Origin of the sequence: Streptomyces sp. MspMP-M5, from assembly GCF_000373585.1 — a bacterium.
In the GTDB taxonomy this organism is placed as follows: Bacteria; Actinomycetota; Actinomycetes; order Streptomycetales; family Streptomycetaceae; genus Streptomyces.
The window spans coordinates 57,672-169,004 of the sequence record NZ_KB891879.1 but is presented as its reverse complement, the minus strand read 5'-3'; the positions used below and the strand labels follow the sequence as shown (position 1 = coordinate 169,004).

The 111,333-nt window shown below is 70.6% G+C and carries 107 protein-coding genes and 8 pseudogenes; 58 read left to right on the top strand and 57 right to left on the bottom strand.

Annotated features, from left to right (window positions below):
• Positions 1–616: 616 nt before the first annotated feature.
• Complete coding sequence (locus B073_RS0109855; RefSeq protein WP_018537925.1) at positions 617–925, top strand: hypothetical protein; 309 nt, start codon at positions 617–619, stop codon at positions 923–925.
• Between the two features lie 59 nt (positions 926–984).
• On the opposite strand, the gene B073_RS39590 is transcribed toward B073_RS0109855, so the two are convergent.
• The gene (locus tag B073_RS39590; protein WP_018537924.1) at positions 985–1,191 is read right to left on the bottom strand and encodes a hypothetical protein; all 207 of its coding nucleotides are present in this window, start codon (positions 1,189–1,191) and stop codon (positions 985–987) included.
• Positions 1,192–2,128: 937 nt separating this feature from the next.
• On the opposite strand from B073_RS39590, the gene B073_RS0109840 reads away from it, so the two are divergent.
• Together B073_RS0109840 and B073_RS0109835 are read left to right on the top strand one after the other, a co-directional pair.
• The gene (locus tag B073_RS0109840; protein ID WP_018537922.1) at positions 2,129–2,368 is read left to right on the top strand and encodes a hypothetical protein; all 240 of its coding nucleotides are present in this window, start codon (positions 2,129–2,131) and stop codon (positions 2,366–2,368) included.
• Between the two features lie 219 nt (positions 2,369–2,587).
• Entirely contained in the window at positions 2,588–3,151 is a 564-nt protein-coding gene (locus B073_RS0109835; protein WP_018537921.1) for a hypothetical protein, read from the top strand.
• Here B073_RS0109835 and B073_RS0109830 read toward each other — a convergent pair.
• Complete coding sequence (locus B073_RS0109830) at positions 3,139–3,348, bottom strand: hypothetical protein (protein WP_018537920.1); 210 nt, start codon at positions 3,346–3,348, stop codon at positions 3,139–3,141. The two genes, B073_RS0109835 and B073_RS0109830, sit on opposite strands and share 13 nt — an antisense overlap.
• Positions 3,349–3,625: 277 nt before the next feature.
• Here B073_RS0109830 and B073_RS49010 point away from each other — a divergent pair.
• The 8 genes and pseudogenes from B073_RS49010 to B073_RS0109790 all read left to right on the top strand — a co-directional run.
• Positions 3,626–3,955, top strand: a pseudogene (locus B073_RS49010) (histidine kinase dimerization/phosphoacceptor domain-containing protein); the annotation flags it as partial.
• A 568-nt stretch (positions 3,956–4,523) separates the two neighbouring features.
• Positions 4,524–5,180 (top strand): response regulator transcription factor, encoded by a 657-nt coding sequence (locus tag B073_RS0109820; RefSeq protein WP_018537918.1) that lies wholly within the window; start codon positions 4,524–4,526, stop codon positions 5,178–5,180.
• A gap of 539 nt (positions 5,181–5,719) precedes the next feature.
• Positions 5,720–6,382, top strand: coding sequence for a DUF4097 family beta strand repeat-containing protein (locus B073_RS0109815; protein ID WP_018537917.1), 663 nt, complete (start codon positions 5,720–5,722; stop codon positions 6,380–6,382).
• A 133-nt stretch (positions 6,383–6,515) separates the two neighbouring features.
• On the top strand, positions 6,516–7,760 hold the full coding sequence (locus tag B073_RS0109810) for a serine hydrolase domain-containing protein (protein WP_018537916.1): 1,245 nt from the start codon (positions 6,516–6,518) through the stop codon (positions 7,758–7,760).
• A gap of 654 nt (positions 7,761–8,414) precedes the next feature.
• Entirely contained in the window at positions 8,415–8,681 is a 267-nt protein-coding gene (locus B073_RS39585; RefSeq protein ID WP_018537915.1) for an acyl carrier protein, read from the top strand.
• 416 nt (positions 8,682–9,097) lie between these two features.
• Positions 9,098–10,285: an aminotransferase class I/II-fold pyridoxal phosphate-dependent enzyme gene (locus B073_RS0109800; protein WP_018537914.1), complete on the top strand. Its 1,188-nt coding sequence runs from the start codon at positions 9,098–9,100 to the stop codon at positions 10,283–10,285.
• Between the two features lie 244 nt (positions 10,286–10,529).
• Positions 10,530–11,753 carry a beta-ketoacyl-[acyl-carrier-protein] synthase family protein gene (locus tag B073_RS0109795; protein WP_026247222.1) on the top strand — a complete coding sequence of 408 codons (1,224 nt, stop codon included), beginning with the start codon at positions 10,530–10,532 and terminating at the stop codon, positions 11,751–11,753.
• Between the two features lie 941 nt (positions 11,754–12,694).
• Positions 12,695–15,019 carry an MMPL family transporter gene (locus B073_RS0109790; protein ID WP_018537912.1) on the top strand — a complete coding sequence of 775 codons (2,325 nt, stop codon included), beginning with the start codon at positions 12,695–12,697 and terminating at the stop codon, positions 15,017–15,019.
• Between the two features lie 258 nt (positions 15,020–15,277).
• On the opposite strand, the gene B073_RS0109780 is transcribed toward B073_RS0109790, so the two are convergent.
• Positions 15,278–15,871 carry a VOC family protein gene (locus B073_RS0109780; protein WP_018537910.1) on the bottom strand — a complete coding sequence of 198 codons (594 nt, stop codon included), beginning with the start codon at positions 15,869–15,871 and terminating at the stop codon, positions 15,278–15,280.
• A gap of 269 nt (positions 15,872–16,140) precedes the next feature.
• A complete protein-coding gene (locus B073_RS39580; protein WP_202487214.1) occupies positions 16,141–17,160 on the bottom strand; it encodes a PHB depolymerase family esterase in 1,020 nt (339 codons plus the stop codon).
• On the opposite strand from B073_RS39580, the gene B073_RS48735 reads away from it, so the two are divergent.
• Positions 17,152–17,280 (top strand): hypothetical protein, encoded by a 129-nt coding sequence (locus B073_RS48735; RefSeq protein WP_267881389.1) that lies wholly within the window; start codon positions 17,152–17,154, stop codon positions 17,278–17,280. The two genes, B073_RS39580 and B073_RS48735, sit on opposite strands and share 9 nt — an antisense overlap.
• Before the next feature lie 12 nt (positions 17,281–17,292).
• Here B073_RS48735 and B073_RS0109765 read toward each other — a convergent pair whose 3' ends face one another.
• The 5 genes and pseudogenes from B073_RS0109765 to B073_RS0109740 form a co-directional block, all read right to left on the bottom strand.
• Positions 17,293–17,799: a DinB family protein gene (locus tag B073_RS0109765; RefSeq protein WP_018537907.1), complete on the bottom strand. Its 507-nt coding sequence runs from the start codon at positions 17,797–17,799 to the stop codon at positions 17,293–17,295.
• Positions 17,800–18,008: 209 nt separating this feature from the next.
• Positions 18,009–18,356, bottom strand: a complete 348-nt coding sequence (locus tag B073_RS0109760; RefSeq protein WP_018537906.1) for a hypothetical protein — start codon at positions 18,354–18,356, stop codon at positions 18,009–18,011.
• Between the two features lie 986 nt (positions 18,357–19,342).
• Positions 19,343–20,584: pseudogene (locus B073_RS39570) on the bottom strand (GAF domain-containing protein); the annotation flags it as partial.
• Positions 20,585–20,743: 159 nt separating this feature from the next.
• Positions 20,744–21,514: pseudogene (locus B073_RS47685) on the bottom strand (3-hydroxybutyrate dehydrogenase).
• Between the two features lie 203 nt (positions 21,515–21,717).
• Positions 21,718–23,283 carry an AMP-binding protein gene (locus B073_RS0109740; RefSeq protein ID WP_051093968.1) on the bottom strand — a complete coding sequence of 522 codons (1,566 nt, stop codon included), beginning with the start codon at positions 23,281–23,283 and terminating at the stop codon, positions 21,718–21,720.
• Between the two features lie 495 nt (positions 23,284–23,778).
• Here B073_RS0109740 and B073_RS0109735 point away from each other — a divergent pair, with 495 nt between their 5' ends.
• From B073_RS0109735 to B073_RS0109725, 4 genes are all read left to right on the top strand, one after another.
• A complete protein-coding gene (locus B073_RS0109735; RefSeq protein ID WP_158690107.1) occupies positions 23,779–23,958 on the top strand; it encodes a hypothetical protein in 180 nt (59 codons plus the stop codon).
• A 783-nt stretch (positions 23,959–24,741) separates the two neighbouring features.
• Positions 24,742–25,008 carry an RHS repeat domain-containing protein gene (locus B073_RS0109730; RefSeq protein ID WP_018537899.1) on the top strand — a complete coding sequence of 89 codons (267 nt, stop codon included), beginning with the start codon at positions 24,742–24,744 and terminating at the stop codon, positions 25,006–25,008.
• Between the two features lie 26 nt (positions 25,009–25,034).
• Positions 25,035–25,295: a hypothetical protein gene (locus B073_RS46300; RefSeq protein ID WP_158690106.1), complete on the top strand. Its 261-nt coding sequence runs from the start codon at positions 25,035–25,037 to the stop codon at positions 25,293–25,295.
• A gap of 60 nt (positions 25,296–25,355) precedes the next feature.
• A complete protein-coding gene (locus tag B073_RS0109725) occupies positions 25,356–26,186 on the top strand; it encodes a ZIP family metal transporter (protein ID WP_018537898.1) in 831 nt (276 codons plus the stop codon).
• Between the two features lie 76 nt (positions 26,187–26,262).
• On the opposite strand, the pseudogene B073_RS49260 reads toward B073_RS0109725, so the two are convergent.
• Positions 26,263–26,530, bottom strand: a pseudogene (locus B073_RS49260) (IS5/IS1182 family transposase); the annotation flags it as partial.
• 176 nt (positions 26,531–26,706) lie between these two features.
• On the opposite strand from B073_RS49260, the gene B073_RS0109720 reads away from it, so the two are divergent.
• On the top strand, positions 26,707–27,468 hold the full coding sequence (locus B073_RS0109720) for an SDR family oxidoreductase (RefSeq protein ID WP_026247221.1): 762 nt from the start codon (positions 26,707–26,709) through the stop codon (positions 27,466–27,468).
• 315 nt (positions 27,469–27,783) lie between these two features.
• On the opposite strand, the gene B073_RS0109715 is transcribed toward B073_RS0109720, so the two are convergent.
• Complete coding sequence (locus B073_RS0109715) at positions 27,784–28,374, bottom strand: uridine kinase family protein (protein ID WP_158690105.1); 591 nt, start codon at positions 28,372–28,374, stop codon at positions 27,784–27,786.
• Positions 28,375–28,461: 87 nt separating this feature from the next.
• Here B073_RS0109715 and B073_RS0109710 point away from each other — a divergent pair, with 87 nt between their 5' ends.
• On the top strand, positions 28,462–29,460 hold the full coding sequence (locus B073_RS0109710) for a phosphotriesterase family protein (RefSeq protein WP_018537895.1): 999 nt from the start codon (positions 28,462–28,464) through the stop codon (positions 29,458–29,460).
• 213 nt (positions 29,461–29,673) lie between these two features.
• On the opposite strand, the gene B073_RS48730 is transcribed toward B073_RS0109710, so the two are convergent.
• Together B073_RS48730 and B073_RS0109705 are read right to left on the bottom strand one after the other, a co-directional pair.
• Positions 29,674–29,808: a hypothetical protein gene (locus B073_RS48730; protein ID WP_267881388.1), complete on the bottom strand. Its 135-nt coding sequence runs from the start codon at positions 29,806–29,808 to the stop codon at positions 29,674–29,676.
• 399 nt (positions 29,809–30,207) lie between these two features.
• Positions 30,208–30,570 carry a DUF488 domain-containing protein gene (locus B073_RS0109705; RefSeq protein ID WP_018537894.1) on the bottom strand — a complete coding sequence of 121 codons (363 nt, stop codon included), beginning with the start codon at positions 30,568–30,570 and terminating at the stop codon, positions 30,208–30,210.
• 191 nt (positions 30,571–30,761) lie between these two features.
• On the opposite strand from B073_RS0109705, the gene B073_RS0109700 reads away from it, so the two are divergent.
• Positions 30,762–31,529 carry a uracil-DNA glycosylase gene (locus tag B073_RS0109700; protein WP_018537893.1) on the top strand — a complete coding sequence of 256 codons (768 nt, stop codon included), beginning with the start codon at positions 30,762–30,764 and terminating at the stop codon, positions 31,527–31,529.
• A gap of 241 nt (positions 31,530–31,770) precedes the next feature.
• On the opposite strand, the gene B073_RS0109695 is transcribed toward B073_RS0109700, so the two are convergent.
• From B073_RS0109695 to B073_RS0109675, 5 genes are read right to left on the bottom strand one after another with little or no spacing between them, the layout of a single operon-like run.
• Positions 31,771–33,213: an MFS transporter gene (locus B073_RS0109695; RefSeq protein WP_018537892.1), complete on the bottom strand. Its 1,443-nt coding sequence runs from the start codon at positions 33,211–33,213 to the stop codon at positions 31,771–31,773.
• Positions 33,210–34,505 (bottom strand): hypothetical protein, encoded by a 1,296-nt coding sequence (locus tag B073_RS0109690; protein WP_018537891.1) that lies wholly within the window; start codon positions 34,503–34,505, stop codon positions 33,210–33,212. The genes B073_RS0109695 and B073_RS0109690 overlap by 4 nt, the downstream gene beginning before the upstream one ends.
• A complete protein-coding gene (locus B073_RS0109685; RefSeq protein ID WP_018537890.1) occupies positions 34,502–35,284 on the bottom strand; it encodes a creatininase family protein in 783 nt (260 codons plus the stop codon). The genes B073_RS0109690 and B073_RS0109685 overlap by 4 nt, the downstream gene beginning before the upstream one ends.
• On the bottom strand, positions 35,281–36,180 hold the full coding sequence (locus B073_RS0109680; protein ID WP_018537889.1) for a hypothetical protein: 900 nt from the start codon (positions 36,178–36,180) through the stop codon (positions 35,281–35,283). The genes B073_RS0109685 and B073_RS0109680 overlap by 4 nt, the downstream gene beginning before the upstream one ends.
• Position 36,181: 1 nt before the next feature.
• Positions 36,182–36,697, bottom strand: coding sequence for a nucleoside 2-deoxyribosyltransferase (locus B073_RS0109675; protein ID WP_018537888.1), 516 nt, complete (start codon positions 36,695–36,697; stop codon positions 36,182–36,184).
• 690 nt (positions 36,698–37,387) lie between these two features.
• On the opposite strand from B073_RS0109675, the gene B073_RS0109670 reads away from it, so the two are divergent.
• From B073_RS0109670 to B073_RS0109635, 8 genes are read left to right on the top strand one after another with little or no spacing between them, the layout of a single operon-like run.
• A complete protein-coding gene (locus B073_RS0109670; protein WP_037811299.1) occupies positions 37,388–37,657 on the top strand; it encodes an acyl carrier protein in 270 nt (89 codons plus the stop codon).
• Positions 37,654–39,039: an aminotransferase class III-fold pyridoxal phosphate-dependent enzyme gene (locus B073_RS0109665; protein ID WP_018537886.1), complete on the top strand. Its 1,386-nt coding sequence runs from the start codon at positions 37,654–37,656 to the stop codon at positions 39,037–39,039. The genes B073_RS0109670 and B073_RS0109665 overlap by 4 nt, the downstream gene beginning before the upstream one ends.
• Positions 39,036–39,584, top strand: coding sequence for an acyl-CoA thioesterase (locus B073_RS43765; protein WP_018537885.1), 549 nt, complete (start codon positions 39,036–39,038; stop codon positions 39,582–39,584). Before B073_RS0109665 ends, B073_RS43765 begins: the two co-directional genes overlap by 4 nt.
• 22 nt (positions 39,585–39,606) lie before the next feature.
• Complete coding sequence (locus tag B073_RS39560) at positions 39,607–39,975, top strand: 3-hydroxyacyl-ACP dehydratase FabZ family protein (protein WP_234025040.1); 369 nt, start codon at positions 39,607–39,609, stop codon at positions 39,973–39,975.
• The gene (locus B073_RS0109650; protein WP_018537883.1) at positions 39,969–41,078 is read left to right on the top strand and encodes a beta-ketoacyl-[acyl-carrier-protein] synthase family protein; all 1,110 of its coding nucleotides are present in this window, start codon (positions 39,969–39,971) and stop codon (positions 41,076–41,078) included. The genes B073_RS39560 and B073_RS0109650 overlap by 7 nt, the downstream gene beginning before the upstream one ends.
• Positions 41,075–41,593, top strand: coding sequence for a hypothetical protein (locus B073_RS42715; RefSeq protein ID WP_018537882.1), 519 nt, complete (start codon positions 41,075–41,077; stop codon positions 41,591–41,593). The genes B073_RS0109650 and B073_RS42715 overlap by 4 nt, the downstream gene beginning before the upstream one ends.
• Positions 41,590–42,987: a class I adenylate-forming enzyme family protein gene (locus B073_RS0109640; protein WP_018537881.1), complete on the top strand. Its 1,398-nt coding sequence runs from the start codon at positions 41,590–41,592 to the stop codon at positions 42,985–42,987. Before B073_RS42715 ends, B073_RS0109640 begins: the two co-directional genes overlap by 4 nt.
• The gene (locus B073_RS0109635) at positions 42,984–43,796 is read left to right on the top strand and encodes a TIGR03619 family F420-dependent LLM class oxidoreductase (protein ID WP_018537880.1); all 813 of its coding nucleotides are present in this window, start codon (positions 42,984–42,986) and stop codon (positions 43,794–43,796) included. The genes B073_RS0109640 and B073_RS0109635 overlap by 4 nt, the downstream gene beginning before the upstream one ends.
• 109 nt (positions 43,797–43,905) lie before the next feature.
• On the opposite strand, the gene B073_RS48725 is transcribed toward B073_RS0109635, so the two are convergent.
• Positions 43,906–44,037 (bottom strand): hypothetical protein, encoded by a 132-nt coding sequence (locus B073_RS48725; RefSeq protein WP_267881385.1) that lies wholly within the window; start codon positions 44,035–44,037, stop codon positions 43,906–43,908.
• Positions 44,038–44,127: 90 nt separating this feature from the next.
• Here B073_RS48725 and B073_RS39550 point away from each other — a divergent pair.
• Positions 44,128–44,520: pseudogene (locus B073_RS39550) on the top strand (SPW repeat protein); the annotation flags it as partial.
• A gap of 418 nt (positions 44,521–44,938) precedes the next feature.
• Here the strand turns inward: B073_RS39550 and B073_RS0109620 are convergent.
• From B073_RS0109620 to B073_RS0109610, 3 genes are all read right to left on the bottom strand, one after another.
• The gene (locus B073_RS0109620) at positions 44,939–46,426 is read right to left on the bottom strand and encodes an FAD-dependent monooxygenase (RefSeq protein ID WP_037811338.1); all 1,488 of its coding nucleotides are present in this window, start codon (positions 46,424–46,426) and stop codon (positions 44,939–44,941) included.
• A 301-nt stretch (positions 46,427–46,727) separates the two neighbouring features.
• Complete coding sequence (locus B073_RS39545; protein ID WP_018537877.1) at positions 46,728–47,675, bottom strand: LysR family transcriptional regulator; 948 nt, start codon at positions 47,673–47,675, stop codon at positions 46,728–46,730.
• A gap of 33 nt (positions 47,676–47,708) precedes the next feature.
• A complete protein-coding gene (locus B073_RS0109610; protein ID WP_018537876.1) occupies positions 47,709–48,203 on the bottom strand; it encodes a cupin domain-containing protein in 495 nt (164 codons plus the stop codon).
• 148 nt (positions 48,204–48,351) lie between these two features.
• Between B073_RS0109610 and B073_RS0109605 the strand changes: the two genes are divergently transcribed.
• Entirely contained in the window at positions 48,352–48,897 is a 546-nt protein-coding gene (locus B073_RS0109605; protein WP_234025036.1) for a hypothetical protein, read from the top strand.
• Here the strand turns inward: B073_RS0109605 and B073_RS39540 are convergent.
• Positions 48,872–49,213 (bottom strand): YciI family protein, encoded by a 342-nt coding sequence (locus tag B073_RS39540; protein ID WP_018537874.1) that lies wholly within the window; start codon positions 49,211–49,213, stop codon positions 48,872–48,874. The two genes, B073_RS0109605 and B073_RS39540, sit on opposite strands and share 26 nt — an antisense overlap.
• Before the next feature lie 25 nt (positions 49,214–49,238).
• Positions 49,239–49,814, bottom strand: coding sequence for a hypothetical protein (locus B073_RS39535; RefSeq protein WP_018537873.1), 576 nt, complete (start codon positions 49,812–49,814; stop codon positions 49,239–49,241).
• Positions 49,815–49,992: 178 nt separating this feature from the next.
• Between B073_RS39535 and B073_RS0109590 the strand changes: the two genes are divergently transcribed.
• The 5 genes from B073_RS0109590 to B073_RS0109570 all read left to right on the top strand — a co-directional run bounded on the left by B073_RS0109590 (position 49,993) and on the right by B073_RS0109570 (position 54,611).
• Complete coding sequence (locus B073_RS0109590; RefSeq protein ID WP_018537872.1) at positions 49,993–51,240, top strand: sensor histidine kinase; 1,248 nt, start codon at positions 49,993–49,995, stop codon at positions 51,238–51,240.
• Positions 51,237–51,881, top strand: coding sequence for a response regulator transcription factor (locus tag B073_RS0109585; protein ID WP_026247220.1), 645 nt, complete (start codon positions 51,237–51,239; stop codon positions 51,879–51,881). The genes B073_RS0109590 and B073_RS0109585 overlap by 4 nt, the downstream gene beginning before the upstream one ends.
• A 204-nt stretch (positions 51,882–52,085) precedes the next feature.
• Entirely contained in the window at positions 52,086–52,808 is a 723-nt protein-coding gene (locus B073_RS0109580; protein WP_018537870.1) for a restriction endonuclease, read from the top strand.
• A gap of 44 nt (positions 52,809–52,852) precedes the next feature.
• Positions 52,853–53,452, top strand: a complete 600-nt coding sequence (locus B073_RS0109575) for a cupin domain-containing protein (protein ID WP_026247219.1) — start codon at positions 52,853–52,855, stop codon at positions 53,450–53,452.
• Between the two features lie 178 nt (positions 53,453–53,630).
• Positions 53,631–54,611: a DMT family transporter gene (locus B073_RS0109570; protein WP_018537868.1), complete on the top strand. Its 981-nt coding sequence runs from the start codon at positions 53,631–53,633 to the stop codon at positions 54,609–54,611.
• A gap of 477 nt (positions 54,612–55,088) precedes the next feature.
• On the opposite strand, the gene B073_RS0109560 is transcribed toward B073_RS0109570, so the two are convergent.
• The 3 genes from B073_RS0109560 to B073_RS0109550 form a co-directional block, all read right to left on the bottom strand.
• Positions 55,089–55,994, bottom strand: coding sequence for a class I SAM-dependent methyltransferase (locus B073_RS0109560; RefSeq protein WP_018537866.1), 906 nt, complete (start codon positions 55,992–55,994; stop codon positions 55,089–55,091).
• 171 nt (positions 55,995–56,165) lie between these two features.
• Entirely contained in the window at positions 56,166–56,834 is a 669-nt protein-coding gene (locus B073_RS0109555) for an SDR family NAD(P)-dependent oxidoreductase (protein ID WP_018537865.1), read from the bottom strand.
• Positions 56,835–57,180: 346 nt separating this feature from the next.
• Entirely contained in the window at positions 57,181–58,518 is a 1,338-nt protein-coding gene (locus B073_RS0109550; protein ID WP_018537864.1) for an MFS transporter, read from the bottom strand.
• A 190-nt stretch (positions 58,519–58,708) separates the two neighbouring features.
• Between B073_RS0109550 and B073_RS0109545 the strand changes: the two genes are divergently transcribed.
• Positions 58,709–60,127 (top strand): amino acid permease, encoded by a 1,419-nt coding sequence (locus B073_RS0109545; RefSeq protein WP_037811297.1) that lies wholly within the window; start codon positions 58,709–58,711, stop codon positions 60,125–60,127.
• 106 nt (positions 60,128–60,233) lie between these two features.
• Here the strand turns inward: B073_RS0109545 and argG are convergent, their stop codons facing one another.
• The 3 genes and pseudogenes from argG to B073_RS0109530 all read right to left on the bottom strand — a co-directional run bounded on the left by argG (position 60,234) and on the right by B073_RS0109530 (position 62,757).
• On the bottom strand, positions 60,234–61,679 hold the full coding sequence (gene argG / locus B073_RS0109540) for an argininosuccinate synthase (RefSeq protein ID WP_018537862.1): 1,446 nt from the start codon (positions 61,677–61,679) through the stop codon (positions 60,234–60,236).
• An 88-nt stretch (positions 61,680–61,767) separates the two neighbouring features.
• Positions 61,768–62,316, bottom strand: a pseudogene (locus B073_RS39530) (HAD domain-containing protein).
• A 201-nt stretch (positions 62,317–62,517) separates the two neighbouring features.
• Positions 62,518–62,757 (bottom strand): hypothetical protein, encoded by a 240-nt coding sequence (locus B073_RS0109530; protein WP_018537860.1) that lies wholly within the window; start codon positions 62,755–62,757, stop codon positions 62,518–62,520.
• A gap of 1,319 nt (positions 62,758–64,076) precedes the next feature.
• Between B073_RS0109530 and B073_RS0109525 the strand changes: the two genes are divergently transcribed.
• The 4 genes from B073_RS0109525 to B073_RS0109510 all read left to right on the top strand — a co-directional run bounded on the left by B073_RS0109525 (position 64,077) and on the right by B073_RS0109510 (position 67,396).
• Entirely contained in the window at positions 64,077–64,583 is a 507-nt protein-coding gene (locus B073_RS0109525) for a hypothetical protein (protein ID WP_018537859.1), read from the top strand.
• A gap of 297 nt (positions 64,584–64,880) precedes the next feature.
• A complete protein-coding gene (locus tag B073_RS0109520; RefSeq protein WP_018537858.1) occupies positions 64,881–65,159 on the top strand; it encodes a hypothetical protein in 279 nt (92 codons plus the stop codon).
• A 680-nt stretch (positions 65,160–65,839) separates the two neighbouring features.
• Complete coding sequence (locus B073_RS45160) at positions 65,840–66,664, top strand: hypothetical protein (RefSeq protein ID WP_037811295.1); 825 nt, start codon at positions 65,840–65,842, stop codon at positions 66,662–66,664.
• 453 nt (positions 66,665–67,117) lie between these two features.
• Complete coding sequence (locus B073_RS0109510; RefSeq protein ID WP_018537856.1) at positions 67,118–67,396, top strand: hypothetical protein; 279 nt, start codon at positions 67,118–67,120, stop codon at positions 67,394–67,396.
• A gap of 851 nt (positions 67,397–68,247) precedes the next feature.
• Here the strand turns inward: B073_RS0109510 and B073_RS0109500 are convergent.
• Complete coding sequence (locus tag B073_RS0109500) at positions 68,248–68,517, bottom strand: hypothetical protein (protein ID WP_018537854.1); 270 nt, start codon at positions 68,515–68,517, stop codon at positions 68,248–68,250.
• A 320-nt stretch (positions 68,518–68,837) separates the two neighbouring features.
• Entirely contained in the window at positions 68,838–69,074 is a 237-nt protein-coding gene (locus tag B073_RS0109495) for a hypothetical protein (protein WP_018537853.1), read from the bottom strand.
• A gap of 747 nt (positions 69,075–69,821) precedes the next feature.
• On the opposite strand from B073_RS0109495, the gene B073_RS49005 reads away from it, so the two are divergent.
• On the top strand, positions 69,822–70,424 hold the full coding sequence (locus tag B073_RS49005) for a hypothetical protein (RefSeq protein ID WP_199788122.1): 603 nt from the start codon (positions 69,822–69,824) through the stop codon (positions 70,422–70,424).
• A gap of 130 nt (positions 70,425–70,554) precedes the next feature.
• Positions 70,555–70,905: a hypothetical protein gene (locus tag B073_RS0109485; RefSeq protein WP_018537850.1), complete on the top strand. Its 351-nt coding sequence runs from the start codon at positions 70,555–70,557 to the stop codon at positions 70,903–70,905.
• Between the two features lie 237 nt (positions 70,906–71,142).
• Here the strand turns inward: B073_RS0109485 and B073_RS0109480 are convergent, their stop codons facing one another.
• A complete protein-coding gene (locus tag B073_RS0109480; protein ID WP_018537849.1) occupies positions 71,143–71,430 on the bottom strand; it encodes a hypothetical protein in 288 nt (95 codons plus the stop codon).
• Between the two features lie 376 nt (positions 71,431–71,806).
• Between B073_RS0109480 and B073_RS0109475 the strand changes: the two genes are divergently transcribed.
• Together B073_RS0109475 and B073_RS47665 are read left to right on the top strand one after the other, a co-directional pair.
• On the top strand, positions 71,807–71,986 hold the full coding sequence (locus B073_RS0109475) for a hypothetical protein (protein WP_018537848.1): 180 nt from the start codon (positions 71,807–71,809) through the stop codon (positions 71,984–71,986).
• Between the two features lie 385 nt (positions 71,987–72,371).
• Positions 72,372–72,602, top strand: a pseudogene (locus B073_RS47665) (chaplin); the annotation flags it as partial.
• A gap of 459 nt (positions 72,603–73,061) precedes the next feature.
• On the opposite strand, the gene B073_RS0109465 reads toward B073_RS47665, so the two are convergent.
• Entirely contained in the window at positions 73,062–73,691 is a 630-nt protein-coding gene (locus B073_RS0109465; RefSeq protein ID WP_018537846.1) for a class I SAM-dependent methyltransferase, read from the bottom strand.
• A gap of 116 nt (positions 73,692–73,807) precedes the next feature.
• Positions 73,808–74,815 carry a GlxA family transcriptional regulator gene (locus B073_RS0109460; protein ID WP_018537845.1) on the bottom strand — a complete coding sequence of 336 codons (1,008 nt, stop codon included), beginning with the start codon at positions 74,813–74,815 and terminating at the stop codon, positions 73,808–73,810.
• A 147-nt stretch (positions 74,816–74,962) separates the two neighbouring features.
• Between B073_RS0109460 and B073_RS0109455 the strand changes: the two genes are divergently transcribed.
• The 3 genes from B073_RS0109455 (at position 74,963) to B073_RS0109445 (ending at position 77,440) form a co-directional block, all read left to right on the top strand.
• Positions 74,963–75,553, top strand: a complete 591-nt coding sequence (locus B073_RS0109455; protein WP_018537844.1) for an isochorismatase family protein — start codon at positions 74,963–74,965, stop codon at positions 75,551–75,553.
• Between the two features lie 152 nt (positions 75,554–75,705).
• Positions 75,706–75,978: a hypothetical protein gene (locus B073_RS39515; RefSeq protein ID WP_234025034.1), complete on the top strand. Its 273-nt coding sequence runs from the start codon at positions 75,706–75,708 to the stop codon at positions 75,976–75,978.
• A gap of 94 nt (positions 75,979–76,072) precedes the next feature.
• Entirely contained in the window at positions 76,073–77,440 is a 1,368-nt protein-coding gene (locus B073_RS0109445; RefSeq protein WP_234025033.1) for an alpha/beta hydrolase family protein, read from the top strand.
• 25 nt (positions 77,441–77,465) lie between these two features.
• On the opposite strand, the gene B073_RS47660 is transcribed toward B073_RS0109445, so the two are convergent.
• The 3 genes and pseudogenes from B073_RS47660 to B073_RS0109435 all read right to left on the bottom strand — a co-directional run bounded on the left by B073_RS47660 (position 77,466) and on the right by B073_RS0109435 (position 79,277).
• Complete coding sequence (locus B073_RS47660) at positions 77,466–77,771, bottom strand: hypothetical protein (protein WP_234025039.1); 306 nt, start codon at positions 77,769–77,771, stop codon at positions 77,466–77,468.
• Positions 77,772–77,826: 55 nt separating this feature from the next.
• Positions 77,827–78,024: pseudogene (locus tag B073_RS47655) on the bottom strand (transcriptional regulator); the annotation flags it as partial.
• Positions 78,025–78,347: 323 nt separating this feature from the next.
• Complete coding sequence (locus tag B073_RS0109435; RefSeq protein WP_018537841.1) at positions 78,348–79,277, bottom strand: zinc-binding dehydrogenase; 930 nt, start codon at positions 79,275–79,277, stop codon at positions 78,348–78,350.
• 114 nt (positions 79,278–79,391) lie between these two features.
• Between B073_RS0109435 and B073_RS0109430 the strand changes: the two genes are divergently transcribed.
• From B073_RS0109430 to argJ, 3 genes are all read left to right on the top strand, one after another.
• Positions 79,392–80,063: a TetR family transcriptional regulator gene (locus B073_RS0109430; protein ID WP_037811290.1), complete on the top strand. Its 672-nt coding sequence runs from the start codon at positions 79,392–79,394 to the stop codon at positions 80,061–80,063.
• 45 nt (positions 80,064–80,108) lie between these two features.
• Positions 80,109–81,020, top strand: coding sequence for a LysR family transcriptional regulator (locus B073_RS0109425; RefSeq protein ID WP_018537839.1), 912 nt, complete (start codon positions 80,109–80,111; stop codon positions 81,018–81,020).
• A gap of 136 nt (positions 81,021–81,156) precedes the next feature.
• A complete protein-coding gene (gene argJ, locus B073_RS0109420; RefSeq protein ID WP_037811288.1) occupies positions 81,157–82,311 on the top strand; it encodes a bifunctional glutamate N-acetyltransferase/amino-acid acetyltransferase ArgJ in 1,155 nt (384 codons plus the stop codon).
• 138 nt (positions 82,312–82,449) lie between these two features.
• Here argJ and B073_RS0109415 read toward each other — a convergent pair whose 3' ends face one another.
• On the bottom strand, positions 82,450–83,340 hold the full coding sequence (locus B073_RS0109415; RefSeq protein WP_018537837.1) for an MBL fold metallo-hydrolase: 891 nt from the start codon (positions 83,338–83,340) through the stop codon (positions 82,450–82,452).
• A gap of 175 nt (positions 83,341–83,515) precedes the next feature.
• Here B073_RS0109415 and B073_RS0109410 point away from each other — a divergent pair, with 175 nt between their 5' ends.
• Both B073_RS0109410 and B073_RS0109405 read left to right on the top strand, forming a co-directional pair.
• Positions 83,516–83,989, top strand: coding sequence for a MarR family winged helix-turn-helix transcriptional regulator (locus B073_RS0109410; protein WP_018537836.1), 474 nt, complete (start codon positions 83,516–83,518; stop codon positions 83,987–83,989).
• 259 nt (positions 83,990–84,248) lie between these two features.
• Positions 84,249–85,397: a HoxN/HupN/NixA family nickel/cobalt transporter gene (locus tag B073_RS0109405; protein ID WP_234025032.1), complete on the top strand. Its 1,149-nt coding sequence runs from the start codon at positions 84,249–84,251 to the stop codon at positions 85,395–85,397.
• A 47-nt stretch (positions 85,398–85,444) separates the two neighbouring features.
• On the opposite strand, the gene B073_RS0109400 is transcribed toward B073_RS0109405, so the two are convergent.
• The 3 genes from B073_RS0109400 to B073_RS0109390 form a co-directional block, all read right to left on the bottom strand.
• Entirely contained in the window at positions 85,445–87,016 is a 1,572-nt protein-coding gene (locus B073_RS0109400; RefSeq protein ID WP_018537834.1) for a GMC family oxidoreductase, read from the bottom strand.
• 78 nt (positions 87,017–87,094) lie between these two features.
• A complete protein-coding gene (locus B073_RS0109395; protein ID WP_018537833.1) occupies positions 87,095–88,690 on the bottom strand; it encodes an amino acid permease in 1,596 nt (531 codons plus the stop codon).
• Positions 88,687–90,156: an aldehyde dehydrogenase family protein gene (locus B073_RS0109390; protein WP_018537832.1), complete on the bottom strand. Its 1,470-nt coding sequence runs from the start codon at positions 90,154–90,156 to the stop codon at positions 88,687–88,689. Before B073_RS0109390 ends, B073_RS0109395 begins: the two co-directional genes overlap by 4 nt.
• A 198-nt stretch (positions 90,157–90,354) precedes the next feature.
• Here B073_RS0109390 and B073_RS0109385 point away from each other — a divergent pair, with 198 nt between their 5' ends.
• The gene (locus B073_RS0109385; RefSeq protein ID WP_018537831.1) at positions 90,355–90,789 is read left to right on the top strand and encodes a DUF6314 family protein; all 435 of its coding nucleotides are present in this window, start codon (positions 90,355–90,357) and stop codon (positions 90,787–90,789) included.
• A gap of 32 nt (positions 90,790–90,821) precedes the next feature.
• Here the strand turns inward: B073_RS0109385 and B073_RS0109380 are convergent, their stop codons facing one another.
• Both B073_RS0109380 and B073_RS0109375 read right to left on the bottom strand, forming a co-directional pair.
• Positions 90,822–91,709 carry a class I SAM-dependent methyltransferase gene (locus B073_RS0109380; protein ID WP_018537830.1) on the bottom strand — a complete coding sequence of 296 codons (888 nt, stop codon included), beginning with the start codon at positions 91,707–91,709 and terminating at the stop codon, positions 90,822–90,824.
• Between the two features lie 10 nt (positions 91,710–91,719).
• A complete protein-coding gene (locus B073_RS0109375) occupies positions 91,720–92,463 on the bottom strand; it encodes an ATP-binding cassette domain-containing protein (protein WP_018537829.1) in 744 nt (247 codons plus the stop codon).
• Between the two features lie 234 nt (positions 92,464–92,697).
• On the opposite strand from B073_RS0109375, the gene B073_RS0109370 reads away from it, so the two are divergent.
• Positions 92,698–93,516 (top strand): SAM-dependent methyltransferase, encoded by an 819-nt coding sequence (locus B073_RS0109370; RefSeq protein ID WP_018537828.1) that lies wholly within the window; start codon positions 92,698–92,700, stop codon positions 93,514–93,516.
• Positions 93,517–93,538: 22 nt separating this feature from the next.
• Here B073_RS0109370 and B073_RS0109365 read toward each other — a convergent pair whose 3' ends face one another.
• Positions 93,539–94,438 carry a helix-turn-helix domain-containing protein gene (locus tag B073_RS0109365; protein WP_018537827.1) on the bottom strand — a complete coding sequence of 300 codons (900 nt, stop codon included), beginning with the start codon at positions 94,436–94,438 and terminating at the stop codon, positions 93,539–93,541.
• A 122-nt stretch (positions 94,439–94,560) separates the two neighbouring features.
• Positions 94,561–94,803, bottom strand: a complete 243-nt coding sequence (locus B073_RS0109360; RefSeq protein WP_018537826.1) for a DUF397 domain-containing protein — start codon at positions 94,801–94,803, stop codon at positions 94,561–94,563.
• Positions 94,804–95,017: 214 nt separating this feature from the next.
• Here B073_RS0109360 and B073_RS0109355 point away from each other — a divergent pair, with 214 nt between their 5' ends.
• A complete protein-coding gene (locus tag B073_RS0109355; RefSeq protein WP_018537825.1) occupies positions 95,018–95,545 on the top strand; it encodes an ATP-binding protein in 528 nt (175 codons plus the stop codon).
• A gap of 6 nt (positions 95,546–95,551) precedes the next feature.
• Here B073_RS0109355 and B073_RS46295 read toward each other — a convergent pair whose 3' ends face one another.
• The 4 genes from B073_RS46295 to B073_RS0109330 all read right to left on the bottom strand — a co-directional run bounded on the left by B073_RS46295 (position 95,552) and on the right by B073_RS0109330 (position 101,238).
• Positions 95,552–95,917: a hypothetical protein gene (locus B073_RS46295; RefSeq protein ID WP_018537824.1), complete on the bottom strand. Its 366-nt coding sequence runs from the start codon at positions 95,915–95,917 to the stop codon at positions 95,552–95,554.
• Positions 95,918–96,080: 163 nt separating this feature from the next.
• Positions 96,081–97,112 carry a methylmalonyl Co-A mutase-associated GTPase MeaB gene (meaB, locus tag B073_RS39505; protein WP_018537823.1) on the bottom strand — a complete coding sequence of 344 codons (1,032 nt, stop codon included), beginning with the start codon at positions 97,110–97,112 and terminating at the stop codon, positions 96,081–96,083.
• Positions 97,113–97,123: 11 nt separating this feature from the next.
• Entirely contained in the window at positions 97,124–99,355 is a 2,232-nt protein-coding gene (scpA, locus tag B073_RS0109335) for a methylmalonyl-CoA mutase (protein ID WP_018537822.1), read from the bottom strand.
• Positions 99,352–101,238 (bottom strand): methylmalonyl-CoA mutase family protein, encoded by a 1,887-nt coding sequence (locus tag B073_RS0109330; protein WP_018537821.1) that lies wholly within the window; start codon positions 101,236–101,238, stop codon positions 99,352–99,354. Before B073_RS0109330 ends, scpA begins: the two co-directional genes overlap by 4 nt.
• Positions 101,239–101,429: 191 nt before the next feature.
• On the opposite strand from B073_RS0109330, the gene B073_RS0109325 reads away from it, so the two are divergent.
• Positions 101,430–102,719, top strand: coding sequence for a DUF4185 domain-containing protein (locus tag B073_RS0109325; RefSeq protein WP_018537820.1), 1,290 nt, complete (start codon positions 101,430–101,432; stop codon positions 102,717–102,719).
• A 30-nt stretch (positions 102,720–102,749) separates the two neighbouring features.
• Here the strand turns inward: B073_RS0109325 and B073_RS0109320 are convergent, their stop codons facing one another.
• From B073_RS0109320 to B073_RS0109305, 4 genes are all read right to left on the bottom strand, one after another.
• Complete coding sequence (locus B073_RS0109320) at positions 102,750–103,151, bottom strand: DUF1992 domain-containing protein (RefSeq protein WP_018537819.1); 402 nt, start codon at positions 103,149–103,151, stop codon at positions 102,750–102,752.
• Positions 103,152–103,248: 97 nt separating this feature from the next.
• Positions 103,249–103,878: a hypothetical protein gene (locus B073_RS0109315; protein WP_018537818.1), complete on the bottom strand. Its 630-nt coding sequence runs from the start codon at positions 103,876–103,878 to the stop codon at positions 103,249–103,251.
• Positions 103,875–105,416 (bottom strand): sensor histidine kinase, encoded by a 1,542-nt coding sequence (locus B073_RS39500; protein ID WP_018537817.1) that lies wholly within the window; start codon positions 105,414–105,416, stop codon positions 103,875–103,877. The genes B073_RS0109315 and B073_RS39500 overlap by 4 nt, the downstream gene beginning before the upstream one ends.
• On the bottom strand, positions 105,413–106,117 hold the full coding sequence (locus B073_RS0109305) for a response regulator transcription factor (RefSeq protein ID WP_018537816.1): 705 nt from the start codon (positions 106,115–106,117) through the stop codon (positions 105,413–105,415). The genes B073_RS39500 and B073_RS0109305 overlap by 4 nt, the downstream gene beginning before the upstream one ends.
• A gap of 153 nt (positions 106,118–106,270) precedes the next feature.
• Here B073_RS0109305 and B073_RS0109300 point away from each other — a divergent pair, with 153 nt between their 5' ends.
• A complete protein-coding gene (locus B073_RS0109300; RefSeq protein ID WP_106731812.1) occupies positions 106,271–107,071 on the top strand; it encodes a polysaccharide deacetylase family protein in 801 nt (266 codons plus the stop codon).
• 130 nt (positions 107,072–107,201) lie between these two features.
• Here B073_RS0109300 and B073_RS0109295 read toward each other — a convergent pair whose 3' ends face one another.
• The 3 genes from B073_RS0109295 to B073_RS0109285 all read right to left on the bottom strand — a co-directional run bounded on the left by B073_RS0109295 (position 107,202) and on the right by B073_RS0109285 (position 109,934).
• Positions 107,202–107,612 carry an SsgA family sporulation/cell division regulator gene (locus tag B073_RS0109295; RefSeq protein ID WP_018537814.1) on the bottom strand — a complete coding sequence of 137 codons (411 nt, stop codon included), beginning with the start codon at positions 107,610–107,612 and terminating at the stop codon, positions 107,202–107,204.
• A 106-nt stretch (positions 107,613–107,718) separates the two neighbouring features.
• Positions 107,719–109,419 carry a PH domain-containing protein gene (locus B073_RS0109290; RefSeq protein WP_234025031.1) on the bottom strand — a complete coding sequence of 567 codons (1,701 nt, stop codon included), beginning with the start codon at positions 109,417–109,419 and terminating at the stop codon, positions 107,719–107,721.
• The gene (locus B073_RS0109285; RefSeq protein ID WP_018537812.1) at positions 109,416–109,934 is read right to left on the bottom strand and encodes a PH domain-containing protein; all 519 of its coding nucleotides are present in this window, start codon (positions 109,932–109,934) and stop codon (positions 109,416–109,418) included. The genes B073_RS0109290 and B073_RS0109285 overlap by 4 nt, the downstream gene beginning before the upstream one ends.
• Before the next feature lie 136 nt (positions 109,935–110,070).
• On the opposite strand from B073_RS0109285, the gene B073_RS0109280 reads away from it, so the two are divergent.
• The gene (locus B073_RS0109280) at positions 110,071–110,676 is read left to right on the top strand and encodes a TetR/AcrR family transcriptional regulator (RefSeq protein ID WP_018537811.1); all 606 of its coding nucleotides are present in this window, start codon (positions 110,071–110,073) and stop codon (positions 110,674–110,676) included.
• 198 nt (positions 110,677–110,874) lie between these two features.
• Entirely contained in the window at positions 110,875–111,210 is a 336-nt protein-coding gene (locus tag B073_RS0109275; protein WP_018537810.1) for a hypothetical protein, read from the top strand.
• The last annotated feature ends 123 nt before the right edge of the window (positions 111,211–111,333 follow it).

Sequence of the window (111,333 nt, the reverse complement as noted above, 5' to 3'; positions counted from 1 at the left end):
GGTGGCGGAACACCGGTAGAGACCGCGGAACGGAGCGGAGTGCGGTACGGGGCGGTCTGGGGGGCGGGCCGGGCCAGGCTCTGCTTGAGCGTGATCGCTCCTGCACCGATGTCCCCGCCTGCGTAGTTGGGGTTGTACTTCTCGTAGGCAGCGCTGCCCAGGAGGAGGGCGACGGAGCTGCGGCCGCCGGGGAGGGGGTGGGCGTAGCCGGCCTCGGCACGCAGGAGGTCCACGTGGGTCCCCCGGCTTGGGTTTCGTGGACGCGTGCGCGCCCTGGCCGGGCGCCCAGTCGAACAGGTCCCGGGCCGACATGCCCAGCGCGGACAGGATGGCGTCCCGGTCGCACCCGGCCCCCGCACCGCGCCAACAGGCGCCCCTCCTCCGTCAGGCGGAAGAACAGACTGGGCCCTGGTCGTCGTGGACATGCGAAAGCGGGCGTGTTCGGCCCCATGCACTGGGACTCGTGACACGCCCGTCGATGCGGCGGACGCAGTATTCGCCAAGGTCGGATCGCCCCGGCGCGTCGGTGAATGTCTTCATTACATCTCGTATTACTCTTCCGCAACTGTACGGAACCGCAAAAAGCGGTACATCTGCGCAAACTTCCGGAGTGAAAATGCACAAGCTTCACAAGGCTGCCGTCCTGGCCGCCGCCCTCGGCAGCATCACCATCCTCAGCGCTGGCACCGCCAACGCCTACGGTGGGGCAGACGACATCAGGCAGGGCAGCCAGTGCCGTTCGCACGATCTGAACGTGAATGTCCTCGGTGAGGTCGGGCTCGTGAACGGCCTGCTGGGCAGCGCGCTTGGCGGCGAAGGATCGCCGGGTGCGCAGGCCACCCCGATGGGCTCCCGTATGGGCTGCAACAACGACTTCGGCGACCATGGCGGTGGGGAAGGCGGTGGCCATGGCGGCGGCAGGTAAGGGAAACCTGTAAAGATGGGCCCCGGTGTCGGCTCTCATCGGCCGGCGCCGGGGCCCTGTCAGCGTCTGCGCTCGCCAGCCTCGCGGAGTGCCGCCAGGACCCGGACGCAGGTAACCAGGTCCATGACCGCGTACCCGTCTTCGACTGACCGCCCAGGCACCTTGCCGACCGCGACCCCGTACGCGAACCCGGCGTGGTCGGCTTCTTTGTTGGCCTGGCGTATGTAGTCGGCGAGGCGGATGGAGCGTTTGGCCTTGCACTCCATCCCTGGGCACCGGCGGCCGCAACATGACCTGCGCTTGTGGGACGCTCGTAGCGGACTGCCTGGGGCCGCACGAACTGCACCTCGATCCGATACGCGTCCACGCGGTCAGGGCGAGACCGACCGCCAGCCGGTAGCGACCGGGGCGTGCACCCAGCCGCGCACCGATGAGGGCAGCCGGGGGCGGCCGCGAACGACCGTCTGCCGGCTGAACCACCAGCCCACTACGCCAGAACAGCCACAAGCCGGTTCGTCCAACCAGACCCAGGTCGATGCCCCGTCGCCGGTCCTCTCCCCGGCACGGCCGATTGGTGGCGGTGCCTTACGGCGGCCTGGTGATCGGACTTCCCGTCGCCGTCCCTGGCGTGAGCGTCTGTGTTCTGATGAACCGCGGTGGCTGCGGGCCGTTCGCGCGCTTCGTGGCGGACTTCGAACCTCCCGGCGGTCAAGGCGGACTGGAACTGCGCAACGCCGTCCCCGAGCAACAGCTGCCCGCCGAACTCCTCCCCGCGATCAGACAGGGCCTGGCGGACCCTCGGGACCGTCAGCTCGCGAGACACCGACGAGCCTGCAGAAACGACCGCCACGCCTGAGTACTTCTACCGATGTCCGGTGGAGGCCGCGAAGGCAGGATGGCTCTGTGACTGAACACGAGCACAATCCCCAAGTCCCTGCACGAGCCGCCCCTGACCGTCGGCGGGTAGAGAACGCGATGAAGGCCGTCCTCCTCGTGGCAGCCATAGCCGGAGGGCTCTTGCTGCTCTACGTGGCCCTCATGATCGGTCCCTACCTCCTATCCAACTGACCGCAACATCGCCCACCTCCGCACCGGCCTTGGGAAGCGAGCGGAGCGGGGGGAGGCGATTCAGGGCCAAGGCTGATGGCTGGGAACCGTTGGGCGGGCCGCGGTCGGCCCGCCGGGCTGCCTCGCTGGATTCCTTTGACGCTGGGCTGGCTGGGGACAGGCTCGCTCTTCGCCTGGAGCGCTTGGAAGCTCGCGCTCACGTTGTATCTGGAGATGGCACGTCCCAACGATGTCTGCCTGCCGGAAAATCTCGCCCTCGCGGTCGTGCTGCACTCCACCGCCGTTTCCGTGGGCGCACTCATGCTGTCTGCGCTCGTGCGCGCCCACAGGCACAGGCACCGCACGCCGCCCGTTGTCGCCGATATCGCCCGATGACTGTCGTGCTGCCTGGCTTACCGTCTCCAAACCAGGCTCGGTGCGTCAGGTCCGGAGCCGCAGACGGATTGCGGCGACGCAGACAGTGCCGCTGCTGTCGAAAAGGTACTTCGTCGTGAGCCTGCTGGAGCCCTCTGACCGAACTTCGTGACACCCCGGTCGTCTACGCTGGGGGGGTCGCCACTCCTGGCCACCCCAGCCCCGTCGAGGAAAGACCAGTTGACTCCGCATTCCCTCGCGTTCTACGTGGACGTGGTCACCACCGGGACGGTGCTTGGCGTCAGGCCGACCGACAGTCCCGACCGGGTCACCGCGATCCTGGGTACCGACTTCGCCGAGAACTCCCTTGACGACCACAGCATGTGGCGCGACTACGGAATGGTGGAATTCTTCTGGACCCGGGAGTCGCCGGACCACCCGTGGGAGGGCCACCACTTCACCCTGCACGTACATCGGCTGTCGTACTGGGGCGGCAGCATCGTCAACAGAGCGATTCGCGAACGGTACGGCCGCTTCGACCGCCATCTCCGGTTCGACAAACTGGAGCGGCTACTGACGAAGCGCGGCGCACGCTTGGAGGACGTTCCGGACGTGAACGCTCCGGCCTTCACCCTGCACTGGCAGCCTGCCTCCCAGGTATCCGTCATGGCGTTCCGCGCCCATGAGAAGGGGGAGCGTCGGCGCGGCAGCGACCGGATCGGTGACGTGTATGTCATCTCTGCACCGGTGAGCGCCGAGCACGTGGCATGGAACAGGGAGCGCTACGGCCGTCAGGACGCCTGAGGGGTGTCCGGTAGGTCGGCGATCGGACAGATCGGGGTTTCCAGGGGAGGGAGGCGGAGGGGCTGGAGTCCGGGCCTGTCGAGGAGGGCTTCGACCAACGGGGTGGGGTCTGCGACCTTGGTGTCGAGCAAGTCGAAGTCGGTGCAGGTGACCCAAGTCCAGTCTGCCGGGCCGATGTTGGAAGTGCTGTAGGCCATCAGGTCGGGATGGTGACAGAGGCCGCGGGTGTCACCCAGGCAGCCGGTCCTTCAGGTGATCCTCCCCCGTGCGACCGGCCGCTGGAGGCGACCGCCGTCCGGGCGCTGTGCGCGGTACCCGCGGAACGGCTGGCCGACGGACCGGCCGCGTCGTGGGCCGCCCGGCGGCGCAGTGCGCTGTGGTTCACGGCGCACCTGCTGGCCGGCGGGATCGTCAGCGGGATGACGCTGGCCGTGCCACCGGCCGCGGTGCTGCTGCTGGCCAGGCCGTTCGGGGGTGCTGCACCGGGATTCAAGTGGCTGCAGGAGTTCAGTGGTTGGACCGGCGGCGGCCGGGCTGGTCCTGCTGGCCCTGCTGTTGGGCACCGGTTGGGGCGCGGGGGTGCTACTGGCCCGTTGTGCGCCGGTGCTGCTGGGCCCCACCCCTGCCGACCGGCTGGCCGCCGCCGAGCGCCGCGCGGCCGAACTCGCGGCCCGCAACCGGCTGGCGCGCGAACTGCACGATGCGGTGGGCCACGCACTGAGCGCCGTCACCCTCCAGGCAGGGGCGGCCCGCCGGGTGCTGGACACCGACCCCGAGTTCGCCCGGCAGGCACTGGCCGCCATCGAGGACACCACCCGCGAGGCGGTCGCCGAACTCGACACCGTCCTGGGCCTGTTGCAGTCCAACGATGAAAAAACCGATGAAACCGATGAAACCGATATGACCGAAGTAGCCAGGGCGATGGTGGTGGCCGCTCCCGCGCCAACTTTGGACGGCCTGGAGGCACTGTTCCGCCGGACCCGCGCGGCGGGCGTCCGCATCACAGCGGAGCTCTCCGGGGACCACGCCGGGGTGCCGCCGGTGGTCTCGCGGGAGGCGTACCGGATCGTCCAGGGAGGGCTGAGCAACGCCCTGCGGCACGCCGGCCCGGCCTGGGTGGCCGTACAACTGCACGTGCACAACGGGGAGTTGAGTCTGACGGTGAAAAACCCGGTGGCCACTGCGGTGGATCCGGAAGGGACTGCACGTGCCGCGGGCGGGCGCGGGCTGCGCGGGATCACCGAACGCGCCCGGCTGCTCGGCGGGACGGCGTCGACCGGGGCCACGGACGGCGTCTGGCGGCTGACCGCCCGGCTGCCAGTCTCCGGACCTGCCGACGGACAACCTGCCGTCCGCGGGGACGGGGCACAGCGTGATCAGGATCGTGCTTGTCGACGACGAGCGGATGGTGCGCACCGCACTGCGGGTCATCCTGGGTGCGGAGGCCGATATGGAGGTCGTCGGCAAGGCGGCGGACGGCACGGAGGCGGTACCGCTGGTCCGCGAGGTGCGCCCGGACGTGGTGCTGATGGACGTCCGGATGCCCGGAATCGACGGGATCCGGGCCACCGAGCTGATCCTCGCCGGGTCGGCGGATCCACCACGGATCATCGTCGTCACCACCTTCGAGAACGACGCCCACGTCTACGACGCGCTACGAGCCGGTGCCAGCGGATTCCTGCTCAAGCGCGCCCACGCGGACGAACTGGTCCAGGCGGTGCGACTGGTGGCACGCAGCGACTCGCTGCTGTTCCCCTCGGCGGTACGGGCACTGGCCGCCCGTTACGCCGGGGAGCGGGCCGCGGATGACGCGGCACGGGCACTGCGGGACCGGCTGTCGGAGCGGGAGGGCGCGGTGCTGAGGCTGATGACCGCCGGGCTGACCAACGCCGAAATCGCCGGCCGACTGGGAGTCGGCCCAGCCACCGTAAAGACGCACGTCGCCGGGGTGTTGGCCAAGCTCGGAGCGCGGGATCGGACCCAGGCGGTGATCGCCGCCTACGAGTGCGGATTCGTCCGGCCAGGGTGACCGCGGACCTGTCCAGGCTCGATCGACTCCCACCAGCCCCACGATGCGCAAAATGGCGACGCGATCACCAGATGCTCCAACACGGCCGCCACCTCGGCAAGTTCACACGCGATCTGCTCTGCCTGGGCACGAAACGCTATGGCTTTCCCCAGGAGCGAGATCAACCGGCGGCCATTGCGTGGTCGCGAAGACAACGGGTTCGCACCGCCGCTGACGAGGGAGCGGAGGGGAGCCGGGTGACGCCGATCGCGCCAGTAAGTCGCCAGCCGAAGGCGAGCCCACGGGTGCCTTGTGGCGGGTTCGGCGTTTCCCAACGTCTCCCTCATAGCGTTCACCCTCAACGTATTGCAACGATCAGCCGTGCTGTCGTTGCGTTAAGCGATAGGGCGTTGCAATGATTACTCCTCATCTACCTGCAGCTATTGGGGATTTGAGGGAATGAGTCGTTGCGGGAGAGTAGAAAGCAACGTAGCTTTTCCAGCGTCCGGAAACACCGGGTCGCCGGAAACGGCGAGTCACACGCACACAGGGAGAGCATCATGCACAAGTTCAACACCCCCGCCCCGATCACCGTCGTCCTGGACGTCCCCGCCGGACGCGTCCAGTTCGTCGCCGCCGACCGTGCCGACACCACCGTTGAGGTCTTGCCGGCGAACGCCTCGAAGGGGCGTGATGTGAAGGCGATGGAGCAGACCACCGTCGAATACGCCGATGGTGTCCTGCGGGTCGTGTCCTCGGTGAAGGATCTGTACTTCGGGCCCTCGGGGGCGGTCGAGGTGACGGTCAAGCTGCCTGCCGGTTCGCGGGTCGAGGCCAAGACCGCCGGCGCAGAACTGCGGACCCTCGGTCGCCTGGGCGATGTCGTCTTCGAAGGGGCTTACCGCCAGGTCAAGTTGGACGAGACGGCGAGCCTGCGCCTGTCCGTGCTCGACGGTGACGTCGAGGTCGGCCGGCTGGGCGGGGCTGCGGAGATCAGCGCCGCACGGGGCGACATCCGCATCACCGAGGCCATGGGCGGCAAGGTCGTGCTCACCACCCAGTCCGGTGACATCACCATCGGCGCCGCCACCGGCGTCTCGGCCACCCTGGACGCCGGCACCAGCCACGGCCGCATCAGCAACGCCCTGAAGAACAACGGCACCGCCGAACTCGACATTCGCGCCACCACCTCCAACGGCGACATCACCGCCCACAGCCTCTGACGGAAACAACGCCAGGCTGCCTGTCGGCAGACGGGGACCACGGGGCTTCCCCCTCAATCGCTCGATCAAGTCCGTTCCATCAAGCCCATCAAGCGCATCTAGTCCATCAAGTCCATCAAAGGAGCACACCACCATGTCCACCACCACTCTCATCAACCAGCACGACGGCTTCTCCGAGACAGGACTGGCCCGACTGCACGACGTGCTGGCCCGGCATGTCGACTCCGGGAAGATTCCCGGGCTCGTCGCCCTGGTCAGCCGGGGCGGACAGACGCACGTCGAAGCCATCGGGACGATGCGTCACGACGGTGGCGCGCCGATGCGTCGGGACACGATCTTCCGGATGGCCTCGACGTCCAAGCCAGTCACCATGGCGGCGGCGATGGTCCTGCTCGATGAGTGCCGGATACGCCTGGACGACCTGGTGGAGACGTGGCTGCCGGAACTGGCCGACCGGCAGGTCCTCAAGCAGATCGACGGCCCGCTGGAGGACACCGTGCCGGCACGGCGACCGATCACCGTACGGGACGTGCTGACCTCCACCTTCGGGCTCGGCGTGGACCTGACGTCGATGGGCACCCCGATCATGGACGCGATCTTCGAGCGGGGCGTCTTCTCCCAGGGCGCGCAGGAGGCGCCCGGGCCGGACGAGTGGATGCGCCGCCTCGGCATCCTCCCGCTGATGCACCAGCCCGGCCGGCGCTGGCAGTACCACCTCAGCAACGACGTACTCGGCGTGCTGGTGGCTCGGGTCACCGGCCAGCCCTTCGAGACGTTCCTGCGCGAGCGCATCTTCGACCCGCTGGGGATGAAGGACACCGGTTTCCATGTCCCCGCCGACAAGATCGACCGACTGCCGACCAGCTACGTCCCCGACCCGCAGACCGGCGAGTTCACCGTCTGGGACGAGGCGGCCGGTGGACGGTACAGCCAACCGCCAACCTTCCAGTCAGGCGGCGGCGGGCTCGTCTCCACCGTGGATGACTACCACGCCTACTTCCAGATGCTGCTGAACGGCGGAACGCACGCCGGCGAGCGGATCCTGTCCCGGCCCGCCGTCGAGCTGATGACCACCAACTGCCTCACTCCCGAACAGAACGCCGCCCGCAACGCCATGGCCCGCGACAACGTCCACATCTCCTTCGGCCAAGGCCAACACGGCGGCTGGGGCTACGGCATGGCCGTACGCACCTACCGCGGCGACTACGCCCCCATCGGCCAGTTCGGCTGGGACGGCGGAACCGGCACCACCACCTACGCCGACCGCCACAACCAACTCACCGGCACTCTCCTCACCCAGATCGGAATGTCCACCCCGGACTCGGCCCGGCTCATCCACGACTTCTGGACGACCCTCTACCAAGCCATCGACAACTGACACCGGCGCCGGACACGACGACCCACACCGAGCCCACCGAGGGTGAGATCCCCTCGGTGGGCTCGGCGCGGACCCAGGTGTTGCGATGTGCCGTGGCTGAATCAGGAGGCTGCTCGACGCACCTGGCATCAGCGTCCCACCGGCGACCACCCCGACCGCCGCCCTCGCAACCCTCCAGGCCCGGGTCACCGACCTGAGCAACGACGCCAACAGCAAGATCAAGACGACGTGTTAATGATCTGCAAGCCCTTAGGAGGTGGTGGTTCTGTGTGAAAGTCGCCCGGCGCGGAGCGTGACTTTGCGCCCGAGCAACTTGACAAGGCCGGTTGAGGGACTGTCCCGTTTGGCTGATCGGGCGGGCGGCCACCGTCTTCCGGGTGCAGAATCGATAAGACGGCTGGCCGGATCCGATCGCGGACAGGCATTGTCGGCGAGGGCGTGCGTGTCACTTCCCGCGCAGAAATAAAGCAGAAAGCGCGGGTCACCTTAACCTCAACTGCGCCGCGCAAACGCAAAGACCGGCGCGGCAAACGCAAAGACCGGCGCGCAAGCGCAAGGGCCGCGGTGGCAGACTCCACTGAAGGTCCGGAGTCCATGGTAAGTCCGTGGTCCGTGTTGCACGAGAAGACATCGGTACGAGAAGGGTGTTCCCTAATGTACGAGACACTCTCCCGCCTGTTGGTCCAGGAGTTCGGGATATCGCCAGACCTGGTCCATCCCCAGTCAACGGCCCGAGCGCTCGAAATGGACTCGCTGTCGTTGGCGGAGCTAACGGTGATGATCACGGAGCGGACGGGGCTCCGGTTCGATGAGGATGGTGTGACGCTCGACAGTACGCTCGAAGAGATTGCCACGCACTTCGCCCCGTCCGACGAAAGGCCCCCTCCGCATGGGGATTCCATGCCTTCCGTCCTGGAGTAGGCGCGACTGGGTGCCGCTGCGGCATCCTGAACACCCGGTCGCTGGGGAACACTTGAGCTTGAGGGAGCGCCGCGGCCAGCTGATCGGGCAGACGTTCTCGGCCCTCCGGACACCGAACCGAACGTGAGCGGTTGGCCCGACGGTCGCGACGCGAATGGCTGGCCCGGCGGTCGCGGGACAGGTATTGTCGGAGTGTGTGAGTGCGCCGCTTACTGCTCGGCATTCAGTGAGAAAAGGAACGGCGACGTGTCGTCCGAGTCGTGTCCTACGCGGCGCAGCGGCTGTAGTGACAGACTCCCTGGAAATTTCGGAGTTCGCAGTCTGTGTCCCAGTAGGAAGTTTCTTCACCACATTCGTGGACTGCGGGTGACCACCCGGTCCGTGAAGAGGTGTCGAACCCTATCGACAGGATGACCATGACTGGCTGGATCGCTGATACTCCCTTGCTCGACGAGTTCACCTCCCGTCGCGACATCTATCCCTACTACCACGTCATCGAGGACCGGCCGACACCGGGCGAGGTCGTCGTCGACGGCATACGCGCGGTCAACGCAGCCTCGACGGATTACCTCGGGCTCACCGCCGACTCCGGCGTCCGCGCGGCGGCCTCACATGCCGCCGCCAAATACGGTACCTGTTGGACCGGATCTCCGATGCTCGGCACTGTCGGACTCCATCATGAGCTGGAAGAGGAGCTGGCCGACTTTCTCCGCCGCCCCGCGGTCATGCTGACCGTAACGGGATTCCAGGCCAACCTGACGCTGTCCTCCCTTTTCGACACCGGCCACATGGTGATCGCGGACCAGCACATCCACGCCTCTCTGCTGGAATCCCTCCGCCTCGGACGAGCTGAGTGTCGCCGGTTCGGGCACAATGACGTCACCCATGCCGAAAGGCTCATGCGGATCGCTGCCGACAAGGGAAAGGTCCCCGTCATTGTCACTGAGGGGGCGTTCTCCCTCGGCGGAGACCTCTGCCCGGTTCCGGAACTTGCCGCACTCGTCAAGCGCTACGGCGGCGGCCTGATCATCGACGGTGCGCACGACATCGGTGTGCTCGGAACCAACGGGCGAGGCGTCGGCGAGCACTTCGACGTAGAGGAGGGGATCGACCTCATCACGGGTACCCTCTGCAAGGCGTTCGGCTCCGTCGGCGGGTTCGTCGCGGGCTCGGTGAAGGCCATCCGCAGCCTGCGCCACTCCGGAAATGCGGCGATGTATTCGGCATCGATGGCACCTGCGTCCGCGGCCGCCGCGTTGGCGGCCGTACGGACGGCTCGCGCCCGGCCCGAGCTCCGCGCCGCATTGTGGGAGTCGGCCCGACGTCTGCACCGCGGCCTGGCGCAGCAAGGGCACCGTGTACCGTCCTGGCCGGGCCCCGCGGTTGCGCTGCCGGCGGGGACGCCCGAACAGGGTCTGAAGACCTTGGAAGAGGGCCTGAAGACATGGCGGGCGTTGCTCGAAGCGGGTGTCTATACAGGGGCATTTCTGCCCCCCAGCGTGGCGGGGGACCGGCTCGTCCTCCGCCTTTCGGTCACGGCCGCGCACACCCCGCAGCAGGTTGACCGGATCCTTGAGGTTGTCGGACAGCTCCTGCCGCCGTGATCCGATGCGGCTGATTCCGCCGAGCTGCGCTCCGGCCGCACCACCGGCACTGCCGCCCACCGGACTGTCGGGGAAGGAGAGGCGAAGTGCGCGAAGTCCTGACCGCCGTTCCGAACCACGCGGCCCACATGCTCGCCCTCTAGCGAGCCGCCGGCACTGGTACGTGCCATCGCCGTCGCCCTAAGAGCATGGGAGACCCGCCGCTCTGCCACCACGTCGCCACGCCCTACCGAAGGGAGCGGACATGCGATGCAAGGCTGCTGTCACCGGCATAGGGATGATCACCCCCGGCGGACTCACCACGGAAGCCACCTGGGCCACGGTGTGCCAGGGGCAAAGCATGGCTCGCACCGATCCCGACCTGGCCGGGCTCCCCGTGGACATCACCTGCCGGGTCGACGGGTTCGACGCCGACGCCGTTCACGGCAGGCGGTTGGCCCGACGCCTGGACCGCTTCACCCACCTCGCTCTCGCCGCAGCCCAGCAGGCAGTCAGGGACGCCAAACTCGAACCGGGCGCCTGGAACGCTCCCCGCGTGGCCGTCGTCCTCGGCGTCGGTGGCAACAGCATGAACGCCTACCTCCGCGAGTTCGAAGCCCTGAGCCGAGGCCACCCGGAACTGGTTTCCCCCCTCGCGCTGCCGCGCAGCGTTCCCAACATGGCTGCCGCCGAGGTCGCCATCGCCCTGGGGGCCCGCGGCCCGAACTTCACTGTTGCCAGTGCGTGTGCCTCGGGTGCCACCGCCCTGGCGGTCGCCGCCAGCCTGGTCACCTCGGGCGCCTGCGACATCGCTCTCGCGGGCGGCGCCGAATCCGGACTCTCGCGGATGACCGTCACTGGTTTCCACCAGATGCACGCCCTCTCACAGCGCACCGACGCTCCTCGACTCGCTTCACGTCCGTTCGACGTCGACCGCGACGGCTTCGTCCTCGCAGAAGGCGCTGCGGTCCTCGTCCTTGAGCGCCCTCAACACGCCCTACGTCGCGGTGCCGACCAGCGTGCACTGCTCTGTGGACATGCCTGCACCTGCGATGCCTACCATCCGGTGGTCCCGCATCCTGAGGGCATCGGCGTCGTACACGCTCTGCGTACCGCGTTGAAGGAGTCGGGCCTCGATTCCCGCGACATCGGGCATGTCAATGCCCACGGCACCTCCACCCCCGTTGGCGACACAGCCGAGGCACGTGCCCTGCATCGCATCTTCGGCCCGGCGCCGCCCCCCGTCACCGCACCGAAGAGCATTCTGGGCCACTCTCTTGGCGCGGCCGGTGCCATCGAGGCGGCTCTGACCGTCCTCACCCAGCAACACCAGCTCATTCCCCCCACTGCCAACCTCCATCGCCAAGACCCCGACTGGGAACTGGACATCGTCACCCAGGCTCCCCGAGCCGCGGCCATCAACGCGTCTGTCAGCAACTCCTTCGGCTTCGGCGGGCACAACACCGTCTTGGTGTTCGCAGGGGACTGAGTGCATCGGACGGCGCTGTCACGTTGCCGGGCGTGAAGTCTGCCGGCGTAGGCGTCAAGAACCACCTGCCACGCGCGCCCCGCACCAGGCGCCTGGGTGTGTCTACTCGGGTCTCGCGATCCCTGCTCAGGCATCCACTCGACTGGGCCAGTCTCGGTGACGCGTGACAGGCATGGCCCGATGGCGATGCTCTCGGCTGTGTGGTGAGGTGGGGAAGTGACCGACCGCCGCATCCGGCGGCGGGTGCCGGGTCGAGGCCGTCCACTCCGTCGCACCCAGACGCTCGACCTGCACCGTTGCCACTGGATACCCCGGATCGCCCCTTCGCCGCAGGAGAAGAGTGGGGGGCTGCCGATGACGACGGCACGTCGGTCACGTCTGTTGGTCGACCTTCCGCACGCGGGGGGAACGCGACGCTAAGCGCGACCGCAGAGGTGAGAGTGATCGGCCAGGAAGGGTTCACGCACATGGCGGACCACGGGGCCAGACAACGGCTCGTCGACCGCATCGCCACGGGCTCCGGCCTCGCACAGCGTCCTGTGGCGGTGAGCACGGCGCTCGACGACGTCGCGTCCTGGTCCACTGCCGCACGGATGCGGCACTACCAGGAAGAGGCGCTACCGCCCAGCAAGGGCGCCGTGGCGTGCGTGGCGCCCCCAACCGGATACGCCGAACCGTGCGCCGGTGGGCAGTGCATCCGGGCGGGTCCCGCATCCTCGACGTCGCCGAGAGCAGCCTCCGCCTTCCCCCCGCCCCGACGCACTCGCTGCCTCCCGACACGTACTGCGGGTACAGGGCAACTGCGCCTCCGCGGTCCTGCACCTCGGCGGTGGAGGAGTTGCAGCGCCGGTCTCTGCTTCCGCCCGAGTGATACGGCCTGGCCGTAGCCTTCACAGTTCTGCGCCTGGGCGTCTGACCGCGCGAAGGGAACCGAACTCCAAGTGGAACCACAGGACTTCACCGTGTCCAACGCCACCAGAACCACCACTGCCGGAAGCCCGCCCCCCGGACCCGGGCTCGGGAAGCGGGCCGACCGTTCCCGGCTCGCCGCTCTCGGACGTCTCCTGGTCCGGCGCCGCGCACTCGTACTGGTTGCCGTGCTGCTGGCCGTGGCAGCCGCCGTCCCGATCGGCGCAGGTGTCGCCGACCGGCTGTCCGGCGGTGGCTTCACCGACCCGGCGGCGGAGTCGTCGAAGGCCGAGAAGTTCCTCGCCGACCGCTTCGGATCGGGTGCGCCCAATCTGGTGTTACTGGCCCGCACCTCCGGTTCGGTCGATGACCCGCGGGCCGCGACCGCCGGTCGAGACCTCAGCCGCCGGCTCGCCCAAGAGCCGGGCGTGCTGTCGGTCGCGTCGTATTGGACGACCCCGCACGAGTTGGCGTCGCCGCTGAGGGCCCGGGACGGGCGCTCAGCGCTGGTGCTCCTGCGGTTGGGAGGCGACGAGGATCGGGTACGGGACATCGCGAAGGAACTGGTCCCGCGTTTCACCGGCCGTCAGGGGGTGTTGAGGCTCTCTGCGACCGGGACCGCGCAGGTGTATGTGGAAGTCCAGAAGCAGAGCGACCAGGATCTCTTCCGGGCCGAAGCGTACGCGGCTCCGGTCATGCTGCTGATCCTGCTCTTCGTGTTCGGCAGTGCGGTGGCGGCCGTCCTGCCCCTGCTCATCGGTGTGTGTTCCATCCTGGGCACGTTCGTCGTGCTGAGGGTCCTGTCCGAGCTGACCTCGGTATCCGTCTACGCCATCAACATCACCACCGCGCTGGGCCTGGGACTGGCCATCGACTACAGCCTGTTCATCGTCACCCGTTACCGGGAGGAGAGGGCGCGTGGCCTGGACACCGCCGAGGCGGTCGCGCAGAGCGTCCGCACGGCCGGGCGCACCGTGCTGTTCTCCGCGCTGACGGTGGCGCTCTCGCTGTCGGCCCTGCTGGTCTTCCCGCTGTACTTCCTGCGCTCCTTCGCCTACGCGGGCGTGGCAGTGGTAGTGCTCTCGGCCTTCGCAGCCCTGGTGGTACTGCCCGCGGTGCTCGGCCTGCTCGGCCCACGGATCGACGCGTTGGACGTGCGGCGGCTGTTCCGCCGCAGACCGCAACCAGGCGCCGACCACGACCCGTTGGCCGGGCCGACCGCCGGGACCCCGACAGGCGGATTCTGGCACCGGCTCGCCACTGCCGTCATGCGGCGACCGGTGCTGTGTGCGGCCGGAGTGATCACCTTGCTGGTGCTGCTCGGCCTGCCGTTCACCCGGGTCTCTTTCGGCCTCATCGACGAGCGGGTCCTGCCCGCCACCGCGCCCGCGCACCGTACGGCACAGTCCGTGCGGGAGGAGTTCTCCAGTCGCGAGACGTCCGCCCTGTCCGTGGTACTGCCCACCGTCAGTGGCTCCGCCGACCGCGAGCGGATCGCCGCCTACGCCGCCCGCCTGTCGACTCTGCCGGACGTGGCTCGGGTGGACACCGTCACAGGCTCGTACGCCGCAGGACGGCAGGTGGTGGCCGCGTCCGCAGGCTCCTTCGCCGCGGGCGATGCCGGCTGGCTGTCCGTGGTGCCCTCGGTCGAGCCGGACTCCTCCGCCGGCGTCAAACTGGCGGAGCGGTTGCGGGCGGAGAGCGCACCGGGCCCGGTGCTCGTCGGAGGCGAAGGTGCGGAACTCGCGGACGCACGTGACGCGCTCGCCGCCCGGCTGCCCGAGGCAGCGCTGATCATCGGTGCCACGACGGTGGTGCTGCTGTTTCTGTTCACCGGCAGTGTGCTGGTCCCGTTCAAGGCCGTACTGCTCAACCTGCTCAGCCTGACCGCGACCTTCGGCGCGATGGTGTACGTCTTCCAGGAAGGCCATCTACGCTCCCTGGTCGGTGACTTCACGGTCACCGGCTCGGTGGATATCTCCATTCCGGTACTGATGTTCTGCGTCGCCTTCGGACTGTCCATGGACTACGAGGTGTTCCTGCTCTCACGGATCAAGGAGGTGTACACCGAGACCGGGGACAACACCCAGGCCGTCGCCGCCGGGTTGGAGCGCACGGGACGTCTGGTCAGCGCTGCGGCCGTACTCGTCGCCGTCGTCATGCTCGCGCTGGCCACGTCGGGGATCACCTTCCTGAAGCTGCTGGGCGTGGGCCTGGCCCTGGCCGTGCTGCTGGACGCCACGCTGGTGCGCGGCGTGCTCGTACCGGCCGTGATGAGACTTGCCGGGCGGGCGAACTGGTGGGCGCCACCTCCTCTGCGTCGCCTCCACCGCAAGCTGGGCCTCTTGAGTTCGTAGCCGGCCACCCTCGTCCGCCACCACACCGTCCGTGTCTGGGACTCACTCATCTGGGCTTCGGTGCCTCCCGCATCACTCCGGGAGGCCCCCTGCATCGCCCAGCAGGCCCGTACCCTTGCCGAGCTCGACCACTGGGGCCTTACCGCACCCGTTCTCGTCGGGCACGACATCGGCGGCGGCATCGTCATGCGGGCCCACCTCCTCGACGGGGTGCACGTTCTGATTGATCAGTACAACAGGCCCTGGAAAAGCGGAGGGTCACCCCGTGACATGGAACTCGTTCCCGCTGGCGTCGAGGAACTCGCCGGGTTCCCAGTCGTGTTGGGTGACCTCCAGCCGCAGCCTGTTCCGCGCCTCCTTCGGCGCCGCCGGCGGCCCCATCACCAGAGAGACCGTACTGGCGGTACTCCGGCGCAGCCGGACACCCCAGTCGTGGTACTCGACCGCGTGCCAGTCGGCCTGGGACTGCCAGAAGGCCGACTGCGCGTAGCGATCCTCCTCCGCTACGTCGAGGCAGATCGCGACGAGGCCGGAGTCGGCAAGCACGCCGGGGTGACCGGGACGCAGCACGCACAACTCGTTGCCCTCCGGGTCGGCCAGCACGTCCCACGGGACGTCCCCCTGGCCAATGTCGACCCGCGTCGCACCGAGTGTGAGCAGGCGCGCCACCTGGGCCTCCCAGTCCGGCCCCCCGGCCAGATCGAGGTGGAGTCGGTTCTTGTGCGCCGTCTTCGGCTTCGCGGTCGGCACGAAACGCAGTTGCAGGCCGCCCGTTTGGCCCCGCGTCGCCTCCGACCAGAAGCGGTCCATACGCGCGACATCCAACGCGTCGATCACGATCCCCGTCAGCATCCCATTCCCCCAAGCCGTCAAACCTGTCGCCTGCCCATTGCGGCCGCCGCTGTAGGTGTCAGCCCTGGGGCCCCGTGTCGGGAGCACGCACCCCGGACACCCTGCCGACCAAGCATCGCCGAGCACAAACAAGCGGCTCAACTCATTCTGAGACGACCAGTGTGACTGCTCGGGCCGCCGCCTTCGTGATCGCGGCCCAGGAACCGGGTACTTCAGTGACGGGGGGCTTGCCAGGAGCAGTCGGAGCCGGCGTTCACGTAGGGGCGCCGTCAGGATGTGCCTGGCTTGCCTGGCTCGGCTGTTCCGCTGGAGCCGGCCAGGCCCCAGAAGGTGGCGGTGTAGTAGCTGGAGCAGAGGGAGTTGAGGTAGTAGGTGCCGGTGGTGCCGCACTGGTCGGTGCCGCTGCCGGGGTTGACGGCGAGGCCGTGGCCCATGCCGGAGATGGAGTAGACCTCGACGGCGGGCTTGCCGGTGGTGTCGTAGTAGATGCTCAGGGTGGTGCCGCCGGGGAGGTTCTGGGTGCGGGACGGGCGCTGGCCGATGCCCCAGACGTTGGTCCACTGGTCGTGTGATTCGGTGGCGTTGGCGGGGTTGACGGTGGTGTCGGAGGTGCCGTGCCGGATCGCCACCCGCGGCCAGGATGTCGTACCGGTGGGGGCGGCGGCTCGTACGAGGTCGCCCCACTGCGCCGGGGTTTTGCCGGTGGGGCTGTTCCTACAGGTGAGCGCGGAGTAGCGGGAGTTGGCGCAGAAGGCCGGGACCCCGGAGTCGATGGATCCGGCGGCGAAGGCGTCGGGGTAGTCGGCGAGCATGTCCGCAGTCATCGCGCCGCCTGCGGACAGGCCGGTGATGTAGACGCGGCGGGTGTCGCTGCCGTACTGGGCGACGGCCTTGTCGACCATCTGCTTGATGGACAGCGCCTCGCCCCGGCCCCGGCTGCTCTTGGCGGGGTCGTACCAGTTGAAGCACTTGGGGGAGGGGCGGACGGTGCGGCGCTCGATGCGCCTGTCGTGGGGGTCGACGGCCACGATCCGGTCGACGTGGATGCCGGGCAGGTGTACCGAGCCCGGTGGGATCGCACCGGACTCGACGATGTGATCCGCCGCGACGAGGGTGGTGCGCGCGGCCATGGCGCAGAGGGGGTTGAACTTGCGGGCGGCGGAGTGGAGGGCCAGGTTGCCGTGGCGGTCGGCGGGGTGGGCCCGGACGAGGGCGAAGTCGGGGTTGAGCGCCTGACGATCTACAAGCGAAGGAACGAAGTCGAGCGGACGATCGACGCGTTGAAGCACTCCCGGGCGGCCGTGGCCACGAGGTTCGACAAGCGCGGCTACATCTTCCACGGCACCGTCACCCTCATCCTCACCGTCGCCTCGATCCGACTCCGGCTCCGGCTCCGGCTCCGCCAGTGATCTCCGGCGGATCTAGTCGCCGGTCGTGCCGTCGAGCATCTCGCGCAGGATGTCCAGGTGGCCGTTGTGGCGGGCCGTCTCCTCGGTTAGGTGGAGGAGGATCCAGCGCAGGTCGACGTGGAGGCCGTTGCGGACGGCTCGCTGGGCCTGCTTGTCCAGGCTGTTCGCGGCGACCAGTTCGCGGTAGTGGGCGCTCTGTTGGGCGTATTCGTCGAGCAACTGCGTGAGCGGGAAGTCGACGGCGATACGCATCTCGCGGTCGGGGTCCTCCTCGGTCCAGGGGCCCCGGTCTTCCTCGCCAAGGAAGACCACTTGGAACCAGTAGTACTCGACCCAACGGAGGTGATTGAGCACTCCGCTCATGGTCATCAGCGGTGAGGCCGGTAGGAGCGCCTTGCGGGCGTTCTCCGCAGAGACGCCATCGCACTTGGCGCGGGCGGCGTCACGTGCGTAATCGAGAAACGTGGTGAGCTGGGTGCGCTCGTCCCACGCGGGAGGCGTGTCGTCGATTCTGGTCATCGCGCGAAGCGTCCCCCATCACCGCAACCGATGTCGAGGTATTTAATCGACGGCCCAACCTACTCCACCCAGCTTCCTGTCCGGTGGGTCGCTACGGCGATTCAGCGCCGGTGGTCCGTCCGGCATGATCCGCCGGACGGACCCTAACCCGCCTCGGGGTGCGGCGCGCTACTCGCCCGACGGCCCGGCGTCCTCAGTGTTGATGTTGATTAGGGCACGAGGACAACGGAGTTGATCGGCGTCATGTCGTAAGGCGCGAACTCACCCGTAGCACGGTCCACCTCGGAGCAGTTGACGCCGTTGTAGCCGAAGCACAGCTGGAAGCCCGCCCCGCCGGTCTGACTGTTGACCAGCACGCGATCGCCGATCACGTTCGACAGGTTGTGGGCTCCGTAGCTGTAGAAGATGTTCTTGCCCAGGATGGAGCCGTCCGCCTCACGGATACAGAAAGCCCCGGAGGGGCAGGGCGTCGCCGCAACAGCACTGGGCGCGAAGACGACTCCGAGCGAACCCACGGCGAGCGACAAACCCGCGGCAGTTAACGCGATCTTGCGCATGCTTTCTACCCCCTCTGCCTAGATGCCCCAGGCGTGGAGCACCTTCCGCGCGAAAATAGTCCGTACCAACGGGCGATGTCCGCAATTTGGCGAAAGATGTGGAGGTGGTTCCGGTTATAGGCAGCGGACGCCCCCGCCGCCTAACGGCTGAGAGGCGCTGGTGCGTGTCACCCCACCCGGTCTACGCATGGCGAACGCCCCCGAGGCCCGCTTCACGCTCCGCCTCGGACCACCAGAGCCCCCTCCCGCGGAAACACCGCAGGACACCGCCGGCGATACCGCCGATCCACCTGACCTGCGTCCCAGTCTCCAAGACTTCCTCGCGGCGTGCAGACGCGAAGAAGCCCCGCCCGAGAGGCGGGGCTGCGTCGACGATCAGGGGCTTCCCCACCAGCCTGTGGCCGGCGGGGAGGCCAATGGGTTGATCGAGTCGGGGAAAGGTCAGCAGACTGGGGGGTTGGGGGTGCCCCAGTCGCGCAATACCTGGTTCGGCTGCCAAACCCAGCCGGCACCTTCGGGAGCGTTGAGGTTCCACCAATTCCCGTCAGCCGACTGGCAGTTGACCGTAACGGGCTGGCCATTCCGGCCTTTGCCCACGATCGCCCCGTCGGGAGCCGCCAGGATGTCGGCGTCTGCGATGAAACGCCCGGGCACTCCTGCCGCGGCTTGGGCCGCCTGCGCCTGCGGAGACAGGAGCATTCCTCCGAAGAAAGCCACGGACAAGCCAACCAGTGTCAGCTTTGAAGCGAGTTTACGCACTAAGTCTCCATAACTGGAGGCGATACTCGTCACGACCGGAATATCGCATGGTCAATTACCCGTGCACGCTAGGAGACGGCGATGAAATTCCGGTGTCACACGGCGATCGCTCCCTGCGTCCACGGGCCGGGCTACTCCGGCAGATGCAGCACTTGCGAACTGATCGTGTATGAGGTGGGGTTGATGGACGAGGATCACTGATGGGCGATCAGTAAGGCGAGACGCAGGTCCACGAGCCCGGCGGGATCGCGGTCGGCGGCAGTGAGGAGATCGGTGAGCAGCTCGCCACGGATGCGGTTCTCGGTTTCGGCCACCGTCCGGCGCAGCAGCAGAAGGAGCGCGGTGACCACGCCGGCGCGCTCGAAGAGGCGGCGGTCGGGGTCGTCGAGGTCGGGATGGTCGAGCAGGACCAGGCTGCCGAGGAGTTCGGGGCCGGCGAGGACGGCGCAGACCCAGTGCCGGTCGAGCCGGACGGCGCGGGCCGCGGTACGGGATTCGGCCGTGGCGGCGGTGACCGCTGCGGGGGTGAGTTCCGGACTGTCGCCGGAGTGGGCGAGGCGGTGGCCCGTCGCGTCGTGGACGGCGATGGCGCTGCCCAGGAGCTCGGCGACGGCGGCGGCGACATCCGTGGTCGCTCCGCCACCGAGCACCAGGTCGGTGAGGCGATCGTGGGCCTCCTCGGCGCGCTGCATCGCGGCGGCGTGCTCACGGATGACGACGTTGGCCTCGGCGAGTTCCGCCAGGGCCGCCTGGGTGTGGGCGAGGGCCCTGGCGGTGTCGATGGCGGCATGGGCGGCCAGCGAGCACAGCAGCGCGACTTCGTCGGGTGAGAAGGCGCGCGAGGTGCGGTCGGCGGCGAAGAGCACGCCGATGACCTTCCCGCCCTCGGTGCGGCGGGAGCCCAGCAGCAGCGGCACGCCGAGGATGGCGACGAGCCCGTCGTCCAGGACGCCGGCGTCGATGGCGGCGGTGTGGCGGAACCGTTCGTCCGTCCCGTAGTCGGGCGTGGCATAGGGGCGGGCGGTCTGCGCGACCAGGCCGCCGAGCCCCTTGCCCATCGGCACGCGCAGGGCCTGGAAGAGCGGGGATATCGAGCCGTCGGTCACCCGCATGTAGGTGTCGCCGGCCCGTTCGTCGGGGAGCGTGAGGTAGGCGGTGTCGGTGCCGAGCAGCAGGCGGGCACAGTGGACGATGGACCGCAGTACGGCAACCAGGTCGCGCAGCGCGGCGAGATCGCCGGCGGTGTCGAACAGCGCGGTCAGTTCCGCCTCGCGGCGGCGGTGCTGTTTCAGGGTGCGGTGGACGCGCAGGGCGAGCCGGGCCGCCTCCTCGATCTGGGCGAGCTCGTGTGGTCCCGTGCCCGCCGCGCGGGCGTCGGCCAGCGGACAGCCGAGGTCGTCCCCGGTGGCGCCCTCGGCGAGGAGCTCCAGCAGGCGGCGCATGGCATCGGTGGCAGTGTGGTCGGACATGGTGGCGGCAATCGTTGCGCATCAGGGGCGGGGGAGCGGGGGAGCGGGGGAGGAGGGGGACGGCGGGGCCGCCACGGAGGAACGGCCGGGCCGCCACGGAGGAACGGTCGCGCCGTCATGAGGGAACGGCGGGGCCGCCAAGGGGGGATGGCGGGGCCGTCAGTGGGCTGTCCAGCCACCGTCCAGCGGAAGAGACGTCCCGGTGATGTGACCGGCGTGCGCGGAGCAGAGCCACAGCACGGCCTGAGCCACCTCTTCCGGCTGGACCAGCCGTTTGATCGCGGACCGCTCCAACATCACCCGCTCGACCACGTCCTGGGCGGGAACGCCGTGCGCCCGCGCCTGGGCGGCGATCTGCTCCTCCACCAACGGCGTGCGCACATACCCGGGGTTGACGCAGTTGCTGGTCACCCCGTACGAGGCACCTTCCAACGCCACCACCTTGCTGAGACCCTCCAACGCGTGCTTGGCGGCGACGTACGCGGACTTGAACGGGCTGGCCCGCAGGCCGTACACGGAGGAGACGTTGACGATCCGGCCTCACTCCTGCCCGTACATATGGGGCGGCGTGCGGCGGATGATCCGGAACGGCGCCTCGACCATCACCCGCTGCATCAGCGCGAAACGCTCCGGCGGGAAGTCGTGGACCGGGGCGACATGCTGCAGCCCGGCGTTGTTGACGACGATGTCGGCATCCTCGGGCAGACCGTCCACCGCGACCGGCTCCGACAGGTCCGCCACCAGCGCGACACCACCGCACTCCTCGGCCACGGCCTTGGCCCCGTCGCCCGCCCGGTCCACGACGTAGACCCGGGCACCCGCCGTGGCGAAAGCCAGGGCACAGGCCCGGCCGACCCCACTGGCGGCCCCGGTGATCAGCGCGGTGCGTCCGGCCAGGAAGCGGGCGGGCACACTGGGCTCTTCTTCCATGGCCGCCGCTCCGCCGTCGTCGAGACCCGGCGTGTGTCTGCTCTCCATGCCGGTCACCGTAGGGACGAGCGTCCGGGGCTCCCATGTGGGAGGCACCCACAGTCGTCACGTCACGTGTGGAGCAACTCCACATAGCTGTGGGGCGACCCCACAGAGCGCCCTTGGCGTCGACATCGTCGTCGTCCTCGGCCCCGTGGCTCCCGTCAGGCGCCGAGCATGGCCCGCAGCCGCTTCTTGTCGGGCTTGCCGACGGGGGTGAGCGGGATGTCCGGGACGATGTGCACGGTGGCCGGGGCGCTCAGCGCACCCTTGCGCTCGGTGACGAAATCCCTGAGCGCGGCGTGCTCGGGGCGATGCCCGGCCGCCGGGACGACCGCGATGTGCACTTCCTCGGTGGCGTCCGCGCCCCGCGCGCCGAAGACCGCGCAGTGGGCGATCCCCGGGTGCGTGAGCAGCAGGTCCTCCAACTCGTGGGTGTAGACGTGGCCGCCCACGACGATGATCATGTCCTTGAGGCGGTCGACGATGTAGAGGTAGCCGTCCTCGTCGAGATAGCCCACGTCACCGGTGTGCACCCAGCCGTCGCGCAGGACTTCCGCCGTGAGGTCGGGACGTCGCCAGTATCCGGTCATGGCCTGTCCGGAGCGCACCCGTACCTCTCCGACCTGCCCGGTGGGCACGGGGCTGCCGTCCTCGGCGTCGTGGATGGCGATGTCGACGCCCGGGATCGCCCGTCCGACCGAAGGCTGTCCGTCCTCGGGCAGCTCCTGGTGTTCTTCAGGTCCGATGACGGTCACGGCGCCCGCTTCGGACTGCCCGTATCCGCCGTACAGGACCGCGCCGAACACCTCGTGAGCCCGGCGCAGACGGGACGCGGAGGCGGCGCAACCGCCGTAGCTGATGCGGCGGACGCTGCTCAGGTCGGTGGCGGCCAGGGCGGGGTGGTCCAGGAGCCGGTAGATCAGCGGTGGCAGCAGCCACAGGTGCGTGATCCGCTCCCGCGCCACGGCCGCAAGGACGTCGCCCGGATCGAACTCCCGGTGCAGCACGACCGATCCGCCCGCCAGCAGGGTGGCGTCGGCGATGTTCCCCGCAACGTGGGCGAGCGGAGTGCAGGCCAGGAAGCGGGGCGCCGCGCCGGCGCCGAAGGAACCGAAGGCGAGCATGTCCTGGTACGGGCCGTGCGCCATCCGTACGCCCTTGGGGACGCCCGTGGTCCCTCCGGTATGGCGGATGCACCAGTCGTCCTCAGGACGGGCGGCCCCGGGCAGGGGGTCGGCCGAGTGCTGCGCGGCGCGCGCGAGCAGGTCCGCACCGAGCGGGCTCGGCCCGAAGGCGTACACCCGTGGCGGGCGGGCCAGGCGCAACAGCCGCTCGGCGGCCTCCGGCGAATCCGGCTCGACGACCAGCAGGTCGGTGTCGACGCTGCGGACGATCTTGGCCAGGACGTCAGGGGCCATGCCCTGGTAGAGGGAGACCACCCTGGCGCCCAGCAGGTTGGCGGCGTAGCGGGCGGTCAGCGCCTCGGGGCGATTTCCGGAGAAGAGCGAGACGGTGCTGCCGCGCCCGATGCCCTGGGAGGCCAGCTCCCGGGCGAAGCGGTACACGGTGTCACGGAGTTCGCCCGCGGTCACCTCCCGGCCGTCGGCAGCGGTGATCACCGGATGGGAGGGGTGGCCGGACAGGACATCGGCAATGGCCTCGACGTAGCAGCGGAAGGCGGTGCCCGAATCCGAAAACACCGGAGATGCAGGGAAATTGGGATGCATAGAGTCTCTCTCCCTACTTTGTAGGCGATTGCTACTGAACGGGAACGCTACCTTCCGGTAATCGCAGGCAAGCGAAGCGCGGGTGAACAGCAGGTGAGGCCCGGGGTCGGCGCGCAACCGCAGCTCACCGAGCTCGCTCCACTACGACGGACACCGTCGGGGTGGTGATGCCGGACGTCCCGCAGGCCGGCATCGGTGAGCTACTACGTGACGTCGTCCACTCCTGACGCCCGCCACTCTCACCGTGGAGAAGCCGTGTCTCCCGGCAACTTCTGGGTTCGTGCTTTGACCGACCTCTGATCGACATACGGGCCCAGGGCCTCGGTGAGGAACTCCGCCAAGCAGGCTCAGGAGGCGCCTTGAGCCGGAATGGCCCGAGTAGCACCGGCGCACCGCGGGAGTGAGATGACCGCCAGGTGGCGGAGGTTCGGGTGGCGGGAGAAGGGGCGGCGAATGATCCTGCTGAAAAGTTGCCTTGATCAGCGGAGGTCCCTCATGAAACACCTGACCGTTCTCGCGACAGCAGTAGCGGCCTCAGCGCTCATCATCCTTGGAGCCGGCACCGCCAACGCCGACGACGACTACGAGCGCGATGTCGGAGTCGCTTCTCAGGTCGGAACCACCCAGATCACCGACGGCCTTCAAAGAGTCGGCTCCTGGCTTCTGGGTGGCTGAGTGCCCCCAGCGACCGGTCGGTGGATCAGGGCTGGTCGCCTCCAGAACGAAGCCAACCAGCCGGCCCAGATGCCAAGCGGGCATCACATGGCCTCGGGACGCTCCGGCCCTCGCCACCGGATGCGCGCCTTTGCTCTCTTCTGCGTCGACGGATCGATGTGGTCGAACTGGGCCAACGTAGTGCCCTTGCTGGCAACAGCCGGAAGAGCAGTGGCTGATGGGGCAGGCCCGGCTCCGTCCGGGAGCCCGTCGGCAGCCGTCCGCCTGGACCACCACGTACCTGGGGGAGGCTCCTGCCGCGGGCGACACGCTCTGGTTCAGTATCGAAGGCATGGCGCCGGGCTGGGACAGGGCCAAGGTCACTTCCCCGGCCCTTCAAAGCCGATCTTCCTGGCCCCTGTAAAGAAGGGAGCGAGGCAGTCGATGGAAGTGGACGAGGTGGCAGCACCCCGCATCCTGCCGACATTCCCAGAGGCCGCCGAGTTCGTCCAGGCGCACGATGCGGAAGTTCGGCATCGCCCTGATCTCCGAGGCCAGGGCCGGTAGTTCCCCGCAAAGGTCCGACTCCCGCCCCCACCAGCCCTCAGGCCGGACCGCCGGACCGCGGAGGCGGCAAGCCGGACCGCCGCTGTAGGCAACCCACGCGGCGAGCGCGAGAGCGCGCAGCGACGCGGCGGGCGGGGCAGCACGTAGAGGACGTCTACCAGGGTGCGTCGTACGAGGCGCTGGCCAAGTGGGGCCAGATGTCCGACAGCCACATGACGGAGCTGATCAACGCCTGCCATGTGGTGGCCGACGCGCTGGCCGTTGCGCCTCCCACTGCGCTTTGCATACGACGCCTTCGGCAGGGTCACCTCCTGGACCGACATCAACGGCAGCCGCTACGCGTACCAGTACGACGGCCAAAACCGTTGCGTCGCCGAAGGCGGCGCCGAAGGGCACCTCAGCCTCCGTGTCAACTACGACCGGACCGACCCGGCCACCGGCCTGCGCGTGACGACAACCAACTGGCCGCGTTCCGGGCCGCGCTGGACGAGAAGCTGGAGCTGACCCGCTACCTCTACGACGAACTGCCCATGACACCGGGCTTGAAGGTGCCCCTGGAGCCGGACCTCACCGCCGTGCCCTTCCGCTACCTGCCCGAGCGCGGCGACCCGGACGCCTTCAACCGTCGACTGCTGGCGCGGATCAACGACTCGAAGCGATCGCTCCCAGGCCCCTTCGGGCAACTGACGACGCCGGGGAGCGTGTGGCGGCCGAACCGGAGTCGGGCCGCCGCACGGCCGGGCAATGAGTTCGCCAATGTTTCCCCTAAAACCGACCCGATGGATTGTTAGGTAAGGCTCGCCTGCCTTACCGTCAGTGCCTGTCCCCGCACACGCCGACAGGAGTCTCCTGTGTCCAGCGCGAACATCGCTCTGCTCGGTGCCATCGCCGGCTTCGCCATCTACCTGGGGCTGCCCATCGGCCGCCTGCGCAAGCCCACCCCGCGCCTGAAAGCCGGACTGAACGCCGTCGCCATCGGCATCCTGATCTTCCTCGTCTGGGATGTGCTGACCCATGCCTGGGAGCCCACAGACGAGGCTCTGAGCAATCACGAGTGGGGAACGGTCGCCTCCGGCGGCGCGACCCTCGCCGCCGGTCTGGCGATCGGGCTGGTCGGGCTCGTCTACTACGACGGCTGGATCGCCCGCCGCCGACAGGCCGCCGCCGAGCGGCTCGTCGGCCCCGGCGCCGCCACCACAACCGAGCTGACGCCCAAGGCACGCAGCCAGGCGAGTTCGCTCGCGCTGATGATCGCGACCGGCATCGGCCTGCACAACTTCGCCGAGGGCCTGGCGATCGGCAACTCCGCCGCCCAGGGCGAACTCTCCCTCGCCGTCCTCCTCATCATCGGCTTCGGCCTGCACAACGCCACCGAGGGCTTCGGCATCGTCGCCCCGCTGGCCGCCGAGGGCGAACGGCCCTCCTGGCTCACGCTGTTGTGGCTCGGCCTGATCGGCGGCGGCCCGACCTTCCTCGGCACCGTCGTCGGCCAGCACCTGGTCAACGACACGCTCTCGATCGCCTTCCTGGGCCTGGCCGCCGGTTCGATCCTCTACGTGGTCATCGAGCTCCTGGCCGTCGCCCGCAAAGCCGCACTGAAGACGATCACCACCTGGGGAATCCTGGCCGGGCTGCTGCTCGGCTTCGCCACCGACGCCGTCGTCACCGCGGCCGGCGCCTGAACTCCCACGCAGCGCAACGACTCACCGTCAGCCGCCCGTTGGGAAGAATCCCGGGTGGCTGACGCGCGCGGAGCCGTCAGCAGCGGAGGAGCATGCGGTGCGTGACGATCGTTGCTGCGACGTGGGGGAGAAGTCCACCGCCTTGCCGCTCTTCTCGGTGCAGCGCCGTAGTTTCCCGTAGCCGTTCATGCGCGTGCGTCGGCTTCGCCACGCAGCGTTTCCCTGCCTGGGTCGGGGGCTCCCATGCGTGCGATCGTGCCAGTGAAGCCCAACTCGGCAGGGAGAGAACGGTACTTGCTGCTGACGTAGCCCCGGTCGAGGTTGACGTGAACGTGCTCCGGAAGTGACGTGGAGGGAGTTGTTGTGGCCGGACCGAACGCCGAAGCGGAGCGGGCGCTGACTGGATCAGCAGCCAAGTCACTCACATAGCGAGACGATGAGCTTGGAATATGGACACAGGTTCGCTGCGTTGCCCCAAAAGACCTGTAGGCGTTGCGATGTGAGCATGGGGGTGGCGACCGTGGATCTGATGATCGACGGCAAGGTGTTTCTGATCACTGGAGGGACCAAGGGGCTCGGACTGGCAGCCGCGCGAGTCCTCACCGCTGAAGGCGCCCGAGTGGTCGTGTCCTCACGCACCCAAGAAGCGGTGGAAAGGGCCGTCGCGGAGTTGGGCGGCCCGGACCACGCCATGGGCCTGGTCGCCGACAACGCCGACCCCGAAGCAGCCGACCGGCTGACGGCAGCCGCCCTACGGCAGTACGGACGTCTGGATGGTGCGCTGATCAGTGTGGGCGGTCCTCCGACCGGCCCTATCACCGCCATCACCGACGCTCAGTGGCGTGAGTCTTTCGAGTCCGTATTCCTTGGTGCCCTACGCGTCGCCCGCACGACTGCCCCCGTCCTGCCCACCGGAGGCTCCATCGGCTTCATTCTGTCCCTGTCCGTGAAAGCCGCGTGGCCGAATATGAGCGTGTCCAACGGACTCCGACCAGGACTCGCCATGGCCGCCAAGACCTTGGCCGATGAACTGGGCCCACGCGGCATCAGGGTCAACGGCTTCGTGGTCGGCTCCGTCGCCACCGACCGCCTCACTCACCTCGAAGAGGCCACCGGCGATCCCCAACAGGCGCGCATCAAGCGGACAGCCGACATACCGCTTCGTCGATATGGCACCCCCGAAGAATTTGGTCGCCTGGCCGCAGTCGTGCTGTCGCCAGTGGCGTCCTACACCACAGGCAGCATGATCCACATCGACGGAGGCGCCCTGCGTTCCCTGTGACAGGCGACCGACCGTCGAAACTCGTCTTCTGCGGGGCGACCGGCGAATGGATCACTTGCGGCGGCGGGTGGTGGGCCTGCGGTCCCCGCAACACTCGTCGACAGCATCGCCAGGTTCACCGCGCCGGGTGTCGTCCTCGTGGACTGCGCCTTCCTCGACAGCCCCCGGACTGCGGGACCAGTTCCCCCAGCGCGACGTCGTTCAGGTGAAGAGCGACACCATCGCCTCGGGCGGCGGCGTCCACTGCTCGGCCACGATCAGCCCGGCAAGCCGGCCAAGTGGCGGTCGATCAACTAGCCCCGAGGATGGTGCAGTTCAACCTCCTCGGACCGTGAGGCCGACGCGTGCGTGCAGGCGGGTGGTGGTCAGATAGTGCTCCTCGACCGCCCGCCAGCGCGCGATCCAGGCATCGCGCTCCGGGCCGCGGCCCCGGCGGTACAAACGGCGCAGGCACAGCTCGGCAGGCGTTTCGACGAGGACACTCAGGTCGTAGAAGGCAGCCAGCTCCGGGCGTGCGGTCAGCACACCTTCGACGATGACGACATCGCTGCACGGCACCTGGCGCGGCGCGCTGCCCACGGAGCCGTTCGGCTCGTGGCGGGCTGTCCGGCCGCTCGCGAGCGGCACCAGAACCTGGTCACGAAGCCGCTGCCAGTCGAAGTAGCCGGCGTACCCCGCCGCCGTGCTCATGGCCAGGCGTACGGGGACGGGCATGGGCCGGAAGAAGTCGTCGCCGTGGACGACGGCGGCCCGGCCCGGTCCGCCGAGGTGTTCGGCCACCGCAGCGGCCAGCGTTGTCTTCCCGGCACCGGCCCGTCCGTCGAACGCCACCAGGGCCACGCCGTGCGTCGCGCGGGCGGTGATGGCAGCCGCGATGCGGTCGATCTCCTGCCGTGGCATTGTCATGACAGGTGGTCTACCCCCGTTGGCCGCGCGCCGCGCATGCGCGGCGCGCGGTGTCCGTGAGGGCTTCGGCCGGGCACTGGTTTCCTCATGCATCACGTACACACCGTCTGCGGTCCTCTCCGGGCCTCCGCCGTCCAAGGACCGGTCCTGTCCCACGAGCACCTGGCCCTGGACCTGAGCCGGGACACCGACCCGGAAGCCGTTCTGCTGCCCGGCACGCACGGAGGCCGCATCGCCGCCGAGCTGGCACGCCTGCGCGAGGAGCACGGTCTGGCCCTGGTGATCGAGCTGAGCTGCCGGGGCATGGGCCGGGACCCGCAGGCCCTCCGGCGTATCTCCCAGACGTCAGGGGTCGCGGTCGTCACCGCCACAGGCTGGTACCACGAAGCGTTCCACCCACCCGAACTCGCCGCCGCCGACCCCCACCAGCTGACAGCGATCCTCGTGGACGAGATCGAGCACGGCATCGGCCGCACCGGAATCCGTCCTGGCGTCATCGGCGAGGTCGGCAGTCACCGGGACCAGCCCACCGACGCCGAACGGCACGTGCTGACCGCGGCGGCCCACGCGGCTGCCGCGACCGGCCGGTCCGTCGCCACACACGCGCACCTGGGCAGGGGCGGCCCGGCCCAGCTGGAGATCCTCACCAGCGCCGGCCTGCCTGCCCACCGCGCCAGCATCGGCCACCAGGATCTGCTGGACGACCCGGCCGTCCACCGGGAACTCGCCTCGGCCGGCGCCTACGTCGCGTTCGACACCATCGGCAAGGAGAACTACACCGCCGACAGCACCCGCCTGCGCCTGCTGCTCGCCCTACTGGAGGCAGGCCACGCCGACCAGGTACTCCTCAGCTGCGACATCTCCCGGCACCGGTACCTACGGTCCGAAGGCGGCCAGGGATACGGGCACCTCTTCCGCTCCTTCCTGCCGAAGGCGCGCGCCGCGGGCATCGACGACGACACCATCGACGCGATGACGCGCCGCAACCCGCTTCGCTTCCTGCTCGGCTCGCAGGTCAAAAGGGTTACTCGAAGGCGGAGTTGTTCGTGGTCGACACCATCGATGCCGGCCACGTGGGTGTGGTGAACCCATGCGCTGTGGACTTCCGGCCCGATGTCATCGTCTTGCTGCGGTTCGGCACCGTCCGCCTACTCCGCAACCGCGTCAGGGCGCGGGATTTACCGGGGAGCTACCCTCGGCGCACGAACGCGTGGGTGCGGAAACGCCGTTGGCCGAGGTGGTCGGGGAGCTTCAGCAGGCCGGCCGGGTGGTCCTGACGGTGGCGCAGGTCCCTCGCGGTCACGCCTCGACCGAGCAGGAGCTGGTCGCGGAGAGCCGCGAGGTGCTGTCCGGTCTGCTGCGCAGCGACAGCGCCGTCACCCGCACCGACGACCTGGTGCGGTGGTCTGGGGAGCGGACGTCCTGCTGCTGCACGGCCTGGAGGGGGCCGTGGCGCGCACTGTGGCCGCAGGAGGCCCGCGTGCGGCTACGCGCCCGCCCGCGCCCGGGCCGCGGAGCCGCTCGTCCCGGCAGAACTCCGGGAGACCCTCGACGAGATCGCGCGACTCCCGGTCTTCGCTCCCGCTCGGCTGGCGGTCCGCCCGGAGAGACGCGGTTCGTGGACGCCCGACGGCTGGCCCCCCGCTTCGGCGCGTACCCGTTGTACCCCGCCCACCAGAGCGTTGACGCTCAGTGCCAGCTGGGCGACCGTCGCCACCAGCGGCAGGCCGGTCACGGTGGCGCCGCCCCCAGCAGCGTGAACGGCAGCATCCGGCCGCTCAGTGCCGCCGGCGGCCGGAGAACGGCGCGGTCGTGCCGGTCACCGTTTCCCGGTCACCGTTTCTTGGCCAGCCACTCGGCGAGGACGGCGGCTTGGCTGTGGTCCACGTCCTTGGTGGCGGTCAGCAGCGTGAGCTTGTCGTGCGCGGCGAGGTCACGCAGATGTGTCGCGGCCTCCCGGTGTCCGGTATCGCGGAGTTCGGCCAGATAGCGTCGGCGGAACTCGGTGAAACGGCTCGGCTCGTGGCCGTACCACTTCCGCAGCTCGGTCGAGGGCGCCACATCGCGCAGCCACTCGTCCAGGTGCGCCTCCTCCTTGCGCATCCCCCGCGGCCAGACGCGGTCGACGAGCACCCGCTTGCCGTCCCGGGAGGAGGTCTCTTCGTAGACTCGTCGACAGGTGATCTGTTTGACCATGACGGCACCTCCAGAACGATCATCGGCTGGCCTCGCCACGGACCAGTGGACGGCCGGCACCGCAACGACACCGATGGACATGTCCAACTCGGACATTTTATCGACGATGGCGGGCGGGAGCCGACCGGGAACCGATCGGCAGCCGACGGGGAGCCCACCTGAGTCCGGACCCCGGGAGAGGAAGAGACGGCATGCGCAGCAGGCGCCCGGAGGCACCCGACTTTCCCGCGGCGACTGCTCCCCGGGCGGCCACGGTGCGGGATCTGGACGCGGCGGTGGCGACCTGCCGTGCCTGCCCGCGGCTGGTCGCCTGGCGGGAGGAAGTCGGCCGGGCCAAACGCAAGGCGTTCCGGGACTGGGACTACTGGGCGCGCCCGGTGCCCGGCTTCGGACCACCGGACGCACCACTGGCCGTCATCGGCCTGGCGCCGGCCGCGCACGGCGGCAACCGCACCGGCCGCATCTTCACCGGTGACCCGTCCGGCGACGCCCTCTTTGCCGCCCTGTACGACATCGGGCTGGCGTCCCAGCCGACCGCCACCGATCCGGGCGACGGACTGGAGCTGTACGGGGTCCGGATCACCGTCCCGGTGCACTGCGCACCTCCCGCCAACCGGCCCACCACCACCGAACGCGACACCTGCCGCCCATGGCTCGCCCGTGAGCTGGAGCTGCTCGGCCCGGCCCTGCGGGCGGTCGTGGTGCTCGGCGCGTTCGCCTGGCAGGCGCTGCTGCCCGTGCTGGCCGACGCCGGATGGCAGCTGCCCCGACCGCGCCCCGCCTTCGGACACGGTGCCGAAGCCCTGATCGCCGATCCGCGGGCTGAGCGGGAGCTGCGCCTGATCGGCGGCTACCACCCCAGCCAGCGCAACATGTTCACCCGCACCCTCACCCCCGCCATGCTCCGCGACGTACTGCGCCGAGGCGCCGACGTCGCCGGGCTGCCGACACGTACCTGACCGCACCGCCGCAACCCGACGGCGCAGCCACCTGGCGCCGGCGGAATCCGGGCCGAGCGGGCCCGGATCGGCCTCGCCGCTGCACAGGGCGCGCGGTTCGGCGCTCCTGGGCACCGTCCAGAGCACCCTGAGTGGCATCGCCGCCCCGCTGGTCGGCCTCGGCGGTGAACACATCGCCCTGCCCTTGTGTGTCACCAATGCAACCCCCGCGCGTGACGAACGCGCGGGTTGAGCGCGGCACTTACTCGGGTTCCCCGGGCGAGGCGGGCACCGCTGTTGGTTTCGGGGTCGCCAGGAAGACCGTGGCCAGGGTGAGGGCGGCGGCCAGCCAGGTGGTGGTGTGGAATGCCTCGGTGAATGCCTGGGCCGTTGCGGCGGAGGAGCCGGCGTCCAGGGGGGATGTCGATGTGCCCGGGGGGAGGAAGGACCGGTAGGCCACGGCGGTGGCGGTGCCGAAGACGGCGATGCCCAGGCCGGCGCCGGCCTCGTAGGAGACGGATTCGATGCCGGCCGCCGCACCCGCCTGGGCGGAGGGTGCGGTGGACATGATCAGGTTCGAGGCGACCATCTGGACCAGGCCCTGGCCGAACCCGATCAGGGCCAGGCCGAGCGGGACCACCGTGCCGGAGGAGACCAGGACGTAGCCGGTCGCGGCGAACAGCAGGCCGGCGGGTACGTCCAGCCGCGTTCGTCCCACACGGGAGAGGACCGTTCCGCCGACCGGGCCCGCCACCGTCGCGGCCACCGGCATCGGGATCAGGTACAGCGCGGCGCCCTCCGCCGACAGTCCCTTGACGAACTGCAGGTACTGCACCAGTTGGAGTTCAAAGCCGACCATCACCAGCACCGGCAGCACCGAGGCCACCACTCCGGCGCGCAGCCCGGGCAGCCGGAACAGGGACAGGTCCAGCATCGGGTGCGGGGCGCGCTGCTGCCGTCGTACGAAGAGGGCCAGTGCGGTCAGGCCCAGTACGGCCGGGACGGCCACCTCCAGCACTCCGACGCCCTCGTGGGTGAAGGCGATGATGGCGTAGGCACAGCCCAGGAACCCCACGATCGAGAGGAGGGGCGAGGTGGCCTCCCAGGGCTGCCGCTCGGACTCGATCCTGTTGTGCAGCAGCAGCGCCACGGCGGGCAGGGCCAGTGCCACGATCGGCAGGTTGACCAGGAAGATCGAGCCCCACCAGAAGTGCTGGAGCAGGAAGCCGCCGACCACCGGTCCCAGCGCCGAGGAACCGGCGGCGACCGCGCTCCACGCCCCGATGGCCACCGCATGGTCGCGGCCGTCGCCGAAGGTCTGACGGATGAGCGCCAGCGTGGCCGGGATGATCATCGATGCGCCGACGGCCAGGAACGCCCGGGCGCCGATCAGGGCCGGTGGCCCGGGTGCCATCGCGCACAGCGCCGAGGCCACGCTGAAGACCGCCAACCCGGCCAGCAGCAGCCGCTGGTGCCCGACCCGGTCGCCCAACGGGCCGCTCACCAGCACCAGTCCGACCATCAGCAGCGAGTACACGTCGACCGTCCACAGCACTTCGGGCGCGGTCGCGTGCAGTTCGTGGGCGAGCGTCGGGATGGTGATGGTGAGGATGGTGACGTCCATGGCCGCGGGCAGGAAGCACACGAGCACCACGACCAGCACCAGCCACCGTCGGGCCCCGACCACAGGCAGCGTGCTGGTCACCGGCCGAGGCCCAGAGCCGCCCTCGCTCGGACGATCAGATCGTGCAGCTCGGCCAGGCTTGAGGCGTAGAACATGCAGCTCAGTCTGCCAGTGTGCAGATCCGTCAGTTCGGTTGGCACCACACCCCGGTCGGCGTGTCGGGGCGAGGCCACCAGGCGTCCGAGCCGCCGCAGTACCTCCGGCAGGTCCAGCCCGGCCGGAAGTCCGTAGAAGTCGTAGTTGCCGACCGCGTGGGTGTCGAGGTAGCCGGGGCCGATGAGGTGCTCGCCGAACTCGTGCACATGGCTCGACCCGGTGCGACGGGCGTTGAGGTCGTGCAGGTGGACGACGCCGTCGCGGCCGATCGCGTCGATGCCGAAGCGCCCGCGGTAGCCGCGCCGTTGCATCTCCTCGGCCAGCCGGAGCCCGCCCTCGGTCAGCGGGCGGTACCACCACCGGTCACGCAGTTCCCGTGCGGTGACGTTGCCGCGCAGGTGGGTGGCGCCCTCGAACAGCATGTCGGTCGTGTAGCAGAGGTGGGGCGGGGCGTCCGCGGGCACCATGTACTCCACGGACGGGAAGGTGATGTCGCCGTCGAGGAACTCCTCGACCACCACCGGATCTTCGTCGTAGAACGTGCTCGCGGCCAGCCGCTCGGCGATGTTGTCGTCGCCCGGCCGGAAGATCAGCAGGCCCAGACTCGCCTCGCCGCGGTCCGGTTTGACGATGCACGGTGTGCCGGTCGCGAGCATGGCCCGCACCGCCGCGGGCACCTCGTGCTTCCCGGCGCAGTGCGTACCGGGCGGGATACGGCAGGGCCCGTCGGCCATGCCGAGGTCGGTGGCCAGGTCGCGCAGACCGGTCTTGGTGTCCAGCAGGTCGCGCAGGCGCTGTTGCGGCGGGCTCTCCGGCAACTCGACCGTCACGCCGTACCGGCTGCGCAGGGCCTCGGTGAACCGCCACAGGTCGGTGGTGGTGGTGTGCGGGATCAGCCGGAGCCTGCGGCCCGGCCCCGCGTGCGCGGCCACGGCGGCCATCAGCCCGGCGTCGGCGAGCGCGTCGGCGAACAGCGAGCCGGTGCGGCCGGCGGGGCTGAGGTTCACCACACCGTCGAGCTCCAGGAACTTGCGCTGCCAGTCCAGGTCCCCGATCGGCTCGTAGGTGATGAGCATCTTGTCCAGCGGGCCCCAGAACAGGGCCTGGTCCTGCTGGGCGTAGCACTCCGACAGCAGCTCGTCGACGCCGTCGGCGCGGACGGCGAAGTCGTGCAGGGTGTCGACCGCGTTGCACACGCAGAGGGTGGGCGTGGTCATGTCTTCTCCTCGCGCAGCAGGCCGTTGCCCTCGGACACCAGGTCGACCGCGGCCGCGACCACGTGCCAGAAGAGGTCCTTGCCCAGGGCCGCGGTGGCCTTCGAAGTGCTCGACAGGACACCTTGGTTGGTGGTGCGGTGCACGTCGACGGGGTGCAGATGGATGCCCGGGCGGGGCGGGTCGGTGTGGTCGGGGCGGGCGGCCGAGACCAGGTCAGGACGGAGATAGAGCATCAGGCTGGTCTCGGTGATCCCCGCATGCTCGGCGTGCCACCCCGGAAAGAGCGGCACCCGCCCGGCCAGCCAGTCCGTGTCGACCAGGCTCCACCAGCTCAGTGCGATGAACTCCTTGCCCGCGCCCGCCGGCCGTCGGGCCACCTCGTCCAGCGCCTCGAACAGGAACGGCTCGTTCTCGTAGTGGCCGTTGACGATCAGCAACCGGTGCCACGGCAGGGCGCACAACGACTCCAGGGTGTCCTCCAGGAAGCCCAGCAGGGACCGGCCGCGGACGTGGACGGTGCCGGGGAAGGACAGTCCGCCGCCGCTCTGCGGCAACGACCGCGCCGCGATGGACTGCGCCGGCAGGGTCAGGGCGTTCAGCTCGTAGGCGATCTGCCGGGCGAAGGCGTCGGCCAGGAGGGTGTCCACGGACAGCGGCAGGTGCGGACCGTGCTGTTCGATGGACCCGACCGGCCAGGTCAGGGTCCGCCCGGCGGTGGCCGCCAGGATCTCGGCGCTGCTCAGGTCGCACAGTTGCGGCCCGGCCGAGCGGGGCGTCATGACCGCACCTGCCCGGATCGGCCCGCTTCGGCGACGGGTTCGGCGCGGTGGCCGGTGTCCTGCGGTCCGGTGGTCTCGGCCACGATGCGGGTGAGGGTGGCGTTCATGTCGGTGTGCAGCGCGGTGTAGACCTGGGCCGCCACCGCGCCGACCCGCAGGTAGTCGTGGACGTCGCGGCCCGATTGGACGCCGCCGGAGCCCAGCAACGGCAGGGGGAAACCGGCTCTGCGCAGCTTCCACAGCGAGGCCAGGACGAGCGGTTTGATGCCTGGTCCGGAGTAGCCGAACACGCCGCCGAGGTGGAGGTCGCCGGTCTCCGGGTGTACGGCGGCGGCGGGCAGGGTGTCGCTGATGGTCACCGCGTCCGCGCCGGCCCGGGCGGCGGCGAACGCCCGGGCGTGGAGGCCCTCGCCGCTGGCGAGCTTGACCGAGAACGGCAGCCGGGTCGCGGCGCGGGTGGCCGCGGTGTAGGCGTGCACCCGCTTGGGAGTGTCGTCGAGGCCGTCCTGCTCATTGAGGCAGGAGATGCCGAGCTCCAGTGCCGGGCAGCCCGCCGCCTCCGCCCGGGCCGCCAACTCGGCCAGTTCCGCCGGGTCGTCGGCGTGCAGCGACGCGATGACGGGGAGCCGGTCGCGGGCCAGGCCGCGCAGGATGCCCAGCCAGTGGTCGACGGAGCGCTTGGAGTAGGTGGTGCTGTTGAGCATTCCGGTGGGCAGCCGGACGATGCGCTCGTCCAGGCCGGTCGGCGGGTTGGGGTGGATGGTCTTGGTGACCACCGCGCCCGCGCCGGCGTCCAGCAGTCTGCGGATGTTGCGTTCCTGGTCGGTGAGCAGGCCGGAACCGACCACGACCGGATTGGCCAGGTTCATCGCCAGTACCTGTGTCGCGGCGGCCATGTCAGGCCGCCGTCCTGGTCCGGCCCAGCGCCGCGAGCACCCCGTCGACCAGCAGCGCCGGCTCCGTGGCGATCTGTTGGGCGGACAGGAACGTGGCGGCGGCGACCTTGCCGAGCCCCTTGAGCAGATGGCTGGCCGACTCGGCGAAGGGCTGGTCGGTGATGCCCACGATGGGGCGGCCCAGCGCGCTGGCCCACCCCAGTTCGATGTGTGTGCCGTCCGTGCGGAGCAGGGTGCCGTCGAGCACCGGCAGCACCGGCACGAACACATCGCATTGACGCATCCACGCGTAGTCCCGCACGGACACCTCTTCGGGGGTGAACGAGGCGGTCTCGGCGCCGAACCGCTCTGCCACGTGTGCGGACAGCACGGTGGCGCCGGCCGCCCGCGACTGGTCGATGGTCAGGCTCAGGAATTCGCGGATCGGCGTGGCCATTCCACCGGGCACCAGGGCGTGCTGGATCGGGCCGCCGACGAACAGGGTGACGCCGCGCAGGGCGTCCGAGGTGACACTCATGACTTTTCGCGGTTCCTTCGAAAGGTTCTGCCGACGACCGGGTAATCGGGCGGACTTCGGCCACCGGAATGAAGCGGAAATGGGCAGCGCAATGCACGTCATGCGCCTTCGGTGAATCACAGGGGATTTCCGGGCGTGAAACCCGGCGGTGTGGCCGGGGCGCCCGGTTGCCTACGCGCCCCGCACACGGTGCCCACCAGGTAGGCAAATAGACGACTTAAGGCTAGTCCGGGGCGATTCATCACCACAAGCGCCAGTCTGCGCCAGTGGGGGAGATGTCATAAACCAGCATAAAACGCACGTACCAATCGCCCCAAAGTGCCACCTCATCGCCGTCGGGGACGCTCTTCGTGCTGGTTCGCCGATGGCGGCGGCGGCCCAGGAGTTTCTGTTCCACAGGCGATTCCAGCAGCGAACATGTGCGGCTGAAACGCCATCGAACTCACGTGCCACATTCCTGTGGCTGGCGAGGCTCGACAGTGGGTGCCCAAGAGAATCGGCACCCCATTGACAGGCGGAACGGCCTCAACTAGCTTCAATGAGAATGAATGACCGGCACCGCCATGTTTCCGATCGGCGCCGGTTCCCCGCGGCCCGCCCGTTGCCGCGATCGCCTCTCCCTTTTTCCTTCCCGAGCGCCGGAATCCGGCCGTGGCCTTTTGAATGAACCCACCCAGAGGGGAAAACCCGGTGAACTCATTGCAGACCATCAAACGCATTCTGCGCTCCGACGTGCTGGTGGAGGTGCCGATCGACCGGATGCGGCTCGACGACAGCCTGCGCGAGAGCTACGGCATGGACTCCCTCGGGTTCGTGGAACTGCGCGTGCAGTGCGAGGAGGCGTTCGGCATCGCCATCCCCGACGAGGCCGTCGCCGCGGGGCAGTTGTCCACCCTCGGCGATGTACTCGCCCTGGTCGAGCGGCTGTCGGGGGCCGACCACCGCCCGGCCACCCCGTGAGCGCCGCCCCGGTCGCGCGTGACGACCGCATCGGCGGACCGACCGACGTCCTGTCACGCGGCACGGACCTGCACCTGAACCACTACGGGACGGCGCGGCTGCCGTTCGCCTGCGTGGGCGGCCGCGGCCTGGAGCTCGACGTGGTCGACCTGAGCCCGCAACACCGCGGCAGAAGGCTGCGACTGCTGGACGCGAGCGCCGGCTACGCCAGCGCGACCCTGGGCGGCGCCCACCCCGTCGTACGCGCCGCACTGACACGCGGCACCGCCGTCGGCAACGTCACCGACGAACTCGGCTCGCTGGAACGGGCCGAACTCCTCGACCGGCTCTTCGGCCCCGACGGCCTGTGGACCGACCACTTCCCAACAGGGCGGTACCACGTCAGCGGACGCAACTCCGGCTCGGAAGGCAACGAGTTGGCATTGCGGCTCGTACTGGAGTCCCGCTTCGACGGCCGGCGGCTGCGCCCCCGCCCGGGCAGGGAACGGCGCGACACCATCCTGGCCTTCCACGGCGCCTGGCACGGCTGGACCAGTGGGCTGGTGCCCCTGCTCAACCGCAGGTACTACCGGGCCGGACTGCCCGCGCCGGACGCCGCCGGACCCTACGGCATCCGGATCGAACACCTCCCGTTCGGCGACCCCGGCGCCCTGGCGGAGTACTTCGCCACGTCCGCCGACCGGCTGCTGGCCGTCGTGGTCGAGCCGATCCAGGGCGACGCCGGTATCCTCCGGCCGCCACCCGGCTACCTGCGCGAACTCGCCCGGCGCTGCGCGGCCGACGACGTGCTGCTGGTCGCCGACGAGGTGCTGACGTTCGCCAAGACGGGCCACTGGTTCGCCATGCGCGACGCGGACGGGCCGGTACCCACCGACATCACCGTCATCGGCAAGTTCCTGGGCATGGGCGCGGTGTCCACGTCGATGGTGATCGCCCGCACGGACCTGGCCGTGCGCGCCTCCGGCGCCGTGACCACCTCCGACCTACGGCCGCTGAACTGCGCGGTGATCCGTGACGGCATCGAACACATCGAGAGCAAAGGGCTGCTGCGACGGTCGGCCGACGTCGGCGTGCACCTGACCGAGCGTCTCGACACCGCCCTGGTGGGCCGTCACCCGGACGTGTTCACCGAGGTCCGCGGTACCGGAGCCATGCTCGGAGTGGAACTGACCGCCGCGGCCGCGGACCGCATCGGCGCGCTGCGCGGCGAGCTGATCGAAGCGGGCGTGTACGCGGAGTTCATGGCGGGCGCGGGCAAACGCTCCGGCGGCCGCCGCTACGTCCACCCCACCCTGCGGATCGTGCTGCCGCTGATCGCCACCACGGCGCAGGCCGACGAGATCGTGGACCGGGTGGCGGCCGGCGCCCGGGCCATGCGGTGAACGCCGGGTTCCGCACCCGGATCGAGCACGTCGACACCGACGCGACCGGGATCGTGCACTTCTCCCGCTACACCTCACTGATGGAGACCGCGGGCACCGAACACCTCGAAGCGCACGACGCGGGGCTGACGGCCTTCGGCACGGCGGGCGTCGACCTGGTGGCAACCGACCTGCGGGTGACCTATCTCCACAGCGCCGTCTACCGCGACGTGATCGTCGCCGACACCCGCGTCGACCACGTCGGCGCGGCCTGGTTCGCCCTCGCCGTCCGTCTGCTGCGCGAGGAGGAGGACGGCAGCCGCACCCCACTGGTGACCGGCGACCTCGTCTTCGCCGCCGTCGACCCCGACACCCGGCGCGCGGTCCCCCTGCCGGCACCACTGCGACAGACACTGAGAGGAATCGTCCCGGATGCCGCACACCAACGAATCGGCACCCCCGCCCACAGCGGTCCGCGCGGCTCGGCCGCTGGGCACCTCGGCGATCGCCGCCCTGGTGCGCGGACGCCACCCCCGACTGTTCATCGACCGGGTCCTCGACCATGAGCCCGGCGTGTTCCTGCGCAGCATGTTCGCCGTCTCCGCCGAGATGGGCGCGCTGTCCGGGCACCTGCCCGAGCGCGGCCTGACCCCGGGGGTGATCCTGCCCGGCAGCCACACCATGCAGGCGTTCGCCCAATCCGGCGTACTGCTCTACCAGTTGAGCAGCGCCCCGCTCGCGGACGACGAGGTGACCCTGGTCGGCACGGTCAAGTCCCGTTTCCTCGCTCCGGTCGTCCCCGGCGACCAGGTCGTCCTCGACGTCCGCGCGGACCGGCTGGTCGGCCGTACCTTCACCTTCTCCGCCGCGGTGACCGTGGAGGGCCGGCCGGTCGCCGGATTCCGCGGTGCCATGAGCCGGGTGACGGCCGACGCCGCCGGGGCCCGGCCGTGGTGACCCCGGTGATCACCGGACTGGCCTGGGACACACCGCTGGGCCGCGGCCTGGACCAGGTCTGGGAACGGCTGTGCGCGGGTGACTCGGCACTGGCACCCGTCGACTCGCCGCACCCGCTGCGCAACACCGTCGCCGCCGTCATCGAATCGCTGCCGTACCGGACTCCGCCCGGCGAGCGCCAACGCGTGCTCGCCGAACGGGCGTTGCGCTCCGCCTTCGCCGACGCCGGACTGACCACGACCGACCCCGCCATCGGCCTGGTGCTGGGCACCAGCTTCGGCGCCTCGTTGGACGAGGCCGAGCCGACGCTGCACGCCTGGGCCGACGACGCGGCGGCGGCCATCGGGCACCCGGGCACCCCGCTGTGCGTCATGACCGCGTGCTCCGCGGGCTCGGACGCGATCGCCGTCGCGTACGCCCTGGTGCGCGCGGGCAAACGCCGCATCTGCGTGGCGGGCGGGGCGGACGTGGTCACCGAGGCCAAGCGGCTCGGCCATTCCGCGCTGGGCACCATGAGCCCCACCGGCCTGCGGGCCTTCGACCGGGCACGCGACGGCATGCTGCTCGGCGAAGGCGCGGCGTTCGTGGTGGTCGAGCACCCCGACTCCGCCCGGGACCGCGGCGCCCGGCCCTACGCCCGGCTACGCGGGGTCGGCGCGGCCAACGACGCCGCCGGCCTCACCGCACCCGACCCCTCCGGACGCGCCGTGGCACGCGCGATGGAACGCTGCCTGGCCACGGCGGGCTCGACCCCCGAGGACATCGCGGTGATCAACGCACACGGCACCGGGACCCCGCTCAACGACGAGGTCGAGGCCCGCAGCCTGCTGCAACTCTTCGGAGGCCACAGCCCGTTGACCTTCGCCACCAAGGGGGCCTTCGGGCACAGCCTGGGCGCCACCGGCGCCGTCGAGGCCGTGGCGACGGTACTGGCCCTGCGCCACCGACGCGTTCCACCGGTCGTCGGCCTGTGCGATCCGGCGGCACCGCTGCGGCTGGCCACGGGAGCGGCGCAACCGGTGGGCGACGGCGCCGGACTGAGCCTGACGCTGGGGTTCGGCGGCTTCAACACGTGTCTGCTGTTCGAAGGGGTGAGGGCATGACACTCGTGCCGCCGGGCACCCGGGTGCTGGGTGCGGCGACGCTGGTCGCCGAGGACCCGGCCGCATATGCGGGAAACAAACCGTCCTTCTATGCCGACCCCGCCGCCTGGCTGGTCGCCGCGACCGTGGACCGGGCCCTGACGGACTGCGCGGCGCCCGTACTCGACGCCGCCGACGACACCGCGATCCTGGTGATGAGCGCGACCGGAAGCGCGCGGACGATGCGCCGCATCGCCGGTTCGGTGCCGCGCTCCCGGATCTCGCCGCTGCGCTTCGCCGGAGCGAACCCGGGGGTACTGGCCGGGCTGCCCGCCCTGCGCCACGGCTTGCGCGGGCCGTCGCTGCTCCTGGCGGCGCACCCGGACACGGCCGCCCCCGTGGCGTTCACGATCATCGACGGATGGTTCGCGGACGGCCACGCCCGGCACGTGATCCTGGTCGGCCTGCACACCACTGCGGAAGACCGGGAGTTGTGCCGCAGCCTCGTCCTGACCCGTGCCGGAGAGGACCGGTGAACCGCCTCGCCCGGTCCGAGGCGGCCGACTTCCTGACCCGGGTCGGCACCGTCACCCCCGCCGGCCGGGACGCCGGCGCCCCGGCCGGGATGGACGACGTACTGTCGGACCTGGCCGGACTGGGCCTGGCACCGGGCGACGCGGTCGTGCTCTGCCTGGCCAACGGCGTGGAACTGCTGCGCGTGCTGCTCTCCTCGCTGCTCCTGGGCCTGGTGCCGTTGGCCGTGCCTCCCAGCACCCCGTGGCAGCGGGTCCGCGCACTGTCCGGGCACATCGGGGCCGGCACGGCGGTGACGACGCGGCTGACCGGCGCGGAGCAACAGCGGCCGGTGGGCGGCGCGTTCGCCGTACCCACCGGGCACCCCGCCACCCCGTACCGGCCGGGCGAAATCCTGCTGTCCACCTCCGGCACCTCGGGGATGTTCAGCGCATGCGTGCATCAGGTGCCCGCTCTGCTGCACAACGCCCGCCTGCACGCCGCGGCCACCGGCATCACCTCGGCCGACACCTTGCTGGTCAACCTGCCGCTGTACTACTCCTACGCCCTCGTGGCCCAGGCGTTCGCCGCGTACCTGACCAAGGCCCGACTGGTCCTCGACAGACCGCCGTTCTCACCGCTCGCCTACCGCGACACGGTCATCGCGCACGGGGTCACCCACTCCGCGGTGACCCCGACCCTCGCCCGCCAGCTGCTGGCCGACCCCGCCCTCATCCCCCGTGGTCTGCGGGCCCTGGCGGTCGGCGGGGACCGGCTCGCGCCCGCCGAGGTGGCGAAACTGCTGGCCGCCCGACCGTCCGCCGAGCTGTATCTGACCTACGGGCTCACCGAGGCCGGGCCACGCGTATCGACCCTGGCCGCGCACGCCGAGCCCGTGCACCGGTACGGCTCGGTCGGCCGCCCGCTGCCCGGAGTGCGAGCATCGCTGCGCGAGGTACAGGGCGACGTGCTGGGCTTGGTGCGGGGCGAAGTGCGGGGCGAAGTGGGTGAATTGGTGGTCGAATCCGACACGGTACTGCTGCGACGGGTCGGGGACGGAAGCCGGAGAGTCCTCCTGGGACCGCGGACCATCGCCACCGGGGACGCCTTCTCCATCGACGACGGCTATCTGACCTTCCACGGACGCCTGTCGGACTTCGTGGTGCTGCGCGGCGAGAAGGTCTCACTCAACACCGTCCGGCAGGCCGCCCACACCATCCCGGGGGTCGTGCACTGTGTGCCCAAAGTGGTGAACGAGGACGGCACCCAGGTACTCGACGTCCATCTCTCCGTCACCGACTCCCCGCCCGGCGGAGAGAAAGCGGTACGACGCCTCCTCAACTCCCAGTTGCTGCCCGCCGAACGCCCGCGCGCGGTCTTCATCTCCACCGCCGACCCGGAGACCTTCCGCAAATGACCCTGCGCCTCGGCTGGACCGTCCCCACGACCCTCCCGCCCGCCGGCCTCCGCGAATTCGCGGTGACCGCGGAACACCTCGGCTACGACCACCTCTCCATCCCCGAACACCTGGTCTCCCGCACCCCCGCCTACGAGAGCCTGACGCTGGTGGCGTTCCTGGCGGCGGTCACCACCCGGATCGAGCTGGCCACCGCGATGACGATCCTGCCGCACCGCCCGGTGGTGCTCGCCGCCAAACAGGCCGCGCAACTGGCCCACCTCAGCGGCGACCGGCTGCGCCTGGGCATCGCCATCGGCTCCGATCCCGCAGAGTCCGCCGCCCTCGGCGTCGCTCCGGGAACCCGCGCGGCACTGTTCGAGGAACAGGTCCGTGCGCTGCGCCTGCTGTGGACACGGCCGGAAGCGGATTTCGCCGGCGAACACCTCGCGTTCTCCGGCGTCACCCTCACCCCCCGGCCACGTCGGATTCCGCTCTGGATGGGCGGCGGCACCCTGCGCACCGGAGGCAGACCGGCCGCACTGCGCCGGATCGCCACCCTCGCCGACGGCTTCACCATGTCCGGCCTGCTCGCCAACCGGGTCAACCGAGGCGCCGCACTCATCGCCGAACTCCGCACCGCGGTCACCGAAGCCGGCCGCGACTGGACCACCTTCGGCACCGAGGCCCGCCTCCGCCCGAACCCCGGCCGGCCGGACACCTGGCGCCCACTCGCCGATGCCTGGCAATCCGCCGGCGCCACCCACCTCACCGTCACCACCGACGACCTCTCGCTCCTGGCCCCGGTGCACGCGGCGTTGACCCGGTAGGGGATTCGGCCGGTGACGTGGGAGGTCAGCGCTGTGTTGCCGGTGGGGCCGATCCGCATCACAGTTGTGAAGAGGGCGACCTTGGGAGTACCGCGGTCCGGAAATCGCCCTACTGAACGTCGCCATTGTTGCCACCGACGCCTTCGACACCGTCGACGCCTTCGACACCTTCGTGATCGAGATCACCGTTCGTCGTCGCCGTCGGACAGAGGGTGAACGAGGCCGAGGTGACACGCAGCACTCACTCCACGCAGAACTCACTCCTCCACGCAGAACTCACTCATGTCATCAGGAGGTGGAGCAGGTGACCGCTCCCACCAATGTGCCGAGTATGGAGTCGCACCCGGACATCATCGAATTGCGCGCCCGCTACGAACGAGCAGCGGTGACGCCGCTGGCACAGGGCTTGGAAGCCCTGGCCATCGTCGTCGGGCTCTATCTCGCCGCCTCGCCCTGGATCGTCGGGTTCAACGGCCTGACCAAATTGGCCGTGACGAACCTGATCACCGGCGTTGCGTACGCCGTGTTGATCGGCGGCTTCGGGCCCGCCTTCGAGCGCAGCCACGCCCGAGGATGGGCGGCCACTGCGATCGGACTGTGGACCATCATCTCCCCGTGGGTGGTGGCCGGCGGTGTTGCCACCACGCGCACCATCATCAGCAACGTCATCACCGGAGCCCTGGCACTGTGCCTGGGACTGGCGATGTGCAGCCTGGCACGGACGGACACCCGGCAGCTCGCCGCGCGCACCAGGCAGTCGTCCCGACCGGCCGGTGGACTGTCCGGGTCTCCGGAGGCAGCAGCCGGGGAGCGGCCTCAGTACCCGCCGACCGCGGGTCCCGGTGTGACGGGCACGGGCGACCGCCGCGACATCGGCCGCGGGCCGAACCCCTGATGCCTGGATCGGATGATGCCTGGATCGGACCGAACAGCGCAGTCGTAGAAAGATCGTGGTAGACCGGGCCGTTTGTGCGAGGTCATGCCTGACCTCGATGGCCGGAGTCCGGCGGCGGCCAGGCGTTGTCGCGTTGCGGGGAGGCCGCGCCGAGCCAGACCGGCGCCGTGTAGCCGAGCCCGGCCGAGAGGGCGAGTCCGGGCAGGCGGGCAGGTGGGCGAACGGACAGGCCGGCGGGCGAGGATGATCAGGCGCGCGCCGGGCCGAACCAGTCAGTCAAGGCGGTGCGCAGGTCCTCGTCATGGACGGGGGCCTCGCCGGCCCAGGCGAGGTAGCCGTCGGGGCGGATGAGAAGGGCGGCGGCCTCCGCGTCGGTGTCCAGGGCGGCGACGGTTCGCACGCGGTCGGTCCAGGGTTGGGCGGTGCGTACGGCCATGGAGGCGTCCGTGAGGTCCAGCAGCAGTGGGCGTCCGTCGCGGAGCAGTTCTGCCAGGCGCGTCGGTCCGGAGTGGGTCTTGAGGGGTCGGTCGGCGACGAAGTGGCCCACGCGTGGGTCGTCGCTGCCGCCGTAGTGGACGTCGGTGCCGTAAATGGCCTTGGTCAGGTAGTCGTTGACCGCTTCGAAGTCCATGAGTTCGGCGAACAGCGCGCGCAGTGCGTCGACTTGGGGTCCGGGGCGCATCAGCGCCGCCTGGGCACGGGTGTTGAGCAGGACGCGCTCGGCGATCGGCCGGCGCTCGGCTTCGTAGGTGTCCAGCAGCCCAGGGCGGCCCTGGCAGGCGGCGGCGAGCTTCCAGCCCAGGTTCACCGCGTCCTGGAGGCCGAGGTTGGCTCCCTGGCCGCCCGCGGGGTAGTGCACATGTGCCGCGTCACCGGCCAGCAGGACGCGACCGGCCCGGTATTGCGCGGCCAGGCGGGTGCTGTCGGTGAACCGCGAGACGAAGCGCACGTCGGCGAACTGGATGCGTTCGCCGGTGACGCGACGGACGGATTCGGCCAACTCCTCGTCAGTGACCGGCGCTTGAGGAGGAACGTGGTCCCATTCGGCGGTGGAGATTCGGCCGTCCGGCATCCGCATGAACCAGCCGTGTTCGTTCCGATGCCAGCCCATGGGAAGGCGATCCGGACCGGTGAGCGACCCCAGTCCCATCCGACTCACCATCTGCGGTTCGGTGCCTGGGAAGTCGATACCGGCGTGCCTGCGCACGGTGCTGCGTCCCCCGTCGCACCCCACCACAAAGCCGGCCCGGATCACCGTGCTGCCCTGCGCGTCCTCCAGCGTGACGGCCACGCCGTCGGCGTTCTGCTCAAGCCCGACGACCTCGGCGCCGTGACGCACGACGGCCCCGGTTCCGGTCGCACGCCGGGCGAGAAGGGTCTCGATGGTCGCGCGCGGCAGCAACAGCTCGCGGGGCTGTTCGGTGGCGACGGTGCCCCGGCCGAGCAGGAACATTCCGGCGAAGTGTCCCCGGGCGGAGGTGTTTTCCAAACGACGACGGTAATCGTCCAGGCCGGCCGTTCGCTCTTCGGCTGCGACAAAATCCGAGAGCAGATCGCGACGGTCCATGATTTCCAGGGTACGGGCATGGATCGTCAATGTCCTCGGCTCGCCGGCCCCGGGTGCGAGACGCTCCACGACCAGCGTGGACACCCCGTACATCCGCAGCTCACAGGCGAGCATCAGCCCGACCGGCCCGCCGCCGGCGATGAGTACGTCGTAATCGTTGCTGCGCATGTCCAGCACCAGCTGCCCTTCTTGTTTCCCATTTCGAAGCCGCGCAGGAGGAATTCACCCCGGTGTCGCACCACATGCGGTGGCTCGCCGATAAAGCAGGTTCGATTTCCACGGTATCCGTGAGTCCGGCGCGCACAAAGGGCAGTTTTGATAAGGCATCGTTGCCGTTCGCGGCAATCCACGGGTCGGCTGTGCCAGTACGCGGCCCCCGCCGACTCCGACGACGGCTGTTGGCGTCCACTGGCGTTGACTGGCGTCCGCTGCCGACTGCGCGCGCCCGTTGGCGTTCGTCGGCGACTGCTCAGGCTGGTGCGCCGGGGTCGTATGCCCTGGTGGTCTGGTCGTCGGCGTCCCAGCTTTCGAAGACGCTGCGGACGCAGAGCCGGAACCAGGCATGGGTGGGGTCGGCCTGGTGCCGGGCGTGCCAGGACTGGGCGATGACGATCGGGGGGAGTGGCAGCGGAATGCGCACGGTGCGCAGGTCGAAGAGGGAGACGGCCTGGCGGCTCAGCTTCTCGGCGGCCAGCCCCACCAGATCGCTCTGCACGACCATGTGCCAGGAGGCGGCCCAACTCGGCACGGCGGACACCACCTTCCGGTGCAGCCCGTGCTCGGCGAGGTGGTCGTCGATGGGCCCGGCGAGCCGGCCGCGCCGCGAGACGCTGAGGTGCTGGGCCGCGGCGAACCGCTCGCGGGTCACCTCGCCGCGCAGCAGCGGGTGGCCGCCGCGCACCACCGCCCGCACCCGATCGACGATGAGCCGTTCGCTGTTGACCTCCGGGGAGGTGGCGTCGGCGACGCCGACCACCAGGTCGAGAACGCCCTCGCGCAGCTTCGCGGCGCTGTCGCCGGAGTCCTCCGGCACGAACCGCACCGTGACGTTGGGTGCCTGGCGGTGGACGGTGCTCAGCAGTGGCTGGGCGAGCGCCCCGATCACCATGTCGTTGGCCTGCACGGTAAAGGTCGTGGTCAGCGAGGCCAGGTCCGGCGCCCCGGTTTCCAGGAACATCCCGGTCGCCTGCTCGACCAGGGAACGCACCTGGTCACGGAGCGCCAGCGCGCGGGGCGTCGGCACCATCCGACGGCCCGCGCGGACCAGTAGCGGGTCGCCGAAGGCCCGTCGCAAACGGGCCAGGGTCCGGCTCATGGTGGGTGTCGAGGTGCGCATCCGCTCCGCGGCTCCGGTGACGCTGCCCTCCTCCAGCAGGACGTCGAGAGCGATGAGGAGGTTCAGATCGACGGACTTCATCTGGCGCAATCTCTTGTGAGGAGGAGTGATCGCTTATGGCTTGCTCGGCGGGGCGGCCGGGTGGGAACTGGTCCGGTAGCGGCTGCGGAATTCCGCGAGGAGTTCGTCGGTTGCCTCGGCGCCGGCGCTCACCGCGGCGTGCACGTCCCGGAAGTAGTTCTCGTAGCCGGCAGGCGTGTAGAGGCACAGGGCGCGTGCGGGGACGGAACCCGCATTGCGGAAGCCGTGCGGGGTCCCGCGCGTCGCGGCCAGCAGATGGCCGGGGCCGGCCGTCACCTCACCGTCCCCGGTATGGAGCGTCAACTCGCCCTCCAGAACGTAGAAGTACTCGTCATGCCCCTCGTGTACGTGCGGCCTGGCGCCGATGACGCCGGGGGCGAGGCTGAACTCCTCGAAGGCGAAGTGCCCGTCGGTGTGGTCGCCGGTCAGCCGGAAGAAGTGCGCGACACCGGCTACGTCTATCAGCTCACCGTCCTCGGGACGGCGCAGCAGCGGACGGTCGGGGGTCTGGGCCTGGTTGTCGGTCATGGGGGCATTGTGGCCCGTGCGGCGCAGGAGGGTAGGGAGAGCCACCAACGCGTGATCAATGACACCGGGGCATGGCCAACGGAAACGCCCTGGCAGGCCGAGCCTGCTGACTGTCCCGCCTGCTCAGCGAGGTGCAAAGATGACGGCCATGACACGCGATCACGTGGCCGGGCTCATCGGTGGCGCCTTCGGAGCCGTCTTCATCGAGGTCAATGCGGGCTCCCTGCCGCCCGGCATCGGCATCCCCCTGCGGGTGCTGGCGATAGCCGCCGTCCTCGGGCTTCTGGTCGTTCGGCGGCGCGGTACCGCCGTCGCGCCGGGCGACGGGCCCGCCCCGAACGTCGGCTTCGGACGGCGATACTGGTGGGTGGTGGCCGCCGAAGGCGCCGCGCTGCTGGCCGGGTTGGTGGTCATCAACTCCGTACTGCACGCCCCAGGCGCGACGGTGGGTTGGATCGCGTTCGTGGTCGGAGTCCACTTCTTCGGCCTGGCGGCCGTCTGGCACCGGCCGTCGCTGCGCATGCTCGGCGGTGCGATGGCCGTCTGTGGCCTCGCCGGGTTGATCCTGGCGGGTTGCGGCGCCCCGACGGCGGCCATCGCCACCACCAGCGGAATCGCCCCCGGCGTGTTGCTGCTGGCCTCCGTCTGGTGGAGCGTCCGCCCCACAGTCACCCCGGCCCGTCCGCGAGCCTGAGAGGCAGACCGCGCCCCAGCGCCTCCAGGAACAACGGCCCCGCCTGGCACGGCTGGACCTGGATATCGCCCCACACCCCGTCCGTCACATAAGGCTCCGTCTCCAGCCAGGCATCGAAGTCCGTGCGCGTGGGGAATTCCCTCACCAGCATGGAGCCGATCATCCGGCCCTCGTCGTCGAGGATCGCGGTACCGAAGAGCGCCTTGCCCTCGGCGATCAGCGCGGGGCCCTGGGCCAAGTGGCGTTCACGGGCGGCCAGTCGCCGCTGCGGTGCGTGTTCGTCCTTGGCGTCGTACGCGATCAGCAGGAACTGCATGCTCTCTTTCCGGTGGCCTGTGGGGTCAAAACCGACAGCGTAGACGACATGGCTGTGGTGGACGGTGGCAGCAGCCGGAACCCCGAAACAGTTGAGGCGGCCCAAGCACCCCAAGCACTCCAAGGACCCAAAACAGCGCGGCCCTCACACCGACCGCACACCCCCCCCGACGCACCGCCAGCCCGACGCACAGGGCTGTCAGCGGGAGTTCCGCGGCGAGGGCCATGGCGGTGGCGGCGGCCAGTTCGGGGCCCGGGGCGGCGGTGGCGAGGTCGATGCAGGCGTCGGCGAGGAGGAGGGCGGCCGCGACGGCCGCGGGGGCGCGATGGCGGGGGTCGCTGCGCAGCAGGCGGGTGCCCGCGGTGAGCAGCGCGGCGGCCTCCAGCGTGTCGAGGGCGACCCAGGCGGCCGCCTCGGCGGGCGGCAGGGTACCGGCGAGGTAGCCGAGCCAGGGGAGCAGGGCCAGGCCGGCGGCGATGAGGACGCGGCCCGTCCAGCGGTGCGCGCCGCCGGCCCGTCGTACGGGCTCGCGGTCACGGCCGACGCCTGGACGGGTACAACTACCCTTTTCCACAAGCGGGTTGAAGGCGGCGAGGGCCATGGTGACGGAGATCCTTCCGGGGTCACGAGTCCGGCCGTCGGGCTCGTGGTCAACTCTCCGGTCTCCACCGTTCCCAGTCAGTAACACCGCTGTCCGACTTGGGGTGGCACCAGCTACACCCCGCTTCCGGAAGCAGGCGTGATAGCCCAGGCTGACCTGGACGTTTACCGTCGTACCCATGACCCGATCCGACCGGTGGCCGCCAGGCCGCCTGGCCCGTGCCCGAGCGCGGGCCGCCTTCCTGTGCACCGGTGTCCCGCTGCACGGTGCCGCCTTCCTGCTGTGGGTGTGGTTCAGCCTCACCGTCGTCTACGCCCCCGCCGGCGCCGTCGTCCCGCTGATCTTCGCCGTTGCGGGCGCGATGGCGGTGACCTGGCTCCAACGCCGCCGGTTCGCGGCGTACGCGGACACCGGCATCCCGCGCACCCCGCCCGTCCAGGCACCCAACGACCTCCGCCGGGCCTGGGGCCGGCTGCGCACCGGCGCGTACTGGCGGCAGCTCGCCTACCACCAGCTCGCCGGCCCGGCGCTGGGCGTCGTGGAGGCTGTCGCACTCGGCCTGTGGGTGGGCACTATCGGCGGCATCACGTACTACGCCTGGTACTGGTTGCTGCCGCGGCACTGGGCCTTCGTCCAGTGGTCCGATGTCGACGGCTGGAAGATGGCCGTGGTCGGGCTGGTCGTCCTGCCGTTCCTGCCGCGGCTGACGGGTGCCCTGATACGGACGGAGTCGGTCATCGCCCGGCGCCTGCTCGGGCCCAGCCGGGCCGAGGAGTTGGAGCGGCGGGTCGAGGACCTGGCCGAGCGCCGGGCCGAGACCCTGGCCGCCGCGGACGCCGAACGCCGCCGCATCGAACGCGATCTGCACGACGGCGCCCAGCAGCGACTGGTGTCCCTGGCGGTCAACCTGGGCCTGGCCCGGGCCACCCTCACCGATCTGCCGCCCGAGGCCCGGGCCGTCATCGACGACGCGCACCGCGAGGCGAAGGAGGCCCTGGAGGAGCTCAACCACCTGGTACGCGGCCTGCACCCGCACGTCCTGGACGACCGGGGACTGGACGCGGCGCTCTCCGGCATCGCCGCCCGCGCCCCGCTGCCCGTCCACGTCAGCGTCGACGTGTCCGAACGGGCCGCACCCGCCGTGGAGGCGGTCGCCTACTTCGTGGTCTCCGAAGCGCTCGCCAACGTCACCAAGCACGCCCGGGCGAGCCGCGCCGAGGTGGCGGTCGTCCGGGCCGGTGACACGCTGCGGGTGCGGGTCACCGATGATGGCAGGGGAGGGGCCGACCCCTCCGGGGGAACCGGCCTGACCGGGCTCGCACACCGCGTGGCCTCGGTGGACGGCACCCTCGCCATCGACAGCCCCCCAGGGGGCCCGACCGTCGTCACCGTGGAGTTGCCGTGCACGCTGCCAAGCGCGCTGTGATCGCCGAGGATTCCGTTCTGCTCCGGATCGGGTTGGTCAAGGTGTTGGAAACGGCCGGGTTCGAGGTGGTGGCCGAGTCCGGCGACGCGGACGGGCTGCTGCGCGCCGTCGAGGAACACCGCCCGGACATCGCCGTCGTCGACGTCCGCATGCCGCCCGGCTTCACCGACGAGGGTGTGCGGGCCGCACTGGTCATCCGGCAGCAGTGGCCGGACACCGCCGTCCTGATGCTCTCCCAGTACGTCGAGGAACGCTACGCCGCCGAACTCCTCGCGGCGAACACCAGCGGCGTCGGCTACCTCCTCAAGCAACGGGTCGCCGACGTCGAGGAGTTCATCGAGGCGCTGCGCCGGGTCGCGGCCGGCGGCACGGCCCTGGACCCGCAGGTGGTGGCGCAGCTGCTGGTACGCCGCCCCAGCGACCCACTGGAGCGGCTGACCGAGCGCGAGCGCGAGGTGCTGGCGCTGATGGCCGAGGGCCGTTCCAACGCCGGGATCGCCGCCCAACTGGTGGTCAGCGAGAGCGCGGTGGCCAAGCACATCAACAACATCCTGGCCAAGCTCGACCTGCCCAAGGCGGGGGGCGACCACCGGCGCGTACTGGCCGTACTGCGCTTCCTGGGCGTGGGCCTGGGCGGGTAGCGGGCCGCCGAAGCGGGGCGTTCCTCCCCGCACACGGTACGTCCGTTTCACGCCAACCCTCCACAACTGCCGTACAGGGCACCAGAGTTCGGGCTACACAGGGAACTGGGACGGGCCCCGGCCTGCGCGCGGCCGCCGGACGCCGACAGCCGGCGACCGGCTGCTGGGCGCGCGGACCGGGCACTGAACGGAGGGACGCCCCACATGGCCACGCCAGCCCGGCGACGACACCCCACCAGTCGACGCACCACGCGCCCTTCCGCCCGCCGCCCTTCCCGCCGCCCCGCGCGACGTCCCACCCGCCGGCCGCGCGGCCGGGCCGCCCGGCGACGCGCACACGAGCGGGCCCTCACCCGTCTCGTCCTCGCCGCCCTGGCCCTCGGCGCGGTCGTCGCAGCCGCCCGCGCGTACCCCGTCACCACCCTCGTCCTCGGCATCCTCGCCACCGCCGCCGCAACGCTGTTCCTCCTCGCCCGAGCCGGCCGCCTGCGCCTCCCCGACCTCGTCCGGTCCCACCAGGACGTCACTCACACCCTCGCCGCATACCAGCGCATGACCGGCCCCCAGTTCGAGCACGCCGTCGCCGACCTCGCCCGCCGCGACCCCGCCGTCCGCTCCGCCACCGTCTCCGGCGGCGCCAACGACCGCGGGCTGGACGTCCTCGTCGTCCTGCACGACGGCCGCCGCATCGCCGTCCAGTGCAAGCGGTACGCCGAAGGCAACCGGGTCGGCGCCCCCGCGATCTACACCGCCAACGGGACCTATCGCGCCTACCACCGCTGCGACCACGCCGTCATCGTCACCACCTCCCGCTTCACCCGCGACGCCGAACTCGCCAACGCCTCGCTCCCCGAACCACTCCGCCTGATCGACGGCCGCGGCCTGGCCCGCTGGATCGGCGGCGGCCGCCCGCCCTGGGCCACCTGAGCCCGTACCGCCCGGACGGCGCCCGGCCAACTAGAATGCCGTCCATGACCGACGCGGCCTCCTCGACACCTCCCGCGGCGGCTCGCCGGGACCCGGAGCTGGGCTTTCCCTCCCCCGGCGAGGTGCTGCGCAGGCTCCGTACCCAACGGGGCATGTCGCTGCGCCAGGTGGCCGCCGAGTGCGGGCTCTCGGTCTCGTTCCTGGCGGCGTTGGAACGGGGGGAGACGGACATCGCACTGGAGCGACTGGCGAGACTGGCCAGGGTCTTCGGCCATGACGTGGGTTCCTTCCTGGGATTCACCCACGGTCGCGCCGAGCCGTCGATCTTCCCGTTCGCCGACCAGGAGGTCATCGACCGGGCGCCGGGCGTCGACTACCGCGTGCTGCGCGCCCCCGAGCTCGGTTACCAGGTGGTCCAGGGCGACTTCGCGCCGCACTCCGCGCTGGGCGAGGACCTCCAGCACGAGGGCATCGACCTCATCATCGTGACCCAGGGGACGCTGGTGGCCCGCTACAACGGCGTCGACCACACGCTCCGGAAGGGTGACTGCGTCCGGTGGTCCGCGGGTCATCCGCACACCTTCCGCAACGACACCGACGAACCCGCGCGCATGGTCGCGATGCTCTTCAACAGCCTGTACTGATCACGAGCCTGTACTGATCAACGGCCTGTACTGATCAGCGGCCTGCATCGAGCAGCTGCGGCCGCTGCCAACCTTCATTCCCACTCCCTCCCTTGAGTACGGTCGCGGTGAACGTTATTTTGCACTAGCGTGCTTTTTAACGTACGCAGCACCACGACGAGAGAATGGGGGAAGCGTCATGCAGCCGAACGCAATCGTGCAGACCACGCAGGCCGGTTCCGGCTCCTCGACCGGCGGTGATCCGGGAGACGACAGGGCCCGTGCCCACCGTCACCATGCCCACCGCCACCGGGCCCGCGACCTGCTGACCCGCGCGCTCCTGGTCGTCGTGTGGAGCTCCGGCTTCATCTCCGGCAAGCTCGGCCTCCGGTACTCCGCTCCGTACACCTTCGCGACGCTGCGGTTCGCCATCGCCGGGAGCGTGCTGCTCCTGATGGCCCTGGTGCGCCGCGATGTCTGGCCGGGATGGCGCCTGTTGGGGCACCTCGCGGTGGCCGGTGTCCTGGTCCAGGCCGTGCAGTTCTCCAGCATCTACATGGGCATGGAGCTGGGGGTGCCGTCCGGATTGGCGGCCCTGATCATCGCGCTCTACCCGCTCACCGCCTCCTTGCTGGCCGTGCCGGTCCTGCGCGAGCGGGTCACCCGCGGCCAGTGCCTGGGACTGGTGTTGGGACTGGGCGGGGTGGCGCTCGCGGTGAGCGAGAACCTCCATCTCGACGGCGGCTACCTGGCCGGGCTCGGCTTCCTGCTCCTCGCCCTGCTGGGCATTTCCGCCGGCACCGTCTACCAGAAGCGGTTCTGCCGGGGCATGGAACCGGTGACCGGCAACGCCGTGCAGTTGCTCGCCGCCGCGGTCGCGACGGTGCTTCCCGCACTCTTCGCCGAGGGGTTCGACGTCACCTTCACCGCCGACTACTGGCCGGCGCTGCTCTGGGCATCGGTCATCAACTCCATTGTCGGAGTGGGATTGTTGTACGCGCTGCTGCAACGCCACGGCACCAGTCAGGTCAGCAGCCTCTTCTATCTGGTGCCCATGGTCACCGCGGCCCTGGCGGCCCTGCTGCTCGACCAGCGACTGGGCCCGCTCATGCTCGGCGGCCTGGCCATGGCCACCGCCGGCACGCTGCTCACTCAGAGACGAGAGAGGCGGAGGGGATGAAAGAGACGCAGAACGCGCAGGGCGACCGCGGCCCTGCTGCCGTTGTCCGTCGCCCTGCCGCCGCTGACGCGTTCACCGCGCCAACTCGGCCTGGCGCTCCTGGCGTTCGGAGTCGCCTACGGCGGCCTGAACGTCGCCTTCAACGCCGCGGCCGTGGACCTGGCCGAGGCGACTCACGATGACCCTCTCCAGAGCGGCCGGCACCCGTCTCCTGGAACGGCTGGGCACCACCCTCGTCCTGGTCACCGGCGCCGCCCTCGCGGCGGCGGGGATGTTGTTGGGCGCCCTCTCGCCACAGACCCGGCTGGTGTTCACCGGCTACGCCCTGACCGGCCCCGGCCTGGCCAACGTGTTCCCCATCGCGGTCGGCAGCACCGGCGCGCTCGGCGGCACCGGCGGCACTGACCACCATCGCCGCCCTGGCCGCCGTCGCGGCGTTCCTCGGCTACGCGGTCCGCACCAGGCCGCCAACGTCCCCTACGGCTGCGGACCCAGGTCCGGCGATTCCAGGTCCGGCAGGCGCAGGCCCGCCGAAGGCAGCTCCGATCGACCGGATTCATCCCCCATCCGCCCCAGGAAAAGGCTTGTGACCACCTTCACTTGTGCTCTTCCGCCGTGTTCTTCGTCCACGATGCGAGCCACCTCGTCGAAGAGCCGTTCGCGCGGCCGGGGTGGAATCGCCCGGTAGCCGCTGTAGGAGGCGAGCAGGCCGAGCAGCGCCGAGGTGGACCGTTGGTGCACGGAGGCGTAGAGGCGGTGGGCCGGGTCGACGAATCCGGCCGCCGTCATATCGCGCCACTGACGGGACTCCGGGCCCCGGCGCGCGGGGCGGGGACGGGGGTCGAGAAGGGTGTCCGCAGGAATCTCGACGCCGAGCCGGGCGTGGGCGGCGGTCAGCCGTTCGGCCAGTTCGCCGCTGTCGAGGATCCAGTGGTTCCAGAAGAGGGCGATCGCCCCGCCGGGCGAGAGCGCGGCCCGTGCCCGCGCCCAGCGCACGGCCGGGTCGACCCAGTGCCAAGCCTGCGCGCAGTACAGCAGCCCGTAGCGGCGCGCGGGACGCCAGGCTTCGAAGTCGGCGACCTCGATGGCGACTCGGGGCAGCTCCGCGCACCGCCGGCGCAGCACCCGGGCCATCCGGACATCCGGCTCCACACAGGTCACCGATACGCCGGACCGTGCGAAGGGCAGCGTCGCCTTGCCCGTTCCGGCGCCCACTTCCAACGCCGGCTCGTCCGCGGCCAGGGCGGCGAAGTCCAGGACGTCCTGGGGGAGTTGGTGTGGGTAGCCGGGACGGGCCGTGTCGTACTGCTCGGCGTCGTCGCCGAAGATATGGCGGCGCGACCGCGTCGAGGCCGGCTCACCACCGGAAGTCCCGTAGGGCATGGCTGCCACGCTAGGCGACACGCCCCGCGGACGGGAGAGCGCCCATCGAAAGCCGGCCAAACAGCCCAGCCGACCGAGCAACCCAGCCGACCCAGCAGCCCAGCCGACCCAGCAGCCAAGCTGGCCAAGCGGACCACGCCGGCCGATCGGCTCCGTTACCCGCCCCGCTCGCTACCCGACGCCCTCCACCGCACCGTCGAACAGAACGTCCTGCTCCCACTCATCGGCCGACTGCCGGGCGACCCGTACGTAGTGCTCGGCGATCCGCTCGGGGTCGAGCGCGGAGCCCGGGGCGACCGGGCCGCCGACGGTGATGGTGGCGATGTGCACGCCCCGCGGCCCGAACTCCTCGGCCAGCACCGAACGGGCCGCGCGCAGCCCGGCCTTGCCTATGGAAAGGCTCGTCGCCGCGGCGCGTGCGCTCGGCATGCCGGACGTGAGCAGCACGGTGCCACCACCGGCCGCCGCCATCTGCGGCGCCAGGTGCATCACGGCGCTCACCGCGCCGACGACGTTCACCTGCAGCGTCGCGGTCAGTTCCGCGGCGGGCAGGTCGCCGGGACGGTCGTAGCGGACCCAGGCGGCGTTGTAGACCAGCACGTCCGGAACGCCGAGCCGCTCGACGGCGGCGTCCAGCCCGGAGCGCAGCGATGCCTCGTCGGCCGCGTCGGCCGACAGGCCGAAAGCCTTGCCGCCGGCCTGCTCGACCGCGGCGACGGCCCCCTCGACGGTGGCCCGGGAGCGGGCCAGCACCGCCACCGGCGAGCCCTCCCGGGCGAAGCGACGGGCCACGGCCTGGCCGATACCGGGCCCCGCGCCGATCACGAACGTTCCAGCCATGTGCGTCAACTTCCTTTCGGTGGCGCCGGGGCACTCGACTGCCGCCGATCAGGTCCGCCGCATAAGGGAACACCGGCCGGTCGCCTCTCTATTCCTCATTCCTCAACTCGCGTCACCGGCCGCCTGCCCCAACTCGCCGCGCCCCAACTCACCGAGCCCCACCACCAGTCAGCGCCATGGTCAGCGCCGTCGGCCACCACTACCTGACTTCCCGCCCACGGCGCGCCATGGCCCCCCGTTTCCTACGCGACCTTCCTACGTGCCCCACTTGCACCGTGCCCCACTTCCCCCACCGGAGTACCGGCGCACGAAGCCCGGGTCGGCGCCCGTTACCCCCGTATGCCCGTCACCCCCGTAGGGCCCGGCGATGGTCATCGCCCCTCAGGGAGGCGAGGGCGAGCGCCCCGAGCGTGCAAGTGACGACCACGTAGTAGGCGGGGACGTCGGGGTCACCGGTGCGCTGGACGAGTGCCGTGATCAGCAGTCCCGCGCAGCCGGAGAAGACCGCGTTCGCCAGCGCGTAGGCGACGCCCAGGCCGGTGTGCCGGGCCCGGGTGGGGAACATCTCGGCCAGCATCGCCGGGCCCGGACCGGCCAGCAGACCCACCAGGGCACCCGCGAGCGCCACCGCTCCGCACATCAGCCACACGGGGGAATGGCGGTCCTGCACCACATGGAGCAGCGGCAGCGCGGACAGCGCGGCAAGGACGGCACCGGTGACCATGACCGGTCTCCGGCCCAGCCGGTCGCTGAGCCGGCCCGCCGGCAGGATCGTGGCGGCGAAACCGAGGTTGGCGACGACCGTGGCCAGCAGCGCCTGGCGCGGGCTGCGCCCCACCGTCTGCTGAAGGTAGGCCGGCAGCACCACGAGGAACGTGTATCCGGCCGCCGACCACGCCATGAGCCGTCCACACCCCAGCACGACCGCGAACACCGCAACCGCCCCACGCCCGGCCCGCCGCCCCTCCGCCACCCCAGCAACTTCACCCGCCCCCGCCCGCCCCGCCCGCAGGAACTCCGGGGACTCCGCCAACCGCAGCCGCAGCCACAGCGCGACCGCCCCCATCGGCAGTGCCGCCAGGAACGGCAGCCGCCACCCCCACGCCGCGACCTGTTCCCCCGTCAGCAGGCCCGTCACCAGCGTCGCGGCCACGGCCCCCATGAGCAGCCCGAGCGCGACGGTGAGCGACTGCCACGCGCCGAACGCCCCCCGTTTACCCGTCGGCGCGCACTCCGTCATCAGGGCCACCGCGCCACCGAACTCCCCGCCCGCCGACAGCCCCTGCACGATCCGTAACGCCGTCAGCAACCAGGGCGCGGCGGCGCCGACGGTGGCATACGTGGGCAGCAGACCGATGGCCGCCGTCGCCGAGGTCATGGCCAGGACCGCGACGACCAGCGCCGGCCGCCGCCCGAAGCGGTCGCCGAACCGGCCGAGGAGCAACGCGCCCACCGGCCGGAAGAAGAACGCCAGCGCGAACGACGCATACGTCCTGACCAGTGCCTCCGCGGCGCCACCGCCCCGCGGGGTGAAGAAGTCGGCCGCGATGACGGTGGCGAAGTACGCGTAGACGCCGAACTCGTACCACTCGATGAGGTTGCCGACCGCACCCGCGACCACGCTCCGGCGCGTGAGCGCCGCCCCGGCCGTCCCGCTCTGCGGCCCCTCCGTGTAGGTCGTCATGGCAGGAAGCCTTCCCCGCGCCGGTCCGGCCGACCGACCGGTGCACCACCGGACCGAACCCGCCGCGTCCGTGATCGCGCCCTCACCACCGGTGATCACGGTGTCCGAATAGCGGGCGTTCACTCCGTACCCGCACCATGCCGCCCAGACTCGTCAGGCTCATCGAACGTCCCACTGAACAGGCACGACCATGACTCGGACTCTTACCCGGTCACCCCAGGGTTCCCCGCAGGCCGTGCAGGACGACGCGCCTGTCCTGTCGCACGGGCTCAAACAGCGCCATCTGTCGATGATCGCGCTCGGCGGAGTCATCGGCGCCGGGCTCTTCGTCGGCTCCGGAGTCGGTATCGCCGCCGCCGGGCCGGCCATCGTCCTCCTCTTCGCCGCCACCGGCGCACTGGTCATGCTGATCATGCGGATGCTCGGCGAGATGTCGGCGGCCCGGCCCTCCACCGGCTCGTTCTCCGTGCACGCGGAGGAGGAACTCGGCTCCTGGGCGGGCACCACCTCGGGCTGGATGTACTGGCTGATGCTCTGCGCCGGCGTGGCCGCCGAGGCCACCGCCGCGGGCGCGATCATGCACACCTGGGTGTCGTTCATCCCCGCCTACGGCTGGGTGGCGATCTTCATGGCGTTCTTCTGCGCCAGCAATCTGACCGCCGTCAAGAACTTCGGCGAGTTCGAGTTCTGGTTCGCGGCCATCAAGGTGACCGTGATCGTCGCGTTCCTGGTGCTGGGCGTGCTCGGCATCCTCGGCGTCTTCGGCACGGCGCCCGGTACCACCCACCTCACCGGCCACGGCGGTTTCTTCCCGACCGGTGCCGCCGGCCTCGCCGCCGGTCTGCTCACCACCATTTCCGGCTTCGCGGGCCTGGAGACCGTCACCATCGCGGCAGCGGAGTCCGACAAGCCCAGCCGCAACGTCGCCCGCGCCGTGCGCACCGCCGTCTGGCGCATCGCCGTCTTCTACATCGGCTCCATGGCCGTGGTCGTCACCCTGGTGCCGTGGAACGACCCGAAGGTCGCCGAGGCCGGCCCCTACGTCACCGTCCTCGACCGGCTCGGCATCCCGGCCGCCGGCACGATCATGCAGATCGTGGTGCTGGTGGCACTGCTCTCCGCGATGAACGCCAACATCTACGGCTCCTCGCGGATGGCGTACTCCCTCGTCAGCCGCGGCCAGGGCCCGCGCTTCCTGGGCAAGGTCACCCGGGGCATCCCGGCCGCTGCGGTGCTGGCGTCCTGCGTCTTCGGCTTCGCCGCGGTGATCGCCGGGATCGTCTGGCCCACCACCGTGTTCGCCTGGCTGCTGAACATCGCCGGCTGCTCGGTACTGGTCGTCTGGTCGATCGTCTGCCTCACCCAGGTGAAGATGCGCCGCCGCCTGGAGCGCGAGGCGCCCGAGAAGCTCATGGTGCGGATGTGGGGCTTCCCGTATCTGACCTGGGTGGCGTTCGCCGCCATCCTCGGCGTCTTCGCCGTCATGGCCGGCAGCACGGACGGCCGCCATCAGCTCGTCGGCACGGCCGTCGTGGTGGCCGCGCTGGTCACCGCCGACCGCCTCAGGCGCCGCCGCGCCCGCCGGAGCACCGACACCGCCCAGATGTAGCCCCGACGGCGACCCGTCCCCTCGCCACCGCTCCCGGCCACCACCCCTGGCCAACGGAAAGGCCGGCCCGACGCTCCCACGCCGGGCCGGCCTTCCGCTTGCCGGCTCAGTCCGTACCGAACTCCATGGCCGCGCGGTCCAGCATCTCCTCGTCGCCGGAGACCCCGCCGCGGGAGGCGATGGCCTCGGCGCCGCCCTCCGGCAGCGTGCCGATCAGCCCGGTCGCGGCCGCCTGGGCGGCGCCGATGGCGGGGTTGGCGGTGCCGATCAGGCCGAGCCCGGCGTACTGCTCCAGCTTGGCGCGCGAGTCGGCGATGTCGAGGTTGCGCATGGTCAGCTGGCCGATCCGGTCCACCGGGCCGAACGCCGAGTCCTCGGTGCGCTCCATGGACAGCTTGTCCGGGTGGTAGCTGAACGCCGGGCCCGTGGTGTCCAGGATCGAGTAGTCCTCACCGCGCCGCAGCCGCAGCGTGACCTCGCCGGTGACAGCGGCGCCGACCCAGCGCTGCAGCGACTCCCGGATCATCAGGGCCTGCGGGTCGAGCCACCGGCCCTCGTACATCAGCCGGCCCAGGCGCCGCCCCTCGACGTGGTACTGGGCGAGGGTGTCCTCGTTGTGGATCGCGTTGACCAGCCGCTCGTACGCGGCGTGCAGCAGCGCCATGCCCGGCGCCTCGTAGATGCCGCGGCTCTTGGCCTCGATGATCCGGTTCTCGATCTGGTCGGACATGCCCAGGCCGTGCCGCCCGCCGATGGCGTTGGCCTCCATCACCAGGTCGACGGCGGAGCCGAACTCCTTGCCGTTGATCGTCACCGGCCGGCCCTGGTCGAAGCCGATCGTGACGTCCTCGGGGAGGATCTCCACCTCGGGGTCCCAGAACCGCACGCCCATGATCGGCTCGACGGTCTCGACGCCGGTGTCCAGGTGCTCCAGTGTCTTGGCCTCGTGGGTGGCGCCCCAGATGTTGGCGTCGGTGGAGTACGCCTTCTCGGTGCTGTCCCGGTAGGGGAGGTCGTGGGCGAGCAGCCACTCCGACATCTCCTTGCGGCCGCCCAGCTCCGTCACGAAGTCCGCGTCCAGCCACGGCTTGTAGATCCGCAGGTTCGGGTTGGCGAGCAGACCGTAGCGGTAGAACCGCTCGATGTCGTTGCCCTTGAACGTCGACCCGTCACCCCAGATCTGCACGTCGTCCTCGAGCATCGCCCGGACCAGGAGCGTGCCGGTGACCGCGCGGCCGAGCGGCGTGGTGTTGAAGTAGGCGCGCCCGCCCGAGCGGATGTGGAACGCCCCGCAGGTCAGCGCGGCCAGGCCCTCCTCGACCAGGGCCGCACGGCAGTCGACCAGGCGAGCGATCTCGGCACCGTAGGTCTGGGCCCGGCCGGGCACCGAGGCGATGTCGGGCTCGTCGTACTGGCCGATGTCGGCGGTGTACGTGCACGGGACGGCGCCCTTGTCACGCATCCACGCGACCGCGACGGAGGTGTCGAGGCCGCCCGAGAAGGCGATGCCGACGCGCTCGCCGGCGGGGAGGGAGGTGAGGACCTTAGACATAGGAAGATTATGCATAACAACGCATGGCCATGCAACCCATGCCGCTCGGGGCGCGGCGCCGACGGCGAGCGGCCCGCTCGCGAAGCAATCAGCCCAACCCCGCCGCCCAGGCAGTCAGCACTCCGAAGTCGTCCTCGGTCAGCCCGACCCGGGGATCTGTCCGATGAAGAAGTGAAGGGCCGCGATGATGGTTCCGCACCCAGGCACGGTCCGTATCGGTGATCTCGTCGTCCACCCAGGCGAACGCGCGCCCCGCCACCCAGGCAACGATCTCCGGCGTCTTCCAGAACGCCCCGCCCCCGGGCTCCGGCCGCGGCGCGGACCACGAGATGACCGGCAGACTGGCCGGCCCCAGAACCGGCGCGACGAACTCATTGGCCTCGTCCTCCCAAGTCGTCGCCCAGACCAGGTCGAAGGGAAGCGCACGCAGCGCCGGACCGTGCGCAGGGTTCAGCCACACCCGAAGCGGCTTGACCCGCTTGTCCGGTATACCCCATGCGGCCAGCCGCCGCCGCTCGGCTTCCTCCCAACGGGGCGTCAACAGGCGGTAGGTGCCGTATCCATTGGGCCGTCGTTGTGGTTTCGCCGCCTACGGATTCAACGGACCATCCACGTCCACCAACAGCAACGGGCGCATCAACCCACCCCTCTCCCGCCCGCAACGTAGCGCCCGACCGCCAACCCAGCCAGCGGAATTCCGCCAGGCAACACGACGGCGTCGGCCCGCCGCGGGACCCGCGCGGCCCGCGAGGACGGGCAAACGGCCCCGGCGCCCGAGCATGTTGCCCTGGCGTCGAGGCCGTTGCAGGTAATTTACGCGGCTGGTGGCACGAGTCGCCTAGTGGCCACAGTTGCCCATGCTGGTGCCCTGACCACCGGGGCTGCCCTCACCGTTGATCAGGTTGGCCAGCAGGCCGTTGAGGATTCCCACCTCGCCGAGGATGTCGAGGTTCAGCTCGTGGTTGTGGCAGCTGCTCTCGTGCCCCCCCATGCCCTGGGCCTGGGCGGTACCGGAGCCGAGCAGGCTGACGCTACCGATCACGGCAACCACCGCAGCAGCCTTGCGAAGCTTGTGCATTTCTCCTCCAGAGAATCGATGTCGAGCAGGCATCAAAGATCGACTTTGCGCTGATATCGGAGGCTAATGCGATATGCGCCAACGCGCTCTTCGGCGCTGGCATCCGGGGGGTGGGGGTCACCGCGGCCGATCCGCGCGGCACAGCGCGATCGGCCCATCACGCACCCGAAGTGACAAACCCTCAACCTCTCGAACCGTCAGTGTCTGTGCCCTGCACCGGTGTCGGTCGAAAGCCGTCGGACGGCGATGTCTCCGACGTCGCCGGTGCGGTGGCTGTGGGTATGGGCGAGGACACCGTTGCGGAGTTGTCGGAGGGCGTGGTGGGTCCAGGCGGGGACGGGTGACTTGCCGGTGGGCGGCGCCGCGGAAGGCGCCGAGGACGAGGGCGGCGTGACTGTGGGTGGGAAGCCCATTGCCGCGGACGACGGCGTAGACGAAAACCAGGCCGGCCGACACGATCAACGCACCAATCCACACAGGGAGGTTCTGCGCGCCTCTGCGTAAAACGCGCGCCGCGAACGTGCAGCGACGGCGAGTTCGACGACGATCGCCAACCGCCCGATCGGAATCAGCGGAGGGGCGTGGGCTCGGCTCCGTTCGCCGGCGCAGGCGCGTCAGCCACAACCAGGAAATGGATCACGCATGCATGCGGACCCGGGCATACCCGAAGCGCCGCAACCGACTCGGCTACCGCCACCCTACGGATGCTTCCACCACAACAACCCCGGACCGCCCCCAAGTTCACCCAGGAGCGACCCCGCCCTCGCCATAACATTCAACCAGCCCCCGCCCGTTGAGGGCGCCGACGGCCACAAAGGGATGCCGAAGTATCGGCCGGCTCACGACCAACCGTGGTCAGCAACGGCATCGAAACCCACCCCGGCGACACCACACCCTTCCAGGAAGGCAAGGAATCCGGCACTCCAAATGATTCATACCGGTGGGCAAATGGGTGACCCTGCATTGATTCCCGTGACCCGCCCAGACGATGAACCGTTCCCCGCTGGGAGAGAACAGTGAACGGGCCTACGGGCCGCCGGCCGGGACCGTCTCGCGTCCCTGGCGCCGGAGCGGTCCGCGGCAACGATCTCGACATGCCGTCCGAAGCGGATCAGAGGAGGGGCGATGGACCGCGCCATCGAATCCGAGACGCCATGGACGGCTTTACGACGTGCGTTGCCGCGGCCCTGCGGGAGGCTTCGCCCGTCGTTCGACACGAAGTGCGCAAGATGCGAAGCCCGGGGTCGTCCCTGTCTGCGCACTCAAGACATCGATAAGTAATCGGATTTCCATACAGGTCATGAAGGGCCGAGGGTTTCATGCGCAAGCTTCATCAGGTCGCGCTCGCCGTCGCAGCGGCTGGCGGTCTGTCCACCATCGGCGCCAGCGCTAGCCACGCCGACGCTCCTGCCGGGTACAACGGCGCCGCCCCGCCCACCGCTACGCAACCGGACACCCCTCAGGCCGAAGCCTGGACGGCCTCGGGGGCCACTTCACACACCTACGGATCGCACGGCGGCCCGCAGCAGGGCGCCGCGCCGCAGCAGGCCGCGGCCCCGCAAACGCTCGTTCCGCAGGCTGGTCCGGAGGTGTCGCCGCAGCTCAACCCGCAGTTCAATCCGCACCTCTCGCCGCAGGTCTCGCAGGTCGCGCCGCAGTCCGGTCCGCAGGACCAGAACAACCTCTTCCGCCCGTACCAGGAGTGCAGCCCGCAGTCGCTGCTCGACGCCAACGTCCCGATCGGGCTGCTGGCCACTCCCGAGACCAGGGGCTTCAGCTGCGCGCAGACCAATTCGCAGGCCAACGCCCACGCCACATCGAGGTAGCGAGTCCGCGACGGTCGCCCGGCCCTTCGAGGGGTATCCCTCGAAGGGCCTTTGTGCGTGCTCACGATGAGCAAGTCCCGCGCCACGGTGGCCGCAGCGGATCGGGCCGCGACGACACAGCAATCAGTTCCGTTCTCAACGATGCCTGAACTGTTCAGGTTCCGGGCTCACTTCCAAAATCTTCAGTCGCATAATCCGGCGCGTCGCTCAAGAGCGGTGGATATTTCGTATTAGCCTCCACAACTGTACGAAGTCTGTACACCGCAGATCACATCGGCTCAAACTTCCGGAGAAGAAATGCGCAAGCTTTACAAGGCGGCCGTCCTGGCTGCCGCCATCGGTAGCGTTGGCTTCCTCGGCGCCGGCACTGCCAATGCCCTCGGCGGGCAGGGCGGCGGCCAGTTCGACATCAAGCAGGGCAGTCAATGCCGCTCCCATGACCTGAACGTGGACGTCCTCGGTGAGGTCGGCATCCTCAACGGCCTGCTGGGCAGCGCGCTCAACGGCGAGGGCTCGCCGGGTGCGCAGGCTACCCACATGGGCTCGACCATGGGCTGCAACAACAGCGCATTCTGAGCCGCGAGCAGCCGAGTAGTTCACCCAAAGGGTTCTCGACGCCGAGTCGCAAGGCCGGCGTCGAGAACCCTTTTTGCATTTTGGGAAATCCTTTTATCTTTCTGTCGGTTCGCCTCCTGGACGGCTGACATCGTATTCGTGTACGACGCCCCGCCTGAGCGACAACGACCACATCAAGCGCCCGAGTTCAGTAAATGACGGATGAGCGGGCGAAGTTGGCGGAGGCGATACGGGAGGTGGTGCCTCTCGATCTGGTCGCCGCGAGCCGCCGCCGGCATCGACACCCCAAATGATTCATGCCACTACGCAAACGGGTGACCCTGGATTGATTCCCGTGACCACGCCCGGCGATCTGCCGTTCCTCGGTGGGAGAGAACAGCGAAGGGGCTTATGGGCCGCTGGTCGGGAGGGCTTCTCCTTCCTGGCGTCGGACGGTCTGCGGCGACGATGTCGGCATGGTGTCCGACGCGAATCGGAGGAGAGGCGTTGCGCTGCGCCGTTGAATCCGAAGGCCGTTGGGGAGCGCCACGACTGGCGTTGTCGCGGCCCTGCGGGCGGCTCCCACCGTGCATGAGCACGGGGTGCGCAGGGTGTGCAGCCCGCGATTACCTCCGTTTGCGCACTCAAGACATCGATAAGTAATCAGATTTCCATACAGGCAATGAAGGGCCGAGGGTTTCATGCGCAAGCTTCATCAGATCGCGCTCGTCGTCGCAGCGGCTGGCGGTCTGTCCACCATCGGCGCCGGCGTGAGCCATGCAGATGCTCCTGCCGGGTACAACGGCGCCGCCCCGCCCACTGCTCCTCAGGCCCCGGCTCCGCAGCAGTACGTTCCGGCTCCGCAGTACGCGCAGCAGCCGGCGCCTGCTCCGGCTCCGGCCCCTGCTCCGCAGCAGTATGCCCAGTCTCCTGCGCCACAGCAGCCCGCCCCGCAGTATGCGCAGCAGCCGGCGGCGCCGCAGGCCCCTGCCCCGCAGTACTACGCGCAGCAGCCGGCACCTGCTCCGGCTCCGGCCCCTGCTCCGCAGCAGTACGCTCCGGCTCCCCAGCAGGCAGCCCCGCAGCAGTCGGCGCCGCAACCTGCCCCGCAGCAGTACGCTCAGCCGCAGTCGGCTCCGCAGGCTCCGGCTCAGCAGCATTACGACGGCCCGCGCGCCACTGCATCGGTCGCCTCGATGGGCGCCGCGCAGGCTGCCAGCTCCGCTCCGAGTTCGCAGCAGTCCTCCACTCCGCAGTCCTCGGGCCCGGCCTCGGCCCCGGAGGTCGCCCCCCAGGCGTCCCCGCAGGTCCAGCCCCAGGTCGCACCGCAGGTGGCCGTTCCGCAGGTCTTCTCACCGCAGCCCTCCCCGCGCGTGGCGCCCCAGGTGAACCCCCAGTTCAACCCGGAGGTCAATCCGCTGGTCAACCCGCTGATCTCGCCGGACGTTCCGCACGTGAACCCGCTCGGCATGGGTCGACTGGCGGCGCCGCCGCTGGGACAGGTCGACCTGCCCCGCATGGCCTGAGCGTTCAAGGACGCTCCTGGGCGCCGGCCATGGAGCTCGGTGACAGTGGACGCCCGACCGCGTCGACTGTCACCGGGTGATGGGCGAACCCGGCAGTCAGGCCACTGAACTGGCTGGCTCCGTATGCGAGTTGTGGTTGGCGCCTTGCCACAATGACCGAGTCGGCCCGCCTTCTCTCGCAACAGGCATTTCAATGGCTGCAGTTGCGAGCCGCCGCCGTACTCGCCCGCGCGCCGGGCAGCTGGCACACGGCTATCGATCTGATGCCTCGCCGCACCACCGATCGGCCAGTTGCCACCGCATTCCAAGGCAGGGCACTCTCCGCGCCGAGCGCGTAGGCGCCCTGCCCGTTCCGGCCCACCGATGCCGCACCACGAGGCACACCCCAGCCAGCCTCCGGGTCGGCACCCCCAGTCCACTGCACATCACAACCGCTCAATCACCGGAGAAGACATGCGCAAGTTCCACAAGGTCGCCGTCGTGGCTGCCGCACTCGGCAGTGTCGGCGCTTTCGGCGCAGGCACCGCCTACGCCCACGGCGAGGCGGGCGCCCACGACACCGACCTCACACAGGGAACCGAGTGCCGTTCGCACGACATGAACATCAGTGTCCTCGGGACGGTCGGAGCGCTCGACGGCACGCTGGGCAACGCACTCAACGGCGAGGGCTCGCCGGGCGCGCAGCACACTCACCAGGGCGCGAACTTCCACTGCAGCAACGGCGTCTCCTGAACGACCGCCGCTGGTAAGGAGCTGTCCTCGTCCCGGTGCCGAGTCACGAGCTCGGCGCCGGGACTCGCCTTGTGTCCGGGGTCGGCTCACCCTGCGTGCGCTCCGGATCGCGTGGTGCGGCCCCTGCCGGTATACCGACCGCCAACCTGTCAGTATGGCCGGCGGCCCGACGGGGACATGATGAATGGCCGGACCGACGACAACGCGGTCCGGCCATTCACGTATGGCGGGGTGTTCTCAGCGAACGATCACCCCATGATCAGGCGGAGTGAGGGCTCATCCCTCTGCGCCGTCGCCCGCTTGCTGAGATCCGCCATCCGCTTGCTGAGAACCGCTGTCCGCCTGGGGAGAGCTGCCACCCGCTTGGGGAGAGCTGCCCCCCGCTTGGGGAGAGCCGCCACCCGACTGGGAAGACGATTCGCCGGGCACCCGGGCCGAGTTGTTGCAGGTGATGGAAGGCCCGACCTGCATGCTTCCCGGGTTGAGAAGCCCGTGCGCGGGGATGGAGAGGGGCGACGTCGGCTCGCAGCTCTGCACCTGGTTGACGGAGTATCTACCGTCCTCGTTGGCGCCGGCCGTTCGCTGGAGGCAGGTGACATTGCCCTGGACGTCACGGGTGCAGAGTCCTCTGGGGTCTGCGGCGTGCGCCTGGGGGGCGATGACACAGGCGGTGGTGAGGCCGCCCAACAGTGCCACGGTGGCTGCGATCTTTTTCCGACTGAACATCTACTACGTTCCTTTGTGATCGATGCTCGGATGCGGTGTTCCGCGAGCGGGCCGCACCCGAGCTCTGAGTGCGGAAGGGGGCCTGGTGCCCGGGCCCGAAGGCCGGACACCAGAACCCCGTCCGGCTACTTGCCGATGCTGTTGTTGCAGCCGATGCTCGAGCCGATCGGGCTGGACTGCGCTCCGGGGGAGCCCTCGCCGTTGAGCGCGCTACCCAGCACGCCGTTGAGGATTCCGACCTCGCCGAGCACGTCGACGTTCAGGTCGTGCGTGCGGCACTGGGAGCCCTGGCCGAAGTGGCTGCCGCCTCCTGAGGCGTACGAGGTGCCGGCGCCGAAGAATCCAACGCTACCGAGGGCGACGGCGACGACAGCAACCTTCTGAAGCTTACGCATTTCTTTCTCCATGATTGTCCGGAAGTGATCGGAGATCGACTGCTTCATGCAGTTGCGGATAGTTAATACGAAAGATCAGCGGTTGCTGAGCGACGCGCCGGATGTTAAAGCCGTCTTGGACGAGCTTGGCGCCTGCAACGATCCCAAGTTCCTGCCTGGTTGGGGAAACAACGGGCCGAGGGGGGTGCGAACGCTGTTTGGCGAACCACTCGTTCGGCCGTACGGTCCGCGCCCCAGTTGCCGGACACAGGAAAGCGGGCCCTTCGGGGAAGAGTCCCGAAAGGCCCGCGATCGTGTCGGGGTGCGGCTGCCCTGTCGCCTTACTTGGTGAAGGAGTGGTTGAACTGGCCGCAGGTGGTGCCCCAGGTCTCGGGAACGTTGAGTACGCCGAATGGGAGGTTGGCCTCGGCCACGGTCTGCGGGCTGCACTCCTGGTACGGGCGGAAGAGCTCGTTGTGGGCCTTGCCGCCGTGGGCGTAGGCAGTGCCGGCCCCGGCGCCGACGGCGGACAGACCGCCGGCAGCGGCGACGAGCATGACCTGTTGAAGCTTGCGCATGGAACCCTCGACCTTCGTACCTGTACTTAAGCCCAACTTGCTGGCTGTGACTGCGCGAACACTAGCAGTAGCCAATCTGGGCGTTCCACTCCGTTGCGCGCCTTGTGTCGGAGAGCTGACTGGGAGTCAGTCCGCCTGTGGTGACTGCCCGCTGCTTTGCTTCCGTGAGCGGTGCAATGGTCGAGAGGGGGATGAAGAGGAAGCCCTGGTCACAGCGGAGAGGGGGAGGTGGGACTGGGGGGGGCGGGAGGGGAATTCGGGGTGTCAGGCCAGTGCCTGGGGGTGGCGGTTCTCTCTTGTCTTTTGATGGCGGCCGCGGTGACGCCAATGGCAAATGGGTGACGATTGACCGGCCCCCGTACCCCTGTTGGGGGTCTGCGTCGTTTCTCTGCCAGAGAGGGCGGAAGGAAGGTGCGATGGATGCCGTTCCGGATGCCTCGAATTGTGTCACGTGCGTCGTCGACTCGCCGTGTCGACGTCAAATGGCCCTCGCTGTGGGCCTGTTGGGCGGCTTCCGGCGTGGAGTCGAGGCGATGGACGCGAGTTCCTCCTCCGTAGTGCGCAATATGGGAGTGCGCCGGGATCGGTCGGTGGCAGCCGTGCGGGGTGGGACTTCGTCTTGCGAGAACGACACGAAGTGTGTAGTGGGGCGAAATCCACGGTTGGCTACTCTGAGTGTGCATATACTCACACTAGGTAATCGCGGCATGTTCATCTCCATCCACGCAATCAAGGATCAAGGGTTCCATGCGCAAACTTCAGAGAGTCGCCATCGTCGTCGCAGCCGTGGGCTGCCTCTCCACCGCCAGTGCCGGGGTCAGCTTGGCCGACGGGTACGGCTCCGGCCCGGAGGTCACCGCCTGGTCCGTCTCCGCCTCGGGCGCCTCCGCCAACGGCGGTGGGCATGGTGGTCCGCAGGCCGCTCCGCAGGCTGCCCCCGAGGCCCCGGCCCCGGCCCCGGCCCCGGCTCCTGCCCCGCAGGCAGCCCCGGCTCCGGCCCCGGCCCCGGCTCCCGCTCCGGCTCCGCAGGCAGCCCCGCCGGCTCCGGCCCCGGCTCCGCAGGCAGCACCTGCTCCGGCCCCGGCTCCCGCCCCGGCCCCGCAGGTCCAGCAGGCTCCGGTCCAGCAGGGCCCGGCTCAGGAGTCTCGCTCCGAGCGCCGTGGTGACGTGGCGGTCCGGCAGAACACCATGTGCCGGTCGCACGACCTGAACGTCAACGTTCTCGGCCAGGTCGGTCTGCTGAACGGCGTGTTGGGCAATGCGCTCAACGGCGAAGGCCGTGGTGGCAACCAGGGGACCCGCCAGGGTTCGAACATGGGCTGTGACAACGCCACTGCCCTCCGCAAGTAAGTAGGACGGGGTTCTGGTGTCCGGCCTTCGGGTTCGGGCACCAGAACCCTTTTTCGGCATTCTCCGGCTCGGGCGCGAGCCCGTTCGTGGTGTCTCGCGCCCGAGTGTCAACCACAAAGGAACGCAGAACATGTTGAGTCGCAAGAAGATCGCAGCGATCGTGGCAATGATGGGCGGCATCACCGCAGCCTGCGCCATCGCCCCTCAAGCGCACGCAGTAGAAGGGGACCACTGCAGTCGCGGCGAATCAGGCAACAAGATCTGCGTCCACAAGTACGCGGCCGTCTACCGGACGAAGGACGGCCGCCGCATCATCATCGACCAGGAGCAGCGTTGCGCGACGGCCTCCCGGCAGCGCTTGGTGTGGCCCGAGGAGGGTCTCGTGGGTGGGGAGGGAGAGACGAACGTCGGCCCGCGCATGAACTGTTCCAACCACCTCCAGCTCCCCAAGAGCTTCAAGCGGTCCCACTCCGACTTCTGAGTGCCATGTGATCGAGGGGCCGGCTCGGGTGATCCCGAGCCGGCCGCAATACTGCGGGGTCGGTCCCTTTGACGGGGACCGACCCCGCATCCGTGTGTACGAGCCTGCTGGGCTTGGGGTGTTGGGAGATGCGGGGCCAGTCGTCGTTCGTCGGCGGATGCTCGGTTGAGACGGGACATATGAAAGGGTTCCGGCGTCCGGTCTGCGGACCGGACGCCGGAACCCGTGCTCTGGTGGCTACTTGTTGAACGCGCCGTTGTTGCAGCCCATGGACGAGCCCATGTGCGTGCTCTGTGCGCCCGGCGAGCCCTCGCCGTTGAGCAGGTTTCCGCCCAGACCGTTCGCGATCCCGACTTCGCCGAGGATGTCGACGTTGGTGTCGTGTGATCTACACATGGCGCTCTGCTTGATGTCGAAGCGGCCCTGGGGGCCTCCCTCGCCGTCGGCATTGGCGGTGCTGACACCGAGAATGCTGACGCTACCGAGGACGGCAGCCACGACAGCAGCCTTGTGAAGCTTGCGCATTTCTTCTCCGGTGAATTGAGCGGTTGAGGTCGTTATGTAACGACTTCGTACAGCTGGGGAGGCTAATACGAAATGCCTCTGAAGTCCCACAGCGACGCGCCGGATTGTATGATGCGAATTTTTTGCCCGTTGACGGGACGTCAACGGGCGAGGTGGGTGTTCGGCGGGATGTTCCCTGGTGGCGACTCCCTTTTCGGATTTCCATGGTGAATTTCACTATTTTCGGTGCGGGAGAGTGCTGGAGTCTGCTCTGTGATTTTCGTGATCGCGCGATCAGGTGATCGCCTGGCGTGGACGTGAGGGGGTGTGCGGGCGCGGGTGCCAGGGTGGCCTGAGCCAATCGCACGTTCGCACACGAGATGAAGCAGGAGCAGTCATGCGCCGTGTTCTCGCCGGACTTCTGGGGGCCTTCGCGCTCGCCGGGATCGTCTCTGTACCTGCCCACGCCAGCGGCTTCGACCTAAGTGGCACCGGGGTCATCGGGGCCCCGCTGACGGTCGTCAGCGATATCGGTCCGCTGCATGTCGGCCGGCTGCCGTTGTTCGGCGGTCGTTGATCGTTCCGTAGCCGTCCGGGCGCCCTGGGGATCTTCCGCAGGGCGCCTTTTCGTGTGTATGCGCCGATTCTCCCGGACTTTCGGGGTGCGGGAATGGTGGGATGGCGGGAGGCGGAATCGATGCGCTCGGAACGTTCCGCGTTCTGCAGATTAATGCGAACAATGGAGGTGTGTTCGGCCGGCTTCTTTTCTGGGATATTCCGGCGATCGATCATCGAGGGAAAATCGTCGCCCATACAAGAATAATTACTATTCTCCGGCCGGAGTGAGTATGCACATCAAGCTGAAAGAGTGATCGAAATGGCGCATTCGGAGCTTTCTGCGCTCGGCGTCGTTGTGTGTTGTGCGGTCCGCGGAAGTGGCCGCGCTGTCAAGGAGGAGTCACGTGATCAAAAAGGTCATTGCCGCTTCGGTTGCCACCGGCGGCCTGCTGTTCGCAGGGGCGGGTGTGTCCGTAGCCGACGCCGGGGCTGATGGGGCCGCCGTTGGTTCTCCTGGTGTGCTGTCCGGGAACCAGGTTCAGGTGCCCGTTCACATCCCGGTGAATGCGTGCGGAAACACCGTGGACGTGGTCGGGGCGCTCAATCCCGCATTCGGCAACGACTGCGTCAACAGTTCGAAGGGCCACGAGCGGCGCCACCACAAAATGCAGGCGCACAAGCCGCAGGTGCGCCACGAGCGTCCGGCGCCGCACCACCGGGCGCCGGCCGCCGCCCCGGCCCCCGCGCCTGAGCACCGGGTCCACCAGCACCACCACCGCAACATCCCCGTTCGCCCGCAGCTGGCGAAGACCGGTGAGGCGGAGACCGGTATGGCGATTGCGACCAGCGCCGTGCTGCTGATGGGCGGCACTCTGCTGTACCGCCGGGGTCGGCGCGCCGCTCGCAACTGAAAGGGATCGGCGGCCGTTTCCGGGCCGTAGCCGGTCTTTGTCGGCAGTTCACCGTCTCCGGCGGTGGACTGCCGGATTTGCAGGTGCTGCTGTTGTGCTGTGGCGCGGCTGTCTCCCGCGCACGGGCCCGATTCGTGACCCCCGAGGCCCTCGGCTCGGGGGTCACGAACTGGGCGCCTGGCCTCAGGTCTCGTTGTGGAAGATCAGCAGGTAGCGCCAGAAGAGCAGGCGGCGGATGTGGGATCCGGGCAGCAGGGTTGCGGCCTGGTGGCGGATCTCGGGCAGGGGCATGGTGGGTGTTTTCACCGGTGCCTTGGTCCGCGACCGGCGGGGTGACGAGGTGGGGCGAGCCGTTTCGGCGGCGGCGACGGCGAGGCGGATGAGGGCATTGGTGGGGGCGGCTGCCAGGCTCCAGAGGCCGTCGCGGAGGCCCTTCTCTCGATAGCAGCCCAGGATCACCAGCACTCCGCCCGGCGCGAGTGCGTTACGCAACCTGGTCACCGTGTCGAAGGGCATGTGGTGGAGGCTGGCCAGGCACGAGATGAAGTCGTAGTGGCCGGGGGGAAGTTCGAGGGCGGTGGCGTCCGCTTGGCGGAAGTGCGGGGGCCGGTGGACGTCTGCCCGTTCCGAGAGGGCGCGGGCCTGGGCGATGACCTGCGCGGACGGGTCGATCGCGTCGACCTCGACGCCCAGGCCGGCGAGACGCCGGGCGAAGCGGCCGGTGCCGCAGCCGACGTCCAGCGCGGTGCCGCAGTTCCGCGGCAGGTGGCGCAGCAGTAGGCGGTGATAGTGGTCGTTGTGGTCGAACGGCATGTGCTGACACTGCCACAGGGGCGCGGCGGGGTCGTGTGCGTGCGTTGTCCCCTGGTTCGTAACCGTCTCCTGCTCGTCTCCTGTTCGTTTCCCTTCCGGTCATGGAGGGATGCGGGTCATGCGGAGTGTCGGAAGCGGTTGCGGTATTCCGTCGGGGTGGTGTTGAGCTGGCGGCGGAAGGCGCGGATCAGGGTGTCCGTGGTGCGGAAGCCGCAGGCGGACGCGATGCGGTCGAGGGTGTCGTCGGTGGATTCGAGTCGGTTACGGGCGGCTTCGACGCGGGCCGATTCGAGGTAGGCGGCCGGGGTCGTGCCGAGTTCCGTCTTGAAGATGCGGGTGAGTTGGCGCTCGCTGACGTGGGCGTGTGCGGCGAGGTCGGCGACGGTGAGGTTTTTGGTGATGTTGCGGGTGATGTGGTGGCGGAGGTCGGCCATGCGTCGCGTCGTCGAGACGGGTTCGATCGGGACGCTGAACTGGCTCTGCCCGCTCGGCCGCTTCAGGTACATCACGAGCTGGCGGGCGATGCGCAGCGCGACGGCCTCGCCGAAGTCCTCGGCGACGAGGGCCAGGGACAGGTCCAGGCAGGCGGTGATGCCGGCGCCGGTCCACACGTCCTGGTCGCGGATGAAGATCGGGTCGGCGTCGACCTCGACCGACGGGTGGTCGGCAGCGAGTTGCTGAGCGGTCGACCAGTGGGTGGTGGCGCGCTTGCCGTCCAGGAGGCCGGCCGCAGCCAGGAGGTGCGCCCCCACGCAGACCGAGGCGATGCGCCGTGACCTGCCGGCGAGGGTTTTGACCCAGTGGACCACGGTGGGGTCGGCGACGGCGTGCACATGGCGCTGGTCGTCGACTTCGACCGAGCCGGGGACCATCAGGGTGTCGATGGCTTTGGTGGCCGCTTCCTCGAAGGTGATGTCGGGGAGCACGCGTACTCCCGCGGAGGTGGTGACGGGGGCCAGCGTTTCGGCGGCCAGCAGGACGTCGTAGCCCGATGGGTCGTTCGTCTCGCGGCGCAGCAGGGCGAAGACCTCCGGGGGGCCGGTGACGTCGAGCAGGTCGACGCCGTCGAAGAGGAGGACGACGAGGGATCGCTCGGCGGTGGTCGAGGCGGTCGAGTTGGGCAAGGGGCTCCGTCCGGGTGTGGTGTCTGGCGGGGGTGTCGGTATCTGCAAGTTACATGACATTGCTGCCATGGGAGGCGGATCGTAGCGTGGAGTGTGCCGGCGCGCGGTGGCCCAACCTTTCGATACGGAACCCAAGAAGGTGCAGCAATGCCTACGACGACTCTGCGGGACATCAACGGCTTGGATGCCGCTCCGGCGACGCTGGCCCAGGCGACGCTGATCCTGGTCGACTACCAGAACACCTACACCCGTGGCGTGATGGAGCTGTCGGGTTGGCGGGCGGCCCTCGACAACGCCGCCGCGTTGCTCGCCAGGGCCAGGGAGGCGGGTGCGAAGGTCGTCCACGTCATCCACGACGGGGGCGAGGGCTCCGCGTACGACATCCGGGAGGACATCGGGCGGATCCACCCTCGGGTGGCGCCGGTCGACGGTGAGCCGGTCGTCGTGAAGACCGCGCCCGACTCGTTCGTCGGTACGGACCTGGGGGAGCACGTCGATGCCGCCGGGAACGAGGACGTGGTGGTGATCGGGTTTATGACGCACATGTGCGTGGCGTCCACGGCGTCGGGTGCGTTCCTGCGTGGGAACCGGCCCACCGTGGTCGCCGATGCCTGTGCGACGCGGCCGCTGGCGACGGCGGTTGCCGAGGTGTCTGCGGAGCAGGTGCATCACAGCGCGCTGGCGACGATCGGCGACCTTTACGGCGTCGTCGTGCCGTCCGGGGCGTCGTTGAGCTGAGCGTCGTCGGCCGGGGCGGAGCGTCCCGGGGTGGGGAGCGTCCCGCATGCGTGCGTGTGTGCGTGCATGCGGGGCGGTTTTTCATAACCGGAGGAGGGCGATGGGGAGCGGGGGACCGGCGGTTTCCGCCGTACAGCCGGCAGACCCCCGAGATGCGCGCAGCCCTGACGGAGATGCACCGGCTCGACTTCGCCGAACTCGCCGATCTGGTACGCCGGTTCGAGGAGCAGCGCGACACGCTAGGACCCTGGGCGGACGCGGCACTCTTCTCCCGGTCGACGCTGCGGCTCAACCCCGAGCAACTGCGTGCGTTCTTCGAGGAGTACATCGCGCTGCTGTACCGCTTCTCGCCGGCGGAGGGCGAGGTCGCGCCCGACGCGCGGGCCGTGCACATCCGGCTGCTGGGCATACCCGAGGGCAACTGACCTGTTCTGCGGGCGATTTCGAAGAAGGGGGGCGCAGGCAGTGCAGCTCTTCGTCAGGTCGTACCTTCGGGCCTGTCTGGCTCTGGTATGTGCGGTGGCCGCCGGACTGCTCGCCGCGCCACGGGCCCGTGCGGAGGTGCCGGGTGGTGGCGGACTGGTCCGGGAGGAGGTCTCCTTCCGCGGTGGTGGGGGGCTCGTCCTGCACGGGACGGTACTGGCCGCCTCGGGGGCGCGGGGCAGCCGCCCGGGCATCGTGCTCATCGGCGGTTCGGGGCCCGGTCCCAGGCAGGAGTACCGGCAGGAGGCGGAGGCGTTCGCGCGGGCGGGGATCACCACGCTCGTCTACGACAAGCGGACGGCCGGGTACTCCGTCACCCACCGCGACTTCGGAGTCCTGGCCGAGGACGCGCTCGGTGGAGTACGGCTGTTGCGGAAGTGGCCGGGCGTCGATCCGAAGCAGGTCGGGGTGTGGGGGTTCAGTGAGGGTGGCTGGGTGGCGCCGTTGGCCGCGTCGCGGTCGTCCGACGTGGCGTTCGTGATCACGATCGGCGGGTCGGGGTATGGCGTGTTGCGTACCCAGGCATGGAATCTCACCACGCATCTGCTGCATCGGGGTGCCGGTGCGCCGTTCACCGGCGTGGTGGCCGGACCGGCGGCCCAACTCGTCGATGCCACAGGCAAGTTCCCGGACGCGGACTACGGCGCGTCGCAGGTGCTGGAGCGGCTGCACCGGACGCCGGTGTTGGCCCTGTGGGGTGCGCACGACATGCAGGTACCGCCCGCAGAGAGCGCTCGGGTCTTTCAGCGGGCACTCGACCGGGCCGGCAACCGGCACGCGGTCATCCGGTTCGTCCCCGGTGGGGCGCACAACGGGCATCGGACGTCGGACGGCTTCGACCGCCTGGGCGGCCCGCTCTTTCACGGCAAGCCGTTGGGGGAACTGGCCCCCGGCTATGCGGAGACCATGACCTCGTGGGTGCGGGCGGTGGCCACCGGGCACCCACCCGTGAGCGCCGTGGCCCCCGCGCCGCACCAGGTGGCGTCCAGTACGCCCGTGCCTGGGGATGCCTGGTACGCATGGCTGGCTCCGCTGCTGCTCCTGGTCGGTTTCGCCGGCTACCCTGTGGGTGCCGTGCTGCGGCGGGGGCCCGTGGTGCGTCCCGTTCGTCGGCTGGCGGGGCTGGGGTCGGCCGCGGTGGTGGGAGCGGTGGTCTGTCCGCTTGCGGTCTATGTGGTGGGGGACGGGGTTGCGGTGCCTGGGGTGTGGGGGCGGCCGGTGGTGTGGTTGGCGGTGCAGTTGGTCGGTGTGGCCGTCGTCGTGGCGGGGGTTGTGGCGGTGGTTGCTGTCTGGCGGCAGCGCCGGGCGCGGGGCTGGGGTGCCTGGCTGCGGCTGGCGCCGGCGCTGCTCGCGGCGGTGGGGTTCGTGCCGTGGGGGGTGTGGTGGGGGGTGTTGCGGGTTTAGCTCCACGGCTCATGGGACGCAACCTCTATGGCCGACCGTTTCTCGCGGGCCGGCGGGCGTCAGAAGCGCCCTCATGATCTGCGTGCTGTCCGTGCGAGGTCTCGGGCTGCCGTATCCACGTGGCCAGTAGCCCAAGCGCCTCTTCGGAGCTGGAGCCTTCCTCTGCGGTGTGGACACTCAGCCGCTGGTCCGGGTCGGCGGGCGGGGTGAGGGACTCGTAGTTGAGGGTGAGCGGGCCGACGACCGGGTGGTGGAAGTGTTTGGACCTGCTGCGGACGCGTCGCCGTGCGACGGGGCCTGCCTGCGGCGGACTTGGCGAGCTGGAACAGATGGGTGCGTTCGACGGGATCGAGCCGTAGCGCGTGGGAGATGGCGTCCAGCACGGTCTCGGAGACGTTCAACCGGCGTCCGCGTTCCGGGCGAACGTAGTAGTCGACGCTCACGCCGGCCAGTTGCGCGATCTCTGCGCGGCGCAGTCCCGGCACCCGCCGGGAGCCGCCGTCGTCGGACAGGCCCGCCTGGCGCGGGGTGATCCGTGCCCGACGCGAGCGCAGGAACTCACCGAGAGCTGTGTTGCGGTCCATGCGGTCCATGCGGTCGTTCACGATAGGGCCCGAGTTCGCCCCGACGGGCCGCGAAAGGGGGACTGGCAGTCCCCCGGTCCGGCTGTCCCCGGGGCGAAGCGGACCCCCCGCAAGCCGATCAGCAGCCGTTTTGGGTGCTGAAGTGGAACGTGTCGAGACCGACCGGGGCCAGGTCGCCCCGGTCGGCCTCTGTTCGCCTCGCACGAAGGGAACTCCTGTGTCGGACACCAAGACATTCCTGATCACCGCGGCCGCGGTGCTGCGCATCGTGGCGGCCGACCGGCCGCCATCACCGAGCCGGCCCGCTCTTGGTCCGTGGGTGGTCAGTTGAGGTCGAGTACGGCCTTGCCGTGGAGACGGCGGTTGAGCAGGGCGTCGATGGCGTTGGGGGCGTCGGTCCAGGGGCCGCGCCAGGAGAGGTGCGGGGTGAGGGTGCCGGCGGCGACCTGTTCGGCGAGCCAGGTCAGGTCGCGGGCCAGTCCGGTGCAGGCCAGTAGGAAGAATGTGGTGAGGGTGCGGTCGTGCCGGCCCTGGTCGCCGTAGAGGGCCCCGTAGGGGAAGGTTTCGTCCTCGTGTGCGGAGTGGCCGACCGCTACCAGGGTGCCGCCTTCGGTCAACTTGCCGTAGGCGGAGACGAGTTGGCGCCCGCCGATGAGGTCGATGACGCCGTCCACGGGGGTTGCGAGGTCGTGCGGGCCCCTCACCACCTCGTGTGCGCCCAGGCTGCGCAGGCTCTCGCCGTGCCGGTCCGGGGATCCGGTGGCGGCGATGACGTGCGCCCCGCCGTGCCGGGCCAGCTGGACCGCGTAGCGGCCGGTGCCGCCGGTGGCTCCGGTGATCAGGACGCGCCGCCCCAGGAGGGGGCCGAGGCGGTGCAGGGCGCGGAGTGCGGTGGCGCCGGCCACCGGGATCGTGGCGATCGCCCCGGGGTCGGCGCCGGGTGGCACTACGCCGATCAAGTCGGTGTCCACCGCGCGGAGTTCGGCCCAGCCGCCGTCCGGCCCGAGGGTGACGACGGGGGTGCCGGCGGCCGGGCCGGAGCCGTCGGCCGCTGCCCGTTCGACGATCCCGGCGGCATCCCAGCCCAGGACCGCGCCGTCGGCGCTCTCCTGGAGGCCGATGCGTACCTCGCCGTAGTTGAGGGAGGTGGCCGCCACCCGCACCAGGGCCTGGTGCGGGGCCGGTTGGGGGTCGGGGGCCTGGGCGAGGCGGAGGCCGGTGGGGGAGGAGCGGTCGACGAGCAGAGCACGCATGGCGCGGTGCGTCCCTTCGGGAGACGGCGGGGGAGCAGGGTTGTGCCAGACAGTTATGCCACTCAGTGGCATGTGCGTGCAAGTGGCGTTTACCCCTCGGGTACGCTGTCTGGCATGGAGAGCCCACGCCCCTCGCCCGACGCCGGAGAGCGGCTTCCGCTGCGGGAACGCAAGAAACTGCGGACACGGGAGGCGCTGGTGGACACCGCCCTGCGCCTGTTCAGCGAGCGCGGGTTTCAGAGCGTGACCCTCGACGAGCTCTGCGACGCGGTGGACACCTCCAAGCGCACCTTCTTCCGGCACTTCACCAGCAAGGAAGACGTGGCGATGGCGCCGCTGCACGATCTTTGGCGGGCCTTCCTCTTGGAACTGGAGACCCGTGAGCCGGCCGATGGCCCGCTCCTGGCGATGCTCCAGGAGGCCGTGCTCGCCTCGCTGGACGGGATGACCGCTGCCGACTGGTCCGAACGGGTCCGTCTCAACCGCCAGTTGGCCGCCCGCACGCCGTCCATGGAGGCGCACGGGCTGCGCTTCTGCCAGGACACCAGTCGTGCGGCGGTCGAAGTGCTCCGGCGCCGGTTCGGCCTCGCCGATGCGGAGGACCTGCGGCCGCGACTGGCGATGGAGGTGCTCGTGGCTGCCTGGCACTGTGCGTTGGATGCCTGGGCGGCCCAGTCGGATGCGCCGACGCGCGAGGCGCTGGCCGGTCGCTTCCGGGATGCCTGTGCGGCGCTGCCTGGCTGTCTGACCCTGCGGGCGGGTGGGGGCGCGGCTACGGGGGGCTGAGGCTGGGGTCTTGCGTCGTTGGCGTCGTGTGGGGAGGGGTGGGCGTTGGATCTGTTGCAGTTGCGGTATTTCCAGGTCGTGGCCCGTTACGAGCATGTCAGCCGGGCCGCCGAGGAGTTGCGGGTCGCCCAGCCGTCGCTGAGTCGCGCCATCGCCCGGCTCGAAGCGGAGCTGGGCGCACCGCTCTTCGACAGGCAGGGGCGGCGGATCCGGCTCAATCAGTACGGTGCGACGTTCCTGCGTCATGTCGAGCGGGCGCTGAGCGAACTCGACGACGGGCGGCGCGCGGTGCGGGACGCCCGCGACCAGGTCTTCGGCCGGGTCTCGGTCGCAGCCGAGACACTGTTGACGCTCACCGGCCTGCTGGCCGGCTTCCGCGCCGCTCATCCCCGGGCCGACGTGCGGCTCTTCCAGTCGACCGCGGAGGAGATGGGGCGCCAACTGCGCGCCCGTGAGGTCGACTTCTGTATCGCCTCGCAGTCACTGGCCGGACCGGATCTGCACGCCGTCGAGCTGGCGCGCGAGGAGGTGCTCCTGGCCGTACCGCTCGGGCACCGGCTCGTCGGCCGGGAGAGCGTGACGATTGCCGAGCTGGCCGATGAGCCGTTCGTCACCACTCGCACCGGGGCGTGGTCGCGTGCCCTGCTGGATCGGCTCTTTGCGGCGGAGGGGCTCACGCCGGTCCTCTCCTGCGAGGGCGACGAGCCGGGCGCCACTGGCGACTTGATCAGTGCCGGCCTGGGGATCGGCCTGGTGCCGGCCATGTCGCGCCGGGCCAGCCGGAGTCCACTGGGTGCCTGGCTGCGTATCGACGCCCCGGACTGTTATCGCGTGCTGAGCCTGGTGCGGCGCGAGGACGCCTATCTGTCCGCGGCCGCCCTGGCCTTCCGTGAGTTCGTGGCCAGCCGTCCGTTTCTGCCGAGTTGGCTGCCGGGTTGGGTGCCGGGGGTGGAGTGAGAACGGGAAAACGGTCGACGGCCCGGCCCGTGTGGATGTAAAAGTATGCGTCATGACGAATAATAATCCCGTTGGCGTTGGCGTTGGCGTTGGCGTTGGTTCCGGTGTCGGCGTGGGTGGTGCGGAGGACGGGCTCGTGTGGCCCAAGGGGTTTCGTGCGTATACGGGGCACGGTGGGTTGCGGGAGCGGGGTGATGACATCTCGATCGTGGCCTCGGAGGTGCCGGCCGTGAGCGCCGCGATGTTCACCCGGAGTCTCTTCGCCGGGCCCGCGGTGGTCCTGAGCCGGACGCACGCCGCCGAGCGGCGGCTGCGCGCCGTCGTCACCCTGGCGCAGAACGCCAATGTCGCCACGGGCCGACAGGGTGCGGAGAACGCCGCCGAGGTGGTGGGGAGGGTCGCCGGACTGCTGGGGGTCCCGGACGACGAGGTGCTCATCGGGTCCACCGGCGTGATCGGGCGGCCGTTGCCCATGGACGCCATCCGGGAGCACTTCGAGCGGGCCGCGCGGCGCGGCGCCGGCGCGTTCGCCGCGGCGCCGCTGGATGTGGCGCGGGCCATGATGACCACCGACACCCGTCCGAAGACCGCGGTCCGCACGGTCGGCGGTGCGCGGATCGTCGGTGTCGCCAAGGGTGTTGGCATGCTGGAGCCCGACATGGCCACGATGCTGGCCTATGTCGTCACCGACGCCGGGATCGGGGCGGCGGACCTGGACGGCGCGCTCCGGGGGGCCGTGGACCGGACGTTCAACTGCCTGAGCGTCGACACCGACACCTCCACCTCCGACACCGTGGCGGTGCTGGCCAACGGTGCCGCCGGCCCGGTCGATCCGGCGGAGTTCGCCGCGGCCCTCGCCGACCTGTGCCTGGATCTCACCCGGCAGCTCGCGAGCGACGGCGAGGGGGCCACCAAGCTTCTGCGGGTCACCGTCTCCCGGGCGCGTGATGCGGCGCAGGCCAGACGTATCGCCAAGAGCGTCGTCAACTCCCCCCTCGTCAAGGCGGCCGTGCACGGTGCCGATCCCAACTGGGGGCGGGTCCTGATGGCCATCGGCAAGAACACCGAGGACCGTGACATCGTGCCGGCCGATGTCACGGTGGCGTTCGGTGACATCGAGGTCTATCCGGCCGAGCCGACCGCGGACGTACTCGACGCGCTCGCCGACACCATGCGGCGCAGTGAGGTCGAGATCGCCGTCACGCTTGGTCTGGGGGATGGCGAGGCGACCGTGTTCGGCTGCGATCTGTCCGCCGAGTACGTCCGGATCAATGCGGATTACACGTCCTGACCTGGTCTGCTCGGCCGGTCCGGGGGCGGGGGTCGGTCGCCCCTGGCCGCGGCCGCGCCGCGACTGCCGCGTCGTCGGCGGTGGCTGCAAGGGGGGGCTCGGACGTCGAGGGGGTGAGTTGGGCGTTGAGCGGGTGAGTCAGGCATCGAGTGGGTGCCAGGCTGGTCCGTCCGAGCCCCGACGGACCTCCCCGAACACCACGTCGGCGAAGTGGATGCCGAAGCCGATGGTGTGCGGCTCCTGGAGTTCGGCGACCAGTCGGCGGCGGATGTCGGCGGCCTCGTCGGGGTCGTGGTCGGGTGCGGCGGACCACTCCGGGTGGCCGATCTGGATCGGCGAGTGCAGGGCGTCACCGAAGGCGATCAGGCGCCGTCCGCCCGAGGTGATGTCGTAGACGGCGTGCCCGGGAGTGTGGCCGGGCAGGAAGCGCACCCGTACGCCGGGGAAGATCTCTTCGCCGTCGGCGATGGTCCGGACGTACGGGGCCAGGGCGGCCAGCACCTCCGGGCCGGTGCCGTGTGCTTCAAGGAGGTTGCGGTGGGTCCATTCCGGTTCGGCGACCAGGTAGGGGGCGTGTGCGAAGGCCGGGCGGTCGCTGCCGGGAGAGGGCTGCCAGGCCCAGCCGAGGTGGTCGATGTGGAGATGGGTGAACGCCACCGCTTCGATGTCGGCCGGTGCGCGGCCGAGGGTGGCGAGGTTGTCGAGCAGGGCGCCGCCGTGCACGGTGCCGCGGGGCTCGCCGGGGGCGGCCGGCAGTGACCGCGGGCCGATGCCGGTGTCGATCAACAGGGCGCGCTCGCCCTGCTCCACCAGGAGGCCGCCCACGCCCGCCGCCAGATTCCCCGTGGCGTCCAGGTATTCGGAATGCGCGGCCCAGGTCTCGTCGGTGGTGGCGGGCAGCCAGCCGCGTGGGGACAGCGGTACGCCGCCGTCGGGGACGTACGACACGGTGAGGTCGCCGAGTGGGAGCGAGCGGAGGGTGGCGGGGCGGGTCAGGCGTGCGTCGATACTGGGTGCGGCGGTGCTCATGGTTGCTCTTCCTTCTTGCGAAAGGCGAGGTGGGCAGGGGGTGTTGAGGCATCCCGGTCAGGGTGGCGGGTTCCGGTGCCAGCTCGGAGCGGGGCCGTGCCGCAACCATAAGCATCAAGCTTGAATCATTCAAGCTCGGAATGTTTAGGCTAGGTGTACTTGCTACGATGGGTTCATGACGACCGACCCGGAGACGATGCCCGACCCGGAGGCGCAGGCTCGCGCGGACCGCCAGGTGTGCGGGCTGGTGAACGGGCTCGCCGCGCAGATCTCCGACCACATCCGTCGGCGCGCGGTCACCCTGGGGCTCACCGCGCCCCAGGCCACCGCCCTGCGCGAACTGAGCGCGCCGATGACGATGCGGGAGCTTGCCGAGCGGATGAGCTGCGAGCCCTCCAATGCGACGTTCGTCGTGGACAAGCTCGAAAAGCAGCAGCTGATCGAGCGTCGGCCGCACCCCGGCGACCGCCGCGCCAAGCAACTCGTCCTCACCCCGGAGGGCGTCGAGCTGCGGGAGCGGCTGCTCGCGCTCCTTGGTGAGGGCTCCCCGCTCGCCGGGCTGAGCCAGGAGGAACAGGGCCAGCTGCAGCGGCTGTTGGAGCGGGCCATGGCGCGGCCCGCGGGGGCGGAGCGACCGGCGCGCGGGTGACCGCGGTGACCGCGGTGGCCGCCGGGTGGGGCGGCCACGGGTTTCCCCGGCAGGGGCGGCCGGCGCCGGCTCCTGGGCGGTGTAGCCGGTGGTCTCCATCGTGGCGGCGCTGTCGGCCCCTGTCGATCTTGTCCCGTTTTCTGAAGAGATCAGCCGCGAGCTTTACTGCACATTGGTTGCAAGTAAAACCAACCAGCAGGAACGTTGGGGAGGTGCCCCGGTAGAGGTCGGGGCGGAACGGAAGAAAGCAGTGTCACGCATGCCTACGTCCCCCTCCCCGACCCTGGCCGGTCAGGCCCCGCCGTCGCGCCGGCAGCGGATCGCGCGGTCGATGACCCGCGCCGAGTGGGGGCGGATGGCCGGTATGGCCGGGTTCATTCTCGCGCTGCATGTGATCGGCTGGTTCACCCTGGTGGCGATCGTGGCGCCGGAGCACTACAGCCTCGGCACCAAGAGCTTCGGCATCGGCATCGGGGTGACCGCGTACACCCTCGGCATGCGGCATGCCTTCGACGCCGACCACATCGCCGCCATCGACAACACCACCCGGAAGCTGATGCACGAGGGGCAGCGGCCGCTCTCGGTCGGCTTCTGGTTCTCGCTGGGGCACTCCAGCATCGTCTTCGGGTTGGCGTTCCTGCTCTCGCTCGGCGTCAAGGCGCTCGCCGGCCCGGTCCAGGACGACAACTCCCAACTGCACGCGGTGACCGGCCTGATCGGCACCACCGTCTCGGGCGTCTTCCTCTACGTCATCGCCGCGATCAACATCGTGATCCTGGTCGGGATCTGGGGGGTCTTCCGGCGGATGCGGGCCGGCGACTTCGACGAGGCCGCACTGGAGGAGCAGCTGAACAAGCGCGGCCTGATGAACCGCCTGCTCGGCCGCGTCATGAAGTCGATCACCAAGCCCTGGCAGATGTACCCGCTCGGCCTGCTCTTCGGCCTCGGCTTCGACACCGCCACCGAGATCGCGCTGCTGGTGCTGGCCGGCTCCGGCGCCGCCTCCGGGCTGCCCTGGTACGCCATCCTCTGCCTGCCGGTGCTGTTCGCCGCCGGGATGAGCCTGCTGGACACCATCGACGGCTCGTTCATGAACTTCGCCTACGGCTGGGCCTTCTCCAAGCCGGTCCGCAAGGTCTACTACAACCTCACCATCACCGGCCTCTCGGTCGCCGTGGCCCTGATCATCGGGACGGTGGAGCTGCTCGGCCTGCTCGCCGACAAGCTCGGCCTGCACGGCGCCTTCTGGGACTGGGTCGGTGGCCTGGACCTGAACGTCATCGGCTTCGCCATCGTCGGGATGTTCTTCCTCACCTGGATCGTGGCGCTCGTGGTGTGGAAGCTCGGCCGTATCGAGGAGAAGTGGACGGCGCACGTCCGCCCGGCGGAGCAGCCCGCCGCCGACTGAGTGCCGGTCCTCGGGGTGCGCCGAGCGGCTCCGGCGCTCCCCGAGGATCACTCAGCCCGGATCAGGTCCGCGCACTTCTCGCCGATCATCATCGTGGTGATGCACGGGTTGACCGCGGTCAGGAACGGCATCGCCGAGCCGTCCGCCACCCGCAGCCCGGTCGTGCCCTTCACCCGCAGCTGCGGGTCCAGCGGGGTCGCCAGGTCGTCGGCGGCGCCCATCGCGACGGTGCACGCCGGGTGGTAGACGGTGTTGTGGGTGGTGCGGATGTACTCCAGCAGGTCGGCGTCGGTGCGCACGTCCGGGCCGGGGGCCAGCTCCGCGCCCGCCCACTCGGCCATCGGGGCCTGGGCGACGATGTCGCGGGCCAGCCGGAGACCGTAGGTCATCACCCGGACGTCGTGCTCGTGGGTGAAGTAGCGCGGGTCCACCATGGGCTTGTCGCGGAAGTCGCGGGTGCGCAGCCGGACCGTGCCGTGCGAGCGGGCGCGGGTGACGTTCGGGGTGAGGCAGAAGGCGTTCTCGGACGTCGGGTAGCCGCGGCGGTAGGTGTTCATGTCGAACGGCACCTGGCCGTAGTGGAACATCAGGTCCGGCCGGTCCAGGGCCGGTTCGGTGTCGTAGAAGATGCCGATCTCCCACCACTGGGTGGAGGTGTCCACCATCGGCTGCGCGGCGTCCCACATGATGACGCCCTCCGGGTGGTCCTGGAGGTTGGCGCCGACGCCCGGCGCGTCCACCAGCGGCGCGATGCCCAGGGCGCGCAGATGGTCGGCCGGGCCGATGCCGGAGAGCATCAGCAGCTTGGGGGAGTCGATGGCGCCGCAGGAGACGATCACCTCGCGGCGGGCGGTGACGGTGCGGGTGTGGATCAGGTCGGGGGAGAGGTAGTCCACGCCGGTGCACCGCCGGTCGCCGTCGAAGTTCAGCTGTCTGGCCTGCACCCCGGTGCGGACGTCGAGGTTCCGCCGGCGGCCCATCACCGGGTGCAGATAGGAGACCGAGGCGGAGGAACGGGTGCCGTCCGGGCGGCAGTTGATCTGGAACCAGTTCGCCCCGCGGACCACGGTCGTACCGGTGTTGAACGGGGTGGTGGGGATGTCCACCGCGGCGCACGCCCGGAGCAGCGCCGCCCCGCACGGGTCCTTGGGCGGGACACTGCGCAGGGTGACCGGCCCGGAGCGGCCGTGGTGGTCGCCGGGCGCGTCATTGCTCTCCAGCCGCTGGAAGAGCGGGAAGCACTCGGCCGCGCTCCAGCCCGTGCAGCCCAGCGCCGCCCACTCGTCGAGGTCCTCGGCCGGCGCCCAGAAGGCGATACAGGAGTTGTGCGAGGAGCAGCCGCCGAGGACCTTGGCGCGGGCGTGCCGCAGGAAGCTGTTGCCGTTCTCCTGCGGCTCGACCGGGTAGTCCCAGTCGTAGCCGGACGCCAGCAGCCCCATCCAGCGGTCCAGCCGCAGGATGTTCTCGTCCCCGACGTCCGAGGGGCCGGCCTCCAGCAGGCAGACCGTGACGGACGGGTCCTCGCTGAGCCGGGCGGCCACCACCGCGCCGGCCGTACCGCCGCCGACTACCACGTAGTCGAAGGAATCGGTCTGCTGCACGGGCGTTGCGTCGGACATGGCCTTGTCTCCAGGTCGGGGCGGGGCGGAACGGGACGGGCGGAACGGACATGGTGGAACGGGATGTTCGCGGCGGGGTCAGGGCGCGGGGGTGGTGGCGTCGCCGGAGTCCGCCTCCGCCGCGGCGTGCGAGGCCAGTACGCCGGTGCGGTGCCGCTGGACGAACCAGTAGTAGGCGAAGCCGCCGAGCGCCACCACGCCGATGAAGAGGAAGGCGCCCCAGCGCAGATACCAGTGCTGCGGGCCGGTGGCGTTGTAGACCGCGGCGCGCGGCCAGGCGAGGTTGACGGACATCGCCAGCCCCCACAGCACCGCCAGGACGTTCACCGGCAGACCGAACCTCCCCAGCGAGAAGGCGCCCTGCCGCGTCGTCCATGTGCCGCGCAGCCGCTGCACCAGCATCGGCAGCGTCACCATCAGATACGCCAGGTAGATCATGATGATCGCGATGCTGGTGATCACCGAGAAGATCTGCGGCTGGTTGACGTTGATCAGCAGGACCGCGATCCCGACCAGCCCGATCACCACCGCGGGCACCACCGGCGTCTGGAACCGCGGGCTGACCCGGGCCAGCTTCGAGGACGCCGGGAGGTTGTTGTCCCGGGCCATCGCGAACGCCAGCCGGATGGCGGCGGTGTGCACCGCCAGTTCGCAGACGGTGATCGCGATGACCACGCACCACAGGACGATCTGCCCGACCGTCGACCCGAGGGTGGCCAGGACGACGTACTGGAGGCCGTCCACCGAGAGCCGCTTGTCGTGCAGATCGGGGACGGCCAGCAGCGCGAACAGCAGGATCAGCCCGCCGATGAGGAACGACGCGATCAGCGCCCGCAGGATCGCCCGGGGTGCGTTACGGGCCGGGTCCTTGGACTCCTCGCCCAGCGAGGAGGCGGTGTCGAAGCCGTACATGACGTACGCGGAGGCGAGCGAGGCGGTCAGGAACGCGCCGAGGTAGCCCAGGCTCTCGCCCTGGCCCTTGCCGAAGGTGTCGGTGAGCGCGGTGGCCGGGCCGCGGGCGGTGTGCGCGGCCAGCAGCAGGATCAGCACGATCGCGGCGATCAGCTCGATGGCCACGCCCGCCGAGTTGATCCGCGCCATCAGCTTCACGCCGAACGCGTTGACCAGGGTGGTGAAGGCGATCAGGACGCTGCCCAGCAGGACGGCGTTGGCGGCCGCGTCGGTCTGGCCCGTGCCGGTCCCGATGACCTGGAAGAACGACGAGATCTGCGGCAGCGTCACCTGGTAGGCCAGCGCCACCGCGGCCAGCGAGACCATGGACGCGGTGAGCATCATCCAGCCCCCGAGCCAGCCCACGTGCGGACCGCCCAGCTGCTTCGCCCAGTTGTAGATCGACCCGGCCACCGGATAGCGGCAGGCCAGCTCGCAGAAGCACAGCGCGACCATCAGCTGGCCGCAGAAGACCATCGGCCAGGACCACCAGTAGGCCGGACCGCCGTGGCTCACCCCGAAGTAGAACAGCTGGAAGGTGCCGGTGAGGATGGAGATGTAACTGATGCCGGCGGCGAAGGTGTGGAAGTTGCCGAGGGTGCGCTTGAGTTCGGGCTTGTAGCCGAGCTCGGCCAGCGCCCCGTCCTCATGCTCGCCGTCGTCGGCGGGACCGCCCGCGGCGGGGCCGGCGGGACCTGAGGGGCCGGAACCGGAAGGCGTCACTCGAACCACCTCTGCGGACGCGGCGCGGTGTTCCGCCAGATGTGCTTGGCCTCCTGGTACTCCGCCAGCCCGGCCGGCCCCAGCTCCCGGCCGATGCCGGACTGCTTCATCCCGCCCCACTCGGCCTGCGGCACATACGGATGGAAGTCGTTGATCCACACCGTGCCGGCCCGCAGCCGGCCCGCCACCCGGTGCGCCCGCTCGCCGTCCTGCGTCCACACCGCCCCCGCCAGCCCGTACACCGTGTCGTTGGCCAGCGACACCGCCTCGTCCTCGTCGCGGAACCGCTCCACCGTCAGCACCGGCCCGAACGACTCGTCGCGCACCACCGACATGTCCGGGGTGCACTCGTCCAGCACCGTCGGCAGGTAGTAGAAGCCGTCCGCCAGCTCCGGGTCGTCGGGGGGCGCACCGCCGCAGCGCAGCACCGCGCCCTCCGCCAGCCCCGCCGTCACGTACGCCGCGACCTTCTCCCGGTGCGCGGCGGAGATCAGCGGGCCGGTGCGGGCCCGCTCGTCGAACGGGCCGCCGAGCGGGATGCGTCGGGCGCGGGCCACCACCTCGTCCACGAAGCGGTCGTGCAGCGCGTCCTGGACCAGCAGCCGGGCGCCCGCCGAGCAGACCTGCCCGGAGTGCAGGAAGATCGCGGTCAGCGCGTAGTCGACGGCGGTGTCGAAGTCGGCGTCCGCGAAGACGATGTTGGGGTTCTTGCCGCCCAGTTCGAGGGCGATCTTCTTCACCGTGGGCGCCGCCGCGGCCATGATGCGGCGGCCGGTGACCAGCCCGCCGGTGAACGAGACCATGTCCACCCGCGGATCCTCCGTCAGCGGCGCCCCCACCGATGGACCGGCGCCCAGGACGAGGTTGGCCGCCCCGTCCGGCACCCCGGCCTCCGCCAGCAGCCGCATCAGGTGGATCGCGGTGTGCGGGGTCAGCTCGCTCGGCTTCAGTACGAAGGTGTTCCCGGCGACCAGCGCCGGCGCGACCTTCCAGGCGGTCTGCAGCAGTGGGTAGTTCCACGGCGTGATCAGCGCGCAGACGCCGACCGGCTCGTGCCGCACCGTGCTGTCGGCCTCGGGCGCGCCGGCGTCCACCACCCGGTCGGTGCCGCCGGCCGCCCCGAGGTTGCCGAAGTAGCGGAAGCAGCCGGCGATGTCGTCCATGTCGTAGCCGCTCTCCACCAGCCGCTTGCCGGTGTCCAGCGACTCGGCCCGGGCCAGCGCGTCCCGGTCCCGCTCCAGCAGCTCGGCGACGCGGAGCACCACCCGGCCGCGCTCGGCGGCGGGGGTGCGCGGCCACGCACCGTCGTCGAAGGCCAGCCGGGCCGCGGTGACGGCCGCCGCCGCGTCCTTGGGGCCGCCCTCGTCGACCGTCGCGACCAGCGTGCCGTCCGCCGGGCAGCGGATCTCCCGCACCTGCCCGTCGGCCGCTGCGGTCCACTGACCGCCGATGAACAGCTCCGGCATGGGTGGGCCTTTCGGTCTCGTCCCGGTCTCGTCTCCGGCGGGGGGTGGCTCGCTCGGCGATCTCACTCGGTGGTGATCTCGGTACCGAGCGTAAGTCGGGTGCCGGGGGACCGCACGGCGCGCGGCGCCGGGGCGCGCGGGCGGGGTGCACCGCGGGGCCGATGGGGTGAGCCCCGGGCGCTGCCCGACAATGGGGGCATGCACCTGGTCCCCGACGCCGCCGCGTATCTCGCCGGCCGCTGGCACGTCGAACGCGCCGTCCACGACCTGCGGGCCGCCCGCGCGGGCAGCTTCCGGGGCACCGCGGACTTCCGGCCGGACGGCCCCGACGGGGCGCTGTGCCACACCGAGGAGGGCGAACTGACCTGGGACGGCGCGGTGCACCCGGCGACCCGCACCCTGCGGCTGCGGCCGCGTTCCGACGGCACCGCCGCGGTCACCTTCGCCGACGGCCGCCCCTTCCACGACCTGGACCTGCGGACCGGCCGCTGGACCGCCCTCCACCCCTGTGCCGCGGACCGCTACGAGGGCACTTTCACCGCCGTCGGCGCGGACCGCTGGCACCTGGAGTGGCGGGTCACCGGCCCGGCCAAGGACCAGCTCCTGCGCTCGGTCTACCGCCGCACCGGCTGACACCGGCGCACCCGCACTCCCGCATCATCCGGCTACGGCTGCGCCGGCTTCACCGCCCGCACCGCGTACAGCAGCGGAATGATCGGCTCCGAGTCGGGCAGCCGCCACCAGCCGTCGGCGTCCGGCACCATCGACGGGAAGCGCGGCCACGGCAGCACCTCGGTCTCCCGGATGCCCTGCAGACTCAGCCCGGCCCCGAGCAGTGCGTCGACGACCTCGCCGACGCCGTGCCGCCACTCGTAGCTCGTCGTGGCGCCCTGGAGCGGCGGGCCGTCGGTGTAGGTGGTGGGGGTGTCGCTGCGCAGGGCGCCCCGGCCCGCCAGATAGTCGTGGCGGAGCAGCAGCGGCGGGGTGTCCGGGTCGGTGGGCGGCGTCGGGCCCAACGCGTTCAGCAGGGGATGGAACTCCACCAGATAGAACGTGCCGCCCGGGCGCAGCAGCGTGGCCACCGTCTCGGCCCAGGCGGTGAGGTCCGGCAGATAGCAGACCGCGCCCTTGCCGGTGTAGATCACGTCGAACCGGCGGTCGCCGAGCGCGGCCACGGCCTGGTAGACGTCCGAGCGGACGAATTCCATCTCCCGGCCCGTCTCCGCCGCCAGCCGACGCGCCTGCGCCACCGCCTCGGCGGAGAAGTCCAGTCCCACCGCCCGCGCGCCCCGGTCGGCGAACGCGGCCGTCTCGGTGCCCAGATGGCACTGCAGATGCAGCACATCGAGCCCGGCCAGCTCCCCCAGGTCGGCCCATTCGAACGGGGCGAACCAGTCGTCGGGCCGCCGCGTCCCGTCCAGGCCGTAGAACGCACTGGCCACATGGACCGGGGTGCGGGCGTCCCAGTTGGCCTCGTTGGCGCGCACCATCTCCTCGACGCCGGGCGGGCCGAGTGGTGCGCGGTCCGTGGACTCGCTCTGCTCTGTGGTCATGCCCCCTCTTCTACCGCCCCGCCCGGGGCGGACACCACGCGTCCGCCCCGCTCCGACCGGAACCGGCCACCGGGCCCGCGGCGGCCATCCGGCCCCCGGCGAGCACCAGCCGCCGCGTCGCCCGCCCGGCCAGTGCCTCGTCGTCCGTGGCGACGACGCAGGTGAGCCGGTGCGCGCCCCACACACGCACCAGCAGCTCCGTGAAGTCGGCCCGGGCCGCCGGCGGCAGACCCTCGGTCGGCCGGTCCGCGAGGAGCACCGTGGGCCGCTTGACCAGCGCCCGGGCGAGCGCCGCCCGCCGCCGCGCGTACGGGTCCAGCTCCGCCGGCAGCAGCTCGCCCCGGCCGGCCAGCCCTACCTCCGCCAGCGCCTCCCCGGCCAGCTCCCAGCGGTCGGCGGGCCGCAGCCGCAGCGGGGCCAGCGCGGCGGCCACGCCCTCTCGCACGGTCAGCCCCGTGACCGGCTGGGGCCGGAAGCCGCCGTCCGGCCCCAGCAGTCCGATCGACTCGGCCCGGATCCGGCCGAGCCGGGACGCGGTGACGGTGGCCAGATCCGTACCGTCGAGCAGCACGCTGCCGCCGGTCGGCCGCTCCAGCCCGCCGAGGATCCGCAGCAACGTCGAACGGCCCGCGCCGGGCGGCCCCTGGACGGCGAGCGCGGTGCCGTCCGCCACCGAGAAGTCGATGCCGTCCAGGGCCCGCACCGGCTCGCCACCGCGTCGGTAGTGCTTCGTCACGCCGGTCAGGTGGTACACGGTGCCCTCTCCTCCGGCCGCCGGACCGCGGCCTCGCGCCCACCGTAGGCACCCCGTGTGACCGGCCCATGAGCGCACCGTGAGAGGCCGATGAGAACGCCTGGCCGAGCGCGGAGCGCGCGGCCCGCGCCGCCGCGCACACCGCTCCGACTGCCCGCCCCTCCGGGCCAGTTGGCCATCACCGGCCGGGGCCGTACCGTTGCCCGCACCGCAATCCGACGGGAAGAGTGGGGAATGAGCCAAGAAATCCGGCCGCTGGCCGGCACCGTCGACGTGACCGTCCCGAGCGTCGCGCGGATGTACGACTACTACCTCGGCGGCAAGGACAACTACGCGGTGGACCGCGAGGCGTGCGAGGAGCTGAGCAAGGTCGTCCCGAGCACCCGGGTGCTGGCCGTCAACAACCGGCGCTTCCTTCGCCGGGTGGTCCGCTGGTTGGCCCGCGAGCAGGGCATCCGGCAGTTCGTCGACCACGGCTCCGGGCTGCCGACCCAGGACAACGTCCACCAGGTCGCCCAGCACGTCGACCCGGCGTCCCGGGTGGTGTACGTCGACAACGACCCGATCGTGCTGGCGCACGGCCGGGCGCTGCTGGAGGAGAACGAGAACACCGCCGTCATCCAGGCCGACATGCGGGACACCGACGGGATCTTCGACAGCCCGGAGGTGCGGCGGCTGATCGACCTCGACAAGCCGGTCGCCGCGCTGTTCGTCTCCGTACTGCACTGCATCCCGGACGCCGACGACCCGGCCGCCCTGGTGCGCCGGGTCGCCGAACGGCTCGCGCCCGGCAGCTTTCTGGTGGTGTGTCAGCTGGTGAGTGAGGACGCCGCGACGCGGGACTTCGTCACCGAGTTCATGCGGGTGAGCACACAGGGACACTGGGGCCGGGTGCGGCAACAGCACGAACTGAGGGCGTTCCTGGACGGGTTGGAGATCCAGGAGCCGGGACTGGTGGAGGTCTCCACCTGGCGGCCGGACCCGTCCGACGCCGGCCCCAGGCAGCTGACGCAGGAGTGGATCGAGTACGGGGGCGTGGCGCGCAAGCCCTGACGTGCCCCGTACCGCGGCCGGTTCAGCCCAGCAGGCGCTCCAGCATCGCGATCGAGTTGCGTGGCGACTCGGCCTGGGCGCTGAGCCGGTCCATCACCGCCAGGTAGTGGTCGACGTCGGTGCGCTTGTCCAGATAGAGCGCGCTGGTCAGCTGCTCCAGGTAGACGACGTCGGGGAGATCGGGCTCCAGGAAGCGGAGGATGGTGACCGGTCCGCCGGCCGCGGCGAGACCGCCGAGGGCGAACGGTGCCACCTGGAGGGTGATGTTGGGCAGCCGCGCCATCTCCAGCAGATGCTTGACCTGACCGGCCATCACCTCCGGACCGCCCAGCGGGCGGCGCAGGCACGCCTCGTCGACGATGGCCCACAGCCGGGGCGGGTCGCTGAGCGTCAGCAGCCGCTGGCGCTCCATCCGCAGCGCGACCCGCTGTTCGGTCTCCTCCGGAGTGGCCCGCGGGTTGCCCAGTCGAGCCACCGCCCGCGCGTAGTCCGCCGTCTGCAACAGCCCCGGAACGAACTGGACTTCGTAGGTGCGGATGACGGAGGCGGCCGACTCCAGGCCGAGGTGGGTCTCGAACCAGCTGGGCAGCACGTCGTTGTACTGGTGCCACCAGCCGGGCTTGCCGGTCCGGCGGGCGAGCGCGAGGTAGGTGGCGCGGGCCGCGCTGTCGGTGACGCCGTAGAGCGTCAGCAGGTCGGCGACATCGCGCTCCTTGCAGCTCACCCGGCCCAGTTCCAGGCGGCTGATCTTGGCGTGCGAGGCGCGGATGGCGTCCCCGGCGGCCTCGCGGGTGATGCCGGCGGCCTCCCGCAGCCGGCGCAGCTGAGTGCCCAGCACGATGCGCAGGATGGTCGGGCCGCCGCGTGGATGGTCGAGATAGCGGCGCAGGGACGGGTCGCTGCTCGGCTGCGCGGCGCTCATGCTGACTCCCCTGAGTGGTCGGGCCGATGCCCAGTGTCCCATCGCGCCGTGGGGGCGTACACCTACGCCGACTATCCGGCCGACATATGCCTCAGTTATTGCTTCCGACGGCGGTCTTCCGCTCAGTCGCAGGCGAACAGGTCATCGAACTCGCCGTCCTTCGCGCCCTGGACGAACGCGGCCATCTCGGCGCGCGGATAGATCAGCGCCGGGCCCGTGGTGTGCCGCGAGTTGCGCACCGCGACCCCGTCGTCCGGAAGAAGCGCCAGTTCAACGCAGTTGCCATTGGGGTTGCTGCGGCGGCTCTTACGCCAGACCGCGTCGCCGACTGCCGTGGCCGGCATGCCGTTGGTCATCGACTCCATCACAGCTGCTCCCTTGGTGGGGGTGTGCTCGGGACCGATCCGGGGCCGTGATCACGGTTGGCGTGATCCGGTCCCTGGGCGGCCGTCCTTGTCGATGTAATTGCAGATGCACTTGCAGCGAAGGACGGCCGACGAGGATATTAGCCCTCCGGGGCGGCCCCGCCCAGACCGTCCCGGACGCGCCCAACCCGTTTGCCCCTCCGCGGAGATCGTGATGACCACACACCCGGCACAGTCCGAGCGCGACGCCCTCCGGGAAGGAGGGGAGCCAGCGGCCGCCACCGGCCGGGATGCGTGGTGCATGCCGGGGCCGGACGGCTTCGCGGCCTGCGCGCTCAGCGGTGCGGAGTGCACCGTGGCCGAGGCCCGCCGCTTCACCCGGACCACCCTCGAAGCCTGGCGGATGTGCCCCCACCTCGCCGACAACGCCGTTCTGGTCGTCTCGGAACTGGTCAGCAACGCCCTCCGGCACGGCGCCGCCGACCCCCTCGACATGGGCTTCAACTTCCTTTCCGAGGAACGCTTCTGCCATGCCTGGCTGGCGCTGACCCGGCAGGAGCGCGGGGTGCTGTGCGCGGTCTCCGACGGCGGGACCCGGGCGCCCGTGCTACGGCCGCAGGAGGCCCTGGCCGAGTCCGGGCGCGGACTCCACCTCGTCAACCAGCTGAGCGACTCCTGGGGCTGGACGCCGCCGGACCACTCCGGCAAGACCGTGTGGGCCACGGTGATGTCGCGCGGCTGAGCGCGATCAGGAGTCGCCGCGCAGCAGATAGCCGTCGCGGATCGAGGCGGGATCGGCGAACGGGCCGCTGCGGTACGGGTGCACGGCGATGGCCAGTTCGTTCGCGGCCGGACCCTGCTCCGGATGAGGCGCGAAGTCCGCCTCATGGGCGTCCAGTTGGCGCTGGAGGCCCTGCTGGCAGGCTTTGGCCAACTGCTCCGCCTCGACCGCCGACAGCGCCACCCCGGGCCGCAGCTGGACGTGGACCACGGGCCTGGCCTCCAGGTCGCCGCCCGCGGCCAGCGTCAGGCAGAACCCCTCGATCAGCCCGGCCAGTGGATTGCCCTCGAAGAGCCCGCGCGCGACGTCCTGCGGAAAGCTGTTGGCTCCCATGATGACTCCCGGCCCCGGTCGGTGGGTGGTACCCACATCCTCGGGGCCGGACACCCGGGCGTCATGAGTCGCGCTACTCAGGTCCGCGGATGAGTATCCGCACCGGGGTGTCAGCCCCGGTTCTGTCTCTTCAGTCCGAACCTGTAAGAGACTTGATGTAGCGTCAGGAAACTCCGCCGGCGCCCCCGGCCGGCCCCTCGGCGAAGCCCTCGCCCAGGCCGAAGGCCGACAGCAGCCGCTCCGCCGCCAGCGTCGCGGTGATCTCGCCCGCGCGGACCGCCCGTTCGACCTCCGGCCCCAGCCGGCGGACGTCCGGATGCTCCTGGAGGCGGTCGATCAGCCGATCCCGGACCATCGACCACGTCCAGTCGACCTGCTGGGCGCGGCGCCGCTCGGCGAGCGCGCCGGTGGACTCCAACAGCGTGCGGTGCTGCTCCACCCGCTCCCACACCGTCTTCAGACCGGTGCCCTCGCGGGCGCTGCAGGTGAGCACTGGCGGGGTCCAGGCCGCGTCTGGTGGCTGCAACAGCCGTAGCGCGCCCGCCAGTTCGCGGGCCGCCGACCGGGCGTCCCGCTCGTGCGGCCCGTCCGCCTTGTTGACCGACACCAGGTCCGCCAGCTCCAGGACGCCCTTCTTGATGCCCTGGAGCTGGTCGCCGGTGCGGGCCAGGGTCAGCAGCAGGAAGGTGTCGACCATGTTGGCGACGGTGGTCTCCGACTGGCCGACGCCGACCGTCTCCACCAGCACCACGTCGTAGCCCGCGGCCTCCATCACCACGATCGACTCCCGGGTCGCCCGTGCCACCCCGCCCAGCGTGCCGGACGTGGGGGAGGGGCGGACGAACGCCGCCGGGTCCGTCGCCAGCCGCTCCATCCGGGTCTTGTCGCCCAGGATCGAGCCGCCGGTCCGGCTGGAGGACGGGTCGACGGCCAGCACCGCCACCCGGTGCCCCATCCCGGTCAGCAGCGAGCCCAGGGCGTCGATGAAGGTCGACTTGCCGACGCCCGGCACGCCGCTGATGCCCACCCGCCGGGCCGCACCGGAGTACGGCAGCAGCCGCACCAGCAACTGCTGGGCCGCCGCCCGGTGATCGGCGCGGGTGGACTCGACCAGCGTGACCGCACGGGCGATCCAGGCCCGGGAACCGGCCCGCACCCCCTCGGCGTACCGGTCGACATCGATCCTCGCAGCCATGCCCCTCCGCCCTACAGCTCGTGACCGAGGGCCGAGGCCAGGTCCCGCACCAGGTCGTGGGCCGCGTCCGGGATGACCGTGCCGGGCAGGAACACCGCGGCGGCGCCCATGTCCCGCAGCGGCTGCACGTCCTGCGGCGGGATCACCCCGCCGACCACGACCGTGATGTCCTCCCGGTCCTCCGCCGCCAGCGCCTCCCGCAGCGCCGGCACCAGCGTGAGGTGACCGGCCGCCAGCGACGACACCCCGACGATGTGCACGTCGGCCTCCACCGCCTGCCGGGCCACCTCGGCCGGGGTCTGGAACAGCGGGCCGACGTCCACGTCGAAGCCCAGGTCGGCGAAGGCCGTGGCGATCACCTTCTGGCCCCGGTCATGGCCGTCCTGCCCCATCTTGGCCACCAGGATGCGCGGCCGGCGGCCCTCGGCGCGCTCGAACGCGGCCACCAGCTCCCGGGTGCGCTCGACCCCCGACGAGGGGCCCGCTTCGTCTCGGTACACACCCGAGATGGTACGGATCTGGCCCGAGTGGCGTCCGTAGACCTCCTCCAGGGCGTCCGAGATCTCCCCGACGGTCGCCATCGCCCGGGCCGCGTCCACCGCCAGCGCCAGGAGGTTGCCCTCAAGTCCCGGGCCGGGCGCGGACTTCGCCGCCTCCGTCAGCGCCCGCAGCGCCCGCCGGCAGGCGTCCTCGTCACGTTCCGCGCGCAACCGCTTGAGCTTCTCGATCTGCTGCGCCCGTACCGCGGAGTTGTCGACCTTGAGGACCTCGATCTCCTCGTCGGTCTCCACCCGGTACTTGTTGACGCCGATCAGCGCCTGCCGCCCGGAGTCGATCCGTGCCTGCGTACGGGCGGCGGCCTCCTCGACGCGCAGTTTGGGGATACCGGCGTCGATGGCCTTGGCCATACCGCCCGCCGCCTCGACCTCCTCGATGTGCGCCCAGGCGCGGCGCGCCAGATCGTGGGTGAGCCGCTCGACGTAGGCGCTGCCGCCCCAGGGGTCGATCACCCGGCAGGTGCCCGACTCCTGCTGGAGGAAGAGCTGGGTGTTGCGGGCGATCCGGGCCGAGAAGTCGGTGGGCAGCGCCAGCGCCTCGTCCAGCGCGTTGGTGTGCAGGGACTGGGTGTGGCCCTGGGTCGCGGCCATCGCCTCCACACACGTCCGGGTGACGTTGTTGAACACGTCCTGGGCCGTCAGCGACCAGCCGGAGGTCTGCGAATGGGTGCGCAGCGAAAGGGACTTGGGGTTCTTCGGCTCGAACTGCGAGACCAGCTTCGCCCACAGCAGCCGGGCCGCCCGCAGCTTGGCGATCTCCATGAAGAAGTTCATGCCGATCGCCCAGAAGAACGACAGCCGCGGCGCGAAGGAGTCCACGTCCATCCCGGCCGCCATGCCCGCGCGCAGGTACTCCACCCCGTCGGCGAGGGTGTACGCCAGCTCCAGGTCGGCGGTCGCACCCGCCTCCTGGATGTGGTAGCCGGAGATCGAGATGGAGTTGTAGCGCGGCATCTTCTGCGAGGTGAACGCGAAGATGTCGGAGATGATCCGCATCGAGGGCTGCGGCGGATAGATGTAGGTGTTGCGGACCATGAACTCCTTGAGGATGTCGTTCTGAATGGTCCCGGCCAGCTTCTCCGGCGGCACGCCCTGCTCCTCGGCGGCCACGATGTAGAGGGCGAGAACGGGCAGCACCGCGCCGTTCATCGTCATCGACACCGTCATCCGGTCCAGCGGGATGCCCTCGAAGAGCTGCCGCATGTCGTAGATCGAGTCGATGGCCACACCCGCCATGCCGACGTCACCGGTCACCCGCGGGTGGTCGCTGTCGTAGCCGCGGTGGGTGGGCAGGTCGAAGGCGACCGACAGGCCCTTCTGGCCGGCGGCGAGGTTGCGCCGGTAGAAGGCGTTGGACTCCTCGGCGGTCGAGAAGCCCGCGTACTGCCGGACCGTCCAGGGCTGGTTGACGTACATCGTCGGGTACGGGCCGCGCAGATACGGCGCGATGCCCGGGTAGGTGCCCAGGAAGTCCAGGCCGTCGAGGTCGGCCGCGGTGTACAGCGGCTTGACGTCGATGCCCTCCGGCGTCTCCCACGTCAGGTCCGCGACGCTCTTGCCGGTGGCCTGCTGGACGGCCTCCGTCCAGCGCTCCCGGTCGCCGGGCGCCGCCGCACCGGGCACCTCGCCCAGCTCCACCGTGCTGAAGTCCGGGATGGCGCCCGCCTGTCGTGCCGTCTCCTTCATGCCGCCACCTCCGTGACATCCAGGGCCGAGGAGAGCACCCCGGCCGCGTCGCAGCCCGCGAACACGAACGTGTCCACCCCGGCCGCCGCGAACTCCGCACCGCGCGCACCCGGCCTGCCCGCCAGGTGCACCCGCACCGCACCCGCCGCCTTCAGCGCCGCGGCCACCTCCGCCGCCTGCTCCGCGTAGACCGCGTCGCTGGCGCACACACACGCGATCCGGGCGCCGCTCGCCGCGAACGCCTCGGCCACCGACGCGGCCGTCACCTGCTCCGAGACGGTCTCGATGCCGCCCGCCTGGAAGAGATTGGCGGCGAACGCCACCCGCGCGGTGTGCGCCGCGACCGGGCCCAGCGCCGCCAGGAACGCCTTCGGACGCGCCCCGTGCGCCGCCAGATGCGCGTCCGAACGCGCCCGCAGCGCCTCGAAGGCATCGTCCCGGCGCACCCGCGGCAGCCCGCCGCCGGCCGGCGCGGGGGCCGGCTCGCGCTCCAGCGCGGCCTCCGCGAGGTTCGGGAACTCGCTGACGCCGGTGATCGGCTCCCGGCGGTGCGCCAGATCCTCGCCGCGCCGCCGCCAGGTCCGCGCCAGTCGCTCGCCGATCATCCCCGACCGCAGCGCCGCGGCCTGCCCGCCCGCGCCCTCGATCTCCTGGAAGAACGCCCAGCCCGCCCGGGCCAGTTCGGCCGTCAGCCGCTCGACGTACCAGGAGCCGCCCGCCGGGTCGATCACCTTCGCCAGATGCGACTCCTCCAGCAGCACCGACTGGGTGTTCCGGGCGATCCGCCGGGCGAACGCGTCCGGCAGCCCCAGCGCCGCGTCGAACGGCAGCACCGTCACCGCGTCCGCGCCGCCCAGCCCCGCGGACAGCGCCGCAACGGTGGTACGCAGCATGTTCACCCACGGATCCCGACGCGACATCATCACCGTCGACGTCACCGCGTGCTGGCGCTGCGCGGCCGCGGCCGGCGACGCCCCGCACACCTGCGCCACCCGCGCCCACAGCAGCCGCGCCGCCCGCAGCTTGGCCAGCGTCAGGAACTGATCGGCCGTGGCGGCGTAGCGGAACTCCAGCTGCCGGCAGGCCGCGTCGATGTCCAGGCCCCGCCCGTCCGCGGTCAGTTCCCGCAGATACCCCACACCGGTGGCCAGCGAGGCACCCAACTCCTCGGCCGCCGAACCGCCCGCCTCGTGATACGGCAGCGCGTCGACCGTCATCGCGCGGATCCGCGGCGTACTCTCCGCGGCCCGGCCGGCCAGCCGGACGGCGGCCGCCAGCCCCTCGGCCAGCCCGCCGTCGTCCCCGGTACGCGCCAGCAGACCCAGCGGATCCGCGCCCAGCACGGCCGTCGTCTCCGCCAGCGCCACCCCGGACTCCCGGTACAACCGCAGCAACTCCTCGGCCGCCGCCGGGAATTGAGCACCCGCGTCCAGCACCACCGGCGCCAGATCCAGATAGACGCCCTCCAGCGCCTGCGCCAGACCGGACACCGGCACCCCGCCGGCGCCCACGGTCAGCCACACCGAGGTGACCCCGTTCTCCAGGTCGGCCAGCAGCGCCTCGTTGACCTGCCGGGGATCGGTGCCGACCTGCCGCTGACGTACGTCCCACCCGGACGCGGCGGTGCCCTCCGGCCGGCTCCCCCTTATGAACGGCGGGAAACCGGGCAGACCCGCGGCGGCCGGCGCGTCCTCGGCGGTATAGAGCGGACGGACACGGATGCCGTCCTGGAGATCGGTGGCGAGCGCATCCTCGGCGGCGACACCGGCGGCGTCGGAAGCGCCCGATTTGCGCAGCACGCCCTCGACGAGGCGCTGCCACTGCTCGCGTTCCGCCGTCGGGAAGGCGGCAGCCAGGGGGAGTTCGGGGGACTCGGCGGTCATGGCAGCAGGCTAGGCGAACGACCGTTAGCCGGAGCAGGGGGCAACGCTGTGACCTTGCCCTCGTTGAACGGAACGTCGATTGCCATGTACCGCGCGAACCGTCACGGAAGGGCCGCGGCCCCCCTCCCGCCCCTCCCGGAACGTCGCCACCCCGCGCGCTACGGTGGCCCCGCACCCCACCGAGGAGCGGAATGCACCACCCGCCGATCACCCGCACCACCCTCGCCGCCGCCCTGCTAGTAGGACTCCTGCTCCTGGCCGCCCTCGCCGCCGTGCTGGCGCCGGCCCCGCAACCGGGCACCGACCGCGCCGCCTGCACGGGACGCACCCTCGCCTCCTGGACCACGGACCCCGCCACCACCACGGCGTTCGCCCGCTACGGCGACGACAACACCCGCACCGACGACTGGACCGGCGGCGACGGCACCCACTCGGTGCGCCTCCCCGACGGCCGGACGCTCTGGCTGTTCTCCGACACCTTCCTCGACCGGGTCCACCCGCCGCCCAACCCCCAAGGCGCGCCCCATAGTTGGCGCACCACCGACACCGGCGGCACCCCCTACCTCCGGCACAACTCCCTCGTGGTGATGTCCCCGTCGGGCACCCCGGAGCGCACCCTCACCGGCGGCACCCCGGCCGCACCCGGACCGTTCTTCCCCGACCCGCCCGGCGGCGGCTGGCGCTGGCCCGTCCAGGCGGCCGTGGAGCCCCGCGCCCCCGGCTCACCCGACCGGGTCGTCCGGGTGCTGCTGTGGAACCGCGTCCCCGGCAGCGGCCCCTGGATCTTCGGGATGCCGCACGGCACCGAGGTCGCCACCCTCTCCCTGCCCGACCTCCGGCTGGAGTCGATCGCTCCCGTCGCCGACCAGAGCACCGTCACCGACCCGGCCCGGCGCGTCCTCTACGGCACCGCACTCGTCCGCGACGGCGCCCGGACCTATGTCTTCGGCGGCGACGACCCGCCCTCGTCCCCCGCCGACAGCGGCTATCTGGCCCGGGTCCCGGCCGGCCGGCTCGCCGACCGGGCGGCCTGGCGGTACTGGGACGGCGCCCACTGGCGGCCGGACGCCGCGCGGGCCGTGCCGGTGCTGCGCGGCGGCGGCCGGCGCGGCGTCGGCAGCGCCTTCACCGTCGTCCGCGACGGCGGGACCTGGGTGCTGCTCACCATGGACACCGCGGCCGGCGGCACCGCCGGACTGCGCACCATCACCGGCTACTGGGCCTGCGCACCCCAGGGCCCCTGGCACGGCCCATCCGGCCGGATCGCCCCACCCCGCCCGGCGGGCCCCGACCCCGCCCACGTCGCGGCCTACAACCCCCAGGCCCACCCGGAGTTCACCACCCCCGCCGGCCTGCTCCTCAGCTACGACATCAACTGGCTAGGCCCACCCGGCACCCCCGCCGACCCCGTCGTCAACGGCGACGTCACCCTCTACCGCCCGCGCTTCCTCCGCATCCACCTGGCACCGGCGGGGCGGTGACGGGCGCGGTGACGGGCCGAGCCCGCAGGCTCAACCCCCGTGCCTCTCCCGCCACTTGCGGGTCTGTTCTTCGATGTCGTAGGGGGTGAGGTTGAGGGGCGGGCCCTCCGGCGGGGCGGCGAGTGCGGTGCGGATCCGGTCGTTGATGTCGGTGAGGATGCGGCGCAGGGCGGCCTCGGTGGGGGCGTCGGCGGCGGCCGCCAGGGCGTCCTCGGCCTCCTTGCGCAGGACGAGGGTGGGCGGGAGGAAGGAGATCTGCTCCCGGCTCATCTTGTCCTTGATCCACCACGTCTCGTCGTAGGGCCGGTCGAGGTGGGGGAGGGGCTTGCCGAAGCCGGGCAGCTGCTCGAAGCCGCCGCGCTCGGCCGACTCGCGGATCTGCTTGTCGACCCAGCTCTCGAAGCTGACGCCGGGAGGCTTGCGCTCGGTCATGGGATTCTCCCGAGGTGCGGGCCGGACGGTCCTCGTCCCTTCACCGTAGCGCAGGTCCCGGTCCGGCCCGGGGTGCGGGACGGACCGGGCGGCCGGGTCAGTCGCCTCCGTCGGCGGTGTCGGCGGCGCTGGTCGGGGTCGGCTGGACCAGCGGGAAGGCGTTGTTGCCGCCGCACACCATGGGGCCGACCCGGACCCCGTGGCCGACCAGCGTCACCGTGACCTGGCCCGGTGGCTTGCCCCCGGGGACGCGGGCGTTGGCGGCGGTGCACACCAGCTGGTTCAGCGAGGCCGGGTCCAGCAGCTTGGCGTTCACCGGCAGGGTGATCGAGACCCGGCCGGGCCCGGTCGTGGCGGTCAGCGGAGCGGGGAACTTGGGCACCACGCTGGAGAGCCCGCGCATCCGCTCGGCGTGGTTGGGCCCCTTCACGAGCAGGTCGATGGTGGCCTGCGGGTCCAGGGGTTCCTTCGCCGGGCGGGTCGCCGGGTGGAGTCCATCCGGCCCGTAGAAGAACAGCTGCACATCGGCCGGCGGCTTGCCCGGGGCCCGTACCCCGTTGGCCGGCTCCCCGGCGTCGATCACATCGGTGGTCTCGATGCCGCAGCCGGCCAGGGTGGCGGTGAGCGCGCCGGCCAGGGCGCCCAGGGCGGCCCGGCGGCCGGGACGGCGGACGGCGGCGGCAGGGTGCGCGGCCGTCCGGCTCGTGGTCTGCTGGCGGACGATCATGCGGTGTCGCTTCCCTTCCCGGTGGCCGAGGGCTTCCCCGCCGGCTCGTCCGCGGCCCCGTCGGCCGGACCGTCGGCCGGTGCCTCCTCGTGCCGCAGCGGCAGTTCGACGGTGAACACCGCGCCGCCTTCCGGGGCGTTGGCGGCGCGCAAAGTGCCGCCGTGCAGCCGGACGTTCTCCTGCGCGATGGCCAGCCCCAGCCCGCTGCCCTCGGACCGGGCGCGGGCCGAGTCCGCCTTGTAGAAGCGGTCGAAGACATGCGGCAGCACCTCGGGGTCTATCCCCGGGCCGCTGTCGCGGATCTCGATCCGCAGGGTGGCATCGCCCGGCTCCGGCGCGCGCAGCACCACCCGGACCGGCTCGCCGCCGTGATGCAGGGCGTTGCCGACGAGGTTGGCCACCACGACGTCCAGCCGGCGCGGGTCCAGCCGGGCCCGGACGTCGTCCGGCAGCTCCGCGGTCACCCGCTGCTGCCAGGCACGGGCCTGGAGCGTCTTGCGGATCGTCTCGGCGACGTCCACCTCGTCCAGGTGCAGCGCGGCGGCGCCCGCGTCGAACCGCGAGACCTCCATCAGGTCCTCCACCATCCGCGCCAGCTTCCCGGTCTCCTGGCTGATCAGCCGGACCGCCGAGGCGGTGTCCGGGTCGAGGGAGTCGGCGTCCTCGTCCAGCACGTCGGTGACCGCGGACATCGCCGCCAGCGGCGTCCGCAGCTCGTGCGAGACATCGGCCGCGAACCGCCGGGAGTTCGCCTCCATCCGGCGCAGCTCCGCCATGCTCTCCTCCAGCTTCGCCGCCATCTCGTTGAACGTCCGCGACAGATCGGCGAGTTCGTCGGCGCCCTTGAACTCCAGCCGGGTGTCCAGCTTGCCCTCGGCGATCCGCCCGGCGGCCTGCCGCAGCCCCCGGACGGGCCGCAACACCCCGCGCGCCGCGATCAGCGGCAGGATCACCGCCAGCGCGAACGCCGGCAGCGCCCCGCCGCGCGCGGCGGTCACCAGCGCCTCGACGTTGGCCTCCTCCGAACGCAGCGGCAACTGTGCGTAGACCGTCAGCGCCGACGGCCGCCCGTCGGTCTGCCGCACCGGCATCCCGATCAGCAGCCAGGGCGAGCCGTCCCGGTCGATGCGCTGGAAGGCCGGCACCCGGCGCTTCTCCACCGACGCCTTGAAGTCGGCCGGCACCACCATGTCGCGCCGCAGCCCGCTCGCGTCGTCGTCCGGGACGCCGTTGTAGTGCACCGAGATGTCCCAGTCGCGGGACTGGCCGGAGCGCTCCAGCTTCACCCGGAAGAAGTCCAGGTCGGACCGGGACGGCGGCACCGCCAGCTCCGGCGCCAGGGAATTGACCTGGGCCCGCAGGTCGTTGACGGCGGTGTCCTGGGACCGCTGGAGGATGGCGTTGCGCGCCTCGCGGTAGGTCAGCCCGGCGGTGGTCAGCGCACTGACCGCCGCCACCAGCAGGAACGCCACCACGAGCCGGGCACGCAGTCCGCGCACCGCGGAGACGCCCGGCAGCAGGCGGCGGATGCGGCTCACAGCGGTCCGAAGCGGTAACCGAAGCCGCGCACGGTCTGCACGTACCGGGGGCTGCGCGGGGTGTCCTCTATCTTCGTCCGCAGCCGCATCACACAGGCGTCCACCAGCCGGGCGTCGCCGTGGTAGCTGTGCTCCCAGACGTGCTCCAGCAGCTGCTGGCGGCTGAAGACCTGGCCCGGGGTCGCGGACAGGAACAGCAGCAGCTTCATCTCGGACGGCGCCAGCGCCAGGTCCTGGCCGCCCTTGCTCACGACCAGCCCGGCCCGGTCGATGGCCAGTTCGCCGTAGGTCTCGACCGGCGCGGGCCCCGGCTCGGTGGCCGGGGCGCCGTCGGTGGGCAGCGCGGTGCGCCGCAGCACCGCCCGGATCCGGGCCTCCAGCACCTCGCCGCGGGCCGGTTTGACGATGTAGTCGTCGGCACCCGCCTCCAGACCGAGGACCACGTCGAGGTCGTCGCCGCGGGCGGTGAGCATAATGATCGGCAGCTGTCGCTCGGCGCGGATGAGCCGGCAGATCTCGAAGCCGTCCTTGCCGGGCAGCATCAGATCCAGCAGCACGATGTCGGGGCGGAAGGACGGCAGCGCCGCCAGCCCTTCCTCGCCGCTGGCCGCGGCCGCGACGTCATGGCCGCGCCGCCGCAGCGCGAGGGACACCCCGTCGCGGACGGCGGCGTCGTCCTCGATCAGCAGTACACGTGGCATGGGTCCAGTATCAATAAGTTTCATGATGGATCCGTAACAGGAGCATCCCGCCCCGAGTCCTGTGCATCTGAGGGGGTGCAGGCGGCGTCCGTGTAAAGGGGCACACCAGCCGCCGGCAGGAATACAGCAGAGCACATGAGGGGCGGGTTCGACATGGCACGGCGCTTCGGCACGGGACGGCGCTTCGGCACGGGACGGCGCTTCGGGATCGAGGGCGGGATCATCGGCGTGACCACCGCCGCGGTGGCGTCATTGGCGGTGGCGGGGGCGTTCGCCTTCCTCCAGCCCAGCGCCGAGGCCGACCCGGTCGACCACGCACGGAAGCCGGCGCAGCCGCCGCGCACCGCTCCGGTCGACCCGTCCATCGTGCACGCCTCCGACCGTCCCGGCCGCAGCCTCAACATCACCATCGACGACGGCCCGGACCCCGTCTGGACCCCGAAGGTGCTGGAGGCCCTCAAGGAGAACGGCGTCAAGGCGACCTTCTGCATGATCGGCCCGCAGGCCGCGGCCCACCCCGACCTCGTCAAGAAGGTGGTGACCGAGGGACACCGGCTCTGCGACCACACCATCGACCACAACACCGCCATGGACCACCGCTCCGAGGACTACCAGTCCCGGCAGATCCTCGACGCCCAGAAGATGATCGAGGCCGCGGCGGGCGGCGCCAAGGTCGAGTACTACCGTGCCCCCGGCGGCGCCTTCACCCCCTACAGCCGCAAGCTGGCCGCCGAGCACGGCATGCGCCCGCTGGGCTGGAACGTCGACAGCAAGGACTTCGAGGGCGGCAGCGTCGCGCACATCGAGTCGACCGTCCGCGGCGAACTCCGCAACGGCCCCACCGTCCTCTTCCACGACGGCGGCGGCAACCGCGCCCGCACCGTGGAGGCGCTGAAGCGCCTGCTGCCGTGGATGAAGCAGCAGGGCTACGGGTTCGGCTTCCCGCAGCGGTAGCCGGCCCCGTTCCGTACACCTCCGTACACCCAACACCCCCGCACACAGCTGAACGGGCCGGTCGTCACCGGCCCGTTCGTCGTCTTCGGTTCGTGCGTGTCCCAGCTGGTCGCGTGCGCCGCCGTCGTCCTCACGCCGTGCCGAACAGCTCCGCCAGCCCCCGCTCCACGCCCAGGTACTCGTGCTCCCGCCCGGCCGGCACCGCGTCGTACGAGCGGTCCAGGAACTGCCGGACGTCCTCGGTCCGCAACTGGACCATGGCGATGCCCTCGTCGGCGTGGAACTCCATCACCGTGCGCTCCGGACCCGACGGCCGCACCCGCACATCGCCCCGGCCGGCCGCCCCGTGCAGCCCCTCGGCGAGCAGGTCCCGGGCGAACGCCCAGTCCACCGCCGCACCGTCGAGCGAGATCTCGGGAGGGAAGGTCATCCGCACCGCCAGCGGATCGGTCCGCAGGTAGCGCAGCACCGCCGGGACCGCGTGACCGACCGACGTCGCGAGGAGACGGACCTGAACGGCTTGGTCGATGGCGGTGTGCATCGCGGCGGCTCCCTCACAGCGAGTCGGCCCGCGGAACGCGGGCGTGGTCATCCTGTAGGACGGTCTGCCCGGCCTCGCCGTGCACAATCGGGGTGTGTGATCTGCGTCATGTCGCCGGTGCCGAATCCCCGTTCCGTTGTGGGTGGGTGAGGAACTCGTCCAGGAGGCCCGGGGTCGCCGCCGCGGCGAAGCCGGGCGCGGCGCCCTCGGCGAGATCCGGGATGCGGTAGCCCTCCTCGCCCGCCGCCACCGCCGCGGTCAGGGACACCAGCCCGGCCCGCCGGGTGAACGGCGAGGTGGTGAACGTCCAGGCGGCGACCGCCTCCCGCCGCAGCACCAGGGTGTCCCGGCTGAACGTGCCCGAGCGGGCGACCAGATGGCGGCCGGTGATCCCGTGCCCCAGATTCCGGTACGCGTCCCGGGCCAGCCACAGCGCCACCGGCGTGGCGATCACCGCGTAGATCCACGCGGCGTGCAGCAGCACCGGGGTGAACGCCGCCCCCAGACCGGCCAGGAGCGCCGTGCCCGGCAGCACGCCGAAGAGCATGCCGCGCACCCGCCGCCGGCGCAGTGCTACCCGCGGATGCCGCGTCAGCGCGTGTTCCTGATGGGCCGTCACCTTGCTGCCGGGGAAAGGCGATCGCAGTACTCCGCTGGCCACCTGCACCGCCTCCCGGCGGGGCGCCGGCGGCAGCAGCCCACTGCGCTTGCGGTTCTCCTCCTTGTTGCCGAGGCCGCCCGCGACCGCGCGCACCGTCGCCCCGCCGCCGGCCCGCAGCAGCAGCGGCTCGCGCAGCACCACCCCGCGCAGCCGGGCGCGCTCGATGGTCACCGAGCGGGTGGTCAGCAGCCCCCGGTGCACCCGCAGGGTGCCGGCGTCCGCCCACTCCAGGCGGTAGTCCCACCAGTTCTCGACGTACAGCGCGACCGCGCCCACCGAGCCGAGAACGATCACCGTCAGCAGTGCCGCGGGGATGGTCAGCCACAGCATCCCGTTGCCGAACTCCTCGAACGCTCGCCGGACGAAGCCGAGTTTCCAGGGTTCGATGCCGATCTCGTGCAGCACCCGGTAGGCCGAACCGCCCGCGGCGAAGACCCCGCCGACGACCCAGAAAGTCAGCGGCGCGTACCGCAGCCAACGCCAGTTGATCTGCGCCAGTACGGGGTCCTCGCTGGCCGTCCCGGTGGCCGCGCGGGCCAGCAGTTCCGCGCGCAGCCGCTCGCCCTCGGCCACCGGGAGGGCCTCCAGCGACAGTTCGCCGCCGCCCAACCCGGAGCCCGCGGTGCCGGCCCGCAGGACCGTGACATCCAGCAGCCGGTGCAGCGGGGACGCCGTCAGGTCGACGGTGCGGATCCGGTGCAGCGGTACGCTCCGCACCCGCCGGGTGAGCAGCCCGCTCCGCACCTCCAGGCTCTCGCCGGTGACCCGGAAGTCGGTGCGCGCCCACCGGACCAGCCCGGCCCCGGCGACCACCGCGAACGCGGCGGCGATCGCCACGAGGGTGAGCCAGGCACCGCCGGTGATCCGGCCGCCGGTGGCCAGCGCCGTCAGCGCCAACGAGCCGAGCGGCGCGCCCAGCCAGCCGCAGTGCACCAGCAGCGTGCGGGGGCTCAGCCGCCGCCACTCCTGCCCGCCACTGACGCTGGCGGGACGCTCCTCGGCGTGCGGGGTGTACTGGGTGTACGGGGCGGGCTCGTCGTACCGGGCGTGCTCCGTGTACTGCGCGGACTCGGCGTGCTCGGGGTGGGGGGCAGGGGCCGGCATGCTGCTGTCTCCGGCGCCGTTCCACGGGGAAGGGGCGCTCATGCGGCATCCCCCGGCACGTCCTGGGCGACCTCGCCGATCCGCCGGGACAGCGCCTCGGCATCGGCGTCCGACAGGCCGGCGATCTTGATGTCGCCGGCGGTCGAGGCGGTGGTGACGGTCACCGTCGCCAGCCCGTACCGCCGCTGTATCGGGCCGCGCAGGGTGTCCACCGTCTGCACACGGGACAGCGGCGCGATCCGCCGCTTCTGCCAGAACCAGCCGCCCGCCGCGTAGACCGCGCGCTCGCCCAGCTCCCAGGCGTGCACCGCGTACCGCATCCGCGGCATCACCACGAGATAGCCCACGGCCGGCAGGACCAGGACGACGAGCAGCAGCGGGCCCAACCACGTCAGTGCGCCCGGGAAGAAGAGGAGCGACAGCACCGCCAGGACCAGCGCGGTCAGCAGCATCGGACCGCTGAGCGTGAGCAGTGCCTGGGTCCGCCACCAGGCGCGGGCGCGTGGATCGACGCGGTGGCGGGGCGGGCGGAGGAGCGGTGCGGCGTGCTCAGGCATCAGGAGGTCACCGTTTTCCAAGTCAAACGTATTGTGAGGCGTTACGTTATAACGGTACGAGCGACTTGTAAAAGCGGGCCGCTCAGCGACCTGCGCGACCAGCGCAGCGGCAGTACGGATGGAAGGGGCACCGCTCGTGCCGAAGAAGGTGGATCACGAAGCCAGGCGCCAGGAGATCTCCGCGGCGCTCTGGCGACTCGCGAACACCCGGGGCGTGGACGGCGTCAGCCTGCGCGATGTCGCCGCCGAGGCAGGTATCTCGCTCGGCCGGATCCAGCACTACTTCCGCACCAAGGACGAGCTGCTGCTGTTCGCCCTCCGGCACATCAACCGCAAGGCCACCGAACGCATCGCGCAGCGGATCCAGGCGCTGAAGGAGGAGCCCACGCCGCGGGCGGTGCTCCGCGCCTGCTGCGCCGGGATGCTCCCGCTCGACGCGGAGAGCCGCGCCGGCCTCCTGGTCGGTGCCGCCTACTACTCCCGCGCCGTCCACGATCCGGCCCTGGGTGCGGAGGCGCGCGACGGCATCCCCAAGCTCCGCGACTTCCTCACCGACCAGCTGCGGCGGGCCGCCGAGCGCGGCGAACTCCCGCCCGAGCGCGCCACCGAGGACGAGGCCATGCTGCTGATCGCCCTCTCCGACGGCCTGGCCTCCTACGTCCTGCTGGGCATCCACGGTCCCGAACAGGCACTCGCCCTCCTGGACCGACAGCTGGACAACCTGTTCGGGGCGGAGCGGTAAGCCTGTCGACGAAAGCTGACTGTGTGTCAATCAGCCGCCCTGAAAGGGGATTGGTCGTCCTTCCGCGCTTTCTCGCCATCGCCGCTCGGCCCGCTCGCAGGGTCTGCCATTCTGTCGTCCGACCGTCGCGCAGGACCGTCCCTACCGCACTTGGCTGGGCGCTCCCGCGCGTCACAGCGTGACCAAGGGGAGGCAGCGATGCCGTACATCGGGGAGACCTGGCGGGTGGAACGGGGCGCGGACGTGGTCGGCGAGATCACCGTCACGGAGGCGGACTTCCCCTGGTTGAACGGCCGCTTCACGCCCGGCCCGGCCTTCGCCGCACTGCGGCCGCACTTCGCCCGCGAGCTGGCCCTCGTCGACGCCATCGGCACCGTCGACGACGACCTGGCCGCCTGGGAGGACGCCTACGCCCGCGCCAGCGACGGTGTCCGGCTGATCGCCCCGGACGGGCCGGTGGCGGAGTTCCTGCTGCACATCGAGGACGACGCGGCGTGGTTCCGCTGGAGCGACGAGTCGTTTCCGGGGGAATGAGGGCGTTACCAGCGGGACGGCGGGCGGATGCCGCTCGTCGCCGGGGACTGCGGGGCCATGGGCGCACGCCGCGCCGAGGGGGAGCACGCGCCGAAAGGCCGCCCCTGCGGCGTCGCGCCCTGC

Excerpts from the sequence above, each read along its gene's own strand:
- B073_RS0109315 (WP_018537818.1), bottom strand. The coding sequence starts at position 103,878 with ATGATCGTCCGCCAGCAGACCACGAGCCGGACGGCCGCGCACCCTGCC.
- B073_RS46300 (WP_158690106.1), top strand. The coding sequence starts at position 25,035 with ATGACACCGGGCTTGAAGGTGCCCCTGGAGCCGGACCTCACCGCCGTG.
- B073_RS39535 (WP_018537873.1), bottom strand. The coding sequence starts at position 49,814 with ATGGCCCTCGCCGCCTTCAACCCGCTTGTGGAAAAGGGTAGTTGTACC.
- argG (WP_018537862.1), bottom strand. The coding sequence starts at position 61,679 with ATGTCTAAGGTCCTCACCTCCCTCCCCGCCGGCGAGCGCGTCGGCATC.
- B073_RS0109325 (WP_018537820.1), top strand. The coding sequence starts at position 101,430 with ATGCACCACCCGCCGATCACCCGCACCACCCTCGCCGCCGCCCTGCTA.
- B073_RS39590 (WP_018537924.1), bottom strand. The coding sequence starts at position 1,191 with ATGGAGTGCAAGGCCAAACGCTCCATCCGCCTCGCCGACTACATACGC.
- B073_RS0109710 (WP_018537895.1), top strand. The coding sequence starts at position 28,462 with ATGCATCACGTACACACCGTCTGCGGTCCTCTCCGGGCCTCCGCCGTC.
- B073_RS46295 (WP_018537824.1), bottom strand. The coding sequence starts at position 95,917 with ATGGGAGCCAACAGCTTTCCGCAGGACGTCGCGCGCGGGCTCTTCGAG.
- B073_RS0109545 (WP_037811297.1), top strand. The coding sequence starts at position 58,709 with ATGACTCGGACTCTTACCCGGTCACCCCAGGGTTCCCCGCAGGCCGTG.
- B073_RS0109410 (WP_018537836.1), top strand. The coding sequence starts at position 83,516 with ATGACGACCGACCCGGAGACGATGCCCGACCCGGAGGCGCAGGCTCGC.
- B073_RS39585 (WP_018537915.1), top strand. The coding sequence starts at position 8,415 with ATGTACGAGACACTCTCCCGCCTGTTGGTCCAGGAGTTCGGGATATCG.
- B073_RS0109715 (WP_158690105.1), bottom strand. The coding sequence starts at position 28,374 with ATGACAATGCCACGGCAGGAGATCGACCGCATCGCGGCTGCCATCACC.
- B073_RS0109550 (WP_018537864.1), bottom strand. The coding sequence starts at position 58,518 with ATGACGACCTACACGGAGGGGCCGCAGAGCGGGACGGCCGGGGCGGCG.
- B073_RS0109590 (WP_018537872.1), top strand. The coding sequence starts at position 49,993 with ATGACCCGATCCGACCGGTGGCCGCCAGGCCGCCTGGCCCGTGCCCGA.
- B073_RS0109740 (WP_051093968.1), bottom strand. The coding sequence starts at position 23,283 with ATGCATCCCAATTTCCCTGCATCTCCGGTGTTTTCGGATTCGGGCACC.
- B073_RS0109680 (WP_018537889.1), bottom strand. The coding sequence starts at position 36,180 with ATGGCCGCCGCGACACAGGTACTGGCGATGAACCTGGCCAATCCGGTC.
- B073_RS0109760 (WP_018537906.1), bottom strand. The coding sequence starts at position 18,356 with ATGCGCAAGATCGCGTTAACTGCCGCGGGTTTGTCGCTCGCCGTGGGT.
- B073_RS0109380 (WP_018537830.1), bottom strand. The coding sequence starts at position 91,709 with ATGACCACAGAGCAGAGCGAGTCCACGGACCGCGCACCACTCGGCCCG.
- B073_RS0109500 (WP_018537854.1), bottom strand. The coding sequence starts at position 68,517 with ATGCGTAAGCTTCAGAAGGTTGCTGTCGTCGCCGTCGCCCTCGGTAGC.
- B073_RS0109330 (WP_018537821.1), bottom strand. The coding sequence starts at position 101,238 with ATGACCGCCGAGTCCCCCGAACTCCCCCTGGCTGCCGCCTTCCCGACG.
- B073_RS39560 (WP_234025040.1), top strand. The coding sequence starts at position 39,607 with ATGTTCGCCGTCTCCGCCGAGATGGGCGCGCTGTCCGGGCACCTGCCC.
- B073_RS0109475 (WP_018537848.1), top strand. The coding sequence starts at position 71,807 with ATGCGCCGTGTTCTCGCCGGACTTCTGGGGGCCTTCGCGCTCGCCGGG.
- B073_RS0109290 (WP_234025031.1), bottom strand. The coding sequence starts at position 109,419 with ATGAGCGCCCCTTCCCCGTGGAACGGCGCCGGAGACAGCAGCATGCCG.
- B073_RS0109780 (WP_018537910.1), bottom strand. The coding sequence starts at position 15,871 with ATGCTGACGGGGATCGTGATCGACGCGTTGGATGTCGCGCGTATGGAC.
- B073_RS0109635 (WP_018537880.1), top strand. The coding sequence starts at position 42,984 with ATGACCCTGCGCCTCGGCTGGACCGTCCCCACGACCCTCCCGCCCGCC.
- B073_RS0109605 (WP_234025036.1), top strand. The coding sequence starts at position 48,352 with ATGACACGCGATCACGTGGCCGGGCTCATCGGTGGCGCCTTCGGAGCC.
- meaB (WP_018537823.1), bottom strand. The coding sequence starts at position 97,112 with ATGGCTGCGAGGATCGATGTCGACCGGTACGCCGAGGGGGTGCGGGCC.
- B073_RS0109495 (WP_018537853.1), bottom strand. The coding sequence starts at position 69,074 with ATGCGCAAGCTTCAACAGGTCATGCTCGTCGCCGCTGCCGGCGGTCTG.
- B073_RS0109365 (WP_018537827.1), bottom strand. The coding sequence starts at position 94,438 with ATGAGCGCCGCGCAGCCGAGCAGCGACCCGTCCCTGCGCCGCTATCTC.
- B073_RS0109390 (WP_018537832.1), bottom strand. The coding sequence starts at position 90,156 with ATGCCGGAGCTGTTCATCGGCGGTCAGTGGACCGCAGCGGCCGACGGG.
- B073_RS45160 (WP_037811295.1), top strand. The coding sequence starts at position 65,840 with ATGCGCAAGCTTCATCAGATCGCGCTCGTCGTCGCAGCGGCTGGCGGT.
- scpA (WP_018537822.1), bottom strand. The coding sequence starts at position 99,355 with ATGAAGGAGACGGCACGACAGGCGGGCGCCATCCCGGACTTCAGCACG.
- B073_RS0109300 (WP_106731812.1), top strand. The coding sequence starts at position 106,271 with ATGGCACGGCGCTTCGGCACGGGACGGCGCTTCGGCACGGGACGGCGC.
- B073_RS0109690 (WP_018537891.1), bottom strand. The coding sequence starts at position 34,505 with ATGACCACGCCCACCCTCTGCGTGTGCAACGCGGTCGACACCCTGCAC.
- B073_RS0109800 (WP_018537914.1), top strand. The coding sequence starts at position 9,098 with ATGACTGGCTGGATCGCTGATACTCCCTTGCTCGACGAGTTCACCTCC.
- B073_RS0109795 (WP_026247222.1), top strand. The coding sequence starts at position 10,530 with ATGCGATGCAAGGCTGCTGTCACCGGCATAGGGATGATCACCCCCGGC.
- B073_RS0109360 (WP_018537826.1), bottom strand. The coding sequence starts at position 94,803 with ATGGAGTCGATGACCAACGGCATGCCGGCCACGGCAGTCGGCGACGCG.
- B073_RS0109610 (WP_018537876.1), bottom strand. The coding sequence starts at position 48,203 with ATGACCGACAACCAGGCCCAGACCCCCGACCGTCCGCTGCTGCGCCGT.
- B073_RS0109675 (WP_018537888.1), bottom strand. The coding sequence starts at position 36,697 with ATGAGTGTCACCTCGGACGCCCTGCGCGGCGTCACCCTGTTCGTCGGC.
- B073_RS0109430 (WP_037811290.1), top strand. The coding sequence starts at position 79,392 with ATGGAGAGCCCACGCCCCTCGCCCGACGCCGGAGAGCGGCTTCCGCTG.
- B073_RS0109405 (WP_234025032.1), top strand. The coding sequence starts at position 84,249 with ATGCCTACGTCCCCCTCCCCGACCCTGGCCGGTCAGGCCCCGCCGTCG.
- B073_RS0109305 (WP_018537816.1), bottom strand. The coding sequence starts at position 106,117 with ATGCCACGTGTACTGCTGATCGAGGACGACGCCGCCGTCCGCGACGGG.
- B073_RS0109465 (WP_018537846.1), bottom strand. The coding sequence starts at position 73,691 with ATGCCGTTCGACCACAACGACCACTATCACCGCCTACTGCTGCGCCAC.
- B073_RS0109555 (WP_018537865.1), bottom strand. The coding sequence starts at position 56,834 with ATGGCTGGAACGTTCGTGATCGGCGCGGGGCCCGGTATCGGCCAGGCC.
- B073_RS0109815 (WP_018537917.1), top strand. The coding sequence starts at position 5,720 with ATGCACAAGTTCAACACCCCCGCCCCGATCACCGTCGTCCTGGACGTC.
- B073_RS42715 (WP_018537882.1), top strand. The coding sequence starts at position 41,075 with ATGACACTCGTGCCGCCGGGCACCCGGGTGCTGGGTGCGGCGACGCTG.
- B073_RS0109525 (WP_018537859.1), top strand. The coding sequence starts at position 64,077 with ATGCGCAAGCTTCATCAGGTCGCGCTCGCCGTCGCAGCGGCTGGCGGT.
- B073_RS0109510 (WP_018537856.1), top strand. The coding sequence starts at position 67,118 with ATGCGCAAGTTCCACAAGGTCGCCGTCGTGGCTGCCGCACTCGGCAGT.
- B073_RS0109480 (WP_018537849.1), bottom strand. The coding sequence starts at position 71,430 with ATGCGCAAGCTTCACAAGGCTGCTGTCGTGGCTGCCGTCCTCGGTAGC.
- B073_RS0109810 (WP_018537916.1), top strand. The coding sequence starts at position 6,516 with ATGTCCACCACCACTCTCATCAACCAGCACGACGGCTTCTCCGAGACA.
- B073_RS0109730 (WP_018537899.1), top strand. The coding sequence starts at position 24,742 with ATGTGGTGGCCGACGCGCTGGCCGTTGCGCCTCCCACTGCGCTTTGCA.
- B073_RS49005 (WP_199788122.1), top strand. The coding sequence starts at position 69,822 with ATGCGCAAACTTCAGAGAGTCGCCATCGTCGTCGCAGCCGTGGGCTGC.
- B073_RS0109570 (WP_018537868.1), top strand. The coding sequence starts at position 53,631 with ATGCAGCCGAACGCAATCGTGCAGACCACGCAGGCCGGTTCCGGCTCC.
- B073_RS0109355 (WP_018537825.1), top strand. The coding sequence starts at position 95,018 with ATGACCACACACCCGGCACAGTCCGAGCGCGACGCCCTCCGGGAAGGA.
- B073_RS0109580 (WP_018537870.1), top strand. The coding sequence starts at position 52,086 with ATGGCCACGCCAGCCCGGCGACGACACCCCACCAGTCGACGCACCACG.
- B073_RS0109560 (WP_018537866.1), bottom strand. The coding sequence starts at position 55,994 with ATGCCCTACGGGACTTCCGGTGGTGAGCCGGCCTCGACGCGGTCGCGC.
- B073_RS0109530 (WP_018537860.1), bottom strand. The coding sequence starts at position 62,757 with ATGCACAAGCTTCGCAAGGCTGCTGCGGTGGTTGCCGTGATCGGTAGC.
- B073_RS39515 (WP_234025034.1), top strand. The coding sequence starts at position 75,706 with ATGCGCGCAGCCCTGACGGAGATGCACCGGCTCGACTTCGCCGAACTC.
- B073_RS0109275 (WP_018537810.1), top strand. The coding sequence starts at position 110,875 with ATGCCGTACATCGGGGAGACCTGGCGGGTGGAACGGGGCGCGGACGTG.
- B073_RS0109830 (WP_018537920.1), bottom strand. The coding sequence starts at position 3,348 with ATGGCCTACAGCACTTCCAACATCGGCCCGGCAGACTGGACTTGGGTC.
- B073_RS0109620 (WP_037811338.1), bottom strand. The coding sequence starts at position 46,426 with ATGCGCAGCAACGATTACGACGTACTCATCGCCGGCGGCGGGCCGGTC.
- B073_RS0109705 (WP_018537894.1), bottom strand. The coding sequence starts at position 30,570 with ATGGTCAAACAGATCACCTGTCGACGAGTCTACGAAGAGACCTCCTCC.
- B073_RS0109735 (WP_158690107.1), top strand. The coding sequence starts at position 23,779 with ATGAAACACCTGACCGTTCTCGCGACAGCAGTAGCGGCCTCAGCGCTC.
- B073_RS0109415 (WP_018537837.1), bottom strand. The coding sequence starts at position 83,340 with ATGAGCACCGCCGCACCCAGTATCGACGCACGCCTGACCCGCCCCGCC.
- B073_RS0109295 (WP_018537814.1), bottom strand. The coding sequence starts at position 107,612 with ATGCACACCGCCATCGACCAAGCCGTTCAGGTCCGTCTCCTCGCGACG.
- B073_RS39545 (WP_018537877.1), bottom strand. The coding sequence starts at position 47,675 with ATGAAGTCCGTCGATCTGAACCTCCTCATCGCTCTCGACGTCCTGCTG.
- B073_RS0109285 (WP_018537812.1), bottom strand. The coding sequence starts at position 109,934 with ATGCCTGAGCACGCCGCACCGCTCCTCCGCCCGCCCCGCCACCGCGTC.
- B073_RS0109455 (WP_018537844.1), top strand. The coding sequence starts at position 74,963 with ATGCCTACGACGACTCTGCGGGACATCAACGGCTTGGATGCCGCTCCG.
- B073_RS0109520 (WP_018537858.1), top strand. The coding sequence starts at position 64,881 with ATGCGCAAGCTTTACAAGGCGGCCGTCCTGGCTGCCGCCATCGGTAGC.
- B073_RS0109320 (WP_018537819.1), bottom strand. The coding sequence starts at position 103,151 with ATGACCGAGCGCAAGCCTCCCGGCGTCAGCTTCGAGAGCTGGGTCGAC.
- B073_RS0109855 (WP_018537925.1), top strand. The coding sequence starts at position 617 with ATGCACAAGCTTCACAAGGCTGCCGTCCTGGCCGCCGCCCTCGGCAGC.
- B073_RS0109575 (WP_026247219.1), top strand. The coding sequence starts at position 52,853 with ATGACCGACGCGGCCTCCTCGACACCTCCCGCGGCGGCTCGCCGGGAC.
- B073_RS39540 (WP_018537874.1), bottom strand. The coding sequence starts at position 49,213 with ATGCAGTTCCTGCTGATCGCGTACGACGCCAAGGACGAACACGCACCG.
- B073_RS0109385 (WP_018537831.1), top strand. The coding sequence starts at position 90,355 with ATGCACCTGGTCCCCGACGCCGCCGCGTATCTCGCCGGCCGCTGGCAC.
- B073_RS0109765 (WP_018537907.1), bottom strand. The coding sequence starts at position 17,799 with ATGACCAGAATCGACGACACGCCTCCCGCGTGGGACGAGCGCACCCAG.
- B073_RS0109685 (WP_018537890.1), bottom strand. The coding sequence starts at position 35,284 with ATGACGCCCCGCTCGGCCGGGCCGCAACTGTGCGACCTGAGCAGCGCC.
- B073_RS0109485 (WP_018537850.1), top strand. The coding sequence starts at position 70,555 with ATGTTGAGTCGCAAGAAGATCGCAGCGATCGTGGCAATGATGGGCGGC.
- B073_RS0109700 (WP_018537893.1), top strand. The coding sequence starts at position 30,762 with ATGCGCAGCAGGCGCCCGGAGGCACCCGACTTTCCCGCGGCGACTGCT.
- B073_RS0109435 (WP_018537841.1), bottom strand. The coding sequence starts at position 79,277 with ATGCGTGCTCTGCTCGTCGACCGCTCCTCCCCCACCGGCCTCCGCCTC.
- B073_RS0109400 (WP_018537834.1), bottom strand. The coding sequence starts at position 87,016 with ATGTCCGACGCAACGCCCGTGCAGCAGACCGATTCCTTCGACTACGTG.
- B073_RS0109370 (WP_018537828.1), top strand. The coding sequence starts at position 92,698 with ATGAGCCAAGAAATCCGGCCGCTGGCCGGCACCGTCGACGTGACCGTC.